The following is a 113,094-nucleotide window of genomic DNA, read 5'->3' on the forward strand; positions in this document are numbered from 1 at the left end:
CGTGCAGATCGTCCGCGTCGCGCGCTGACGGCGCGGCGGCGACCTGCCCCTTTATCCCGACATTTGACACGCGAGCGCATCCTGGCATAGAGTGGCCGTCATGCGTTCCTTTCCGAACACCCTCCGAATTACCTCCGGCCGCCTAGCGCGGCCGCTATCGCTACGACTAGCCTAAGGCTGTCGTAGCGCCGTGTGCTGTTCGCACGGTCCTCCCAGCAGTTCCTCGCCGTACCCCTCTCGCAGTTTTTACAACCCGAAGTCGTCAGCATTCGTCCGTCCATCCGTCGGCCGATTCGCGAAGATCATCCGCATCCGCGGCGCCATCGCGCGCCGGGTGCGAGGCAGCGCCAACCGGCGCCCGTGCCGCGCGTCTTCGCTCGCGACTTGAGACCCGAGGTCCAGAAGATGATGCGCAATCCGCAAGACAAGTACCGTCCGTTCGAGCCCGTCCGCCTCAATGGCCGCCGCTGGCCGGCCCGCACCATCGAGCGTGCGCCCGTGTGGATGAGCACCGACCTGCGCGACGGCAACCAGTCGCTGATCGAGCCGATGAGCATCGAGCAGAAGCTCGAGTTCTTCGACATGCTGGTCGCGATCGGTTTCAAGGAGATCGAAGTCGGTTTTCCGTCGGCGTCGCAAACCGACTTCGATTTCGTCCGCAAGCTGATCGACGACAAGCGGATTCCCGACGACGTGACGATCGAAGTGCTCGTGCAGTCGCGCGAAGACCTGATCGCGCGCACGTTCGATGCGCTCGAAGGCGTGCCGCGCGCGATCGTGCACCTGTACAACGCGGTCTGCCCGTCGTTCCGCCGCATCGTGTTCGGGATGTCGAAGGACGACGTGAAGGCGCTCGCGATCGACGGCACGCGCATCATCAAGGCACACGCGGCCGCGCGCCCCGATACGCACTGGACCTTCCAGTACTCGCCGGAAACCTTCAGCATGGCCGAGCTGACGTTCGCGCGCGAGATCTGCGACGCGGTCGCGCAGACCTGGCGCCCGACCCGCGACCACAAGATGATCGTCAACCTGCCGGCCACCGTCGAGGCCGCGACCCCGAACGTGTTCGCCGACCAGATCGAATGGATGGACCGCAACCTCGCGTATCGCGACAGCATCGTGCTGTCCGTGCATCCGCACAACGATCGCGGCACCGCGGTCGCAGCGGCCGAACTCGCGCTGCTCGCGGGCGCCGACCGCATCGAAGGCTGCCTGTTCGGCAACGGCGAGCGCACCGGCAACGTCGATCTCGTCACGCTCGCGCTGAACCTCTACACGCAAGGCATCGACCCGGGCCTCGACTTCTCCGACATCGACGCGGTGCGCCGCGTCGTCGAGCGCTGCAACCAGATTCCCGTGCATCCGCGCCATCCGTACGCGGGCGACCTCGTGTTCACCGCGTTCTCGGGCTCGCACCAGGACGCGATCCGCAAGGGCTTCGCGCAGCAGCGCCCCGACGCGATCTGGGAAGTGCCGTACCTGCCGATCGACCCGGCGGATCTCGGCCGCAGCTATGACGCGGTGATCCGCGTGAACAGCCAGTCCGGCAAGGGCGGCGCGACGTTCCTGCTCGAACGCGGAATGGGTTTCACGCCGACGCGCCGCGTCCAGATCGAGTTCAGCCACGCGGTGCAGACGCTCGCCGACGCCTCGGGCGAGGAAGTGACGGGCGACGCGATCTGCGCGCTGTTCGCGCGCGAATTCTTCGAGACCGACGGCCCGGCCGCGCGCCACGGCAGCGGCGCGCGCTGGCAAAACCGCGAGATCGCGGTGGCGCCCGCCGCCGATGCGACACCCGACGACGCCGCGCGACATTTCGCCGCGGCATTGGCAGGGGCCGCTGGCGCCGCGATCGACGTCGCGTCGTGCGAGCACACGCGCACCGCGGACGGCCGGATCGCGGTATCGGTCGGCTGCCGGGTCGGCGACGCGCCGCTGCGGCATGGGGTCGGCGTGCACGCCGACGCGGCGGTCGCGGCGCTCGATGCGGTCGTCAGCGCGATCAACCGCTCGGCATGGCACTGCGCGGACCACCGCGCGGCGGCCTGAGCGCCGGGTTTCGATGCAGGGTTGAAACGTCAGCGAGCGGTGCGTGACCGCCCGTGCGCCGCGCGATCCGCGCCGCACGAGACAGCAAAAAGCGGCTCAGAAGGCCGCTTCGGTCGGGACATGAAAACGAGCGCCACCCGCGCTCACGTCTCGGTCGCGCACCGCGTCGCCTGCCATGCGAGCAGCCGCCACTGCCCGTGCTCGTGCGTGTGCACGGCCGTGTAGGCGATCGGAAACACGAGGCCGCCATTGTTCGTTTCCATCTCGATCAACGCGCGCCCGGTCACGACGCAGGTGGCATCGCCGACGGGCAGCAGGTCCTGCGACTGGATCTCGATCTGACGATAGCGGCGGCGGCCGGCGACGATGGCGTCGATGAACTGCTGCTTGGTTTCTCGTTTGCCGTTGGTGTGCACGAAGAACACCTTGTCCGACAATTGCGCGTCGAGCGCCTCGCCGTCCCCGTCGACCATCGCCCGGAACCGATCGCGCTCGAGCGCGCGAATCGCATCGACCACCTTCGCCATCGCCTGACTCCTCGGCAACGCGCCCGCCGTGCGCCGGCGTGCGGATCAGAAGTTGTACTGCACGTAGAACTGGTGGAAATTTATACCAGGATTCGGCTCTTTGATACCCGCGTTAGACACATGTTGGAAACGGTAACCCACCTGATACTGTTGCCGTTCGCCGAACTGCGCGCCGACGCCGACGACGTCCGCGAACTGGAACGATGTCGACAGCGACAGATTGTTCGAGATCGTCGGATGCGTGAGGAACCGGATGCCGGCGCCGGCTTCGACGAACGGGCGAACCTGGCCCGCGCTCTTGATGAAACGGAACATCGGCGTCGCGCCGAATTCACCGATGTTGGCATGCACGTTGCCGCCGGTGTGCCAGTAGCCGACATGGCCTTCCATCACGAACGCGAAGTGCCAGCCGCCGATTTCCCACCAGTTCCAGCCCGGATCCCAGACCACGCCGAGATCGGCCTTGTCGATCCCGTGGCGATCGGAAAATCCGCCGCCCGCCTGGATCCCCCACCGGTCCGCGAACGCGGCGCCCGATCCGCCCAGCAGCGACGCGGCCAGCAGCGCATGCAGCGCAAGCCGGTTTCGGGGCCGGCGGTTCTTCTTATTGTTCATCTGACACTCCAACTTTATGGGTTGAATGGAGCCTTGCCGCAGCGGCCGGCCCGAGCGAACTGAATGGTATGGTAAAGGACTTTTCGGATCGGCATCGCGAAGCGAAATTGTTTGCTTCCAAAACTACAAAAATCGAAAACGTCTACTGATTACTATCGGAAACAAGCACTTACGGAACTTCGTACGACCAGCGCGGTCGCAAATTAGACTATCGACTCGAACGACTCGATAGAAAACCGGGAACTTGGATGCCCCCGTGGCCTCTAAGGAATTAGCACTCGGATTGTGGGAGTGCTAAGATGGGCTCCGGAATCTCATCCGAGACCAACGGTTTGTCCCTGATTCCAAAGGAGTTTTTAGTGAGCCACGCCCTGACCCTTCCGAACACCCTGAGCCCGACGCCGGCCAAGGCCGAATCGGCAGGCTCGTTGGCGCTCGCAGCCCAATCGATGTTGCCGGGCCAGCTCGGCAACATCGACGCGTACATCCAGGCCGTCAACCGCATTCCGCTGCTGACCGCCGAGGAGGAACGCCGGTATGCAATCGAATTCCGCGAAAACAACGACCTCGACTCGGCGCGCCGCCTCGTGCTGTCGCACCTGCGTCTCGTCGTGTCAATCGCGCGCAACTATCTCGGCTACGGCCTGCCGCACGGCGATCTGATCCAGGAAGGCAACATCGGTCTGATGAAAGCGGTGAAGCGATTCGACCCGTCGCAAAACGTGCGCCTGGTGTCGTATGCGATTCACTGGATCAAGGCCGAGATCCACGAGTACATCCTGCGCAACTGGCGCATGGTGAAGGTCGCGACGACGAAGGCGCAGCGCAAGCTGTTCTTCAACCTGCGCAGCCACAAGAAGAGCATGCAGGCGATGACGCCCGAGGAAATCGACGGCCTCGCGCAGGAGCTCAACGTCAAGCGCGAAGAAGTCACCGAGATGGAAACGCGCCTGTCGGGCGGCGACATCGCGCTCGAGGGCCAGGTGGAAGACGGCGAGGAATCGTACGCGCCGATCGCCTACCTGGCCGACTCGCACAACGAGCCGACCGCCGTGCTCGCCGCGCGCCAACGCGACATGCTGCAGACGGACGGCATCGCGCAGGCGCTCGACGCGCTCGATGCGCGCAGCCGCCGCATCATCGAGGCGCGCTGGCTGCAGGTCGACGACGACGGCTCGGGCGGCTCGACGCTGCACGATCTCGCTGCCGAATTCGGCGTGTCGGCGGAACGCATCCGCCAGATCGAGGCGAGCGCCATGAAAAAGATGCGCACCGCCCTCGCCGAATACGCGTAAATCCGCGGCGATCCAAAGCGCCTCATCGAAAACCGCTGCCCGACCGGCAGCGGTTTTTTTTCGTCCGGTTTCCGCAGCTTTTCCTCTGCTTTGCAGCCGTTTCGCTCTCCGTTTTTGCGTCGATTAATTGAACTGATTCATCAGGCATTACGCCATGTGCGGCGCCCTTCCGCATAACCTTGATCCATCTCAATTTTTACCCCCTGTTTCGCGACGGTCTGCCGCATCGCAGCACTCGGCATCGGAAAGCAGTCCTTTTAAAATTGGCATGTCAGGCGCAAAAGGATTAAAACAGCTTCACGGCCGTCATAAATCCGACGTAAAGTCGCCCCCAATCCGACGTAAATCGATTCAGGATAATCGCCTTGATCTCGATCAATAAAGAGCCTGCGCCGCCTTCGCGGCCGGCCGGCACGATCGGCTGGCGTGCGCGCATCGCCGCATGGGCACGCGGTCCCACCCTCGCCCGCGACATCACCCTGGTGCTGATCGTCAAGCTGATCCTCCTGATGTCGCTCAAATACGCATTCTTCAATCATCCGCAGGCCGAGCACATGTCGTTGCCGCCTGCCGCCGTGGCCGAGAAGCTGCTCTCGGTGCCGGCGCCTGCATCTACCGAGGGAGACCATCATGATAAGTAGTGAAGTCGTCGATCTGTCACGTCTACAGTTCGGCATCACGGCGCTCTACCACTTCCTGTTCGTGCCGTTGACGCTCGGCCTGTCCTGGCTGCTCGTCATCATGGAAGCCGTCTACGTGATGACCGGCAAACAGGTCTACAAGGACATGACCCAGTTCTGGGGCAAGCTGTTCGGGATCAACTTCGCGATGGGCGTGACGACCGGCATCACGCTCGAATTCCAGTTCGGCACGAACTGGTCGTACTACTCGCACTACGTCGGCGACATCTTCGGCGTGCCGCTCGCGGTCGAAGGCCTGATGGCGTTCTTCCTCGAATCGACGTTCGTCGGCCTGTTCTTCTTCGGCTGGAACCGCCTGTCGAAGGTCAAGCACCTGATCGTCACGTTCCTCGTCGCGCTGGGCTCGAACCTGTCCGCGCTGTGGATCCTCGTCGCGAACGGCTGGATGAACAATCCGGTCGGCGCCGAGTTCAACTACCAGACGATGCGCATGGAGATGACGAGCCTGTTCGACGTGCTGTTCAACCCGGTCGCGCAGGTGAAGTTCGTGCACACGGTGTCGGCCGGCTACGTGTCGGCGGCGATGTTCGTGCTCGGCGTGTCGTCGTGGTATCTGCTGAAGAAGCGCGACGTCGACTTCGCGCTGCGCTCGTTCGCGGTCGCGGCCGGCTTCGGCCTCGCGGCGACGCTGTGCGTGATCGTGCTCGGCGACGAATCGGGCTACACGACCGGCGAAGTGCAGAAGATGAAGCTCGCCGCGATCGAATCGGAATGGGAAACCCAGCCGGCGCCCGCGTCGTTCACGCTGATCGGCATTCCGAACCAGGCGGAACAGCGCACCGACTATGCGATCAAGATTCCGTACGCGCTCGGCCTGATCGCGACGCGCTCGATCGACGAACCGGTGATCGGCTTGCGCGATCTCGCGAAGCACAGCGAGGAGCACATCCAGAGCGGGATGATCGCGTACGGCGCGCTGCAGAAGCTCAAGCAGGGCGACACGAGCGACGCGACCCGCGCGCTGTTCGACCAGCACAAGCAGTATCTCGGCTACGGGCTGATGCTCAAGCAGTTCACGCCGAACGTGACCGACGCGACGCCCGAGCAGATCAAGGCCGCCGCGAAGAAGACGATTCCGCCCGTCGCACCCGTGTTCTTCTCGTTCCGGATCATGGTGTTCCTCGGCTTCCTGTTCGTCGCGACGTTCGTTGCCGCGTTCTGGTTCTGCGCGCGGCGGCAGCTGCTGCAGGACAACCGCCGCTGGTTCCTGCGCTACGCGGTGTGGGCGATCCCGCTGCCGTGGATCGCGATCGAATTCGGCTGGATCGTCGCCGAGCTCGGCCGCCAGCCGTGGACGATCGCCGGCGTGCTGCCGACGCACCTGTCCGCGTCGAGCCTGCAGCCGAGCGACCTGTACCTGAGTCTCGCCGGGTTCATCCTGTTCTACACCGCGCTGTTCGTCATCGAGATCAAGCTGATGTTCAAGTACGCGCGCCTCGGCCCGTCGTCGCTGCATACCGGCCGCTATCACCACGAACTCGTCGCTGCCGGCGAGCGGGCCGCCGTCTGAGCACGCACTCGCAACGGAACAAGGAATCGCTATGGACTATGCAACTCTCAAGCTGATCTGGTGGGTGCTCGTCGGCGTGCTGCTGATCGGCTTCGCCGTCACCGACGGCTTCGACATGGGCGCGACCGCGCTGCTGCCATTCCTCGGCAAGACCGACGAGGAGCGCCGCATCATCGTCAACACGGTCGGCGCGACCTGGGAAGGCAACCAGGTGTGGCTGATCACGGCCGGCGGCGCGATGTTCGCGGCCTGGCCGCTCGTCTACGCGGCGTCGTTCTCCGGCTTCTACTTCGCGATGCTGCTCGTGCTGTTCGCGCTGTTCTTCCGGCCGGTGGGCTTCGACTATCGCAGCAAGCGGCCGGACCCGCGCTGGCGCGCGGGCTGGGACTGGGGCCTGTTCGCTGGCGGCTTCGTGCCGGCGCTCGTGTTCGGCGTCGCGTTCGGCAACCTGCTGCAGGGCGTGCCGTTCAAGTTCGACAGCGACCTGCGCGTGACCTACTACGGCGGCTTCTGGGCGCTCTTGAACCCGTTCGCGCTGCTGTGCGGGCTCGTCAGCCTCACGATGCTCGTCGCGCACGGCGCCGCGTTCATCAAGATGAAGACCGACGGCGTGATCGCGCGCCGTGCGTCGATCGCGCTGCGTGTCGCGTCATTCCTCGCGGTCGTGCTGTTCGTGCTGGCCGGCGTGCTGGTGGCCTCGTATATCGGCGGCTTCCACATTACCCACGCCGCGCCGACGGACACCGTCGCGAACCCGCTGCTCAAGGACGTCGCCGCCGGCGCGGGCCTGTGGCTCGCGAACTACGGCGACTATCCGTGGATGATCGCCGCGCCCGTCGTCGGGATCGCGGGCGGCGTGCTCGCGCTGCTGCTCGCCGGCTCGAAGCAGGAAAAGACGGCGTTCTTCTGCACCGGCCTGATGATCGCCGGCGTGATCCTGACCGCAGGCTTCTCGATGTTCCCGTTCATCATGCCGTCGTCGCTCGACCCGCGCAGCAGCCTGACCGTGTGGGATTCGACGTCGAGCCACATGACGCTGCAGGTGATGCTGTTCGCGGTGATCGTGTTCCTCCCGATCGTGCTGATCTACACGGGCTGGGTGTATCGCGTGATGCGCGGCAAGGTCACGCACCAGACGCTCGAAGAAAACAAGCACTCGATGTATTGATGCATTGAACCGGCCGGGGCGCGCAGGCGCCCTCGCCTACCGTTTCGCAAGGAGTCTGACCATGTGGTATTTCAGCTGGATTCTCGGTATCGGCGTCGCGCTGTCGTTCGGCATCGTCAACGCGATGTGGCTCGAAGCGCGGCAGAAGACGCAGGAAGCGTCCGTGCGGGCGCGCCGTGACTGACGCACCGATGCACTGACGGGTGACGCGCGCGGCCGATCGATCGCGCGCCGCCGTCCGGAAGAGAAAGAACCTCGCTTCGCGCGAGGTTTTTTTTCGTCCTGGCCGCGCGGGCACACGCCGTGCATCGATGCCAATTTAGCGCCAGATTGATACCACTTGAATACCAATAAAAGGTTTCATAAGATCGTTGGACACGGCCGCTGACAGGCCGATTCCTTCTGGGTGGGGGAGACATGCGATTCCCGTGTGTGGCGTGCGCCTGCGCGCCGTGTCGACGTCCGTGTTCCACGGCGCGCGCCGTCGTCGTGCTCATGCTCGTGCGCGGCCAACCGGGCGCCGCCGGCCGCGGCCGCCTCGTCGCCGCGGCGAACGTCATGGGCCGCCGATGAATCCGCGCACGCCGCCGCGCCGATCCGATCGGCACGCATGCCCGCCTCCCGTTCCGTAACGCACGCCCCCGCGTGCCGATTGTGCGCGGGGCTGCCGCATCGCCCCGCGTGCTGGTATCTCCCGCAGCTCCACTGAAAGACCCGATCGCAGCGACGTCGCGTCACGGCGCCGCCACGCCCTCTTTTTCTCAGGAGTTCGAATTGAAGCGTACCTTGCCATCCCTCATTGCCGGTCTGCTGATCGCGGTGCTGTCGCCCGCTGCGATCTCGGCGCTGCCGGCGTCGGCCACCGCCGGCGCGACCGCCGGCAGCGCGCAAGCGGCCGCCGCCCAGGCAGCCAGCCTCGCGACGCAGCTGTCGAACGGCCTCGCGTTGCGCGTCGCCGTCGACAACAACCACGCGGCCGCGGCCGGCGTGCCGTGCGCCGATCTCGGCGCAGACGGCGCGGCCTGCGCGACGGGCCGCCTGATCCTGCAAAACCGCGGCCACCAGGCGATCGCCGACGGCGGCTGGAAGCTCTACCTGCACAGCATCCGCCGCCTGCTGCGGATCGATCGCCCCGGCTTCGCGCTGCGGCGGCTCACCGGCGACCTGTACGAACTGACGCCGCAGCCGGGCTCGGTGCGGCTCGCGCCCGGCGAGCGCATCGAGCTGCCGTTCGTCGCCGAATACTGGCTGCTGCGCTACAGCGACGTGATTCCGCGCCCGTACGTCGTCGTCGACGGCGCGCCGCCGGCCGTGCTGCGCTACAACGACACCGACAACGAGCTGCGCTACGTCGAATCGCTGCCGGCCGACGCGCAGAACAACTCGACCGGCAACGCGCCGCCGGTGGCCGCACGGCCCGATCCGGCCCGCGCGCTGCCGAGCGTGAAGCGCGAATTGCCGCTGCCCGGCACGCTCGAGCTGCGCGGCGTCGAACTCGCGCTGCCGGACCTGCCTGACGCGCAGGTCGCGGCGCTGCGCGAGCGCGCGACGACCCTCGGGCTCGACGGCGCACGCGTGCCGGTGCGCGGCTTCGTCGCGCCGCGCCGGCTGCCGGCCGACCTCGCGACACCGGGCGGCTACCGGCTCGCGATCGGGCCGCGCGGCGTGCTGATCGAAGGCTACGACCGCGCGGGCCTCTACTACGGCGTGCAGACGCTCTATTCGCTCGCGCCGGCCGGCGGCGGCGCGATCCCGGCGATGCTGGTCGAGGATGCGCCGCGCTTCACGCATCGCGGGATGCACGTCGACCTCGCGCGCAACTTCAAGCAGCCGGCGACGCTGCGCCGCCTGATCGACCAGATGAGCGCGTACAAGCTCAACCGCCTGCACCTGCATCTGTCCGACGACGAAGGCTGGCGCATCGAGATTCCCGGCCTGCCCGAGCTGACCGAGATCGGCTCGCGCCGCTGTCACGACCCGGGCGAGACGCGCTGCCTGCTGCCGCAGCTCGGCTCCGGCCCCGACAACCGCTCGGGCGGCGGCTACCTGACGCGCGACGACTACGTGGCGCTCGTGCGCTACGCGGCCGCGCGCTTCGTGCAGATCATCCCCGAGATCGACATGCCCGCGCACGCCCGCGCGGCCGTCGTGACGATGGAGGCGCGCTACCGGCGGCTGCACGCGGCCGGCCGCGAGCAGGAAGCGAACGCGTATCGGCTGCTCGACCCGCAGGACACGACGAACCTGACGACGGTGCAGTTCTACGACCGGCGCAGCGACCTGAACCCGTGCGTGCCGGGCGCACTCAACTTCGCGTCTAAGGTGATCCGCGAGATCGCGGCGATGCACGCGGACGCGCAGGCGCCGCTGCAAACCTGGCACTACGGCGGCGACGAAGCGAAGAACATCTTCCTCGGCGGCGGCTTCCAGCCGCTGAACGGCACCGATCCGAACAAGGGGCGCATCGACCTGGCCGCGCAGGACAAGCCGTGGGCGCGGTCGCCCGCGTGCACGGCGCTGCTCCAGCGCGGCGAGATCAAGTCGATCGACGAGCTGCCGACGCGTTTCGCGAAACAGGTGAGCGCGGCCGTCGACGCGAACGGGATCGGCACGATGGCCGCGTGGCAGGACGGCATCAAGCACGCGAACGGGCCGCAGGATTTCAGCACGCGCCACGTGATGGTGTCGCTGTGGGACACGATCTTCTGGGGCGCGTCGGACAGCGCGCGCGACCTGAGCGGCAAGGGCTACCAGACGGTGCTCGCGCTGCCCGACTACCTGTACTTCGACTTCCCGTACACGCTCAATCCGCGCGAGCGCGGCTACTACTGGGGCTCGCACGCGACCGACGAGTACAAGGTGTTCTCGCTCGCGCCGGAGAACCTGCCGCAGAACGCCGAAGTGATGGGCGACCGCGACGGCAACGCGTTCGAGGTGACGGGCACGGGCCCGGCGCCACGCATCGAAGGCATGCAGGGCCAGGCGTGGGGCGAGGTGATGCGCAACGACACCTTCCTCGAATACATGACCTACCCGCGGCTGCTCGCGCTCGCCGAGCGCGCGTGGCACCGGGCCGACTGGGAGCTGCCGTATGCGGCCGGCGTGCGCTTCAAGCGCGGCGACACGCATCACGTCGACGTCGCCGCGCTGCAGCGCGACTGGGCCGGCTTCGCGACGCTGCTCACGCAACGCGAATTGCCGAAGCTCGAGCGCGCCGGCGTCGGCTACCGGAAGCCGACCTTCACGCTGACGAATCCGTGAACGGCTGAAGAAGGCATCTGGCGATGCGCGAGGCGGGCAAACGCATCGCGCATCGCCCGCCCCAAAAGAAAACGGCTTGCGACGCGTACGTCGCAAGCCGTTGTTCTTTTGACCACCGGCCCGGATCCGCCGCGCGGATCGCTCACACCGGCTTCACCGCATCACGCCGGTTGTGCAGCCGCCCCGCCGCCCGACGGCGGCAGGCGCGCGCCGAGCTGTTCGGCATAGCGCGCCGCCGCGTTGCCGCAGACGATGTGGAACGTGTCGAGCGACACCCATGCGACGTCGAGCGTGCCGAGACGCTCGCGATCGACCGCCGACGGATCGCGCACGACCACGCGCAGGCGCGTGGTGGCCACCGCATCGAGCGACACGACGTTGGTCGCGCCGCCGAACACCGCGAGCCAGCGGGTCGGCTCCGGATCGAGCGGGCCGGCGGCCGCGCCGGTGACGGGCTGCGCGGCGGCGGCCGGCGCCGTTGCTGCCGCGCCGGTCGCGCCGCTGCCGATCGCGGCACGCATTTCGTCGGCGATGATGTCGGCCTCGGGCCCGATGATCACCTGCACGCTGTTGCCGCCGCGCTTGAGCACGCCGCGTGCGCCGATCGACTTCAGTTCCGGCTCCGATACCTTCTCCGGATCGACGACGGTCAGGCGCAGGCGCGTCGTGCATGCGTCGACGACCGACAGGTTGGCCGCCCCGCCCAGCGCGGCGATGTAGCGTTGCGCACGCGGTGCGGCAGCCGTTGCCGCCGCGCCCGGTGCGACGAAGCCGCCCGACGCGTACGATTCCGTGGCCGCATCGGTCGATGCCGGCTCACGGCCCGGCGTGGCCATGTTGAACTTGCGGATGAAGAAGCGGAACAGCCCGTAGTACGCGACGCCGTACGCGATACCGAGCGGAATCGCGATCCAGCCCTTCGTCGACAGCCCGTAGTTCAGCACGTAGTCGATCGCGCCAGCCGAGAACGTGAAGCCGAGCTTCACGCCGAGGATCTGGCAGATCGCGAGCGACAGCCCCGTCAGCAACGCATGGATCACGTACAGCACCGGCGCGAGGAACATGAAGCTGAATTCGATCGGCTCGGTCACGCCGGTCAGGAACGACGTCAGCGCCATCGAGAACAGCAGGCCGCCGACCATCGCGCGGCGCTCCTTCGGCGCTTCGTGCAGCATCGCGAGACACGCCGCCGGCAGGCCGAACATCATGATCGGGAAGAAGCCGGCCATGAAGGTGCCCGCGGTCGGGTCGCCCGCGAAGAAGCGGTGCAGGTCGCCGTGCACGATCTCGCCGCCGGCCGGCGGCGTGAAGTTACCGAACACGAACCATGCGAGCGAGTTGATGATGTGGTGCAGGCCGGTGACGAGCAGCAGGCGGTTCAGGAAGCCGAACACGAACGCACCGATCGCGCCCGCCGTCGTCAGCCACTGGCCGGCCGCGTCGATCGCATGCTGGACCGGCTGCCACACGTACCCGAATACGATCCCGAGTACCACGCACACCAGCCCCGTGATGATCGGCACGAACCGCTTGCCGCCGAAGAACGCGAGGTAGTCCGGCAGCTTGATGTCTTTATAGCGATTGTACAGCAGGCCCGCGACGACACCCGCGATGATCCCGGACAGCACGCCCATGTTCAGCTTGGGATCGATGTCCTTCATGATCGCGGTTTCGATCAGGTAACCGATCGCGCCCGCGAGCGCCGCCACGCCGTTGTTGTCCTTCGCGAAGCCGACCGCCACGCCGATCGCGAACAACAGCGGCAGGTTGTCGAAGATCGCGCCGCCGGCGTCGGCGATCATCTTGATGTTGAACACGTCCGGCTGGCCGAGCCGCAGCAGGATGCCGGCGACCGGCAATACCGCGATCGGCAGCATCAGCGCGCGGCCTAGACCCTGTATTTTCAGAAACGGATTCCCGTTCATTCAGTCCTCCAATCCTTGTCTCGTCATGAATCGTCGTTGAGGTGATTGCTTTGGTAGTGATACGGGTCGCGCGCCTGCCGCCGACGTTCAGTCGAGCGGCCAGACCTCGCGGCTTGCTGCCCTTACCGCCTGTGCGGAATCGAGCGCGAGCAGATCCTGCGCGCGCTGACGGCACAACTGGTAATCGAGACGGCGCACACGCGCCTTGATGCCCGGCACCGACACCGGATCGACCGACAGTTCGGTCACGCCGAGGCCCACCAGGACCGGCACCGCGAGCGGATCGCCGCCGAGCGCGCCGCATACGCCGACCCACTTGCCGTGCTTTTCCGCGCCGCGCACCGCGATGTCGATCAGGCGCAGCACGGCCGGATGCAGGCCGTCGGACTGCGCGGCGAGATCGGCCTGGCAGCGGTCCATCGCGAGCGTGTATTGCGTGAGGTCGTTAGTGCCGATCGACAGGAAATCCGCGTGCTGCGCGAGCTGGTCGGCCAGCAGCGCGGCCGACGGCACCTCGATCATCACGCCGACCTCGATCGGCTCGGTGCGGCCCTGCGCGCGCGCGAATTCGTCGATGCGCTTTTTCAGCCGCACGAGTTCGCCTGCGTCGGTCACCATCGGCAGCAGGATGCGCACCGCGCCGAACGGCTTCACCGCGAGCAGGCCCTGCAACTGATCGTCGAGCAGATCGGGGCGCACCTGCGCGAGACGGATGCCGCGCAGGCCGAGCGCCGGGTTCGGTTCGGGCGGCAGCGTCAGGTAGTCGACTTCCTTGTCCGCGCCGACGTCGAGCGTGCGGATGATCGCCGTGCGGCCCTGCAACGCGTCGACGATCGACTGGTAGCTCTGCTGGTGCTCGACCGCCGTCGGCGCGGCCTGACGATGGATGAACATCAGTTCGGTGCGCAGCAGGCCGACCGCGTCCGCGCCGTTGTCGACCGCGGTGTTCGCGTCGTCGAGCGTCGCGATGTTCGCGGCGACCTCGATCGCGCGGCCGTCGACCGTCGCGGCCGCCACACCTGCCAGTTGCCGGTTCGCGTCGCGCACGCCGTCCAGGCGCTGGCGTTCGTGCCGCGCGCGCTCGACGTCGAGCGCGGTCGGCGCGTGTTCGAGCCGGCCCGAGCTCGCATCGACGACGACCTGCGTGCCGTCCGGAATCGCGTACAGCGCATCGCCGACCGCCACCAGCGCCGGGATGCCGAGCTGCCGCGCGATGATCGCCGCGTGCGACGTCGCGCCGCCGCGCGCCATCACGAGCGCGGTCACGCGTTCGCGATCGAGCGACGACAGGTCGGACGGCGTGAATTCGTCGGCCGCGAGCACGGCCTCGTCGGGCAGCGCGCGCGCGGCGCCGTTCGTGTGGCCGAGCGCGCGCAGCACGCGCTTCTCGATGTCGCGCAGGTCGGCCGCGCGTTCGGCGAGCAGCGCATCGTCGAGCTTCGACAGCGTGTCGATCTGCGTGCGGATCGTCGCGCGCCACGCGAAGCCCGCGCCCTTGCCGAGGCTGATCAGGTCGCGCGCCGCATCGACGAGCGTCGGATCTTCCAGCAGCACGCGATGCACCGCGAAGATGCCCGCTTCGCCGACCGCGCCGCGCGCCGATGCGTTGCGCACCGTTTCGCCGAGTTCGGCGTCGACCGCCTTCAGCGCCTGGTCGAGGCGGCGGCTTTCCGCGGCCGGCGTGCCGGTCGCCTGCTCGGTCGGCACGATGTCCGCATCGTCGAGACGCACCAGCGTGCCGACCGCGATGCCGGGCGCGGCGCACACGCCGGCGAGCGTGTTCGGGTCAATGGGCGCGCCATCGCGCGGCGCGCCGGCGTGGCGTGCGACCGTCTGCGGCGCGGGCGACTTCAGCCGCGCCGGCTTTTCCTCCACTTCGCCGTGCGCTTCGCGCAGCAGCTCGCGCTCGACCGCATCGACGGCCTGCTGCGCGTGCGCGCCGCGGCCGACCAGCTCGACCGTCGCGCCTTCGCCAGCGCCGAGACCGAGCAGGCCGACGACGCTCGCGATCGACGCCTTGCGGCCGTCGAACAGCACGTCGACGCTCGCGTCGAGCCCGCGCGCGGCTTCCCGCGCCCGTGCGGCCGGCCGCGCATGCAGGCCGCCCGGCTGCGCGAGCACGATTTCGCGGCGCACTTCGTTGTGCGCGGCCGCGCCGGCCTGCGCCGCCTGCGCGGCGGCTTCGCCCTTGCCGCGCAGCGCGAGCAACGGCGTCTCGCCGGCCGTCGCGAAACCGCTCGCGCGATCGACGACCTCGAACGCGTCGGAATTCGCGATCGCGATCACCGACACCAGCGAATGCGCGTTTCGCGCGACCGCGTCCTGGTCGAACTCGATCAACAACGCGCCCGCTTCGACGCGCGCGCCGGCTTCGACGTGCGCGACGAAGCCCTGCCCGTTCAGCTCGACGGTGTCGATGCCGATGTGCAGCAGCACTTCCGCGCCTTGCGGCGTCGTGATCGTCACCGCGTGGCCGGTGCGTGCGAGATGCGACACGACGCCCGCGCACGGCGCGACGAGCCGGCCTTCGAGCGGGTCGATGCCGATGCCGTCGCCGAACATCCCGCCGGAGAACACCGGATCGGGCACGTCGGCCAGCGGAACGATCGGCCCCGTCAACGGGCTAAGCAGGACGATCTGATCGGGGTTAGGGCTCTTCAACTGGGATTCCTCGGCGCGTCTCATCGGCTTTCTCGACTGTCAGTGCGTTTCGGTGACTTTATTCAGGTGGCGCGGCGTGTCGGGATTGCGGCCGCGCGCGACGGCCAGATCCGCCGCCATCACGTAGAACGAAAGAATGGCGGCGATCGGGTCGAGCGCCGAATGGGCCGACTGCGCGAGCGACAGCACGGTGCCCTTTGCGTCGGATGTGCCGGGCGTGCCGGCTGGCGCCGCGAGCAGCACGGCGGCGCCGCGTGCGCGCATGTCCGCGGCAAGCTGCAGCAGGCCGGCCTGCTCGGGCCCCGGCGGCGCGAACACGAGCAGCGGATAGTCGCGATCGATCAGCTCCATCGGGCCGTGGCGGACTTCGGCGCTCGAGAATGCCTCGGCCTGGATGCCGGAGGTTTCCTTCAGCTTCAGCGCGGCTTCCTGCGCGATCGCGAGGCCGAGGCCGCGACCGATCACGATCATCCGCTCGACCCCCGCGAGCGCGGCGACGGCCTGCGACCAGTCGAGCCGGCCGGCTTGCGCGAGCACGTCGGGCAGGCCGCGCAATGCGGTGATCAGCGCGGCGTCGCGCTGCCAGTACGCGACGATCTGCGCGGACAGCGACAGCATCGCGATATAGCTCTTCGTCGCGGCGACCGACAGTTCGGGGCCGGCCAACAGCGGCAGCTGGTGCTCGCACGCGTCGGCGAGCGGCGACGGCAGCACGTTGACGGCGGCGACGGTGCGCGCGCCGGCTTCGCGCAGCGCGGCCATCGTGTTGACGAGATCGGGGCTCTTGCCCGACTGCGAGAACGCGAGCGCGAGCTGGTCCTGCACCTTCAGCGGCGCCTGCTGCAGCGTCGCGACCGACATCGGCAGCGACGCGACCGGCACGCCGAGGCGGCTCATCGTCAGGCTCGCGAAATAGCTGGCGGCGTGATCCGAGCTGCCGCGCGCGACCGTCAGCGCGACGGCCGGCGGGTGATCGAGCAATTGGCCGGCGAGCGCTTCGACGCGCGCGGTGTCGGCGAGTTGCGCGGCGACGACCTGGGCGGACTCGCGCGCTTCCTTAAGCATATTCGACAATCGATTCTCCTTCGACGTAGGTCGCGGTGAGGTTCAGGTCGCGATCGAACACCGCGAGGTCGGCCCATGCGCCGCGCTCGAGGCGGCCGCGATCGGCGATGCCGAGGTAGTCGGCCGCGTAGCGCGACATGCGGTTCGACACGTCGGCGATCGGCAGGCCGAGCGACACGAGGTTGCGCAGCGCCTGGTCCATCGTCAGCGTGCTGCCGGCGAGCGTGCCGTCGGCGAGCCGCACGCCGCCGAGGCACTTCGTCACGTGCTGGCTGCCGAGCCGGTATTCGCCGTCGGGCATGCCGGTCGCGGACGTGCTGTCGGTCACGACGTACAGGCGCGGGATCGCGCGCAGCGCCGCACGGATCGCACCGGGGTGGACGTGCAGCAGATCGGGGATGATTTCCGCGTACTCGGCGTGCGCGAGCGCCGCGCCGACGAGGCCCGGGTTGCGGTGATGCAGCGGCGACATCGCGTTGAACAGGTGCGTGAAACCGCACGCGCCGTGCTTGAGCGCGGCGACCGCGTCGTCGTAGGTCGCGAGCGAGTGGCCGAGCTGCACGCGTACGCCGCGCGCGGCCATCTCGCCGATGATCTCGATGTGGCCGGCGATTTCCGGCGCGAGCGTGACGACGCGGATCGGCGCGATCGACAGGTACTTCAGCACCTCGTCGAGCACGGCCGACACGGCCGCGTCCGGCTGCGCGCCGAGCTTGCCGGGGTTGATGTACGGGCCTTCGAGATGCACGCCGAGCACGCGCGCGCCGCCGGGCGTGCGGGTGCGGGCGACGATGCCGAGGTTCGCGACGACCTCCATCAGTTCGTCGCGCGGCGCGGTCATCGTCGTCGCGAGCAGGCTCGTCGTGCCGAATTGCGCGTGCGTGCGAGCGATCGTTTCGATCGCATCGCCGCCTTCCATCACGTCGGCGCCGCCGCCGCCATGCACGTGCAGGTCGATGAAGCCGGGCAGGATGTAAGGCGCGTCGTTCGTCGCGGGATCGACGGGCGTGCCGTCGAGCGTGGTGATGCGGCCGTTCTCGCTATCGAGCGAACCGAGAATCCAGCCGTCGGAGGTGAGGATGTTGCCAGTCAGCATGACGTTCTCTTGATGATCGGGTGACGCGGGCATCCGCGTCGTGATTGGCCAATCCGTTGCGATTCATTGCGCGCGATTGCGTTCCATCGCGATTGCGCGGAGGGTGCGAGGTGTGTGGGCAGTCTCGCGCGTCAGCGTTTCAGTTCGGCGACGAAGTCGTAGTAGTCGTCGCGGCAATACGTTTCGGTCACTTCGATCGCGCGCTGGTCGGCGCCGTAGCCGATCCGCGTGATCACCAGCAGCGCCGAGCCCGGCTTCACCGCCATCCATTTCGCGATCGCGTGCGTCGCGTTCGCGGCGCGAAAGTGCTGCAACGCGCGCACGACGGTCATGCCGCGCGCCTCGAGGTATTCGTACAGCGACGCGCCGAGCGCCTGCGGATCGGGCACCACCGCGGCCGGCAGCGTCGAATGCTCGACCGCCATCACGATGCCGTCCGCGCGGCGCAGCCGCTCCAGCCGCGCGACCGTCGCGCCGGGCGCGAGGCCGAGATGCGTGAGCTCGTCGCGGCTCGCGGTGCGCAGCGTGCGCGCCAGCCACACCGAATCGGGCACGAAGCCGCGCTGCTGCATCTTCGCGGTGAAGCCGACGAGACGCGACAGCGGATCGGCGACGCGCGGCGTGATGAAGCTGCCCGCGCCGCGCGCCCGCTTGATCAGGCCCTGCTCGACCAGCAGCGCGAGCGCACGTCGCGCGGTGATCCGCGACACGCCGACCGACACCGACAGCAGCCGTTCCGACGGCAGCGCCTCGCCGGCCCGCCACGCGCCGGCGTGAATCGCGCTCGCCAGGTTGCGGGCGAGCTGCAGATAGAGCGGCGTGTCGTCGAGGGGATCGGGCGCCAGTTCGGACCAGCCGGTTTCCATGTGCCTCCGGGTGTCGGACGACGATCTCGGACCGTCGAAAGTGAACGCATTATATAACCACCATAATACCAGTCAACGAACTGGTATTAGCGCTGCGGAAATCGCCGAAAGCCTTGCGCGGCAAGCGTTTTAGTGCCAGCAAAGCCTTTGTTTACAACGCAGTGCGGCATAGGGATTTACCCGAAGTGGTATGCAAAGGGACGGTTCAGGCGCCCGGTTCGGCGGGATTTCGGGTGCGAATATGAGACCGGAATAGAACCAATTTGGCCAACTGGTATGCACCTGCCGAGCAGGCCGGCGCGATGCAGGCGTCAGTGGAATTCGCGGCTCAACGTGCGCAGGCCGCCGAGCAGCGGCGTCAGATCCTCGAAATGCTGCGCGACGAGGTGCCGCACGTCGCTGACGACCTGCCACACGCCGGACGCCGCGAGCAGCCGCGAATCGAGCGTTTCGCGACGCTGCCGCGCGAGCAGTTCGGGCCGGACGATCACGTTCACGCAACCCGTTTCGTCTTCGAGCGTCATGAACATCACGCCCTTCGCGGTGCCCGGCATCTGCCGCGCGATCACGAGCCCGCATGCGCGTGCGAGCCGGCCGTCGAGGCGATCGCGCAGCTCGGCCGCGGACGACAGCCGCTGCGCGCGCAGCGCCGGCCGCAGCAGCGCGACCGGGTGGCGATTCAGCGTGAGGCCGGTGGTGTGATAGTCGGCGAGGATGTCGTCGGCTTCCGACGGTGCGCCGAGCGCGGGCTGCTCCACCTCGTCGATCGGCGCGGCGGCGAGCAGGTCGCGCTCCGGCGCCGCGGCGACGGCCTGCCACAGCGCATCGCGGCGATGGCCGGCGAGCGTCGCGAGCGCGTTCGCGGCGGCGAGCGCTTCGAGATCGCGCCGTTCGAGCTGCGCGCGCCGGGCGAGGCTGTCGACGTTGTCGAACGGGCCGGCGGCGCGGGCGGCTTCGATGCGGCGCGCAGCGGCTTCGCCAAGACCGCGCACGAGCGACAGGCCGAGCCGCACGGCCGGCTGGCCGTGTGGCGGCGGCTGATCGGGCAGCGCTTCGAGCGCGGCCTCCCAGTTGCTTTGCGTGACGTCGATCGGCAGCACCTTCACGCGATGACGCTTCGCGTCCTGCACGAGCTGCGACGGCGGGTAGAAGCCCATCGGCTGGCTGTTCAGCAGCGCGGCGAGGAAGATCGCCGGTTCGTGGCACTTGAGCCAGCTGCTCGCGTACGCGAGTTTCGCGAAACTGGCCGCATGGCTTTCGGGAAAACCGTATTCGCCGAAGCCCTTGATCTGCTCGAAGATCTGCTCGGCGAATTCGCGCGTGTAGTTGCGTTCGAGCATCCCGCTGATGATCTTGTCCTGATATTTCTCGAGATTGCCCTTGCGCTTCCATGCGGCCATCGCGCGACGCAAGTCGTCCGCTTCGCCAGGCGTAAAACCTGCGGCGACGATCGCGATCTGCATCACCTGTTCCTGGAAGATCGGCACACCCAGCGTGCGAATGAGCACTTCCTTGAGCGCGTCGCTCGGATACGTGACCTCACCCTCCTCTTCGCCGGCCACGATCCTGCGCCGCTGCAAATACGGATGCACCGCGCCGCCCTGAATCGGGCCGGGCCGCACGATCGACACCTGGACCACGAGATCGTAATAGTGGCGCGGCCGCAGCCGCGGCAGCATCGACATCTGCGCACGCGATTCGATCTGGAACACACCGACGGTATCGGCGCGGCAGATCATGTCGTAGGTTGCTTTGTCATCCTGCGGAATGTGTTTCAGCGTAAACGGTTCGCCGTCCGGCTCCGGCGGCCCGCGCCACGCGGTGCGCAGGTCGAACGCGCGATGCAGCGCCGACAGCATGCCGAGCGCGAGCACGTCGACCTTCATCAGCCCGAGCGCCTCGAGATCGTCCTTGTCCCACTGGATCACGCGCCGCCCGTCCATCGCCGCGTTCTCGACCGGCACGAGCCGCGTGAGCTTGCCGCGGCTGATCACGAAGCCGCCCGAATGCTGCGACAGGTGACGCGGGAAGTTGAGCAAGCGCCCCGCCAGTTCGGCCCATGTGCGAATCAGCGGCGTTTCGGGATCGAGCCCGGTCGACGCGAATTGCTGCAGCAGATCGCGGCTGCCGTCGAACCAGCGATGCCCCTTCGCGACCCGATCGACCAGCATCGGGTCGACGCCGAGCGCCTTGCCGGTTTCGCGCAGCACGCCGCGCGGACGATACGTCGAAACGGCGGCCGCGAGCGCGGCGCGGTCGTGCCCGTATTTTTTGTAGATGTGCTGGATCACTTCTTCCCGGCGCTGATGCTCGAAATCGACGTCGATGTCGGGCGGCTCGCCGCGTTCCGCGCTGATGAAGCGCTCGAACAGCATCGTGCTTTGCTCGGGATTCACTTCGGTGATGCCGAGGCAATAGCAGACCACCGAATTCGCGGCCGAGCCGCGGCCCTGGCACAGGATGTTCTGGCTGCGCGCGTATTTGACGATGTCGTAGACGGTCAGGAAGAACGGCTCGTATTTCAGCCGGGCGATCAGATCGAGTTCGTACCGGATCTGCTGCTCTACTTTTTCCGGGATGCCGTTCGGATAACGCCCGGCCGCTCCCGCGAAGGTTTCCTGTTCCAGATAGCGCGTCGGCGTGAGCCCCTTCGGCACGATCTCGTCGGGATACTCGTAGCGCAGCTTGCCGAGATCGACGTCGCATGCATCGAGAATCGCGCACGTCTCCGCCATCTCGTTCGGCGAAAACAGTTCTGCGATTCGCTTCCGCCAACGCAGATGCTGCTCCGCATTCGGCGCGAGCGCATAGCCGCATTCAGAAACCGGCATCCCGACGCGAATCGCCGTCATCACGTCCTGCAGCGGTTTGCAGGAGCGTTTATGCATCGTCACGTCGCCAAGCGCGACGATGCGCACGCCGCGCCGTTTGCCGGCCTCGCGAATCTCGTCGCGCTGCGCACCATCCAGCGCACGCTGCAACTGCACGAGCCCGAGCCGCGCACGCTCGCCGAAGGTCGCGCGGAACCATGCGACCTGCGCATCGAGCACGGCCGCCCGCACCGGATACGTCGGCACGAGAATCGCGAAGCAGTCGGGCATGCCGCGCAGATGGGCGAATTTCTCAGGCGGCCTCGACAACATTCGCGACGTCAGCCGGTAAGTTCCCTTCGGCGACTCCATCCGCCGCCACGAAATCAACTCGGACAGGTTGCCGTACCCTTCGCGGTTCTGCGCGAGCAACACGAGCCCGAACGCACCGGGGCCCGGATCCTGGCCGGGCGCGACTTCATCCGGCGTGACGTCGAAATACGAACCGATGACAAGCGGCAGCCCTTTCGCCTTCGCGGCGACATGCATGCGCGGCGCGCCGGCGAGCGAGCATTCGTCGGTGATCGCGATCCCGCGATAGCCGAGTTCCGCCGCACGCTCGACCAGTTCGTCCGCATGCGACGCGCCATGCAGGAACGAAAAGTTCGAGCGGCAGAACAACTCCGCGTAATCGGGCAGCAAACTGAATTCCGCAGCCATCTCCGCTCACCCGAACAAACCGTGCAGGAACCAGCGCGGGGCAGCCTGACTGCTCGTCCGCTCCATGAATACCCAGTAGCACGCGCCCTCTTCGTCCTGCGCGACGTGGTAATCGCGTGCGATCAACTGTCCGTCGAACCACCCGGCCTCGATCCGCTCGGCCGACGACATCATCCGGAGTGGCGTATGAAATACCGGCCGCTCGCCGCGCATCAGAAGCGGCAGCGGTTCGGCGAGCAGCCACGCGGGACGCGGCGGCGCGGCGGGCGGACCGGCAACAGGCTTGCCCGCTTGCGCATCGAGCGGCAACCAGCGGTTCGCGACCTCGGGACGATGATCGGCGACAGGCGCCGCGCGCAATACGTTGTCCGTGCCGAGCCGCGCGACCAGCAGCTCGAGCAACCGCTCGCGGGTTTCCCGCGTACCGCCCGGCTCGGGAAAAAGATCGTCGGCCGGCGGCGCGACCGGTTCGACGCGCGTGGCCTTCAGCCGCACCGCGATCACCGCGGCCGGCAGCTCGACGCGCGCGAGCCGCTCGCCGAGCAGCCGCATGAAATGCGCTTCGTCGCGCACGGGCGCCGCGAACGCGAGTTCGAGCGGGGTCGGCGGCACGGCCTGGCGGCCGCGCTCGTGCTCGAGCTCGAACGTCATCGCGGCCAGCGACAGTTGCCGCGCGGCCAGCCAGCCGCACAGCTGCACGACGAGCCGCCGTGCGGCGAACAGCACGGCTTCCGCGTAGTCGACGCGCTCCGGCAATTCGAGCCGCACGTCGAACACGGGCGGCACCGCCATCCACGCGAGCGGCTCGACCGCTTCGCCGTACGCCCGATCGAGCGCGGCCAGCAGCGCGGGACCGCAACGCCGCTGCAGCCCCGCGCGCGGCAGGCGGCGCAGATCGGCAAGCGTGCGACAGCCGAGGCCGTCGAACCAGCCCGCATACGGACGCGCGTCGGGCAGCAGCACGCAGGGCAGCCGGTCGAGCGTGCGGACGAGCGACGCGTGACGCGCGACGCGGCGCCGCATGCGCGAGCGCGCCGACGTGCGCGCGAGCAGCCACGCGCCGCGCCCGGTCGGCGCGGCGGACAGGCGCGCCGCATAGCCGAGCGCCGCGAGCGTCGCGCGCACCTGGCGGCACAGCGACGGCAGCCCGCCGAACAGGCGCAGGCTCGGGCCGACGTCGACGATCAGCGTGGCTTCGTCGTCGAGCGCGACGCACGGCGAGAAGCGCAGCAGCGCGAGCGCGACCGCGCGCAGCGCATCGGCTTCGCGGGCGGGATCGCGTTCGACGAGCTGCGTCGCGGGCGCGAGCGTCAGCACGCCGCCGCGCTTCATGCCCGCGCGCACGCCCTGTCGGCGCGCGGCCGCATCGGCGATCAGCACGACACCCTGCTCGAGCACCGCGCAGCCTGCGTCGCCGGCCTCGCCGGCCGCTGCGTCAGACGGCGGCGGGGCGCACACGTCGAGCGGCAGGCGCGGCAGATGGATGCCGAGCAAGACGCGCATAGCGGCTCTCCACGATGGGCGACGGCAAATCGAGCACGAGCGGCTCGCTGCGCGCGGGCCCGCGACGCTTGACGATGTCGAGCGACACGCCGCCCGGCACCGGATGCAGCGCGACGCGCAGCACGGCCGGCGACGGCTGCCGCGCGGCCGACAGCGGGCGCAGCATCACGAACAGCGTGTCGCCGGTGCGCGCGGCCGCGAGATGCAGGCGCCGCAGCGCATCGGGCCGCGCGTCCTGCCAGAGCAGCAGCGCGCCGCAACAGCCGGTCTTGAGCGCCTGCTCGGCGGCCCACAGCGCATCGGTGCGGCTACCGGCGCGCAACCACAGCAGCGCGTCGGCCGGCACGCCGAGGCTGGCGAGCGCGGTGGCATGCGGCGACTGCGGCGGCGCGACGAGCGCGAGCGGCCGCCGCGCGCTGACGGCGCGGGCGAGCGCGGGTGCGAGCAGCCGCATCTCGCCGCAGCCCGGCTGCGCGGCCAGCAGTTCGACGAGGCCGCCGACCGGCCAGCCGCCGCCCGGCAGCTCGGCCGACAGCGGCGCGAAGCCGGTCTCGATCGTGCGCGGACCGCCGCGCGCGAGCTGCGAGCCGCGCCACAGCGACGGATGAAGGGACTCGGGAGAAATGGAGGATGCGAGCATGATGCCACCCACAGCTGTATGGATATACAGTATATGGCAATGCGCGCGCGCCGCACAGCAGCGGTGTAAAACCGGTTTTCGTCGGAAGAAATCGGGGAGAAGCCGGCGCGCCCGTCATGCCACGGCGCGCCGGCCCGCAACGCGTCAGCCGCGTCGACCACTTTACGTTATGCTGTCCGCCGACCCGACCCACACCATCGGAGGGGACTTGAAACGAACGATTCGTGCGATCGCATGGGTGGCCGTCGCGCTGGCGCTGCCGGGAGCAGCCTTCGCGCTGACCGACGGCAGCGCGCAATACGACGACTGCATGCTCAATGCGCTGCGCGAGAGCCGCAATGGCGCCGCCGCGCAGCTGATCCAGCGCTCATGCGATGCGCTGTACCGCAACAACGCGATGCTGCTGCCGCGCGAACGGCGCTTTCACGAGTGCGTGGTGCAGTCGCTGCCGGGCGTGCGCGACAACTATGCGATCCAGCAGATCATGTCGATCTGCTCGCGGCGTGGGGAGATGTGAGCGCGCGCTGAACGCCACGCTGTCGGCCCTCCTTTACGCGCACCGATATGAAAAAGGGGCTGCGCGATGTTTGCAGCAACGCCGGACAGCGCCCCCCGTCAGGTCGTAGACAAACTCGGTGAGCGGTCAGTCGTAGAGCCAGCGCCCCGCTTTTGCCGATGCGATCAGCATTCGAACATTCAGATCCGGAACACGATGGATCACTTTTTTCTTAAACGGATTGATCAAGTCAAGAAACGAAGAATCGTCTTCCGGATAATATTTTTTAATATCGAACCCACTTATATCAACATTAAATTTCGCCGAATACTCCCGCATCAGATCCTCGACCTCACAATCATCAAAACGCAAGTCCAGATCCAAATCGGTACTTTCCGTTATCTCATCGGCCATGAATGATATAGAGAATCCGGACTTTTTCCTTACAAACTCAATCACCCTTTTTTCAAGATCTACCATAACCTATCCCCCTCCCTTGCAACTCTATTGTAGTGAGCCACCGTCTTGCCGGCAATAATAGAAATATCCCTTGCAAGAATCACCCAACCAAGCACGGGGATCGTTCTTCCTACGAAGGTTCCGATGTTTCTAACCAGCCTGATTTTCAAATTTCGCACCGGTCCGCCTACCAGTGTTGGCAATTTCCAACCAAACGGGAATTGAGCCTTTTGAAAAACCCTTCTTGAGTATTTGCTTGCAAGCGAAGTCCCCTGTATCGCGTCGATCGGCTTTGCCCTGGTCGGCAAATTACTTCTACCCAGCAAGATCATACCAACCGACACGGCATCATCGACGCCCAACTGATTCATCGTTTCGTCAACCATGATCCAGAAGAACAATTCTCCCGCAGTCAGATTGACCATCCCATAGTAATGGTAAGCCGCACTCAATTTCTCGACAGCACTCATTCAGCGTCCTCGTTCGTAATTTTTAAAAATGTTTTTTAGTCTAACGAAGACGTACGGTTACCGTGCCGACAAGCCCGGCCGATCTGTTGACCGATCGCACCGCAACGACGGTGGAATCTCACGCGGAATAAATCGTCATTCTGCTCGACGCGAGCAATGACGGGCGCAACGGGACGCCGGAGAGAGAAAGTGCATAGCGATTCCGAATTCGAGCGGTCTCGCACATGTTTCATACCAACGTGTCGAACCGTTACCAAACGGCTTTATCCATGAACGTCAATGCAATTGCGGCGTGTAATCTTCACGCTACTCCTGCATCTCGAAAGCATTCCGCTCGCACACGAAAAAAAGGCCTGCACACGTGCAGGCCTTCGTTCGATCAACCGATCGCGCTCAGAACGACGCGACCATCGAGCCCTTGAACTGCTTCTTGATGAATTCCTTCACTTCCGTCGACTGGTACGCCTTCACCAGCTTCTTCACCCACGGCTGATCCTTGTCCTTCGCACGCACGGCGATCAGGTTCGCGTACGGGCTCGTCAGTGCTTCGAGCGCGATCGCGTCCTTGGTCGGCTGCAGGTTCGCGGCCAGCGCGTAGTTCGTGTTGATCACGGCCGCGTCGACGTCCGACAGCACGCGCGGCAGTTGCGCGGCGTCGAGTTCGGAGATCTTCAGCTTCTTCGGGTTCTCGGCGATGTCGAGCACCGTCGCGTTGTTGCCGCCCGTGCCGGCGCCGGCCTTCAGCTTGATCACGCCTTGCGTCTGCAACAGCAGCAGCGCACGGTTTTCATTCGACGGATCGTTCGGCACCGCGAGCTTCGCGCCCTGCGGCAGATCCTTCAGCGACTTGAACTTCTTCGAATACACGCCGATCGGCGAAATGTAGGTCAGACCCGCGCTGACGATCTTGTAGCCGCGCTGCTTCACCTGGCTGTCGAGGTAGGGCTGATGCTGGAAGCTGTTCGCGTCGAGGTCGCCCGAATCGAGCGCCGCGTTCGGCTGCACGTAGTCGTTGAACTCGATGACCTTCACGTTCAGGCCTTCCTTCTCCTTCGCGACCTTCTGCACGACTTGCCACACTTGCGCATCCGGGCCGGCGACCGTACCGACCTTGATCACCTTGTCTTCGGCATGCGCGCCTGCCGACAGCGTCAGCGCGGCGCCGGTGGCCAGCACGGAAAATACCTTCAGGAGACTGCGACGCTTCATCTGTTTCTCGCTTTCTTGCTTACTTGAAATGGGGCGCGATACGGGTATGCCCGGACTCGCAGGAAGGGGCAAATGGTGTCACAGGATCGGCGGGAAGTGAAATACATCCCGCTCATATGGGTATGCACCAGCGCAGTGCCGGCGGCCGACGCCCGATTCGGCCGTTAGTTGCACTTTTTCGTCGATGCATCGGCTCATCAGCCCATCGGCCGACACCCGTCACGCCGCCACCACCTCGTCGACCGCCTCCGCGCCGCCGAATGCCGGTTCGGCCGCCCTGCCGCCGGCCTCGCGCGCCGACGGGCCGCCGGTATTGCCGACCCGGAACGAACCGACCGCATCGCGCAGCCGCGCGGCCTGTTCCTGCAGCGACGCGGCCGCCGCCGCCGCTTCCTCGACCAGCGCCGCGTTCTGCTGCGTCACCTGGTCCATCTGCGTGACCGCGCGCCCGACCTGCGTGATGCCGCTCGCCTGCTCCTCGGACGCGGCCGCGATCTCGCCCATGATGTCGGTCACGCGCGCGACCGCCTGCAGGATCTCGCCCATCGTCGTGCCGGCCTGGCCGACCAGCGTCGAGCCGTTGCGCACGCGCTCGACCGAATCGACGATCAGCGCGCGGATCTCCTTCGCGGCCGTCGCGCTGCGCTGCGCGAGCGAACGCACCTCGCCCGCGACCACCGCGAAGCCGCGGCCCTGCTCGCCCGCGCGCGCGGCCTCGACTGCCGCGTTCAGCGCGAGGATGTTGGTCTGGAACGCGATGCCCTCGATCACGCCGATGATGTCGGCGATCTTGCGCGAGCTGTCGTCGATCTCGCCCATCGTGCCGATCACGCGGTTCACGACGTCGCTGCCGGTGCGCGCGATGTCCGACGCGTTGTTCGCGAGCCCGCTCGCCTGCCGCGCGTTGTCCGCGTTCTGCTTCACCGTCGCGGTCAGTTGCTCCATGCTCGCGGCCGTTTCCTCGAGCGATGCGGCCTGCTCCTCGGTGCGCTGCGACAGGTCGTCGTTGCCGGCCGAGATCTGGCGGCTCGCCGACGCGATCGCTTCGGCCGACTGGCGAATCCCGCCGATCGTCGCCTGCAGCCGCGCCTGCATGTCGTGCATCGCGGCCATCATGCTCGTGCGGTCGCCGGCGCGCACCGGCACCGGCTGCGTGAGGTCGCCCTGCGCGATGCGCGTCGCGAGCGCGGCCGCTTCGTCCGGCTCGCCGCCGAGGCTGCCGCGCACGTTGCGGATGATCACCAGCATCGCCGCGCTGATCACGAAGCCGATCACGAACACCACGGCCAGATGGCCGAGCAGCGTCCGGTAATAGACGGTGTCGATGTCCTTCAGGAACACGCCGCTCGAAATGTTCCAGTCCCATGGCGCGAATCGGGTGACGTAGCTGATCTTCGGCACGGCCGTCTCGCTGTGCGGCAGCCGCCCGCGATATTCGGCGAACCCGCTGCCGGTCGCCTTCGCCGCGTTCAGGATCGTCACGAACAGCGGCTTGCCGTCCGGATCGAGATAGTCGCCGACCTGCGTGTCGACGAGCTTCGGCAGCGTCGGGTGCATCAGCACGACCGGCTTCGAATCCATCACGAACACATAGCCCGAATCGCCGTAGCGCATCGCGGCGAGGCGCGCGAGCGCGTCGCGCTTCGCGTCGGCCTCGGGCATCGTGCCGCTCTGCGCGAGCGCGTGATAGGCCTTCACGATGCCCGCCGCCGAGTCGACGAGATTCGCGATGCCGGCCTTGCGTTCGGCGAGCATCGTCGCGCGCGTCTCGTAGGCGCTCCATGCGCCGACGCCCAGAAGACCGATCCATACCAGCGCAAGCGCGAGCCACAGCTTGCGGTTCAAACTCATTCTGCTCATCTGCTTGCCTCTGTCGATGTCGATGCATCCGGCGCGCGAACGGCCTGCCGCGCGCAAACGGTTGCTCTTTCATTTACGGCACCGAGGCTTACATCTTGAATACGCGCCGCCGCGGCGAACCGGCGATCGACAGGCACGCCGTCCGTCACGCGCCGGCGCCGGCGCGACAGCCCGCGTCCGCTGTGCTAAAAAGACCGGCGGCCGGCGCGCAAAGCGCCGGCATCATTCCAGGGCCATCCATGTACGTCATCGACATCCACTACACCGCGTCGCTCGAGCGCATCGACGACGCGCTCGAACGCCACCGCGCGTATCTGCAGCCGCAGTTCGACAAGGGCATCTTCATCGCGGCGGGGCCGAAGGTGCCGCGCGCAGGCGGCATGATCCTCGCGGCCCGCATCGATCGCGACGAACTCGACGCGATCCTCGAAACCGACCCGTTCGTCACCGAGGGGCTCGCCACCTATCGCGTGACGGAATTCCGGATCACGCGCGCCGCGTCCGGCTTCAACGTGCCGGCGCTGCCGTAACGCGGCTTCGGCGCAATACGCGCACATGCCGACGCGCCGCCCGGCGGGCAGCGCATGCGCACGACGAAGCGAGCGGGAAAACGTGACGGCGCGAAACGGCCGTCACGCGAAACGCCGGGCCGCGCGCCCGGCGGCTGCCGGTCAGTCGACCAGCAGCTTCAGGTCGTGGACCCACGGCGCCGGGCCCTGGCCGTCACGCACGAACAGGCGCAGCTTGCCGTCGCGGTCGAACACGTAGCTCGCGGCCGTATGGTCCATCGTGTAGCTGCCGGGCGTCTTGCCGGGCACCTTCGCGTAGTACACGCGGAAATCCTTCGTGACCTTCTTCAGCGCCGCTTCGTCGGCCGGCCGCAGGCCGATGAACGACGGATCGAACGCGGGCACGTACTGGCCGAGCAGCGCCGGCGTGTCGCGTTCCGGATCGACGGTGACGAACAGCACCTGCACGCGCTTCGCGGCATCGGGCCCGAGCTGCTTCAGCGCTTCGGACAGCTCGGCCATCGTGGTCGGGCACACGTCCGGGCAGTGCGTATAGCCGAAGAACATCACGACGGCTTTGCCCTTGAAGTCGGCGAGCGTGCGGACCTTGCCGGTCGTATCGGGCAGCGAGAAGTCGCTGCCGAACTGCGTGTTGCCGGTGATGTCGAGATTCTGGAATTTCGGCGCGTTGTCGCATCCGGCGAGCAGCAGCGCTGCCGTGAATGCGCACGCGAGCATCCAGCCTTGGCGCGCGCGGCGCCCGAACCGTGATGGGAGCATTGCGTTCAAACCGTGCGGTTACACGCCGAGCAGCGGGCGTGCATAGTGATCGACGAGCAGCGCGACAAACAGCAGCGACAGATAGACGATCGAGTAGCGGAAGGCCTTGCGGGCGAGTGCGTCCGAATAGTCGCGATGGATCTTCCACGCATACGCGAGGAACACCGCGCCGAGCAGCACCGCGCTCGTCAGGTAGACGGCCCCGCTCATCCCGGAAATGAACGGCATCATCGTGACCGCGAACAGGATCACCGTATACAGCAGGATGTGCAGCCGCGTGAACTTCTCGCCGTGCGTGACGGGCAGCATCGGCAGCCCGGCATTCTCGTAATCCTTGCGGCGATAGAGCGCGAGCACCCAGAAATGCGGCGGCGTCCACACGAAGATGATCAGCACGAGGATCCACGCGTCGCCCGGCACCGCGCCGGTGACGGCGGCCCAGCCGAGCGCCGGCGGCATCGCGCCAGACGCACCGCCGATCACGATGTTCTGCGGCGTCATCGGCTTGAGCAGCAGCGTGTAGACCACCGCGTAGCCGACGAACGTCGCGATCGTCAGCCACATCGTCAGCGGATTCGTGAACGTGTAGAGCGTCCATGCGCCGACGCTGCCGAGCACCGCCGAGAACAGCAGGATCTGCGGCGTCGTGATCTCGCCGCGCGCGGACGGACGCCACGCGGTACGGCGCATCATCGCGTCGATCTTCTGTTCGACAAGGCAGTTGATCGCGAACGCGGCGCCGGCCAGCAGCCAGATGCCGACGGTGCCGCCGATCAGCACGTGCCACGGCACCATGCCCGGCGTCGCGAGGAACATGCCGATCACCGCGCAGAACACCGCGAGCTGCGTGACACGCGGCTTCGTCAGCGCCATGTACTGGGAAAAGCGGCTACCGGGCGATTGGGAGAGGGTGCTTTGCATGGGGACGGTCACGCCGGGGCGACGTCGCGCGCAGGCTGCGCGACACGGCCGGGGCGGCTTGAAAGGATGCGAAAGTTTAACATGACGACGAGCAGCAGCAGGATCGCGGCCCCGCCGTTGTGCGCGACGGCGACGGGCAGCGGCCACTGCAGCACGATGTTGGTCAGGCCCGTCACGAACTGCAGCAGCACGACCAGCAGCACGCCGTTCGCGGGCCGCCGCAGCGATTCGAAGCGGCGCATCTTCAGCGCGAACGCGACCAGGTACGCGACCACGACGAACGCGAACGTGCGATGCGTCCAGTGGATCGCGACCAGCGCGTCCTGCGTGATCGCGTCGCCGTCCTTCGTCATCCCGAGCGCGCGCCACAGGTGGAAGCCGTGCTGGAAGTCCATCGGCGGAATCCACTGGCCGTTGCAGGTCGGGAAGTCGGTGCACGCGAGCACCGCGTAGTTGGTGCTCACCCAGCCGCCGAGCGCGATCTGCACGACCAGCAGCACGAGCGCCGCGAGCGCGGCCGCGCGGTAGCGGCCGGCCTCCGGGTCATGCGACGGCAGCGGCGTCTGCCGCGCCGCGAGCCAGCCGAGCGTGCCGAGCAGCGTGAGGCCGAGCAGCAGGTGGATCGTGACGATCACCGGTTGCAGCTTCATCGTGACCGTCCATGCGCCGAACGCACCCTGCACGAGTATCAGCAGCAGCAGGCTCGTCGGCCACCACGGCGACACGTGCAGCGGGCGGCGGCGCAGCCGCGCGGCCCACGCGATCGCCACCTGCGCGATGATCAGCACGCCGATCGCCATCGCGAAATAGCGGTGGATCATCTCGATCCACGCCTTCGTCATGCTGACGGGCCCGGTCGGCATCGCCTGGTGCGCGGCCGTGATCGCGGCGTGCGCGATGAACGGCGACGACGTGCCGTAGCAGCCGGGCCAGTCGGGGCAGCCGAGCCCCGAATCGGTCAGCCGCGTGAAGCCGCCGAACATCACGAGATCGAGCGTCAGGAACGTGGTGATCCACACGAGCTTGCGGAACTTGTCGTCGTCGGCCTTCACCCACACGTACGACAGCGGCAGCAGCGCGATGCACGCGCCGATCAGGCCGAGTTGCAGTAGATACGACATCGGAATGGTGCCTCGTTCTCTCGCCTTAACCGATGCTCGACCACTTCAGCAGCTTCGTCACGTCCGACTTGATCTTGCTGGGATTCGGGTCTTTCGGGAAACGCATCATCAGGTTGCCGTTCGGGTCGACCATGTAGATGTGGTCGCTGTCCTTCGTGCCGGCATCGGCCGGCAGCCACGCGGCCACCGCGGCCGGATCGGCGACGAGCCGGCGCGTGTCCGGATACGCGTCCAGCACCTTCTGCGGCGTCGCGCCCGCATCGCTGCGCAGCCACACCATCGTGATCCGGTGCCGCTCGCCCGCCTGCGTGACGCGGATCTGGCGCATGAAATAGAGCTTCTGCGCACACGCGTCGTCGCACGCGCTGCGGTCGGTCATCACGAACAGCCAGACCCCGCGCAGCGACGACAGCGGCACCGTCTTGCCGGTTTCGTCGGTGACCTGCAGATCCGCCGGGATCGGGCGCTGCGGCTCGATCAGCGTGCCGTAGTTCGTCGATCCGCCCTTCGGCTTGATTACGTAATAGGTGAAGTACGACGCGATCATCGGCGCCGCGCACACGAGACCGAGCAGCACGAGCATCCAGCGGCCGCGCTTGCGGGCCGCAGGCGACATCGGCGCAGCGGCCGGACCCTGACGGGAAGATTGCATGGACAAATCAGACCTCTCGAAACGAACCCGCGGCGCCGGCGCCGCGTCCTGGCATGACGCTCACGCGCCGGCCGACTTCTTCGCCGCACGCCGCGCGGCGTACAGGCCGAAGCCGAGCGCGGCCGCCGCCATCGCCCACCACTGAAACATGTAACCGTAATTGCGCTCGACGCCGGTCGTCGCCGCCGGCCAGTCGCGCACGAGCTTGTCGCCGTCGTCGCTCGTCTGCTGGATCACGAACGGCTGCAGCGGCAGCCCGGTTTCCTTCGCATACGCGGCGACGTCGAGGTTCTGCCGGATCTTCTGGTGCGCGGCCGACCCGCCTTCGCCGAGCTCGAACGCCCGCGACGCATCCGCGCGCGCGATGCCGACGATCTCGACGTCGCCCGCCGGCGTCGCGAACGGCTCGATCGCCGTGCGATCGGCGATGTTGCGCGGCAGCCAGCCGCGGTTCACGAGCACGACGCCGCCGCCCGTGAGTTTAAACGGCATCACGACGTAAAAACCCGGCTGGTCGTTATACGGCCGATTGTCGAGAAACACCGCCTGCTCGGGCAGGAAACGGCCCTTTGCCCGTACGCGATGAAACTCGATCGACGCGAGCGGCACCGGCCGCGCGCCGAGCTCGACCGGCGCCGCCTGCTCGTAGCGCGCGATGCTCGCCTGCAGCGCTTCCTTCTGGTGCGCGCGGTCGCGCTGCCAGAAACCGAGCCGGATCGTGACGGCGACGACGACGAGGATCAACAGCGCAGGCAGCCAGCGAATCTTCATCGGGCGGCCCGCCCGGCGCGTTCGCGAAAGCGAAGTGCGATAATTATCCTCTTCCTTTCGAATTGCCGTCGTCCGGTTCGCGTCATGCACATACTCGTTCCCATCGCCTTCGTCCTCATCATTGCCAGCATGGGCTCGGCGCTCTACTTCATGATGCACGACCGCGGCCATACGAAGCGCATGGTCTGGTCGCTCGCCACCCGCGTCGGGCTGTCGGTGTCGCTGTTCCTGCTCATCCTGTTCGCGAACTGGATGGGCTGGATCCATTCGACCGGTTTGCCGGTCGGACGTTGATGCCGTCGCCGCGCCGACCGCTGTGACAATTAGCCGCACGGCCGCGCCACCAAGTAAAAGCGCCGCCTGACTGAGTCGCGGCGGCGCCAGGGTGGTGTCGCGCGCAGCGTCGCCGCCGCGCCCGCGACACCAATGAAAACGGCCCGCGCATCGCTGCGCGGGCCGTTTTTCCATTTACAGCCAGTAGACGACGACGTACAGGCCGAGCCAGACGACGTCGACGAAGTGCCAGTACCACGCGGCGCCTTCGAATGCGAAGTGATGATCGGGCTTGAAGTGGCCGCGGATCATCCGCACCAGCACCACCGCGAGCATCGTGCCACCGAGGAACACGTGGAAGCCGTGGAAGCCGGTCAGCAGGAAGAACGTCGAACCGTACACGCCCGAGTTCAGCGTCAGGTTCAGTTCGTTGTATGCGTGGTAGTACTCGAAGCCCTGCAGGAACAGGAAGCAGACACCGAACACGAGCGTCGCGGCGAGCCACGCGATCGCCTTCTTGCGATGATCGTCGCGCAGCGCGTGGTGCGAGATCGTCAGCGTCACGCCCGACGACAGCAGGAACGCGGTGTTCAGCGTCGGGATCGGCCACGGGCCCATCGTCTTGAAGTGACCGGCGAGCGCGGCGGGGCCTTCGTTCGGCCACACGGCGGAGAAGTCCGGCCAGATCAGCTTGTAGTCGAGGCTGCCGAGCTGGTGCAGCGCGATTTCACGCGCATAGAACAGCGCGCCGAAGAATGCGCCGAAGAACATCACTTCCGAGAAGATGAACCAGCTCATGCTCCAGCGGTACGACTTGTCGACGTTCTTGCCGTATTGACCGCCTTCCGATTCGGCGATCGCGTCGCCGAACCAGTGATACAGCGTGAAGAGCAACCACAGCAGGCCGAGCAGCGCCGCATACGGCGCCCAGTCGTGACCGTTGATCCACAGCGCTGTCGACCCGAGCATGACCAGCAGGCCGATGGCCGCGCTGATCGGATGCTGCGACGGATGCGGCACGAAATAGTACGGGGTCTGGTTTTGACCGCTCATGCTTGATTCTCCACTTCAGTCCAATTTGTGTACCGGAAACCGCTCCGGCTTTATTTCTTGCGCGGCGAGACCGCCACCGCTCTTCCCTGCACGCCGCGCCGTGGCGCCGCGCACTGCATTCTTTCGAGGCCGCGGGCCGCTAGCCGCGCGCCTTCAGCCCACGACCGCACGCACGATCAGGATCAGCACGCCGATGAACACGCCGGCCGCGAGCAACGCGACGATCAGCACGTGCAGCGGATTGAGCTGCGTCGCATCGGCCTCCAGGTCGCGCCGCTTGCGCACCCCGAAGAACGACCACAGCACCGCTTTCAGCGCCTGACCGAACGTCCCGCTCCGCTTGGTTTCCGTCATCGCCCCGTCTCCTTCGTCATGCGTCCGGCTTCGCCGCACCCTGCGCCGCCGTACTGCGCTGCGCCGGCGCCGGCGTGGCCGGGGTATTCAGCTCGAAGAACGTGTACGACAACGTGATCGTCTTCACGTCCTTCGGCAATTTCGGGTCGATCACGAACACCACCGGCATCTTGCGCGACTCGTTCGCGGTCAGCGTCTGCTGCGTGAAGCAAAAGCATTCGATCTTCTTGAAGAACTCGGTCGCCTGCTTCGGCGCGTAGCTCGGAATCGCCTGCGCGACGACCGGCCGGCCCTGCCCGTTCGTCACGTCGTACACGATCGTCGTCAGTTCGCCCGGATGCACGTCGAGGCTGTTGTGCTCCGGCTTGAACCCGAGCGGCCCGCGTGCGTTCGCATCGAACTCGACCGACACCGTGCGGCTGGTGTCGACCTGCGAGTTCTTCACCTCGCGCTCGCTGACATCGCGCTGCACCAGGTTGTTGATGCCGGTGATCTGGCAAATCGCCCGATACATCGGGATCAGCGCGAAGCCGAAACCGAACATCAGCCCGGCCACGACGAAGAGCTTCACCAGCATCGAACGATTGAACGCGCGATCCACGGCGCCCGCTTCCGGCTCTTCCGGCTTCGACATACGACGACTTCCTCGCTACTGCGTCAGTTGCTGCATCAGTGGGTGGACAGCCACCACTGCTTGATCACGACACCCACGAAAAAAACGGCGGCGATGACGAGCAGGGTGAGGCCGAGCCGCTTGTTGCCCGCGCGAATCTGCTCGGGCGTTCGTCTTTCTGATGGATTCCGGGTCATCTGAAACTTCGCTGAAACTTCCGTTCCGCGCCCGCCGCGCCTGCCTGCGCGGCAGGCAGCGGCGGAACGCTCGGTGAAACTTACTCGACGTGCGGCGGTTGCTCGAACGTGTGGAACGGAGCCGGGCTCGGCACCGTCCACTCGAGGCCCGTCGCGCCATCCCACGGCTTGTCCGACGCCTTTTCCAGGTCGCCGCCGCCGCGGTAGGCCGGCAGCGCGACCGCGAACAGGAAGTACACCTGCGCGAGGCCGAAGCCGAATGCGCCGATCGTCGCCACCTGGTTGAAGTCCGTGAACTGCGCCGGGTAGTCCGCATAGCGGCGCGGCATGCCCGCGAGACCGACGAAGTGCATCGGGAAGAACGTCAGGTTGAAGAAGATCATCGACGCCCAGAAGTGGATCTTGCCGCGCGTCTCGTTGTACATCCAGCCCGTCCACTTCGGTGCCCAGTAATACCAGCCCGAGAACAGCGCGAACAATGAGCCGGCCACCAGCACGTAGTGGAAGTGCGCGACCACGAAGTAGGTGCCGTGATACTGGATGTCGAGCGGCGCCATCGCGAGCATCAGGCCCGTCAGGCCGCCGAACGTGAACACGAACAGGAAGCCGATCGCGAACAGCATCGGGGTTTCGAACGTCATCGAGCCGCGCCACATCGTCGCGAGCCAGTTGAACACCTTCACGCCCGTCGGCACCGCGATCAGCATCGTCGCGTACATGAAGAACAGCTGGCCGGTGACCGGCATGCCCGTCGCGAACATGTGGTGCGCCCAGACCATGAACGACAGGATCGCGATCGACGCCGTCGCGTACACCATCGAGCTATAGCCGAACAGCGTCTTGCGTGCGAACGCCGGGATCACCTGCGACACGATCCCGAACGCCGGCAGAATCATGATGTACACCTCGGGGTGGCCGAAGAACCAGAAGATGTGCTGGTACATCACCGGGTCGCCGCCGCCTGCCGCGTTGAAGAACGACGTGCCGAAGTGGCGGTCGAACAGCACCATCGTGATCGCGCCTGCCAGAACCGGCATCACGGCGATCAGCAGGTACGCGGTGATCAGCCACGTCCACGCGAACATCGGCATCTTCATCAGCGTCATGCCCGGTGCGCGCATGTTCAGGATCGTCACGACGATGTTGATCCCGCCCATGATCGACGACGCGCCCATGATGTGGACCGCGAAGATCGCGAAGTCCATGCCCGGGCCCATCTGCGTCGACAGCGGTGCGTACAGCGTCCAGCCGGCGGCCGTCGCGCCGCCCGGCGCGAAGAACGAGCCGACCAGCAGCACGGCCGCGACCGGCAGCAGCCAGAAGCTGAAGTTGTTCATCCGCGCGAACGCCATGTCGGATGCGCCGATCTGCAGCGGAATCATCCAGTTCGCGAAGCCGACGAACGCCGGCATGATCGCGCCGAACACCATGATCAGGCCGTGCATCGTCGTGAGTTCGTTGAAGAACTCCGGACGCATGATCTGCAGGCCCGGCTCGAACAGCTCGGCACGGATGCCGAGCGCCATCACGCCGCCCGACAGGAACATGATGAACGAGAACAGCAGGTACAGCGTACCGATGTCCTTGTGGTTGGTGGCGAACAGCCAGCGACGCCAGCCGTGCGGGGCTTCGTGCGCGTGGTCGTCGTGCGCGTGGTCCGCGGCTACGTCGTGCCCGATGCTAGACATGAGAATCTCCTAATGCGAATACGTCGACTAACTCAGCGACACGTCAAGCCGCCGGGCCGATCTCGACACGCCGGGCTTCCTTCGCGTCAGCCCCGCCCGTGATCGTTTCCGGCTTTTTGAGAATAATGTGGTCTTCCGCCACGCCTGCTGCCTTCAGCGCATCGCGCACGGCCTGCGCCCGATGCTTCGCCAGTTCGGCGTTCGCGTCGGCCGAGCCCGTCTTGTCGGTGAAGCCCGACAGTGCGAGCTTCGCGTCCGGATGCGCCTTCGCATAGTCGGCCGCGGCGGCGATCGCCGCCTTCGCGTCGGCCGGCAGCACGCTCTTGCCCGTCTCGAAGTAGATCGTCGACAGCGCGGCCGATGCCGCTGCCGCCGGCTGCTCGGCGCCCGACGCGGCTTGCGCCGGCGCCGAAGCCGCTTCGGCCGGTGCCGTTGCCGCGCCCGCCGTGTCTTCCGGCAGCTTGCCGTTGCGTGCGTCGGCCACTTGCTTCGGCTGCAGCAGGTCGTTCTTGTGGTTGCCCCACGAGTTGCGTTCGTACGTGACGACCGAAGCGATGTCGAGGTCCGACAGCGACGCCCACGACGGCATCGCGCCCTTGCCGTGCAGCACGCGCTCGACGTGCGCGGCGATCGGGCCGTTCACGATCGGGCTGCCGTCCATCGCCGGGAATGCGCCGAGGCCCTTGCCGTTCACCTGGTGGCAGGCCGCGCAGTTCGCCTTGTAGACTTCCTCGCCGTGCGCGACGAGTTCGGCCATCGTGTAGACCTTGTTCGGATCGACCGCCGCGCCGGCCAGCTTCGCCTTCTGCGCGGTGACCCACTTCGCGTAGTCGTCGTCCGACAGGACTTCGACTACGACCGGCATGTACGCGTGTTCCTTGCCGCACAGCTCGGTACAGAAACCGCGGAACGTGCCGACCTTGTCGGCCTTGAACCACGTGTCGCGCACGAAGCCGGGGATCGCATCCTGCTTCACGCCGAACGCGGGCACGTACCACGAGTGGACGACGTCGTTCGCGGTCGTGATGATGCGGATCTTCTTGTTGACCGGCACGACGAGCGGATTGTCGACTTCCTGCAGATAGGTGTCGGTGATCGGCTTCTTGCCCATCACTTCGTCGCGCGGGGTGGTCAGCGTCGACAGGAAGCCGATGCCCTCGCCCGGGCCCTTCACGTAGTCGTAGCCCCACTTCCACTGGTAGCCGGTGACCTTGATCGTGAGATCGGCGTTCGTCGTGTCCTTCATCGCGACGACGGCCTTCGTCGCCGGCAGCGCCATCAGCACGACGATGACGAACGGCACGATCGTCCAGATGATCTCGACGGTCGTGCTTTCATGGAAATTGGCGGCCTTGTGGCCCTTGGATTTGCGGTGCGCGAAGATCGAATAGAACATCACGCCGAACACGCCGACGAAGATCACCGTACACAGGATCAGCATCATCGTGTGGAGATCGTAGAGCTCCTCGGCGATCTTCGTGACAGGCGGCTGAAAGTTGATCTCGTTGACACGGGGGCCGCCCGGGCTATCACCGACCGCCAGGGCCGCACCGGCAAAGAGCAATCCGCTGCATGCCAGCACGCCCGCGAGGGCTCGCTTGATTGTTTTCATAGCATCCTTACCCAAAATTTCCATTCAAACCCTCCCCCGTCGCAAGCACCGGCCCGTTCCGGCCGATGACTGCGCCTCGTCAGCCGCAGCGCCTGAGCGACACGCGCAGTTCGTCGGCGAACTGCGCACGCTTGTACTGCGCGAGATGCTGCCCGATTACGACGGTCTGCCCGCGCGATACCAGTCGAATCGGATCGCGTGGCGTCGCACCCGGCTCGACCCGCACCCAGCGCGGGTTGAATTCGATCTGCGTGAGCCGCTCCGCATCCATCCGCTCGATCACGAGCCGGTGCGGAAACAGCCTGATGCGCTCGTAATCGACCGCATGGCGAGCATAGATCGCAAATGCGACACCCACCGCCAGCAGCTCGATGCCGGTGAAGGGCATGACGAGCCAGGCCCCTCTCCACATCAGCAACGCCGCGATCGCCAGCGAGAAGCCCGCGAGCGACGCATAAAACAGCACGAACTGGCGTGGCGACACCGAACAGTTGCGTTTCATCAGCCAGTCTTCGAGGACCGGTTCGCTGTCCGCCGTCTTCGCCAAAACGCTCGCTGCTTCCATCGCCGCCTCACGCGAATGGCATGCGATGCATGCCTGCATCGGACTCGTCGCCCCGTATTGCGGGGACCCCGGGACGACAAGCTGACGCATTATAGGCGGGTTCAATGGCATCCACAAGCAAGCGCCTATCGCCCGCCAAGCCAAGCGCGACAAGCTTTCCGGCCGTTTTTGCCGCCAATTCGACCCCGCTTTGCGCCGCTAATTTCGGACATAACAAAACCCCTCTTTACCGCTTTACCGATTCTTCGGACGCCCCTTGCCGATGTCCTCGATGCGCACGATCCCGTGCCCTTCCGCGGTCGTGCGCGGCACGGCCTTCCATGCGTGGCCGTAGATCACCTCGAACGTGAGCGGGATCGTGCCGTCCTCGCGCCGGCGCGCGTCGAGCGCATCGCCGAGCGCCGCGCGAAAGCGCCGCGTCGCATGCTGCGGCGCCGTGCGCTCGAACGGATAGGCGCCCCAGCGGCGCACGTCGGCGAGCAGCGTATCGGGGGATTGGTAGGTGACGGTCAGCACTTCCTGGTCCATCACGGGAATTTCGAAGCCGCTCTCGACGAGCATGTCGCCGAGGTCGTGCATGTCGACGAAATCGATCACGCGCGCGGCGGGCGGCGCGACGCCGAGCGCCGCTTCGGCGTCCGCGCAGGCCGCGCGCAGCTCGCGCAGCGTGTCGGGGCCGAGCGTGCTGAACATCAGCAGCCCATTGACGCGCAGCACGCGCTGCCATTCGGGGAAGACGGTATCGGGACGCGAATGCCAGTGGAGCGCGAGATTCGACCAGATCAGGTCGAACGCGCCGCCGGCAAACGGCAGCGCGGCGAAGTCGGCCTGCGCGACGCGCGGGCCGCGCTGGCCCAGCGCCCGGCCGAGCGACGCCGGCAGCCAGCGGCGCCAGGTGGTCTGCTCGACCTCGCGCTGACCGGCCCGCGCGAGCATCGCGCCGGACAGGTCCACGCCGAACACCGGCGCTTCCGGAAAGCGCGCGCGCAGCGCCGGCAGGTCGTCGCCCGGGCCGCAGCCCGCGTCCAGCACGGCCGCGGGGCTCACCTTGATGTATTCGAGGCGCTCGTTCATCCGCTGCGCGATCTCGCGCGGCAGGAACGCAACCGCGTCGAACGTGGCGGCACGGCGGTCGAAGATCCGCCGCAGGCGCCTGGCGTCATTGGCCGGACGGCCGGTGGAAGTCGAAGCTGGGGACATGTCGGGCACACTGGCGAAGAGCCCGAAGTATACTCGCTCGCCTCGCAAGCTTCATTGAGGCGGCATGCCAGGAGTGTTGCGATGGTCCGCGGTTCCGCCGAGCGCACGATGCGCGTCGTTTTGTCGCAGGTTCGCGCGCTGGTCGTGCGCGTCGCCGCGGTCACGCTGCCGAATCGCTGCGCATTGTGCGGCAATTTGTCACACGCGGTGATATGCGGCGCCTGCGATGCCGCGTACTGGAATGAAGCGCGGCTGCGCTGCGAGGTTTGCGCGGTGCCGCTCGGTGTCGGGCACGCGCGGTCACGCGGCGGCGGTCGCAGCGGCGTCGGTAGCACGTCCGCGTACCGGTGCGAAACGTGCTGCACCGCGCCGCCGCCGTTCGACGCGACGCTCGCGCTCGCCGATTACCGCGCGCCGCTCGACGAGCTCGCGCGCGGCCTGAAGTTTCACGCACGGCTCGCGCTCGGCGGCGAATTCGCGGCCCGGCTGGCGCGGCTGGTCGACGATACGCGCGGCGCGAGCGGCTTCGATCTCGTCGCGCCGGTGCCGTTGTCGCACCGGCGACTCGTCGCGCGCGGCTACAACCAGGCGTGGGCGATCGCGCGTCCGCTCGCGCGCCGGCTCCGCGTGCCGGCGGACGCAGCCTTGCTCGCGCGCGTCGCCGACACCGCGCCGCAGTCGCGGCTCGACCGGCACGCACGGCGCGACAACGTGATGGCGGCTTTCGCGGTGGCAGGCGGCGTCGCCGGCCGCCACGTCGCGCTCGTCGACGACGTGATGACGTCCGGCGCGACGCTCGCGGCGGCCGCGCAGGCGCTGAAGGCGGCGGGCGCCGTGCGCGTGACGAATCTGGTTGCGCTGCGCACCGCCAGGGATTAATTAGATAGAGAGGCCGGCCGCCCGCAGGCGGCCGTCACGAACCGGCCGGCCGGGAACCCGCGCGCATCGCGCGGCCCCGTCGGCCCAGCCAAACCGAAACATGTTCAACGTCGTCCTCGTCGCCCCCGAAATTCCGCCGAACACCGGCAACGTGATCCGCCTGTGCGCGAACACCGGCGCGCACCTGCACCTGATCGAGCCGCTCGGCTTTCCGCTCGACGACGCGCGGATGCGTCGCGCCGGCCTCGACTATCACGAGTATGCGCAGATGCGCGTGCACCGCGACTGGGACGCGTTCGTCGCCGCCGAAGTGCCCGATCCCGCGCGGATGTTTGCGTTCACGACGCGCGGCTCGGGCCGCTTCCACGATCACGCGTTCCTGCCCGGCGACTGGTTCGTGTTCGGCTCGGAAACGCGCGGCCTGCCCGCCGAGCTGCTCGAACGCTTCCCGAACGAACAGCGCGTGCGCCTGCCGATGCGGCCGGACAACCGCAGCCTGAACCTGTCGAACACGGTCGCGGTGGTCGTGTTCGAGGCGTGGCGCCAGGCCGGCTTCGAGGGCGGCGCCTGACGCGCGCCGGACGCGCCCCGCGGCGCTGAAGGCGTCAGGTTCGCGCGAGCCGCGCGCAGTACAGGTCGTAAATGTCGGGGGAAAAGCACGCGAATATCACGCGTGCGAGGCTCGGCGCCTGCGGCAGCATTTCGGCGACGGTGCCGACTGCAATGTCGACGGCCTCGCCGGCCGGATAGCGATAAATACCGCAACTGATCGCCGGAAACGCGATCGACGTCGCGGCGACTTCTTCGGCCAGTTCGATCGCGCGCCGGTAGCACGACGCGAGCAGATCGGCTTCGCCGCGTGCGCCGCCGTACCAGACCGGCCCCACCGCGTGGATCACGTAGCGCGCAGGCAACCCGTGGCCGCGCGTGAGCTTCGCGTCGCCGGTGTCGCAGCCGCCGAGCGTGCGGCACTCGGCGAGCAGGCCGGGGCCGGCCGCGCGGTGGATCGCGCCGTCGACGCCGCCCCCGCCGAGCAGCGAGCCGTTCGCCGCGTTGACGATCGCATCGACGTCGAGCGTCGTGATGTCGACGCGTTGCGCATCGAGCGTGGTGGAATGGATCTGCAGCATGACACCCTCGCGGAACGCCGGAGACGATTCAAGCGTAGTCCGCTTTGGCGCCGCGCGCCCGGCGCAATCGTGCCGGGCGATCGCGGCCCGTGCTACTCGGCGCGCGCGTCGCGGCGCAGCAGGCCGCTGACGGCGTCGCGCGGCGCGATCCCGTCGAACAGCACGCCGCACACGGCTTGCGTGATCGGCATGTCGATCGACTGCGCGCGCGCGAGCGCCAGCACGGCCTGCGCGCAGCGCACGCCTTCGGCCACGTGGCCGAGCGCGCCGAGGACGTCGTTCAGCGTGCGGCCGGCCGCCAGTTGCAGGCCCACCGTGCGGTTGCGCGACAGGTCGCCCGTCGCGGTCAGGATCAGGTCGCCGAGGCCCGTGAGGCCCGTGAAGGTTTCCGCGCGGCCGCCGAGCGCCACGCCGAGCCGCGACATTTCCGCAAGGCCGCGCGTGATCAGCGCGGCGCGCGCGTTCAGCCCGAGGCCGAGGCCGTCGGAAATGCCGGTCGCGATCGCCAGCACGTTCTTCACCGCGCCGCCGACCTCGACGCCGACCACGTCGTCGCCCGTATAGATCCGCATCGCGCCGTGATGGAACGCGGCAAGCGTGCGCTCGCGGCATTCGGCCGACGCGCTCGCCACCGTCAACGCGACGGGCAGCGACTGACCGACCTCGCGCGCGAAGCTCGGCCCCGACAGCACGCCGTTGCTCTGCTGTTCGGGCAGCTCGGCCGCGATCACCTGATGCGGCAGCAGATGCGTGTCGGCCTCGAAGCCCTTGCAGACCCAGACGACGTGCGCGGGCACGCAGCCCGCGTCGCGCATCGCGTGACACAGCGTGCGCAGCCCGGCCACCGGCGCGGCGATCACGCACAGCGCGTCGTCCGCGGCGCCATGCGCGAGCGCGGCGCCGAGATCGGCGTCGTAGCGCAGCGCGTCGGGCAGCGCGATGCCGTCGAGATAGCGGGAATTTTCGTGCCGGGCCTGCAGCCCGGCGATGAGCGCGGCGTCGCGCGCCCACAGAAGCGTATCGTGCCGCGCGGCCAGATGGCCCGCGAGCGCGGTGCCCCAGGCACCGGCGCCGAGAACGGCTACTTTCATACCCAGCACCGGTCCGAGCGAAACGTCAGTTCAGCGTCGTGCCATTCGGCGCGCCGTTCGGTGCACCTGCCGCGCCGGCCTGCTGCTGAAGCTGCGCGAGACGCTGCTCGTACAGCGCCTGGAAGTTGATTTCCGCGAGGTGGATCGGCGGGAAGCCGGCGCGCGTGATCGCGTCGGCGATGTTCGAGCGCAGGTACGGGAACAGGATCGTCGGGCACGCGATGCCGACGAGCGGATCGAGCTGTTCGTCCGGAATGTTGCGGATGTCGAAAATGCCCGCCTGCTTCGCTTCGATCAGGAACGCGACCTTGTCCTTCACCTTCGCGGTGACGGTACCCGACACGACGACTTCGAACACGCTTTCCGCGAGGCGGTCGGCCTTGACGTCGACTTCGACTTCAACCGACGGCATGTCCTGCTCGAGGAAGATCGCCGGCGAATTCGGCTGCTCGAGCGACATATCCTTCAGGTAGACGCGCTGGATGTTGAAGAACGGTTGGTTTTCGACGTCGGACATGGTGTTTCCCTAAAAGTGGTGACGGGGCGGCCCGGCTGTTCGCCGGCCGCCACGGATGAATCCTGCGCGCCCAAGCCCGCGGCGCGGCCGGCGGCCATTCTGCCCTAATCAGGCCGCTTGCAGAAGCGGCACGAGGCCGCCTTCGCGGTCGAGCTTCGACAGATCGTCGTAACCGCCGACGTGCGTGTCGCCGATATAGATCTGCGGCACCGTGCGGCGCCCCGTGCGCGTCATCATTTCCTCGCGGCGGGCCGGATCGCGATCGATCAGCACCTTCTCGATCTGCTCGACGCCGCGCAGCTTCAGCAGGCGCTCGGCCTGCATGCAATACGGACACACCTGCGTGCTGTACATCAAAACCTTGTTCACTTCGCCACTCCTTGTTTGACGACCGGCATCCCGGCCTGCTGCCAGGCGGCCACGCCGCCCTCGAGCACGTGCACCTCGGCGTAACCCGCCGCCTCGACCTCGCGCGCCGCCTTCTGCGACTGCTGGCCGTTCTGGCAGACGAGCAGCACCGGGGTGCTCTTGTTCTTCGCGACCTGCGCAATTTTCGCGCCGATCTCGCCCGCCGCGACCTGACGCGCCGACGGCAGATGGCCGGCGGCGAAATCGGACGCGGTGCGCAGGTCGATCACGACCGCGTTGCGGCGATTGATGAGCTGCGTCGCCTCCGCGGCCGACAGGCCGCCGCGGCCACGGCGCAGGGCCGGCCATGCCAGCAGGCCGCCGGAAACCAGCAGGATCGCGATAAGGGCCAGGTTCGTGTAATTGGTAAAGAACGTCACGGAATGTCGCCGGAAAAAGAGAAATCGGATGAGGACAATCCGGCCATTATAAAATAACCGCCTTGCGCGATGGCGGGCCCGGTCCGGGCGCCGCGCGACGCGCCCCGCTTCCCTCTCACTACCGACCGCAAGATCCATGTACAAACTCGTTCTCATCCGCCACGGCGAATCGACGTGGAACAAGGAAAACCGCTTCACCGGCTGGGTCGACGTCGACCTGACCGAACAGGGTCGCAACGAGGCCTACCAGGCCGGCGAATTGCTCAAGGAGGCCGGCTACACGTTCGACATCGCGTACACGTCGGTGCTCAAGCGCGCGATCCGCACGCTGTGGCACGTGCAGGACAAGATGGACCTGATGTACCTGCCGGTCGTCCATTCGTGGCGCCTGAACGAGCGCCACTACGGCGCGCTGTCGGGCCTCAACAAGGCGGAAACGGCCGCGAAGTTCGGCGACGAGCAGGTGCTCGTGTGGCGCCGCAGCTACGACACGCCGCCGCCCGCGCTCGAGCCGACCGACGAGCGCGCGCCGTTCAACGATCCGCGCTACGCGAAGGTGCCGCGCGAGCAGCTGCCGCTCACCGAATGCCTGAAGGACACGGTCGCGCGCGTGCTGCCGCTGTGGAACGAGTCGATCGCGCCGGCGGTGCGCGCCGGCAAGCAAGTGCTGATCGCCGCGCACGGCAACTCGCTGCGCGCGCTGATCAAGTACCTCGACGGCATCTCGGACAGCGACATCGTCGGCCTGAACATCCCGAACGGCGTACCGCTCGTGTATGAACTCGACGAGAACCTGAAGCCGATCAAGCACTACTACCTCGGCGACGCGGACGCGATCGCGCAGGCGCAGGCCGCCGTCGCGAAGCAGGGCAAGGCGGGCTGACGCCCGGCGCGGCGCCGGGCCCGGCCTCGGCCCGCACGCCGCGCGAACCTTCCCGGCCCTGCCGCGGTCGAATCCGCTTTCGAACCCCGCAGCGCGCCCGGCGGCGCCCCGGCCGGGCCCTCAGCGGCCTTTTCGACGCTTTTCGCGCCGTTCCACTGAGTAATCGGACGAACAGTTATACTTGTCCGCTACATCCCCGCTACCGCCACGCGCTTCCCGACCGCACCAGACTCTCTATGCGAATGAATTTGAAGAACATCGGCCTGATTGCCGCGGGCCTCGCCACGGGCGTGTTCGCCACGCTGCAGGTTTCCGCATCGGCCGAGCAGACCGCCACGGCGCCGCTTCCCCTCGACCAGCTCCGCCTGTTCGCGGAAGTATTCGGGCAGATCAAGCGCGAGTACGTCGAACCGGTCGACGACAAGAAGCTGCTGACGGCCGCGATCAAGGGCATGGTGTCGAGCCTCGACCCGCACTCGTCGTTCCTCGACAAGACCGACTATGACGAACTGCAGGAGCAGACGAAGGGCCGCTTCGCGGGCCTCGGCATCGAGATCTCGCAGGAAGACGGCCTCGTCAAGGTGATCTCGCCGATCGAGGATACGCCCGCGTTCCGCGCCGGCATCCGTCCGGGCGACCTGATCACGCGCATCAACGACAAGCCGGTGCGCGGCATGACGCTCGACAAGGCCGTCAAGCAGATGCGCGGCGAGCCGGGCACCAAGGTCACGCTGACGATCTTCCGCAAGAGCGACGACCGCACGTTCCCGGTCACCGTCACGCGCGCGATCATCAAGGTCCAGAGCGTGAAGATGAAGATGCTCGATCCGGGCTACGCGTACGTCCGCATCACGAGCTTCCAGGAGCGCACGACGCCCGATCTCGCGCAGAAGCTGCAGGACATCGCGCGCCAGCAGCCGAACCTGAAGGGCCTGATCCTCGACCTGCGCAACAACGGCGGCGGCCTGCTGCAGAGCGCGGTCGGCGTGGCCGGCGCGTTCCTGCCGCCCGACTCGGTCGTCGTGTCGACCAACGGCCAGATCCCCGATTCGAAGCAGGTCTACCGCGATACGTACGACAACTATCGCCTGCCGTCCTTCGACGGCGATCCGCTGAAGAACCTGCCGCCGGTCTTCAAGACCGTGCCGATGATCGTGCTGACGAACGCGTATTCGGCGTCCGCGTCGGAAATCGTCGCCGGTGCGCTGCAAGATTCGAAGCGCGCGCAGATCATGGGCAAGACGACGTTCGGCAAGGGTTCGGTGCAGACGGTCCGCCCGATGACGGCCGACACCGCGCTGCGCCTGACCACCGCGTACTACTACACGCCGAGCGGCCGTTCGATCCAGAACAAGGGCATCACGCCGGACGTGCCGGTCGATCAGTACGCGGACGGCGATCCGGACGACGTGCTCGTGACGCGCGAGGTCGACTACACGAACCACCTCGCGAACACGCAGGACCCGAACGAGAAGAAGGAACAGGAAGAGCGCGAGCAGCGCCGGCTGGATCAGCTGCGCATTCTCGAGGAGCAGAACGACAAGAAGACGCCGGAGCAACGCCAGAAGGATCGCGATCGCAAGCCGATCGAGTTCGGCAGCGCCGACGACTTCATGATGCAGCAGGCGCTCAACAAGCTCGAAGGCAAGCCGGTCCAGGCGTCGAAGTCGCTGCTCGCCGAGAGCACGACGAAGGGCCCGGCCGCCAAGGCCGCCACGGCGGCGAAGGCATCGGGCGCGAGCGCCGCGAAGCCGGCTTCCGCACCGAAGCCCGCGTCGGCGCCGCAGTAAGCGCCGGGCGGCATCCAACGGGCCATCGCGGGAAGACCGCGATGGCCCGTTTTTCATGCGCGCCTAAAATAACGAACGTCCGCCCGCCTCGCTCACGATTCCCCATGAACGACGATCAACTCCTTCGCTATTCCCGCCACATCCTCGTCGACGAAATCGGCATCGATGCGCAACAGCGCTTTCTCGATGCGCATGCGATCGTCGTCGGCGCGGGCGGCCTCGGCTCGCCGGCCGCGATGTATCTCGCGGCGTCGGGGGTCGGCACGCTCACGCTCGTCGACGCCGATACGGTCGACCTCACGAACCTGCAGCGGCAGATCCTGCACGGGACGGCGTCGGTCGGCCGCAGCAAGGTCGAATCGGGGCGCGACGCGCTCGCGCAGCTGAATCCCGAGGTGACGGTGAACGCGGTCGCGGCGCGCGTCGACGACGCGTGGCTCGATGCGCACGTGCCGCACGCGAGCGTCGTGCTCGACTGCACCGACAACTTCGCGACGCGGCATGCGATCAACCGCGCATGCGTCGCGCACGGCGTGCCGCTCGTGTCGGGCGCCGCCCTGCGCTTCGACGGCCAGATCAGCACGTTCGATTTCCGCGACGCAGCCGCGCCCTGCTATGCGTGCGTGTTCCCGGAAGACCAGCCGTTCGAGGAAGTCGCGTGCGCGACGATGGGCGTGTTCGCGCCGACCGTCGGGATCATCGGCGCGATGCAGGCGGCCGAGGCGCTGCGCGTGATCGGCGGCATCGGCAAGACGCTCAGCGGGCGGCTGATGATGCTCGATTCGCTGCGAATGGAATGGACGACGATGAAGATCGCGCGCCAGGCCGACTGCCCCGTGTGCGGGGGCCGGCACTGACGCGCGACGGGCATGCGCCAGAGCGCGCATGCGTGACACTTCTCTACCGTTAGCGGCGGCGAAAACGCCTACGCGGCCGCATCCGCGCGCGGCTCGGCGACCGACAGCCGCTGCAGCGCCGCCTGCACTTCTTCCGGCTCGAACGCGGCCAGCACGTCGGCCGTCGGCTTCTCGAGCGCTTTCAGGTGCGCGCGCAGGATCTCCTGCTTCACGACGAGCAACTGGCTCGGGTGCATCGAGAACTCGGTGAGCCCCATCCCGAGCAACAGGCGCGTGAGCGCCGGGTCGCCCGCCATCTCCCCGCACACCGACACCGACACGCCCGCGCGCTTCGCCTCGCGCAACGTGTACGCGATCAGGTGCAGCACGGCCGGATGCAGCGGGTCGTACAGGTGCGCGACCGCGTTGTCGGCGCGATCGATCGCGAGCGTGTACTGGATCAGGTCGTTCGTGCCGATCGACAGGAAATCGAAGCGCTTCAGGAACAGCGGCAGCGCGATCGCCGCGGCCGGAATCTCGATCATCGCGCCGAGGCGCACGTTCGGATCGTATGCGAGCCCCGCGTCGTCGAGCTGGCGTTTCGCCTCGCGGATCAGGTCGAGCGTCTGGTCGATCTCCTGCGCATGCGCGAGCATCGGGATCAGGATCTTCACCTGGCCGAACGCGGACGCGCGCAGGATCGCGCGCAACTGCGTGAGGAACATCTGCGGCTCGGACAGGCTCCAGCGGATCGCGCGCAGCCCGAGCGCCGGGTTCGGCGCCGTTTCGTAGCCTTCGTCGAGCGCCTCGAGCGGTTTGTCGGCGCCGACGTCGATCGTGCGGATCGTCACCGGCATGCCCTTCATCCACTCGACGGCGCGCTTGTATGCGGCGAACTGCTCCTCCTCTTCCGGCATCGCCTTCTGATGCATGAACAGGAACTCGGAGCGAAACAGACCAACGCCGACCGCGCCGGCCTCGACGGCCGCCTTCGCGTCGTCGGGCAACTCGATGTTCGCGTACAGGTCGATCTTCGTGCCGCACAAGGTTTGCGTCGGCGAAAACTTCAGGCGCTGCAGCTTGCGTTGCTCGAGCAGCTTCTCGGACTGGCGATACGAGTATTCCTCGAGGACGATCGGCGCCGGATCGACGATCACGATGCCCTGGTCGCCATCGACGATGATCAGGTCGTCCTGGCGGATCAGCGAACTCGCATGCTGGACGCCGACCGCGGCCGGAATGCCGAGGCTGCGCGCGACGATCGCCGTGTGCGACGTGCGGCCGCCGAGATCGGTGACGAACGCCTGGAACGACTGCGTCTTGAACTGCATCATGTCGGCCGGCGCGATGTCGTGCGCGACGACGATCATCTCGTTCGTGCCGTTGCGGGCCGCGCGATCGAGCGCCTGCGACGCGGACGGCGCGCCGGCGAGCGCCTTCAGCACACGCTCGACCACCTGCTCGATGTCAGCCTTGCGCTCGCGCAGGTATTCGTCCTCGATGTCGTCGAAATGGCGCGTGAGCAGTTCGAGCTGCTCGGTCAGCGCCCATTCGACGTTGTAGCGGCGCGTGCGGATCAGGTCGATGGTTTCCTGCACGAGCATCTCGTCGCTCAGGATCATCGTGTGGACGTCGATGAATGCGCCGACTTCGCTCGGCGTGTCGTCGGTCAGGTCGGCGCGCAGCGCTTCGAGCTCGCGACGCACGACGTCGAGCGCAGTGCGGAACCGCTCGACCTCGGCGTCGGTCTGGTTGACCTCGATCAGGTAATGGGCGACGTCGAGCGCCGCCGGCGCGATCAGGTACGCTCGCCCGATCGCGATACCTCGTGAGACGGGAATGCCATGCAGCGTGAAGGACACGCGCACCTCCTCTGTACAAGTAAAGCCGCGGCACACTGCTGCGATGCGCTTATGACCCCGGTTAGCGATTATAAATTCCGCGACTCCCTGTTGACTGCATGCAGCGCAGCATTGCGCATTTCGCATCAATGCTTCCGACGAAAAAAATGCCGCGACATCCGCGGCATTCCGACTGGAAACGGCAACGATCGCGCGTCGCGATCACTGGCCTTCGCCGAACTTGTCGGCGATCAGCTTCAGCAGCGCGTCCATCGCTTCCCGCTCGTCGGGACCTTCGGTCTCGATCGTCACGGTGCTGCCGATGCCGGCCGCCAGCATCATCACGCCCATGATGCTCTTCGCATTGATCTTGCGCCCGTTGCGTGTCATCCAGACTTCCGACTGGAAGTTGCCGGCCAGTTGCGTAAGCTTGGCCGATGCGCGCGCATGGAGCCCCAATTTATTGACGATGGTGGTTTCTTGTTGAAGCATGATTCTCGGTCGGATCGGTCGGGACCGCCGGCGGCGCGCGCAGGCGGGTCGGTCTAAAACGAAAAACGGAGACGGAGGCTCAGGGCGATTCGGTGCGCGGCTGCGGTTCGGGCGGAATCGGCGCGCACTGGCCGCAGCCGGTTTCGCTCGGCGGCGGCGGCGTGCCGGACGACACCTCGTGGACGCCCTTCGCGCCGCCGGACAGCGCCTTGTCGACCAGCTTGTCGAGCGGCACGGTGCGGTAGCAGACGGCCCGCACGAGCATCGGCAGGTTCACGCCGGCCAGCACGCGCACGTTGTCGAGCTTCGCGAGCTGGCCCGCGATGTTCGCGGGCGTCGCGCCGTACATGTCGGTCAGCACGACCACGCCGTTCTCTTCGCGCAGCCGCGCAAGTTCCGCGTGCGCGAACGCCATCACCTGGGCCGGATCGCTGTCGGCCATCACGTCGATGCAGCCGATGCGGGCGGGCACGCCGCCGTAGATGTGCGCGATGCAGTCCCGCAGCGCGGTGGCGAGCGGCGCGTGCGCGATGATCAGGATCCCGGCCATGTCAAATCGCTCCCGGCCGCCCCTGGCGGGCCGATACCCCGCGGCGGGGCAATGAGCGTAGCGAGTATGGGGAACGTTTCATGTTCAGCCTTGCAACAGTGTCGGCCCGACCGCCGGGCCTTCGGTGCGCCGATCACGGCACCGGGCAAGCGGGCATTGTAGCAGGCCGATCAAGCTGCTCCGGCGACGGGGGACCTGCGCGGCCGCCGCCGGAGTTGCGCGGGAGGCGGCCTACGCGGCCGCACGCTCCAGCGCGTCGATGAACATCGCGGCGACGTCGAAGCCCGTCTGCTCCATGATCTCGCGGAAGCACGTCGGGCTCGTGACGTTCACCTCGGTCAGCCAGTCGCCGATCGCGTCGAGCCCGACCAGCAGCAGCCCGCGCGACGCGAGCACCGGCCCCAGCGTGTCGGCGATCTCGCGATCGCGCGATGTGAGCGGCTGCGCGACGCCGAGCCCGCCCGCGGCCAGATTGCCGCGCACCTCGCTGCCCTGCGGAATCCGCGCGAGCGAATACGGCACCGGCTCGCCGCCGATCAGCAGGATGCGCTTGTCGCCGGCCTTGATCTCGGGAATGAACTTCTGCGCCATCACCGAGCGCGTGCCGTCGTGGCTCAGCATCTCGACGATCGAGCCGAGGTTCATGCCGTCCGGCTTCACGCGGAACACGCCCATCCCGCCCATCCCGTCGAGCGGCTTCAGGATCACGTCGCCGTGCTCGGCGTGGAACGCGCGCAGACGCTGCGCGTCGCGCGTGACGAGCGTCGGCGCGACGAACTGCGGAAACTCGCCGATCGCGAGCTTCTCCGAATGATCGCGGATCGACTGCGCCTTGTTGAACACGCGTGCGCCGGCGCGCTCGGCCAGCTCGAGCAGCCACGTCGACGTCACGTATTCCATGTCGAACGGCGGATCCTTGCGCATCAGCACCGCGCCGAACGATTCGAGACGGCGCGCGTCGACCGCGCCGGCTTCGAACCAGGTGTCGCGATGCAGGTCGTCCAGTTCCCCGACGAACGTGATGCGCCGCACGTCGGCCTCGACCGCCGAGCCCGTCCACGCGAGATGGCGCGGTTCGCACGCGTACACCGCATGCCCGCGCCGGGCGGCCTCCGCCATCATCGCGTAGGTCGAATCCTTGTAGATCTTGAAACGCTCGAGCGGGTCGGCGATAAAAAGAATGTCCATGCGGGTCCTGTACGTAGCGAAGGTCCGTTACACCTGGATGGCTTCGGGGTCGGTCTTTTCCAGTTCGATCGACGACGCGATCAGCGACAGCCGCGCGACCACGCCATACATGTAGAAACGGTTCGGCGGCGCGGCGCCCGGCTTGGCGCCTGCATCCGGCAGCGCGGTGTGCTCGAAGCCGAGCGGCACGTAATGCATGCCGGGCGCGTTCAGGTTCTGGTCGCGCTCGCGGCCGCCGTGCGTGCGGTAGAAGCCGCCGACCACGTAGCGGTCGATCATGTACACAACCGGCTCGGCCACTTCGTCGCCGACGCGCTCGAACGTGTAGACGCCTTCCTGCACGATCACGTCGCGCACCGCGAGGCCGGCCTTCGATTCGGCCATCTGCGCGCGCTCGGCCTTCGTCATGCGGCCGATCTCGGCCGCGTCGTGCACGGTCATTACGCCGCGGCCCGCGGTGCCCGCGTCGGCCTTCACGACGACGTACGGCTTCTCGCTGATCCCGTATTCGCGATACTTGCGCGCGATCTTCTTCAGCACGCCGTCGATCGCGTCGGCGAGCGCCTGCTCGCCTTCATGCGCCTGCCAGTCGACGCCTTCCACGTGCGCGAAATACGGATTCACCATCCACGGATCGACGCCGACCATCTTCGCGAACTTCTTCGCGACGTCGTCGTAGCACGCGAAGTGCGTCGACTTGCGGCGCACGGCCCAACCCGCGTGCAGCGGCGGCAGCAGATATTGCTCGTGCAGGTTTTCCAGCACGGCCGGGATGCCGGCCGACAGGTCGTTGTTCAGCAGGATCGAGCACGGATCGAAATTCTTCAGGCCGAGGCGGCGCTGCGAACGCTCGAGCGGTTCGAGCACGATCTTCTGGCCGTCGGCCAGCGTGATCGGCGTCATGTCGGTGATGCCGGGGTCGAGCGAACCGAAGCGCACGTGCAGGCCGGCCTGGCGCATGATCGTCGCGAGCCGCGCGACGTTTTCCAGGTAGAACGCGTTGCGGGTCGGGAGCTCGGGAATCACGAGCAGATTCTTCGCGTCCGGGCAGATCTTCTCGATCGCGGCCATCGCGGCCTGCACGGCGAGCGGCAGCACTTCGGACGGCAGATTGTTGAACGCGCCGGGAAACAGGTTCGCGTCGACGGGCGCCAGCTTGAAGCCGGCATTGCGCAGGTCCACCGAACAATAGAACGGCGGCGTGTGTTCCTGCCATTCGAGCCTGAACCAGCGTTCGATCGCAGGCGTCGCGTCGAGGATCTTCTGCTCGAGTTCGAGCAGCGGACCGTTCAACGCGGTAACGAGGTGGGGAACCATGAATCACTCGCGAGCGGGAGAATGAAGATTGTAGAGCAATTGCCTTGCCCATTTGGGGATTGTTCCCGGCTTCGCAAGGGTTACGAGGAAGTTTTCGGCTATTGACCCGATAGCGTGAAGGGTTATCCGCTACGGCAGTGGGTGACAGGAGAAAAAAAACCCGCCGGGTGGGCGGGTCGAAGTCGCTGCGCTCATTCGGGGCGGGCGCCGTCTGCGCGGCGGCCCGCCATGGATTCGTGTGACTTATTCCACGTGCTCGCCGTGCAGGATCACGTCGAGACCTTCGCGCTCTTCCTCTTCCGTCACGCGCAGGCCGATCGTCAGGTCGATCAGCTTCAGCAGCACGAAGCTCAGCACGCCGCTGTAGACCAGCGTGATCAGCACGCCCTTCGCCTGCAGCAGCAGGCTGCCGTCGAAGCCGCCGATGTCCTTGACCGCGAATACGCCGGTCAGCAGTGCGCCGAGAATCCCGCCGATGCCGTGCACGCCGAACGCGTCGAGCGAATCGTCGTAGCCGAGCTTCGACTTGAGCCACGTCGCCGACCAGAAGCAGATCACGCCCGCCGCGATGCCGATCACGAGCGCACCCGGTACGCCGACGAAGCCGGCTGCCGGCGTGATCGCCACGAGACCCGCGACCGCGCCCGACACGATGCCGAGCACCGACGGCTTGCCCTTGGCGATCCACTCGGCGAACATCCAGCCGAGCGCCGCGCACGCGGTGGCGACTTGCGTCGTCAGCATCGCGAAGCCGGCACGGCCGTCGGCCGCGACCGCGGAACCCGCGTTGAAGCCGAACCAGCCGACCCACAGCATCGAGCCGCCGATCATCGTCAGCACCAGGTTGTGCGGCGCCATCGATTCGCGGCCGTAGCCGACGCGCTTGCCGAGCACGAGGCACGACACGAGGCCCGCGATACCGGCGTTGATGTGCACCACCGTGCCGCCCGCGAAGTCGAGCACGCCGTCGGCCGACAGCCAGCCGGTCGGCTCCCACACCATGTGCGCGATCGGCACATAGACGATCAGCGACCAGAGCGTCATGAACACGAGCATCGCCGAGAACTTCATCCGGTCGGCGAACGCGCCGCAGATCAGCGCCGGCGTGATGATCGCGAACGTCATCTGGTAGACGAAGTAGACCGATTCCGGAATCGTCGACGCGAGGTGGCTGACGGTCAGCGTGGTCGCCTTGTCGCCCTTGATGTAGTTCATGCCGTGCAGGAACACGCGCGACAGGCCGCCGATGAAGCCGTTGCCCGGCGTGAACGCGAGGCTGTAGCCGACCACCGTCCACAGCACCGTGATCACCGCGGTGATCGCGAAGCTCTGCATCACGGTTGCCAGCACGTTCTTCTTGCGGACCATGCCCGCGTAGAACAGCGCGAGGCCAGGGATCGTCATGAACAGCACGAGCGCGGTGGACGTCAGCATCCACGCGGTGTCGCCCGCGCTGATCTTCGACGAATCGACCGAGAACGGGGCGGTGGGCGCAGCCGGGGCGGCCGGCGCGGACGCGGCGGCGGCAGCCGATGCGTCGGTCGCGCCCGAAGCCGGTGCGGCAGCGGCGGTGGCGGATGCGTCGGCGGCCGGCGCAGAAGCGGCCGGGGCTGCGGCAGCCGATGCGTCGGAAGCCGTGGCGGCGGGTGCCGAAGCAGCCGCGGTGGAACCAGCCGCGGCGGACGCCGCGTCGTCCGCGAGCGCGGAACCGACGCCGGCCGCGATCAGCGAGCCGGCCATCAGCAGGGACATCAGAAGTTTGCGCATCTTGGGTTTCCTCTTGTCGCTTGTCTTGTCTGTTCTGTTACAGCGCGTCCGCGCCTGTCTCCCCGGTGCGAATCCGGATCACTTGTTCGATCGGCGTGACGAAGATCTTGCCGTCGCCGATCTTGCCCGTGCGCGCGGCCCGCTCGATCGCTTCCACCGCCTGGTCGACGAGATCGTCGGACACGGCCGCCTCGATCTTCATCTTCGGCAGGAAATCGACCACGTATTCGGCGCCGCGGTACAGCTCGGTATGCCCCTTCTGGCGCCCGAACCCTTTCACCTCCGTCACCGTGATGCCGGAGACGCCAAGCGCCGACAGCGCCTCGCGCGTCTCATCGAGCTTGAACGGCTTGATGATTGCGGTAATGAGTTTCATGAAGTCCTCTCGCTGGGTTGTCCCGTCGAATAGAGTTGGAATGTTGTAACGGACTCTTCTCAGCAACTCGCATGCCATGTTGGCCCGAACACCGTCTCGAAGGGCTCCGGAACGGGGTCATATCCCGCGGTGTAAGGCGCCGAAGCCCGGCCGAATGGCCAACATCGGCCGGTTTGCTGGCGCGGCGAAAGGATCGTTGCTAGAGTGCACGCACGTCCCGGATCGCCGGGCCATTCACCCATGCGGGCGCCATGCCCGGAATTCGCGCCCCGCGCGCACCATTTCCGGTCATGCGTGCATCATGGGCACGTACGCAACTGAAGATGCACATTTTTTGTGCAAGGAAGGGGAATCACATGAAGCAACCCAGCGACGTTTTCAACGATCTGCAGTCGCGCGTCAGCGATTTGCTGAAAAACTCGCCGGCCAAGGACGTCGAGCGCAACGTGAAGGCCATGCTGTCGCAAGGCTTCTCGAAGCTCGACCTCGTCACGCGCGAGGAATTCGACACCCAAGCACAGGTGCTCGCCCGCACCCGCGTGCGGCTCGAGGAACTCGAAAAGCGCGTCGCGGAACTCGAGCAGAGGCTCGCCGCCCCGCAGGCCTGACGCCCCACCCGGCCGCAAGGTCCGGGCGCGGGCCGCGTCGTGCGGCCTGCGCCCGCCACCCGAAGCCGTTCCGCCCCGCTTCGTCGTCCGTCGTTCTTCGCTGCACCCTCCGCTCTTCGTAGTCCATCGCTCTTCGCAGTCCATCGCTGTTCGTCGTTCGCAACACCTCGTTCTTTCCCCGCGCCACGCCGGCAAGCGCGCACCGATTTCTCCGATTCCCGCGGCATGCGGCCCCGAACGGCCGTCGCCGCCTGTCATGCAGGAGCCTCGCCATGTCGCTCGCCGTGGTGCGCAGTCGCGCGCCCGCTTCCGGCCGCGCGCCGGACGTCACCGTCGAAGTCCATCTCGCCAACGGGTTGCCGTCGTTCTCGATCGTCGGGCTGCCCGATCTCGAAGTCCGCGAAAGCCGCGAGCGCGTACGCGCCGCGCTGCAGAACTGCGGATTCGAATTCCCGGTGCGCCGTATCACCGTCAATCTCGCGCCGGCCGACCTGCCGAAGGAATCCGGCCGCTTCGACCTGCCGATCGCGCTCGGCATCCTCGCCGCGAACGGCCAGATCCCGGCCGACGCGCTGGCCGGCCGCGAATTCGCGGGCGAGCTGTCGCTGACCGGCGCGCTGCGGCCGATGCGCGGCGCGTTCGCGATGGCGTGCGGCGCCGCGCGGGACTGGCGGGCGGACGCATGCGGCGCGGGCGTCGTCGGCGGCGCGGGCCTGAATGCCGGCGCACCGCGCGATTCCGTCGCGGCATCGCGTCCGCCCGAGCTGTACCTGCCGCTCGACAGCGCCGCCGAGGCCGCGCTCGTGCCGGGCGTGACCGTATTCGGTGCGCGCGACCTGCCCGCGCTGTGCGCGCACCTCGCCGATGCGCCGGACGGACGGCTCACGCCGGTCGCGGCGCCCTGTCTCGACGGCCTGCCGGCGCCCGCCGCGCCCGACCTCGCGGACGTCGTCGGCCAGCGCGGCGCGCGGCGTGCGCTGGAAGTCGCGGCCGCGGGCGGGCATCACATGCTGATGGTCGGCCCACCCGGGGCCGGCAAGTCGATGCTGGCCGCGCGCCTCGCCGGGCTGCTGCCGCCGCTGACCGATGACGAGGCGCTGACCTCGGCCGCGCTGCTGTCCGCGAGCCGGCTCGGCTTCTCGCCCGCGCAGTGGCGCCGCCGGCCGTTCCGTTCGCCGCATCACTCGTCGAGCGCCGCCGCGTTGGTGGGCGGCCGCAATCCGCCGCAGCCGGGCGAAATCACGCTCGCGCACCTCGGCGTACTGTTTCTCGACGAACTGCCGGAATTCGACCGGCACGTGCTGGAAATGCTGCGTGAGCCGCTCGAAGCCGGCCGCATCACGATCTCGCGCGCGGCGCAGCAGGCCGACTTCCCTGCCGCGTGCCAGCTGATCGCCGCGATGAACCCGTGCCCGTGCGGCTGGCACGGCGATCCGTCCGGGCGCTGCCGCTGCTCGCCGGACGTGGCCGCGCGCTATCTGCGCAAGCTGTCGGGGCCGCTGCTCGACCGCATCGACATCCAGATCGACCTGCCCGCGCTGTCGCCGGCCGAACTCGCGACCCGCGCGACGGCGCCCGGCGAGCCGAGCGCGGCGGTCGCCGCCCGCGTCGCACAGGCGCGGGCGCTGCAACTCGAGCGGCAGGGCAAGACGAATCACATGCTGAGCGGCCGCGAAACCGACGACCTGTGCCGGCCGACCGACGAGGGCGAGCGGCTGCTGCGCGAGGCCGGCGAGCGCTTCGGCTGGTCGGCGCGCGCGTATTTCCGCGTGCTGAAAGTCGCTCGGACGATCGCCGACCTGGCCGGCGACCCGCTGCCGACGGCCGCGCAGATCGCCGAGGCGATTCGCTACCGGCGTGCGCTGACGGCACTGTGAGCGCGCGAGGAGGACAAAATCAGGCTGTCAAGACTTGACTTATACACAATTCCACTCATCCGGCCCCGGATCGCGGCTCGCCGCGGCCTTTGCCGGACCGAATTCGTATCCTGTTGTTTTAATTGATTTTTCTCAAACGTCGAACGGGCGACCAAACGAGCCGGAAGGCCGTCCGGCGCGGCTTTGCGGGAAATACGCGCGACTTTTCAACAAAGTTATCCACATGCGCTGTGGATAGTCGAAAAACTCTCGCAAAATCCGGCGATTAGCGTCGAAAGCTGCGAATGAACTTTCAGTTGTCACCGCGTGTCTGAGCGCCCTCGCCGGCCACCGTCAATCGAGTTTGAACGAGCCGAAAAACTGGTCGAGCTGCTCCTGCGCGAGCGGCCCGTCGGCGATCACGACGGCCTGGTACGCGTGCCGGCCGCGCACGGCAAGCCGCGCGACGATCGTCTTGCGCGCGCGATCGCCGCCGGCGGCCGCGCCCGCGATGCGCAGTTCGAGCCCGTTCACCGCGCCGCCGGCTGCGAGCGGCACCGGCACCGACGCCGTCTGCGGCGTGCCTTCGAGGTTGCGCGACAGTCCCGCGCGCAGGAAGTCGAGCGCCGCGCGCCGTGTGTCGTCGCGATCGTCCGGCAACGTCAGCGTGCCGACCGCGAATACCGCGCCGTCGACGTGCGCGGCCTGCATCCGCATCGGCATCGACTTGCCGCCGAGCGCGACCGGCTGCTCCTCGACGGTCGGCTTCGCCGGCAGGTCGATCGTGTAGCCGGCGTCGTTGTGCAGCGTGCGCCAGTCGTACGACGGCGAGCACGCGGCCAGCGCGGCGCTCACGCAGGCGAGCGCGGCGAAGTGCCGCAGCGGGCGAAAAAGGGGGCGCAACGAATCGGTGACGTCCTTCGGCATGGCATGGATCGCGGCAGGCAAAACGGCGATTATCCACCGAACCTGAAACGGGGATGCGCGGCCGCCGCCGATGCACACGCCGCATTCGCGCTAAAATAAGCGCCGAATTTCGACGTCCTTTGCATCGATCCGCGTCATCGACCCCGAGAGCACCAAGATGAACACCACGCCTCCCGCCCGCCGCAGCACCGGCCCCGTTCGCTACCTCGTCGCGGCCGCCGTCGTCGCGGCGATCGCCGTCGCCGGCTTCTTCGCGTTCAACGGCAAGTCCAGCGTGCCGGACGCGACCTTCACGCTGCTGTCGGGCCAGAAGGTCTCGACCGGCGGCGACCTGAAAGGCAAGGTCTATCTCGTGAACTTCTGGGCGACGAGCTGCGCGACCTGCATGCAGGAAATGCCGCAGATGGTCGATACCTACAATCGCTTCAAGGGTCAGGGGCTCGAATTCGTCGCGGTCGCGATGAACTACGATCCGCCGATGTACGTCGCGAACTACGCGCAGACGCGTCAGTTGCCGTTCAAGGTCGCGCTCGACGACGGCAGCGTCGCGAAGCAGTTCGGCAACGTGCAGCTCACGCCGACGACCTTCGTCGTCGACAAGGACGGCAAGATCCTGAAGCGCTACGTCGGCGCGCCGCAATTCGCGGAACTCGACGCGCTGCTCAAGAAGGCGCTCGACGGCAACGCGGCCTGAGCGCCGCACGACAGGACTCGCAGGGCCGCACGCCGCGCCCTGCTCCGCGAAACGGACCGCACTGCGGTCCGTTTGCTTTTCAGCGCTCGGTTTCGCCTTTCGCCGACAGCCCGTAGCGCTTCATCTTCTCGTACAGCGTCGCCTTGCCCACATGCAGCCGGTCGGCCGTCGCGGCGACCGCGCCGCCCGTCTGGTTCAGCGCCTCGGCGATCACCGCGCGCTCGAACTGCTCGATGCGCTCCTTCAGCGTCTGGTCGTTGTCGGCGTCGTCGCCGGCGCCCGTTTCCGGCGGCATGTCGGCCACGCCGAGCACGAAGCGGTCGGCCGCGTTGCGCAGCTCGCGCACGTTGCCCGGCCAGTCGCGCTGCATCAGGCTCGCGCGCTGCCGGTCGGTGAGCACCGGCGCGGGCCGCCCGTAGCGCACGGCCGCATCGAGCATGAAGTGCTCGAACAGCGGCACGATGTCCTCGCGGCGCTCGGCGAGCGGCGGCAGCGCGATCGTCACGACGTTGAGCCGGTACAGCAGGTCGCGCCGGAACGTGCCGGCCGCGACGAGCTCGCTCATGTCGCCCTTCGCGGCTGCGACCACGCGGCAGTTCACGCGGATCGGCTGGTTCGAGCCGAGCCGCTCGAGCACGCCGTCCTGCAGCACGCGCAAGAGCTTCACCTGCAGCGCGAGCGGCATGCTTTCGATTTCGTCGAGGAACAGCGTGCCGCCGGACGCGTATTCGAGCTTGCCGACGCGCCGCTTCGCGGCGCCGGTAAACGCACCGGGCTCGTAGCCGAACATCTCCGATTCGAACATCGGCTCGGGCAGCGCGCCGCAATTCACCGCAATGAACGGCTTGTCGTGGCGCGGCGACAGCTCGTGCAGGCTGCGCGCGATCAGCTCCTTGCCGGCGCCCGTGTCGCCGTTGATCAGCACCGACGCGTCGGTCGGCGCGACGTTCGCGATCAGCTTGCGCACCTGCTCGATCGCGGGGCTGCGGCCGATGATGCGCGGCGCGACGACGTTCTGTCCAGCCAGCTCGCGCCGCAGCGCGTGGTTCTCGAGCACGAGCTCGCGGCGTTCGAGCGCACGGCGCACCGTCTCGATCAGGCGCTCGGCCGCGAACGGCTTTTCGATGAAGTCGTACGCGCCGTCGCGCATCGCCTGCACGGCCATCGAGATGTCGCCGTGCCCGGTGACGAGGATCACCGGCACGTCCGGCACGCGCTCGCGGCACTGCGCGAGCACGTCGAGCCCGCTCGCGCCGGGCAGCCGGATGTCGCTGACGATCGCGCCGGCGGTACCCGCGACGATCGCCTTCTCGGCCGCCTCGGCCGATTCGAAGCCGGCGACGTCGAAGCCCGCCAGTTGAAGGCTCTGCACGCTCGCCCGGCGCACGAGCGCATCGTCCTCGATATAGATCACTTGCAGCCGGTTGGCCATCTTGGTCACTTGCTCCTGACAGGCGCAGCGCTCGCGCGCGGCGCTCGTTGATGCCGGTCGTTCGCCGACCGGGTCTGCGGCCTACGGCGGGCTCGCGCTAATGCGAGCCCGCCGGCTCGGACACGGAGTCCGGATGATGCGTGCGGGCGCGACGCAGCGTCAAGACGAACAGCGCGCCGCCCGACGGGGCGTTGCGTGCGGTCAGCGCGCCGCCCGCGTCGCTCGCGATCGACGACGAGATCGCAAGGCCCAGCCCGAGCCCGCGCCCCATTTCCTTGGTCGTGAAGAACGGCTCGAACAGGCGCGGCAGCAGATCGGGCGCGATGCCGGAGCCGTTGTCGCGCACCTCGACCGCGAGCGTCGCGGCCGACACCGCGATCGTCACCTCGATGGCCGGCGCCGCGACGCCGGCGACCGCGTCGAGCGCGTTGCCGAGCAGGTTGATCAGCACCTGTTCGAGGCGCAGGTCCTCGCAGCGCGCGACGAGTTCCGGATAGTCGCGCGCCAGATCGAGCGACGCGTCCTGCGCGGGCGACACGGTCGCGTCCTGCAGCGTCAGCGTGAGCGCGACGCCGCGCAGGCGCTCGTCGAGCAGCGACAGCACGCTGCGCAGCGCGCGCACGACGAGCGCCTGCTCGTTGCGCGGCTTCGCGCGGCCGACGAACAGCTTCAACTGGTTCGTGATCTTGCCCATCCGCTCGGTGAGCGCGGCGATCGCCTCGAGATTCTCGCGCGCGGCGGCCTGTTCGCCGCGATCGAGCAGCACGCGCGTGTTGTCCGAGAAGCTGCGCAGCGCCGCGAGCGGCTGGTTCAGTTCATGCGTGATGCCGGCCGCCATCTGGCCGAGCGCGGCGAGCTTGCTCGCCTGGATCAGTTCGTCGTGCGCGGCGCGCAGCTCCTGCTCCGCGCGGATCCGGTCGCCGACTTCCTTCTGCAACTGCTCGTTCGCTTCAGACAAATCGGCCGTACGCTCCTCGACGCGCCGGTTCAGCTCCGCGTACGCCTGTTGCAGCAGCGCACGGCCGCGGATCATCTCGCGCACGCGGGCGCGGCGCATCCGCCAGTAGAACGCGAGCAGCGCGACCGACACGAAGCCGAAGCCGGTGACGATCGTCGCGTTGCGCGCATCGGCATCGATCGGCGCGATCGGCGCGAGCGTGACGAGCTGCCAGTCGGGCTCGCCGATCCGACGCTTGCTGGCGAGAAAGCGCGGCGCGCGCCGGCCGGCGCCCAGGCGCACGATTTCCGCATCGGCGCCGAGCGTCTGCTCGACGCGCAGCGGCAGCGGCGTGACCGGTTGCTGCGCGTACTGGCGCGTTTCGTAGATCGATGCGGCCACAGGCCCCGTGAGCGGGCGCAGCGTATGGTACTTCCACGCGGGCACCGACGACAGGAACACGACACCGTGATCGTCCACGACGACGAGCGGCTCGGACGCATCGGCGCCCTGGAACCATTCGAGGTTGAGCTTCACGACGACGACGCCCGCGATCTTGCCGTCGTGCCACACGGGCTGCGAGATGTAGTAGCCGGGATCGCGCGAGATCGTGCCGATCCCGAAGAAGCGGCCGACCCGGCCGTTCATCGCGTCGAGGAAATACGGGCGGAAACGGTATTCGATCCCGACGAAGCTGTCGGGCGCGCGCCAGTTGCTGGCGGCGACGCACAGGCCGTCCGCGCCGATCACGTAGGTGACGGTCGCGTGCGCGTGTTCGTTGAGGTCTTCGAGATAGCGGTTGACGCGGGCGGTGTAGTCGCCGCGCTTCGGCTCGGCGAGCAGATCCTGCACGTACGGATGGCTGCCGAGCAGATAAGGCAGCGATTCGTAGCGGTCGAGCGTGCTCTTGAGCGCGTTGGTGGTGCGATCGACGCGCACCGCGGCATTGCGCTGCAGCTCGGCGACGCCGCGCTGCCAGGTGATCGCCCACGTGAGCGCGCATGCCGCGACGAGCGCGGCGGCGAGCACGACGAGGATGAGCAGGCGGCGCGTCACGGTCGAGGCTTCCTGGCGATGCGGATCGCCTATTGTGTCATAGGCCTGCGCATCGATACCCCGGCCGCCGCGGGCCGCACGGCCGGCGGGCGGTGCCGCCGCCTGCTCGTTCATCGGGTCAGACGCCGGCCGTCTTCTCGGTCGGCGCGACTTCGCCGCCGCCCTTCAGCGCCTGGCGCAGCTTGTTGCGGTCGAGCTCCTTCTCCCATGCCGACACGACGACGGTCGCCACGCCGTTGCCGACGATGTTGGTCAGCGCACGGCATTCGCTCATGAAGCGGTCGATGCCGAGGATCAGCACCATGCCCGACAGCGGGATCGTCGGCACGACGGCCAGCGTCGCGGCGAGCGTGATGAAGCCCGCCCCCGTCACGCCGCTCGCGCCCTTCGACGTGAGCATCGCGACGGCCAGCAGCGTGAGCTGCTGCATCCACGTCAGCTCGATGTTGGTCGCCTGCGCGATGAACAGCACGGCCATCGTCATGTAGATGTTGGTGCCGTCGAGGTTGAACGAATAACCGGTGGGCACGACGAGGCCGACGACCGAACGCGAGCAGCCGGCCTTCTCGAGCTTTTCCATCAGCTGCGGCAGTGCGGCTTCCGACGAGCTCGTGCCGAGCACGATCAGCAGCTCTTCCTTGATGTACGACACGAAGCGAATGATCGAGAAGCCGGTGGCGCGCGCGATCCCGCCGAGCACGACCAGCACGAACACGACCGACGTCAGGTAGAACGTGCCGATCAGCTTGAGCAGCGGCACCAGCGAGCCGACACCGTACTTGCCGATCGTGAACGCCATCGCGCCGAACGCGCCGATCGGGGCCAGCTTCGTGACGATGTGCACGATGCCGAACAGCACGCGCGTCAGGCCGTCGATGAAGTCGGTCACGACCTTGCCGCGCTCGCCGAGGTGCGCGAGCACGCTGCCGAACAGCAGCGCGATCAGCAGGATCTGCAGGATTTCACCCTGCGCGAACGCGTCGACCATCGTGTTCGGGATGATGTGCATCAGGAAGTCGACCGTCGACTGCCCGTGCGCCTTCGCCGCGTACGACGCGACGGCCTTGCCGTCGAGCGTCGCCGGATCGATGTTGAAGCCGACGCCCGGACGCAGGATGTGCGTGGCCGCGAGGCCGAGCAGCAGCGCGAAGGTCGACACGATCTCGAAGTACAGCAGCGCCTTGCCGCCGACGCGGCCCACCTTCTTCATGTCCTCCATGCCGGCGATGCCGGTGACGACCGTACAGAAGATGATCGGACCGATCACCATCTTGATCAGCTTGATGAAGCCGTCGCCGAGCGGCTTCATGTCGGTGGCGAGCGCCGGGTAGTAGTGGCCGAGGATCACGCCGACGATGATGGCGAAGATCACCTGCACATAGAGCACTTTGTAGAAGGGTTTCTTCTTCACGATGGTTCCTGCTGAAGTAGATGAGCCGATGGAAACGGCGTCACGCGCGCGGACGAATGTCAGGGGAGTCACTCGCCCGCGCGGCTGCCGTGCCGCAACAAGCGATGCCTCAGGACATCCCGAGGGGGAGGAAGGCAGTGGTCATCGGTTGTCTCCTTGCTTGCTGTAGTAGTTCGGCCGGGGGATGGCCGTGCGCTTTATATCGCAAGGTCGATGCCAGGTTTCCGGAACCCCTCAAGCCGTTGTTTTCATTGTATTTCCCATAATGCGGCAGGCAAGGAAATCCGGTATTCCGGATTTCCGGAAAATATCCGTCCGGCGATCCGGACGGATGCATCGTTTCATCGGATGAATCAATGGTGGACGGCGCGGCTCGCGAGCACGCCCGTCTGCGCATAGAACTCCTGCCGAGCGAACGCGTCGCGCTCGCGGCGTGCGCGTTCGCCGCGATCCGCGAGCGAGCCGACCACGATCCCGACGAACGCGAGCGGCACCGACACCAGCGCCGGGTTGTCGAGGAACACCGGCGCATGCGCATGGTGCAGCACGTCGACCCACACCGACTTCGACAGCACCGTGAGCGCGACCGCCGACACGAGGCCGAGGCCGCCGCCGAGCACCGCGCCGCGCGTGGTCATCCCGCGCCAGAAGATCGACATCGCGAGCACCGGGAAATTGGCGCTCGCGGCCACCGCCGCGACGAGCCCGACCATGAACGCGACGTTCACGTGCTCGAACAGGATCGACAGCGCGATCGCAATGGCCGACAGCCCGATCGTCGCCGCGCGAGAGATGCGCATCTCGAGCCGTTCGTCGGGCTTGCCGCGCGCCCACATCTGCGCATACAGGTCGTGCGAGATCGTCGTCGCGCCGGCGAGCGTCAGCCCCGCGACCACCGCGAGGATCGTCGCGAACGTGACGGCCGCGATGAACCCGTAGAACCAGTTGCCGCCCACCGCCTGCGCGAGCTTCACCGCGACCATGTTCGAGCCGCCGAGCAGGTCGTGCGTCAGGTTGAACGTGCCGTTCGCGCCGAGCCGGAAGAATTCCGGATGCTGCGCGAGCAGCACGATCGCGGAGAAGCCGATCACGAAGGTCAGCAGGTAGAAGTAGCCGATGAATCCGGTCGCGTAGAGCACCGACTTGCGCGCCTCCCTCGCGTTCGGCACCGTGAAGAAGCGCATCAGGATGTGCGGGAAGCCGGCCGTGCCGAACATCAGCGCGATGCCGAGCGACAGCGCGTTGGCCGGGTCGCGGATCAGCTTGCCGGGCCCCATGATCGACAGCGCGCCCGGATGCACGGCCACCGCGCGACGGAACATCGCGTCGATGCTGAAGCCGAATTCGCCGAGCGCGAGCAATGCGAGCAGCGTCGCGCCGCACAGCAGCAGCACGGCCTTGATCACCTGCACCCAGGTGGTCGCGGTCATCCCGCCGAAGAACACGTAGACGACCATCAGCACGCCGACGATCAGCTCGGCCGTGCCGTACGACAGCCCGAACAGCAGCTGGATCAGCTTGCCCGCGCCGACCATCTGCACGACCAGGTACAGCACGACGATCGTCAGCGCGTTCGCCGAGGTCAGCAGCCGGATCGGCCGCTGCGCGAAGCGGTACGCGACGACGTCGACGAACGTGAACTTGCCGAGGTTGCGCAGCGGTTCGGCGATCAGGAACATCACGAACGGCCAGCCGACCAGGAAGCCGATCGAGTAGATCAGCCCGTCGAAGCCGAACATGAATACCATGCCGGACAGCCCGAGGAACGACGCGGCCGACATGTAGTCGCCGGCGATCGCGAGCCCGTTCTGCAACCCGGTGATGCCGCCGCCGGCCGTGTAGAAGTCGCGCGTCGAGCGCGTGCGGCGCGCGGCCCAGCGCGTGAGCGCGAGCGTCGCGAACACGAACGCGAAGAACATCCCGATCGCGACGGGGTTCAGCTCGACCTTGTCGGGCATCGGGCCGGCAACGCCGGTCGCATGGGCGGTGGAGGAAACGAGGGAAACGAGGATGGCCAGCGCGCCGGGCGCGCTCGAAATGCATCGCATGTCGGGCTCCGTCACGAACGTTGCAGGATCGCGTCGACGCGGCGGTCGAACGCACGGTTCGCGCGCAGCACGTAGCACGCGGTCAGGCCGATCGCGACCAGGATGATCGCGACGCCCGCGGCGATCCCGACCGTCGTCGTCGCGCCGCGGTACAGCGGCGCGGCGAGCACGTGCGGCGCGAGCGCGACGAGCAGGATGAAGCCGTAGTACGTGGCGATCATCAGCGCCGTCAGCGTGAAGCTGAAGCGGCGCCGGGCCCGCACGAGCTGCTGGTAGTCGCGGCGCGCCGTGACCGATTCGATGACGGAAAGCTCCATGGTGTCTCCATTTCCGGCTCGTCATGGCGAGCGGTGTTGCGTGGCATGGTCGGCGCGCGTCGACTCACCGCCCGCGCCGCGGCGGAACAAGCGATCTACACGACGCGATCCGCCCGCAGCCGCGCGACGTCCTCCGCCGACATCCCGAGCCAGCCGCCGAGCACCGCGTCCGTATCCGCGCCAAGCACCGGCGGCGCACCGCGCACCGGCAGCCGCGCGCCGTCGAAGCGGTACGGCGGCGCGAGCACGTCGACGCCGCCCGCGACCGGATGCGGCTGCCGCGTGACGAGCCCGGCGCGGGTCGCGCGTTCGGACGTCAGCGCTTCGTGCAATCCGAGCACTTCGCCGCACGGAATGCCCGCCTCGGCGAGCGCCGCCAGCAGCGTCGCGCGCGAGCGGCGCGCGAGTTCGCCGCGAATCTCGGGCAGCAGGCCGGCACGATTCTCCGAGCGGCCAAGGTTGGTCCTGTAGCGTTCGTCCGCGGCGAGATCGGGCCGCCCGATCGCATCGCAGAAACGCGCGAACTGCGTGTTGTTGCCGACCGTGATCACGAGCGGGCCGTCGGCCGCCTCGAACACACCGTACGGCACGATCGACGGATGCGCGTTGCCGTAGCGGGGCGGGTCCTCACCCATCAGCAGCGCGTCGAGCCCGTAGTACGCGGTGATCATCAGCCCGCAGTCGAACAGCGCCATCTCGATGCGCCGGCCGCGCCCGGTCGCGTGGCGCTCGTACAACGCGGCGAGGATCGCCTGCGCCGAATACATGCCGGTGAACAGGTCGACCGCCGCGACGCCGAACTTCAGCGGCGGCTGGCCAGCCTCGCCGTTCAGCGCCATCAGCCCGGCCTCGCCCTGCACGACGAGGTCGTAGCCGGGCCGCGCGGCCTCCGGGCCCGAGCGGTCGTAGCCGGAGATCGCGCAATGCACGAGCCGCGGATTCAGTTCGGCCAGCGCGTCGTAGCCGAGCCCGAGCTTCTCCGCGCCGCCGCACTTGAAGTTGTGGAGCACCACGTCCGCCTGCGCGGCCAGCCCGCGCGCGATGCGCTGGCCGGCTTCCGTCTGCAGGTCGACGCAGATCGACCGCTTGCTGCGATTCACGCTGTTGAAATAGGTGGTCTCGGTGTCGCCGATCCGCAGCCCCCAGTCGCGCGTATCGTCGCCGCGCGCCGGATGCTCGACCTTGATCACTTCCGCGCCGAAATCGGCGAGCACCATCGCGCACCACGGGCCCGCGAGCACGCGCGAGAAATCGAGCACCTTCACGCCGGCCAGCGGCAGCGCGCGCGTGTCGTTCGTCATCGTCGTCTCCTCCATTCGCGTTTTCCGCGCTTATTGTTTCGACAGCGCGATGTAGCGCGCGAGGTGGTGATCCTCGTCGCCGAGCTGATGATCGATCATCACGAGACGCTTCGCGTAATGCGACAGCGGCAGCTCCCACGTCATCCCGATCCCGCCATGCAACTGGATGCTTTCTTCCGCGACCAGCGTGCCGATCCGGCCGATGCTGTATTTCGCCGCCGAGAGCGCGCGCTCGCGCACCGCGCGCGGCGCATCGAGCTGCGCGGCCGCGTTGATCACCGCCGAGCGCGCCTGCTCGACTTCGAGCAGCAGGTCGGCCATCCGGTGCTGCAGCGCCTGGAAGCTGCCGATCGGCAATCCGAACTGCTTGCGCGTGCGCAGGTAGTCGAGCGTGTGCGCCTTTGCGACGTCCATCGCGCCGAGCGCTTCCGCCGACAGCGCGAGCAGCCCGTAGCCGAGCACGCGTTCGAGCAGTTCGGCGCCCGCTTCGCCGTCGAGTGCATCCGGCGCGCCGAGCGCGGCATCGGCCGGCAGCGCGACACGCTCGAAGCGCACTTCGGCCGCGCGACCGCCGTCGATCTTCCTGTAATCGCGCAGCGACACGCCCGGCGCATCGGCCGGCACGACGAACAGGCCGATGCCGGCCGCGTCGTCGTCGTTGCCCGACACGCGCGCGCTGACGACGAAGAACGCCGCCTGCGCGGCCTGGTCGACGACGCCCTTCGCGCCCGTCAGCACCCAGCCGTCGCCCGACCGTTCGGCGCGCGTGCGCACCGTCGTCAGTTCGTAGTGCGAGCCCGGTTCGTCGTGCGCGAATGCGGCGCTCGCGCTGCCGTCGATCAGCGCGGCGAGCCGCTCGCGATGCGCATCGCCGCCGGCGAGCGCCAGCGCACGGCCCGCGAGCAGCGCGCCGAGGAACGGCTCGACGACGAGCCCGCGTCCGAGGCATTCGAACACCACGGCGATGTCGAAGCCCGCGCCGCCGAAGCCGCCGTCGGCTTCGGCAAACAGCGCGCCGACCGTGCCGAGTTCGGCGAAGCGCTGCCACGTCGCGCGGTCGAAGCCTTCGGCCGACTGCGCGATGCGGTCGCGCACCGGGAACGCGTACTGTTCGGCGATGAAGCGGTTCAACGTGTCCGCCAGCATCCGGCGGTCTTCTGTGTGCTGGAAATCCATCGTCGCGTCCCTCTTACAGCCCGAGCATCATCTTCGCGATGATGTTCTTCTGGATCTCGTTCGAGCCGCCGAAGATCGACAGCTTGCGGTTGTTGAAATACTGCTGCGCGGCGCTCGCGGCTTCATCGGGGCCGACCGGTTCGCCGGCATAATCAGCGTCGAGCGCGTCGTCGACGAACGGCTGCGCGTACGGCCCCATCGCGCGGCGCATCAGCGCGGTGATCTCCTGGCGGATCTGCGTGCCGCGGATCTTCAGCATCGAACTTTCCGCTCCCGGCACGCCGCCGCCCGCGACCGCGGCCAGCACGCGCAGGTTGGTCGTGCGCATGTTTTCGAGCTCGATCTCGACGCGCGCGACGCGTGCCGCGAAGAACGGATCGTCGGCGAGCGGCCGGCCGTTCTTCGTGACCTTCGCGGCGACCGCGCGCAGCCGGTCGAGGGCCGCGGTCGAGAAGCCGATCCCGGCGATGTTGGTGCGCTCGTACGTGAGCAGGTATTTCGCGTAGGTCCAGCCGCGGTTCTCTTCGCCGACGAGGTTCTCCACGGGCACGCGCACGTCGGTGAAGAACACCTCGTTCACCTCGTGCTCGCCGTCGAGCGTGATGATCGGGCGCACTTCGACGCCCGGCGTGTTCATGTCGATCAGCAGGAAGCTGATGCCTTCCTGCTTGCGCACGTCGGTCGCGGTGCGCACGAGGCAGAAGATCATGTTCGCGTAGTGGCCGAGCGTGGTCCATGTCTTCTGGCCGTTCACGACGTAGTGATCGCCCTGCGCGTCCACACCCCGCACCGCGCTCGTCTTCACCGCCGCGAGGTCGGAACCGGCGCCCGGCTCCGAATAGCCCTGGCACCACCAGTCGGTACCGTCGAGGATGCGCGGCAGCCAGTGGCGCTTCTGCGCTTCGCTGCCGTACTTGATCAGCACGGGGCCGAGCATGTTCACGCCGAACGGCACGATGCGCGGCGCACCGGCGAGCGCGCATTCGTTGTCGAACAGGAACTTCTGCGCGACGCTCCAGCCGGGGCCGCCGTATTCGCGCGGCCAGTGACTCGCGAGCCAGCCGCGCGCGTTGAGGATCGCATGCCATTCGCGCATGTCGTCGCGCGTCAGGTGCAGGCCGCCCTTCACCTTGCGCGCGATGCGCTCCGGCAGTTCGGCTTGCAGGAAGCGCTGCACTTCCGTGCGGAACGCTTCCTCTTCGGGAGTGAAATTAAGGTCCATCGTGGGTCCGTGGCGAATGCGGTGGGCGTTCAGTCGATGCGGTTCAGGCTCGCGAAATCCGCGCCGCGCGCGACGAGATCGACGAGCAGCGGCGACGGCTTCCAGAACAGCGGATCTTCGTTCGCGAACGCGCGGATATCGGCGAGCACGTTCGCGAGGCCGACCGTGTCCGCATAGTGCATCGGGCCGCCGCGATAGCGCGGAAAGCCGTAGCCGTACAGGAACACCGCGTCGACATCGAGCGGACGCAGCGCGATCTTCTCGTGCACGACGTTCGCGCCTTCGTTGATCATCGCGGCGAGGTAGCGGCGCAGGATCTCGTCATCGGTGAACGTGCGCGGCGTGACGCCCTTCTTCGCACGCTCTGCCGCGACGATCGCGTCGACTTCCGGGTCGGGCGTGCCGACGCGCGCGCCGTCCGGATACAGGTAGTAGCCGCGGCCGGTCTTCTGCCCGAACCAGCCGCGCTCGCACAGCCGGTCGGAAATCTCCACGTAGCGCGCGTTCGGATCGCGCGTCGCCGCGCGGCGCTTGCGGGTCGCCCAGCCGATGTCGCCGCCCGCGAGATCGACCACCTGAAACGGGCCCATCGGGAAGCCGAATTCGCGCACCGCGCGATCGATCTGGTACGGCGACGCGCCGTCTTCCATCAGGGTGTCGGCGGCAGTGCGATAGACGGCGAGGATCCGGTTGCCGATGAAGCCGTCGCACACGCCCGCGCGCACCGGCGTCTTCTTCAGTTGCTTCGCCAGCGCGAACGCGGTCGCGACGACGTCCGCGCTCACGCGCGCCGGCACGACGATCTCGAGCAGCTTCATCACGTTGGCCGGCGAGAAGAAATGCAGGCCGATCACGTCGGCCGGCCGGTCGATGCTCGCGGCCAGTTCGTCGATGTCGAGATACGACGTGTTGGTCGCGAGTACCGCCCCTGGCTTGCACACGCGCGCAAGCTCGGCGAACACGGCCTGCTTCACGGCCATGTCCTCGAACACGGCCTCGATCACGACGTCGGCCTGCGCGAGCGCGTCGTACGACGTACTGCCCTTGAAGCGCGCGAGCCGCGCCGCGTGCGCGGCCGGCGTCATCCGTCCTTTCGCGACGAGGCCGTCGTACACCTTCTCGACGTGCGCACGGCCGCGCTCGAGCGACGCTTCGTCGCGTTCGATCATCGTCACCGGCAGCCCGGCGTCGAGCGCCGCGACCGCGATGCCCGCACCCATCGTGCCGCCGCCGACCACGCCGATCCGTTCGACCGGCCGCGCGCTCGCGCGCCGCGCCTCGGGCGCCTTCGCCGCTTCGCGCTCCGCGAAGAACGCATGCACGAGGCCCGCACGCTGCGGGCTGTCGATGCATTGCAGGAACAGGCTGCGTTCGTACTTCATCCCGGCGTCGAACGACTGCGTGAGCGCGGCCTCGACCGCGTCGACGATCTTCGCCGGCGAGAAGAGCCCGCGCGACTTCTTCGGCAATTCCGCGCGCGCCGCGTCGATCGCGGCCTGCGCGGCCGCGCGGTCGGCCAGGCCCTGCGCGTCGCGCGTGCGGCGCACCGGCGCGCCGAGCGACACGAGTTCCTGCGCATAGGCGAGCCCTTCGGCGAGCGTGTCGTCGCTGTGCGCGATGCGATCGACGAGGCCGAGCACGAGCGCTTCGTCGGCGCTCGCATGGCGGCCCGTCAGCATCAGGTCGAGCGCGGCCTTCGCGCCGATCAGGCGCGGCGCGCGCTGCGTGCCGCCCGCGCCGGGCAGCAGGCCGAGCGTCACTTCGGGCAGCCCGAGCTTCGCGCCGGGCACGGCGAGCCGGTAATGGGCGGCCAGCGCGACTTCGAGGCCGCCGCCGAGCGTCGCGCCGTGCAGCGCGACCACGACCGGCTTGGCACCCGATTCGATCCGCTCGCACACGTCGGGCAGCGACGGCGGCACGGGCGGCTTGCCGAATTCACGGATGTCGGCGCCCGCGATGAAGTTGCGGCCGGCGCCGACGATCAGCACCGCGCGGATCGCGTCGTCGGCCTGCGCGGCGTCGATCGCGTCGGCGAGGCCGCGCCGCACGTCGGCGGACAGCGCGTTGACGGGCGGATGGTCGATCGTGACGACGAGCACCTTGTCGCGCCGTTCGCGCGTGACGGTGCCGGCCATCGGGCTGGCAGGGGAAGCGGTGGCATTCATCGTGTCTCCAGTGGTGCGGTGCGCCGGGCGGCAGGAACCGGTCGGGCCGGCTAGCAGGGCCGGTGCGCGAGCCGGTCCCGGCGGCGCGGGAAACCGTCCGGCATGGTTGCCGGGCATGACTCGATTCTCGATTGATCGAGATTCATTGACAATTCCCGCACGCCTTTACAAGCTGTCAAGTCTGACTTGACACTGAATGCTTCCGGACCGTTTCTGTGCGTTAAACGGGACGGATCAGGAGACACCCGCATGGACCTGAACGCGCTGACGCTGCTCGTCGAGATCCTCGACGCCGGCAATCTCAGCAAAGCCGCGCAGCGACTCAAGATGAGCCGCGCGAACGTCAGCTACCGCTTGAACCAGCTCGAACGCTCGATCGGCCAGCAGCTCGTGCGCCGCACGACGCGGCGCATGGAGCCGACCGAGATCGGGCTGACGCTGTACGAGCACGGCCGGCGCATCCGCAACGAACTGCTCGCCGCGCAGGAATCGGTGACGACGCTCGGCCAGGACCTGCAGGGCCGCGTGCGGCTGTCGGTGCCGAGCGGCTACGGGCAGATGGTGATGTCCGACTGGCTGCTCGCGTTCAAGCGGCTCCATCCGGGCATCGTGCTCGACGTCGTGTTCGAGAATCGTGTGGAAGACCTGATGCGCGACGAAGTCGACATCGCGATCCGCGTGATGTCCGAGCCGCCGCAGAACCTCGTCGCGCGCGACATGGGCGCGGTGCGCTACGTCGCATGCGCGTCGCCCTCGTTCGCGGCCGCGCACGGGATGCCCGCGAGCCTCGGTGCGCTGGCCGCAGCTCCCGTCGTCACCGCGACGGTGCTGGGCCGGCAGTTGCGGATCGCCGCGTATCTCGGCGACGAGCGCCACGAGGTGCTGCTCGAACCGACGCTGATTTCGGAGAACTTCCTGTTCCTGCGCCAGGCGATCCTCGCGGGGATCGGCGTCGGCATCGTGCCCGACTACGTGATGCAGGACGACCTGCGGCACGGCGCCGTCGTCACGTCGCTCGATGCGTACCGGCTGAGCATCTTCGGCACCCACATGTACATGCTCTACATGCCGAACCGCCACCACACGCGCGCGACGTCGACGTTCATAGAGTTCATCCTCGAACAGGCCGGAAAGACCGGCCGGGGCGGGCCCGGCGGGATGCGTCAGGGTTTCCTGTCGGATGACAAGCCGCCGGGCGCACGGCGACAATAGCGCGCCGGGGCGGGCAGCGCCGTTGCGCCCGCACCGATGTCAACGTCAACGCCGCTCTCCTTCGAATTCACTGCTGCCGAGGGTTCCATGTTCGACCGGATTCGTCCGCATTCGCGTCCCTGGACGCTGCTCGCCGCCGTCGCGCTCGTCGCGTTGAACGCCGGCTGCACGTCCCCGTCCGCGCCGTCGGGCGCCGTCGTCCCGGTCGCCGCCGCATCGGGCGCGGCCGTCCCGCTGCCCGGCGTTCATGCGCCCGAACTGTCGTCCGGCTGGACCGACAAGCCGGGCTGGACCTCGCAGCACTTCATGATCGCGGCCGCGAACCCGCTCGCGACGCAAGCCGGCTACGACATGCTGAAGGCCGGCGGCACCGCGATCGACGCGGCGATCGCGACGCAGATGGTGCTCGCGCTGGTCGAGCCGCAATCGTCGGGGCTCGGCGGCGGCGCCTTCATGCTGTATTTCGACGGCAAGTCGACGCAGGCGTACGACGGCCGCGAAACCGCACCGGCCGCCGCGACCGACCGGCTGTTCTACGGCCCGACCGGCCAGCCGATGAGCTTTTACGAAGGTGTCGTCGGCGGGCGTTCGGTGGGCACGCCGGGCGTGCTGCGCATGCTCGACGCCGCGCACCGCGCACACGGCAAGCTGCCGTGGCGCCGGCTGTTCCAGCCGGCCATCCGGCTCGCCGAGCGCGGCTTCACGATCAGCCCGCGCCTCGCGATGCTGATCGCGAACGACAAGTACCTGAGCAGCGATCCGGCCGCGCGTGCGTACTTCTACAACAAGGACGGCTCGCCGAAGGCGGCCGGCACGGTGCTGAAGAACCCCGCGCTCGCGACCGTGCTGCGCCAGGTCGCCGACCACGGCGCGAATGCGTTCTACACCGGTGCGATCGCGCGCGACATCGTCGCGAAGGTGCGCAAGCATCCGACCAACCCGGGCCTGCTGTCGCTGCAGGATCTCGCACGCTACAAGGCAAAGGTGCGTGCGCCGCTGTGTACCGATTACCGGCGCTCGGTCGTGTGCGGGATGCCGCCGCCGTCGTCGGGCGGCCTCGCGATCGCGCAGATGCTCGGCATCCTCGAAGCGATGCCCGACTGGCAGCAGATCGGCGCGCAGAAGCCGGTGCGCAACGACGTCGGCTACGAGCCGACACCGTTCGCCGCCCACCTGTTCAGCGAAGCCGGGCGCCTCGCGTATGCGGACCGCGCGCGCTATGTCGCCGATCCCGATTTCGTGCCGCTGCCGGGCGGCAGCTGGGCGAGCCTCACCGACAAGACCTATCTCGCGCAGCGCGCGCACCTGATCGGCGACAGCAGCATGGGCGTCGCGCAGGCCGGCACGCCGCAGGGCGCGGCGCTCGCGATGGCCGACGACCGCAGCCCCGAGCTGCCGTCGACGTCCGACATCGCGATCGTCGACCGCTACGGCCAGGCGCTGTCGATGACGACCAGCATCGAGGATGCGTTCGGTTCGCGGCTGATGGTGCGCGGCTTCATGCTGAACAACCAGCTCACCGATTTCTCGTTCGTGTCGAACGACAACGGCCGGCCGGTCGCGAACCGCGTGCAGCCCGGCAAGCGGCCGCGCTCGGCGATGTCGCCGGAGCTCGTGTTCGACAAGAAGACGAAGCAGGTGACGATGATCGTCGGCTCGGCCGGCGGCCCCGCGATCATCAATCACGTCGCGAAGACGCTGGTCGGCGTGCTCGACTGGGGGATGACGATGCAGCAGGCGATCGCGCTGCCGAACTTCGGGTCGATGAACGGGCCGACGCAGCTCGAACGCGGCCGTGTGTCGGACGCGCTCGCCGACGGGCTGAAGGGCCGCGGACACGACGTACGGGTCGTCGAGATGAACTCGGGGCTGCAGGGGATCCAGCGGCTGAACGTGCAGGGGCAGACGGTGTGGTTCGGCGGCGCGGATCCGCGGCGGGAAGGGGTGGCGATGGGGGATTGAGCGGGCCCGTGCGCGGCGGCGCACCGCGCCGCGCGAACCCATTCCACGGCCCATCTGTGCCGACATACGGACTCGTCTTACGGGCGCTGCGCGCGTCCTGCCTTTCGACCCGGTCTGACCGCGATGTCGCACTTCGCGCCTAATATCGCGTCTCATACCTATCGCCTCAAATTTCGTATTCGTCTGATCGACGGCCTATAAGTCGCTCCGTATAGTCGTCCGCTCAAACCGCAGCCGCCTTATTCGCTCATCCCGTTCGCAACGGCGATGCGCTCCGCTGCAGTCGATGCGTATCGTCGCCATTTCCGGCAGCGTGCACGAAATTGAACGATCAGGAGTCCGATTCATGTTCCACCCCGTCACCCCACCACCCGACAACGCGCGTGCCCGCTCGCGCATTGCGACGCACCGGCCGCGCCTGTCCGCACTCGCCTTCTCGCTCGTCGCGCTCGCGTCGGGCTACAGCCATGCCGCGCAGCCCGATCTGGTCCTCGACAACCTTGTCGTCAAGGCCGGCGCAACCCCGCCACCCAGCGCAACGGGCGCAGGTTCGATCGCCCTTGGTCCCGGCGCGCAGGCAAAAGGAGAAGACGGCGGTGATTACTCGGCAATCGCGATTGGCGGAGCAGCAATCGCCGACGGGCGATCCACGATCGCCATCGGCGAAGGAACGAACGTTCACGGCGATCGCTCGAGCGCGCTCGGGGTCGGGTCGAACATCAACGCGAACCGCGCGCTCGCACTCGGCGCGGATGCGGTGGTCACCGCGCACGACGCGGTCGCGCTCGGGCAAGGCAGCGTCGCCGACCGAGGCAACACCGTGTCGATCGGCAAAACCGGCAACGAGCGGCAGCTCGTCAATCTTCGCGCCGGTACGAACGACACCGACGCAGTCAACCTGTCGCAGCTCAAGCCGGTCGTCGAGGCGCTCGGCGGCGAAGCCACGATCAACGCGGACGGAAGCGTACGCAGTCCGAACTATACGGTCGACGGCAAGTCGTTCAACGATGTCGGCAGCGCGCTGACGAGTCTGGACGATCGAGCCAAAGCCAACACGCAATCGATCACGATGCTCGACGGCCGGGTCACGAACGTCGAAGGCGACGTCAAATCCATCCGCGTCGATGTCGACGATCTTGGCACGCGCGTCAACAACGGCACCACCGGCCTCGTGCGCCAGGATCCTGCGAGCCTCGCGATCTCGATCGGCGCCGACAAGGGCGGCGCGTCGGTGAGCCTCGCAGGCACGGACGGCACGCGTACGCTGACCGGCCTGTCGAACGGCGTGGGCGACACCGACGCCGTGACGATCGCGCAGTTGAAGGCAACCGGCCTGGTCGACCCGGACGGCAAGCCGCTCAGTGCGCTCGTGTACGACGACCTGTCGCTCGGCCGCGCGACGCTCGGCGGGGTCGGCGGCACGCTGCTCGACAATGTGCGGCCCGGTGCGATCGTCGCGGGCGGCATGCAGGCCGTCAACGGCGGGCAGCTCTTCACGATGCAGCAGCAATTCGACAGCCGCTTCGATTCGCTGAACACGCGCCTGTCGGACATCGAGAAGAACGGCCCCGCCGTTACGCCGCCGGCGGGCAACCATGGCAACGACTTTGCGCAGCTCGGCGACGGCTCGGGCGCGACCGGCTCGAATTCGATGGCGCTCGGCAAGGGCTCGACTGCGTCCGGCGACGATAGCCTTGCGATCGGGAACAACGCGACGGCATCGGGCAACAATTCGGTCGCGCTCGGCAACAACTCCGTCGCCGACCGCGACGACACGGTCTCCGTCGGCGCGCCCGGTCAGGAGCGGCAGATCACCAACGTCAAGGCCGGCACCGCACCTACCGATGCCGTGAACGTGCAACAATTGCGCGACCAGATCGGCAGCGTGCGTAACGACATTGACCACTATCGTCGCGACGCAAGCGGCGGCATCGCGTCCGCCGTCGCCATCGCAAACCTGCCGCAGGCATCGCTGGCAGGCGAAAGCATGGTCTCGATCGCCGGCGGCACTTACAGCGGGCAGTCGGCCGTCGCGTTCGGCCTGTCCACCGCCACGCGCAACGGGCGCTGGGTGGTCAAGGCGTCCGGCTCCACCAATACGCGCGGCACGGTCGCGGTCGGCGCCGGCGCCGGTTATCGCTGGTAAGCCGTCGCCACTCGGCCACCGGTATCACGCGACAAGGGCCGGCCCCCCCCCCCCCCCCCCCGGGGGGGGCCCCCCCCCCCCCCCCCCCCCGGGCCCTCTTTCCGCCTGCAGCGCAGAGCGACTGCCCGCGTCACGCCCCGTCGCGCCCCCCGACCTATCCCCGCCCCTTCCACGGCACCACCCGCCGCTCGATCCATCGCATCGCGAGATCGAACAGCCACGCGATCGCGCCGATGATCAGGATCCCCATCACGACGATATCCGTGCGCAGGAAGCTCGATGCGTTGAGCACCATCTGCCCGAGCCCGGCCGTCGCGGCGACCATCTCGGCCGCGACGAGCGTCGTCCAGCCGAACCCGATCGCGATCCGCAGCCCGGTGAGGATCTCCGGCAGCGCGGCCGGCAGCACCACATGCCGCACGATCTGCGCGAAGCTGCCGCCGAGCGAATACGCGGCGTTGATCTGCTCGACCGTCGCGGCGCGCACGCCGGCGCGCGCGGCCATCGCGATCGGCGCGAAGCACGCGAGGAAGATCACGACGAGCTTCGCCGTTTCGTCGATGCCGAACCAGATCACGACGAGCGGCAGGTATGCGAGCGGCGGCAGCGGCCGGTAGAACTCCAGCAGCGGATCGAGCACGCCGCGTGCAAGGCGGCTCACGCCCATCAGGATGCCGGCCGGCACGCCGATCGCGGTGGCGAGCAGGAACGCGCCGAACACGCGCGCGGCGCTCCACAGCAAATGCTCGGACAGCGGCAGGCCACCCTGGATGCGGCCATGCCAGGCGTCGACGAATGCCACCCACACGGCTTCCGGCGCGGGCAGGAACAGCGGCGGCAGCCACTGGCGATGCGTGGCGACCCACCACAGCACGGCCAGCGCTGCAACCGTCGCCGCGCTCAAGGCCGCCGTCTTCCCCTCCCCCGGCAACCGGTAGCGGTGCGACGACGGCGCACGACGCGCGGCTGCCTGAGTCCGCGTGCGATCGTCCTGCTCGAAACCTGCGACCGTCCCGCCGGCCGTCCACGAATCCTGCGTGCTCATGCTGTCCTGCCTGTGCAAAGTGCTGATCCGACCGCGTCCGACCGACGCGCCCTGTCGCGCGAGTTCGTGCATCACGCGGCCGCCTCGGCTGCCTCGTCGCGATGCAGATACGCGATCAGCCGCTCGCGCCACGCGATGAATTCCGGTGACGACTTCACCGCGCGCGCATCGCGCGATTCGACGTAGCGCCGCGCGAACGGCAGTTCGAAGGTTTCCGCGATCCGGCCGGGGCCGGGCGTCATCACGACGAGACGCGTCGCGAGGAACAGCGCCTCCTCGACGTCGTGCGTAATGAAAAACACCGTCTTGCCGGTGCGCGCCCATACGTCGAGCACGAGCGCCTGCATCGTGCCGCGCGTCATCGCGTCGAGCGCGCCCATCGGCTCGTCCATCAGCAGCACGCGCGGGTCGCTCGCGAGCGCACGCGCGATGCCGACCCGCTGCTGCATCCCGCCCGACAGCTCGTACACACGCGCATGCGCATGGCGCTCGAGACCGACGAGCGCCAGCATTTCTGTTGCCCGCGCTTCACGCTCGGCTTTCGACACGCGCGCGAAGCGCAACCCGAGCGCGACGTTGTCGAGCACATCGAGCCACGGCAGCAGCGCGTATTTCTGGAACACGACGCCACGATCCGCGCCGGGGCCCGTGACCGGCACGCCGTCGACGCATACGTCGCCGGTCGTCGGCGCGACGAAGCCGGCCATGCAGTTCAGCAGCGTGGTCTTGCCGCACCCGGATGCGCCGAGCGCGACGACGAATTCACCGGCATCGATGCGCAGGTCGACCTGCGCGAGCGCCTGCGCCGTCGGCCTGCCGCGTTCGCCCGGATAGGCGACCGATACCTGACGGACTTCCAGCGTGCTCATGATCGAAGGGCTCCGCGATGAGTGGGCTGAGGGGCCGCGCTCAGCGCGCGGCCTTCTGCACGAATTGCGGATCGACGCCGACCGAATAGTCGGCGAGCACCGTCTGGATCGTGCCTTGCGATTTGAGGAATGCAGCCGTGGCCGCGAGCGACTTCGCGGCGCCCGATTGCGCGCCGCCGCCGAGCCACGTCGGCGAAGCCTGTTCGGCCGCCGTCGGGAACGCGTAGAGGGCGAGGCTGGCCGGCACGTCCTGCGCATTCGCGCCGGACACCTTCGCGACCGCCGCGACCTGCGGCGAGCCGACCTTCCACGCCGCCGCATGCGCGCGGTAGTCGGCGTCAGCCGCCGCGAGCACCTTCACGAAGCGCGCGACGAACTCGGGGTTCTCGCGCGCGAACTTGCGGCTCACGACGAAGCCGTCGAAGGTCGACTTGCCGCTTTCCTTCGCAACCTGGCCGGACGTCGTCAGCACGGTGCCCGACTGCTTGACCTTCGCGAGCACCGGATCCCAGATGTAGGTCGCGTCGATGTCGCCGCGCGCCCACGCAGCCGCGACCTCGGGCGGACGCAGGTTGACGATCTTCACGTCGTTCGGATTGACGCCCGCGGCCTGCAGCGCGACGAGCGTGTGGAAATGCGACGTCGACACGAACGGCACGCCGATCTTCCTGCCCTTCAGCGCCGCGACGTTCGTGACGCCCGAACCGTTGCGCGCGACGAGCGCCTCGGCGTCGTTGATGTTGTCGAGCACCCAGAACAGCGAGATGTCGAGCCCCTGCGACAGGCCGGCCGCGATCGGGCTCGACCCGGCCTCGCCGAGCTGCACGGAGCCGGACGCGAGCGCGCGGATCACGTCGGCGCCGCTGTCGAGCTTGCGGAACCTGACCTTGTAGCCGGTCGCCTTTTCGACTTCACCGCTCGCTTGCGCATAGCGCCACGGCACGACCATGTCCTGGTACGCGATCACGACTTCGCGCGATTCGGCGTGCGCCGCGCCAAGCGCGGCAAAGGCGGTCAGCGCGACGACGGCGCGGCGGATGAAGCTGAAACGGGACATGCGGCTCTCCTTCGGAATGCGGGCATTGCTGCGGGAGAGCCGACTTTACGGGCTTTGCGTGCGGCGGGAGCGAACTTATCCTGCGAAGCTATCGATGATGTTTCAGCTTTGCTTTTCGCGCTGGATTGGATCGCGCGTCCGGTCGGGTGGCGATTGCCGTGCGCATGCGCGGATCATCGCCGCGCCAACGAAAAAACCCGCATCGCTGCGGGCTTTCGGGACTGCTGCTGCAAACGCGACGCTCAGACCACCCCTGCCCCATGCGCCTGCAGGTCGGCATGATAGCTCGACCGCACCATCGCGCCGACCGCCGCGTGCGTGAAGCCCATCTTGTACGCCTCTTCCTCGTACATCTTGAACGTATCCGGATGCACGTACGCCCGCACCGGCAGGTGGTGCTCGGACGGCTGCAGGTACTGGCCGATCGTCAGCATGTCGACGTCGTGCGCGCGCAGGTCGCGCATCACCTGCAGGATTTCCTCTTCGGTCTCGCCGAGGCCGACCATCAGGCCCGACTTCGTCGCGACGTCCGGATGCAGCGCCTTGAAGTCCTTCAGCAGCTTCAGCGAGTGCGCATAGTCCGAACCCGGGCGCGCTTCCTTGTACAGGCGCGGCACCGTTTCGAGGTTGTGGTTCATCACGTCGGGCGGCGCCGCGTTCAGGATCGAGATCGCGCGGTCGAGACGGCCGCGGAAATCCGGCGTCAGGATCTCGATGCGCGTGTCCGGCGACTGCGCACGCGTTTCGCGAATGCACTCGACGAAGTGGGCGGCGCCGCCGTCGCGCAGGTCGTCGCGGTCGACGCTCGTGATCACCACGTACTTGAGCTTGAGCGCGGCGATCGTGCGCGCGAGGTTCTTCGGTTCATCCGCATCGAGCGGATCGGGACGGCCGTGGCCGACGTCGCAGAACGGGCAGCGGCGCGTGCACTTGTCGCCCATGATCATGAACGTCGCGGTGCCCTTGCCGAAGCATTCGCCGATGTTCGGGCAGCTCGCTTCCTCGCACACGGTGTGCAGGTTGTGCTCGCGCAGGATCGTCTTGATCTCGTTGAAGCGCGAGCTGCCGGTGGCCGCCTTCACGCGGATCCACTCGGGCTTCTTCAGCTTTTCGATCGGAATGACCTTGATCGGGATGCGCGCCGTCTTCGCCTGCGCCTTCTGCTTGGCGGTCGGATCGTAGGCCGGGGTCGCGGCCGAATCGGCCGGTGCGGGAGAAGCGGTAACGTCAGTCATTCGATTGTTCCAGTGCGTGCGGCTTGTCGGCGGCCGCGGATGCGCCGTCGAGGTTGGCGATCAGACGGCCCACCAGCGTGTGGGCGACGTCGTTCCAGTCGGCGGCAACCGCGAGGCTCGCCATGTCGACGGTTTCCAGTCCGGCATAGCCGCACGGGTTGATCGCAAGAAACGGGCGCAGATCCATCTTCACGTTCAGGCTCAGCCCGTGATAGCTGCAGCCGTTGCGGATCTTCAGGCCGAGGGCCGCGATTTTCGCGCCCTCGTGCAGGCCGGATGCCACGTAGATCCCCGGCGCGCCCGCCTTGCGGACCGAAGCGAGATTATACGCCGCGAGGGTTTCGATCACGGCCTCCTCGATCTTCGTCACGAGCGTGCGCACCATCAGCTTGCGCCGGCGCAGGTCCAGCAGCAGGTAGACGACGATCTGGCCGGGGCCGTGGTAGGTGATTTGTCCGCCGCGGTCGACCTTGACGAGCGGCACGCCGCTGTCGGCCACCAGCAGGTGCGCCGGGTCGCCGGCCTGGCCGAGCGTGTAGACGGGCGGATGCTCGACCACCCAGATTTCGTCGCCGGTGTCGGCCGTGCGCGTGTCGGTGAACGCGCGCATCGCGTCGAAGCTCGCGTCGTACGCCTCGCGGCCCCGCCATCGCACGGTGACCGGCTGGGCCGGCTGAGCCGGGACTCCGGCGGGCGATGCGGAAACGGCGACAGGCGTGGACACGATGGAAACCGGCGAAACGGACATGGGCGGTAGTTTACCGAAAACCCGTGGGTCTCGCCGGCCTGGGGACGGGGACGGATCGCCGGTATCCGTCGGATGAAACGATGGTCAGACGGTACGCCAGCCGTCGTGCAGCAGCGCGTTGACGCGTTCGCGCAGCCGGGACAGCCCGCCGAGCGCGACTTCCCGCGGCGGGCGCGACACCGAGAACGCGACGCATGCGCCCTCGCGGCCTTCCGCGCTGAGCCACAGCCGCTCGCCGCGGCGCAGCTTCAGCGTCTCGCCGTCGGCCAGGAAATAGTCGTCGACGTCGTTGCTGCGCGTCGCCCAGACCGGCCCGCACTGGACGATCAGCCGCGTGCTGCGTTGCACCTTCATCGGTACGGTCTCGCCCGGGGGAATTTCGAAGGTGATGCTTGAAGAGATTTCTTGCATGATCGACTCCGCCAATAAGTGCTTCGATGACTACAATCGTAGTCACTTGAAGGTGTCCGACCAAACGACCAATTTTCACGTCGATGTGAGGAAAATTAGCAAATGGACCTCCGCCAGCTGCCGGCGCTGAACGCGATTCGCGCGTTCGAAGCCGCCGCCCGCCACGAGAACTTCTCGCGCGCCGCCGACGAGCTGTTCGTCACGCACGGCGCGGTCAGCCACCAGGTGCGCGCGCTCGAGGAAGAGCTCGGCGTGCAGCTGTTCACGCGCAACGGCAAGCGGCTGTGCCTGACCGACGCCGGCATGCGCTACGCGCAGCAGATCCGCACCGCGCTGATGGTGATCGCCGACGCGACGCGCGACGTGCGCGCGAGCGACCGCGACCGGCGGCTGGTGGTGTCGATGCTGTCATCGTTCGCCGCGCGCTTCATCACACCGCGCATCGGCACGTTCATCGAGCGGCATCCCGAAATCGACGTCGAGCTGCAGTCGACCAACTCGCTCACCGATTTCGCGCGCGACGACGTCGATCTGGCGATCCGCTTCGGCTTCGGCAGCTATCCGGGGCTGCACGTGGAGCCGCTGTTCGAGGAGGTGTTCTTTCCGGCGTGCGCGCCGACGCTGAACGGCGGCAAGCTGCCGCAGACGCCCGCCGATCTCGTGCACTACCCGCTGCTGCGCTCGGACGACGAGCTGTGGCGGCCGTGGTTCGACGCGGCCGGGCTCGATACGCTGACCGAGCCCAAGCGGGGGATCCTGTACCAGGATTCGTCGAACCTGCTGCTGGCCGCGATCGAAGGCCAGGGCATCGCGCTGGTGCGCCGCTCGCTCGCGGTGCACGACCTGCTCGACGGGCGCATCGTGCGCCTGTTCGACATCGACGGGCCGAGCCCGTGGCACTATTTTTTCGTGTGTCCGCCGCCGCTCTTGAACACGCCGCGCGTGCAGGCGTTCAGGACCTGGCTGTTCGAGGAAGTGGCCGAATACAAGCGGCTGTGCGACGAGCTGGACGCGCGGCGCGCGGCGGGAAAATGCCCCGCCGAGTGCGCGCTGGAGGGAGGATGGAAAGGGATCAGCGGTCGTTTGCGCTGACCCCGGACGCCGGAACGGGCGCTTAAAGCACGACCTTGACCATCGGATGGCCGGTCAGCGCACGGTAGATGTTGTCGAGCTGTTCCTGGCTCGTCGCGCGCACGGTGATCGTGAGGCCCGTGTAATTGCCGCCGCTCGACGCGCGCTCCTCGATTTTCTCGACGTCGATCTCGTTGTCGTGAACGGCCACGACCTTGAAGATCGTGTCCTTGAACTCGGGGTGCGCCTTGCCCATGATCTTGATCGGGAAATCGCACGGAAACTCCAGCAGCGACTCCTTCCGGGTCTCGATCGCGCCGGTGACCTCGACGGTTTTGGTCGGTTCGCTCATCATTTTCTCCGGGTTAGGTCAAACTGTTCAAACTCGCGTGCCTTCGCACGCTGGTACGCGTCATACAGCGCCGCGAACACGGGGCCCGGCTTGCCGCCCTGCACGGGCAGATCGTCGAGCGACGTCACAGGCAGGATTTCCTTGGTGGCCGACGTCAGCATGATCTCGTCGGCCGAGCGCAGCTCGACCTCGCTGATCTCGCGCGCGACGAACCGGATCCCGCATTCTTCGGCCAGCTGCTCGACCAGCGCGTAGCGGATCCCTTCGAGGATCTTGTTGCTGCGCGGCGGCGCGAACAGCTCGCCGTTCTTCACGATCCACACGTTCGACGACGAGCCTTCGGTCACGTTGTCGTCGCGCAGCTGGATCGTCTCGAACGCATCGCGTTCCGCCGCATGCTGCGCCATCAACACGTTGCCGAGCAGCGAGATCGACTTGATGTCGCAATGCAGCCAGCGGCGATCCTCGGCCGTCACGCAGCGCACGCCCTTCGCGCGCTCCGCTTCGGACGGCAGGCGCAGCGGGCTCGTCATCGCGAACACCGTCGGCACCGCGTTCGCCGGGAACGCATGGCCGCGCTTCGCGACGCCGCGCGTCACCTGCAGGTAGACGAGCGCGTTGCCGTCGGCGAGGCCTTCGGCGTTCGCCGCGACGACCCGCTCGATCAGCGCGCGCCAGCCCGCCGCATCGTGCGGGTTGTCGATGCCGATCTTCTTCAGGCTGCGCGCGAGCCGGTCCAGATGCTGTTCGATCCGGAACGGCACGTGCGCGCCGTCGTGCGCATAGACGGGGACGACTTCATACACGCCGTCGCCGAAGATGAACCCGCGGTCGAGCACCGGCACACGGGCTTCGGACAGCGGCACCAGTTCCTCCTGCGCCGAGACGCTGAGGTAGACGATCGGTTCGAATTCGGCTTGGCTCATAGCTTTGACAGATGGGGATGAAGTCGTGAAAACAAAGGCCCGTCGTGCTTACTTCTTCTTGCTGAACATCAGCAGGATCGAGTCCCAGATACGTCCGAAGATACCCGCTTCCGGCACCGCCTGCAGCGCGACGACCGGGAATTCGGACAGCGTCTTGCCGTCGGCGACGATCTTCACGGTGCCGACCTGCTGGCCTGCCGCGAGCGGCGCGATCAGCGGCGCGTTGACGTCGACCTCGGTCTTGACCTTGTCGCCGAGGCCGCGCGGCACGGTCGCCCACTGGTCGCTCTTCACGCCGACCTGCACGGTGTTGTCCTTGCCCTTGTAGACGCGCGGCGTGGAGATCGCCTGGCCGCCCTTGAACAGGCGCACCGAATCGAACGCGCTGTAGCCGTAGTTCAGCATCTTCATGCTGTCCTGCGTACGGTCGCTTTCCTTCTGCTCGCCCATCATCACCGACACGAGGCGGCGCTGGCCGTCGACGCCCGGGATCGCGCGCTTCGCCGATGCGATCAGGCAGTAACCGGCCGCCTGCGTGTGGCCCGTCTTCAGGCCGTCGACCGTCGGGTCGAGCCACAACAGACGGTTGCGGTTGCCCTGGCGGATGTTGTTGTACTTGAATTCCTTCTCCGAGAAGATGCCGTAGTACTGCGGAAAATCGCGGATCAGGTGAGCCGACAGCTTCGCGAGATCGCCGGCCGTCGTGTAGTGGTTCGGGTCGGGCATGCCGTTCACGTCGGCGAAATGCGTGCCCTTCATGCCGAGGCGCGCGGCCTCGTCGTTCATCAGCGTGACGAACTGCCCTTCGCTGCCGCCGACGAGTTCGGCCAGCGCGATCGCAGCGTCATTGCCCGACTGGATGATCATCCCGTACACGAGGTCGTGCACGGACACCGGCTTGTTCGCCTCGATGAACATGCGCGACTCGTCGCGGCCGACGCGGCGCACGGCTTCGCTCGGCGTGACGATCTGCTCCATCGAGATCTTCTTCTTGTCGAGCGCCTCGAACACGAGGTAGGCCGTCATCAGCTTCGTCAGCGACGCCGGCTCGACGCGTTCGTCCGCATTGCCCGATGCGAGCACCGTGTTGCTCGTCGCGTCGACGAGCACCCACGAGCGCGCGTTCACGCCCGGCGGCGGCACCGCGCCCGGCATGTAGGTCGCGGGCGCGCCGGTGAACTGCTCGGCGGCCGGCGCCGCATGCGCGGCCTTGGCCTTGGCGGCCGGCTTCGCCTCGGCGACGACGATCGTCGATGCGAGCGCGACGGGCAGCATCACGCCGAGCGCGACGTTGCGCGCGGCGGTGCTGAAGGCGATGGAGGAAGCGAGGGACTTGAGGCCTTGGGAAGACAGACGCATGATCGATTCAGGCTGATGGCAGAAAGTGCGGTGCGAAACGCGCAGGGTTGAACGGCAAGGCGGCGGGCGTGTCGGGCGCTCGCCCGACACCGTCGGACGACGCGAAACGCGCCGGTTGGACTCGTGCGGGCGCGTTCGGTTCGCGGCCGTCGCGAGCGGGCGGACAGGCGGCGAAACGAGCGCCGCATGGGCCCAGCCGGGCCGCGGGCAACGCGAAAGCGGCCATTATACGTGGCCGCGAACGGCGTTTTCGCGAACCGGGCAGCGGACGTCCGCAACCCCGTTGCGCGAGCATCGCACGGGAATGCGGCGGGCACGCGTGCTCGAAGCCGCGCGAAAGGCGTGCGCAGGCGGCGTGCAAGCCGGGTTGCGGCGCCATGCAGCAGGCGGGGCGCGGCGCGATGTCGCGTGAAGTTTCGGGAAGGGTCGCGCATCGTCCGGACGGGCGCCGGTGCGCGGTACGGACGCTGGCGCTTGCGCCGACGCCCGCATGCAGGCTAGCGCCACGCGTCGACGACGATGCGCTTCAGCACGTGCAGCTTGCGATGGAGGAAATGCTCGGCGCCGGGGATCACGACGACCGGCAGCTCCTGCGGCCGCGCCCAGTCGTACACCGACGCGATCGGCACCGTGTCGTCGGTTTCGCCGTGGATCACGAGCGTGTTCTCGGGCACGTCGGCCACCTGCCAGCGGCTCGCGGCCGTGCCGACGAACACCATCCGCTCGATCGTCTCGCCCGCGTCGCGCAGGCGCTTCGCGACGTGCGACAGCACGAAGGTGCCGAACGAGAAGCCCGCGAGCACGAGCGGCAGGTCCGCATACGCGGGCTGCGCGCGCATGTGCGCGAGCACCGCGAGAAGATCGTCGGCCTCGCCCGCGCCGTTGTCGTGCACGCCTTCGGTCGCGCCGACGCCACGGAAGTTCGACCGGTAGACGACATAGTTCAGTTGCACGAGCGTGCGCGCGAGCGTCTGCGCGACCTTGTTGTCCATCGTGCCGCCGAACAGCGGATGCGGGTGCGCGACGAGCGCGATGCCGCGCGGCGCGGCGCCGCTTTCGCGCACGGCGTCGGGCAGGTCGACCGCGATTTCGATCTGGCCGATCGGGCCCGCGATCAGCGATTTCTGCGTATGAACGTTCATTCGGCCGGCCCGCTCAGATCTTCAGGCGGTCGACGACGTTGCCGTCGCGCAGGTGCGACTCGACGATCTCGTCGATGTCGGCCTGGTCGACGTACGTGTACCACGTGCCTTCCGGATACACGACCATCACCGGCCCTTCCTCGCAGCGGTCGAGGCAGCCGGCCTTGTTGATGCGCACCTTGCCGGGCCCCGCGAGACCGAGTTCCTTCACGCGCTTTTTCGCGTATTCCTGCATGGTCTGCGCATTGCATTGCGCGCAGCTCGGGCGCTCGGCGCCCGGATCGCGCTGGTTCAGGCAGAAGAAGACGTGGTGCTGGTAGTAGGAATCCATGATGGTGACGAGCGGCCCGGCACGAGGCCGTGCGCAAAGAAGGGCGATGAATTGCCGTTGCGCAAGGCGGCAACGGAGGATGCCGACGATTATAGCGAGCGGCGCACGCGGCTGCCCGCGGCACGGCCGCCGCCGCGCGGCCCGGGCTGCCGCGTCAGCGGCGCAGCGCGGCCGGCAGCCACGCGTGCTCGACGCGCTGGCCGAGCCAGATCAGCGCCGCGTAGGGCCAGATCCACGCGAGCCAGCGCGCGAGGCTGTTGAAGTGCACGTAGCGGCCCTGCCGCCACCCCGATAGCGTGAAGTCGAAGAACGGGTTGACCGGCAGCAGGTTCACGAGCGCGACGCCGGCCAGCAGCGCGAGCGCCGCGAGCATCGCGCGCCACGTCGCCGGCACGCGCAACGCGACGAGCGCCGCCGCGAAGCCGAGCTCGATGCCGAGCCGCGCGCCGGGCGTCGCCCACACGACGACGAGGCCGGTAGCCGACTGCATGAACGTTGCGGCCGCCTTCAGCACCAGCGTGGCGACCACCAGCGCGATCAGCAGCCGGATGCGCGGCGCGCGCGGGCGCATCGCGAGCGACGCGATCGCCAGCGCGGCGAACAGCATCAGCCCGCCGAGCACGGCTTCCCACGCGGAATCGGACAGCCAGCCGTCGACCCGCTCGGGCCATTCGCTGACGCGCCACGCGGCCGGCAGCCACGCGAGCAGCGCGTCCTGCATCGACGCGTCGGCGCGCTCCCACAGCGCGGCCGGCCAGTCGCCGATGCCGAACAGGAACGGCGACGGAAACACGATCGCGAACGGCCACAGCGCGGCGAGCAGCAGCGGCGTCGAACCGTCGGCCTCCAGCCACGCGAAGCGCAGCCGGCGCAGCGCGCCGCGGTCGAGCAGCGCGCCGGTGGCCGGCGCGGCGAGCGCCGCGCCCAGCAGCGCGCCGAGCGCGTTGGCGCCAAGGTCGAGATTCGACGCGACGCGCGTCGGCAGGTAGGTCTGCAGCGCCTCCATCGCGCCCGACAGCAGCACGCCGAGCCCGCCCGCGATCAGCGTCGCGGCCACGCCGCGCCAGCGCGGGTGCAGCGCGAGCACGCCGAGCGCGCCGAACGGCAGATAGCCGAGCACGTTCGTGGCCACGTCGAACGTCGTCACGTAGCGCTGCATCGGCGCGAACAGGTAATCGAACGGGCCGATGCCGAGCGCCACCCAGCCTTCGAACGGATACAGCGACGCATAGACGATCAGCGCCGCGTAAGCGGCAAACGCCTGCCGCGCGAGCGGTGACGCGCGATGCGTGCCCGGCACGTTCATCGCGGATGCAATCGCGGATGCAATCGCGGCTGCACGTCGGCCGTCACGGCGTGCCCGCGTACGCCTGCACGCCGACCCACGCGGCGATCTGCGACACGAGTTCGTCGCTGGCCGCCGCGAGCGCACGCGCGCCGCCGGCCGCGTCGGGCGTGCTCGACGGCGCGCGCGCGACGAACGTGCGCTGGCCGAGCACCTTGCCGTCCTGCATCAGCGTCGCGCGCGCGGTCACCGCGCCGTGGCTTTGCGACTGCCCATCGAAAACCTGTTCGAATTCGCTCAGGTCGACCTTGAGCGTCGGCGCGCGCACGCCGTCGGCGCCTTCGAGCACCGTCCCGCGCGACGACAGCGCGCCGCGCAGCCGCTGCGTGAGCAGTTGCGCGGGCGGCGCGGTCCAGCGGCTGTCGCGATAGACGGCCACGTGCTGCGCATCGGCATACGCCAGGCGGTACGCGAACTTGTCGGAATCGAGCGCGTCCGGCGCGGCGACGTCGAGCACCTTCAGCGCGGGGCCCGAACCGGTGGTCGTCACCGACGACGCGGGCCCGAGGTCGTAGCGGATATTGGACAGCACCGCGTCGTTGCCGGCGCAGCCGGCCGCCAGTGCGAGCGTCAGCACGCCCAGCGCGGCCGCGGCCGGGCGCAGCGCGCGGTCAAGGATTCGTGGCATGGCGTATTCCTGCATGATGTTTCCGGTTTCGATGGGCGTCATGACCCGGCCGTTTCCGGCTGGACCCTCGATGGGTTTGCGCTTCACTTCCCGGCCGTCGCACCCGGCCAGACGAAGCCCGCCTCGCCGGGCCCCGGGGCCGCGCCGGGCGAGCCGAACAACAGACTGCGCGGGTTGCGGCCAAGTTCACCGGCGACGTCCTTCAATTGCCGCGACGCGTCGCCAACGCTGTCGGCCAGCGCATTGAAGCGCGGCAGCGTGTCGTACTGCACGCGCGCGTTGAGGCCGTTCAGCGCGACGCCGACCTGCTCGGCGGCCGTGCCGGCCTTGTTCAGGTTCGACACGAGCGGCCCGTTCGGCTGCAGCAGCGTGTTCGCCGACGCCATCGCGCGGTTCACCTCGTGCATCGTCTCCGGCAGCGCGGTGACTGCCGGGCCGAGCTGCCTGGTCAGCGTCGCGGCGCCGTCGGCCGCGTGCTGCAGGCTTTCGGCGGTCGCGCGCAACTGCTCGCGCATCTCGGGCGACATCAGCGCGTTCGCGCTCTTCGCGGCCAGTTCGAGCTGCCGCAGCAGCACGTCGCCGCGCTCCTGGATCTGGTCGAACAGGCTCGGCCGCATCGGGATCTGCGCGATCGCCTTCGGCGACGACGGCAGCGGCGACAGATCGCGCCCCGTATCCTCGAGCTGCACGAACGCGATGCCGGTCACGCCCTGGAAGCCGAGGCTGCCGTAGGTCGACTGCGTGATCGGCGCGTCGTGATCGACGAGAATGCGGATCCGGATCTGGCCCGGATGCGTGCGATCGAAGCCGATCGACTGCACCTTGCCGACGTCGAGGCCGCGAAAGCGCACGGCCGCGTCCGGGAACAGCCCGGTCACGTTGGTGCGCGCGAGCAGGTCGTACGGCACGCGCACGGTGCGGTCGACGTTGAACCAGAACACGGTGCCCGCGATCGCGAGCGTCAGCGCGATCGTGAACAGGCCGGCCCAGAACGCATGTGATTTGTTTTCCATTCGCGGGTTCCTTGCTTCTACAGCTCGACGCTCGACAGCGCCGGTTCGAGGGCCGCCTTCGGCAGCTTCGCGCGCCGCTCGGGCGGCAGCGCCTGCAATGCGCGGCGCCCGCGCAGCCCCAGGAAATATTCGTGGATGAACGGATGGTCGACGTTCGCGGCCTCCTCGACGGGCGCGGCGACCAGCACCTTGCGATCGGCCAGCACCGCGACGCGCGTCGACAGCGCGACCATCGTGTCGAGGTCGTGCGTCACCATCACGACGGTCAGCCCGAGCGTGCGGTGCAGCGTCGCGATCAGCTCGACGAATTCGTCGGACGCCTGCGGATCGAGGCCGGCCGTCGGCTCGTCGAGGAACAGCAGCTCGGGCTCCAGCGCGATCGCGCGCGCGATGCCGACCCGCTTCACCATCCCGCCCGACAGCGCGGCCGGCATCTTCGACGCGTGCTTGCACGGCAGCCCGACCATCTCGAGCTTCAGCATCACGATGTCGTGCAGCAGGTCCGGCGGCACGCGGCCGAGCTCGCGCAGCGGCTGCGCGACGTTGTCGAACACCGTCATCGACGAGAACAGCGCGCCCTGCTGGAACAGCATCCCCGAACGCGTGCGCATCATCCGCGCGGTCGCGTCGTCGATCGTCGCCGTATCCTCGCCGAACACCTTGATCGTGCCCGACGTCGGCCGCTCGAGGCCGAGGATCTGGCGCACGAGCGTCGTCTTGCCGGAGCCCGACCCGCCGACGATCGACACGATCTCGCCGCGCCGCACGTCGAAATCGAGCTTCTGGTGAACGACGTTGCGCCCGTAGCGCTTGGTCAGGTTGCGCACCTCGATCACGAGGTCGCCGGCGTCGGCGGCCGCGTCCGGCCCGGCGCCGATCGCCGCGGCATGCGCGGTCGTGTCGTTCGATGCGTTCATCCGAGCCCCACGTTCTGGAACAGGATCGCGAACACCGCGTCGGCGAGGATCACGACCGTGATCGACGACACGACCGACGTGGTCGTGCCTTCGCCGAGGCTCTGCGAGTTCGCCTTGATCCGGAAGCCGAAATGGCACGCGACCAGTGCGATCAGCATGCCGAACACGACGCCCTTGCCGACGCCGATGTACAGGTTCGCGATCGGCACGACGCCCGGCAGCGAGCGCACGAAATAGTTGATGTCGATGCCGAGCACCAGCTTCGCGGCGAGCGCGCCGCCCGTCAGCGCGATGATGTTGGTCCACATCACGAGCAGCGGCATCGCGACGCCGAGCGCGAGCACGCGCGGCAGGATCAGCCGCAGCCCGTGCGGGATGCCCATCACGCGCATCGCGTCGAGCTCCTCGGTCACGCGCATCACGCCGATCTGCGCGGTGATCGCCGAGCCCGAGCGGCCCGCGACGAGGATCGCCGACAGCACGGGACCGAGCTCGCGGATCACCGACAGCCCGAGAATGTTCACGATATAGCGGTTCGCGCCGAACATCTGCAACTGCTGCGCGGACAGGTAGCTGAGCACGATGCCGATCAGGAACGCGACGAGCGCGGTGATCGGCAGCGCCTGCGCGCCGGCGCTGTAGATGTTCGCCGAGGTCTCCTTCCACGGCATCGTCCGCGGGCGGCGCAGCACCGACAGCGCGTCGAGGATCACGCGGCCGAACATCGCGATGCCGCCCTGCAGGTGTTCGCCGAACGCGAAGATCGCCAGGCCGAGCCGCGTGACGGGATCGAACCGCACGATGCGCTCGGGCGCCTCGCGCTGGCTGTCGAGCCGTTCGATGCGCTCGAAGATCGTGCGCTGCGTGGCGCTCAGCGCGACGCCGGCCGGCAGCTTGCGGCCCCACACGCGCCACAGCGCCTGGCCGCCGACGTGGTCGAGCCGCTCGATGCCGGACAGATCCCATTCGCTCACGCGCCCGCTGGTGAGGGTCGCGATGCGGCGCGCCACCGCGCCGCGGTTGCGCGCGAGCGACAGCGCGGTCCACTGGCCGGTCAGGCGCACCGTCTGGCCCTGGCCGCCGGCGTCGACCGACAGGCCGGGAGGAGTCTCGAAGTCCAAGGGCGGGTTGTTTGCAAAAGGATGACAGCGGCCATTGTAGCGAACCGCCCGGCGCCGCGACGTGAGGATTACGGCCGGCATGCCCGGCCGCGGCGCCGGGCCGGGCATGCCGGCCGGGACCGGCCCGAAGCCGCCGTGGGCCTCGGCCAGCGGCCGGCGTCGCGACCTTTCATTGTTCCGTCACGTTTCCTTTCGATACTCTCACGCGCCGCACCTCAGGCCGTCGGCGCGCCGCGCCGCCATTCGTGCGTACCTCGCGTTTCATAAAACAGAACACCGAACAGGACAACCGATGCGTCTCCCCCCGCTTTCCCGCCGCCACGTGCCGGCCGCCGCCGCGCTCGCCAGCCTCGCCTTCGTCCTCGCCGGCTGCGGCGGCGACGACGTCACCGCCACGCCGCCGTCGCAGCCCGAGGCCCAGGCGCCCGTCGGCACGACGGCCACGCTCGCGCTGCTCGAGACGACCGACCTGCACACCAACGTGCTGTCGTACGACTATTTCAAGCTCGCCGCCGACAATTCGCTCGGCTTCGAGCGCGTGTCGACGCTGATCGCGCAGGCGCGCAAGCAGTACCCGAACACGCTGCTGCTCGACAACGGCGACACGATCCAGGGCACCGCGCTGTCGGACTACCAGGCGCTGGTTAAGCCGGTCGGCTGCGACCAGACGCTCGCGATCTACAAGGTGATGAACGCCGCGAAATTCGACGGCGGCGGGATCGGCAACCACGAGTTCAACTACGGGCTGCCGTACCTGTCGCAGGTGACCGGCAACACGTTCGAGGTCGACGGCCTGCCCGCGCCCGCCCAGCAGAAGAAGTGCGCGGGCCCGAACTTCCCGCAGGTGCTCGCGAACGTGATCAGCGCGAAGACCAATGCGCCGCTGTTCACGCCGTACACGATCCTGACGCGCACGGTGACGGCCACGACGCCGGACGGCAAGACGGTCAGCGCGCCCGTGAAGATCGGCATCATCGGCTTCACGCCGCCCGCGATCATGAACTGGGACAAGCGCTGGCTCGACGGCAAGGTCTATACGACCGGGCTGAAGGAAGCGGCCGAGAAGTACATTCCGGAGATGCGCGCGAAGGGCGCCGATCTCGTCGTCGCGATCTCGCACGGCGGCCTCGACAATTCCGCGTACTCGCCGACGATGGAAAACGGCAGCTGGTGGCTGTCGAAGGTGTCCGGCATCGACGCGATGCTGATCGGCCACTCGCACCAGGTGTTTCCGGACGCGAACAGCACCGTCGCGCAGTTCAACCTGCCGGGCGTCGACAAGGTCAAGGGCACCGTCAACGGCGTGCCGACCGTGATGGCCAACTACTGGGGCAAGCACCTCGGCGTGATCAAGCTTGGCCTTAAGTTCGACGGCAAGACGTGGATCGTCGACAAGTCGCTAACGACCGTCGAGGCGCGGCCGATCCAGAACGCCGACAAGAGCTACGTCGCGGCCGACCCGTCGGTCTCCACCGCGATCGCGGCCGAGCACCAGGCGACGATCGACTACGTGAAGACGCCGATCGGCTCGACCGACTACCGGATGAACTCGTACTTCGCGGACGTCGGCGATCCGGGCGCGATCCAGATCGTCAACGAGGCGCAGGCCGACTACGTGAAGACCTACGTGCAGGCGAACCTGCCGCAGTACGCGTCGCTGCCGGTGCTGTCGGTCAGCGCGCCGTTCAAGAGCGGCTTCGGCGGCGGCACCGACTACACCGACGTCGCGCCGGGCGCGCTCGCGATCAACAACGCGGCCGACCTGTACCTGTATCCGAACACCGTGTACGCGGTGAAGGTGAGCGGCGCCGACGTGAAGAACTGGCTCGAGACGGCCGCGAAGCGCTTCAACACGATCGACCCGACCAAGGCCACCGTGCAGCCGCTCGTCAGCACCTTCCCCGGCTACAACTTCGACATGTTCACGTCGGCCGATCTCGCGTATGAAATCGACGTCACGCAGCCGGTCGGCAGCCGGATCCGGAACCTGACGTACAAGGGCGTGCCGATCGACCCGAACGCGCAGTTCATCGTCGCGACCAACAACTACCGCGCGAGCGGCGGCGGCAATTTCCCGGGCCTCGACGGCAGCAAGACGATCTTCGCGTCGCCCGACGCGAACCGCGACGTGCTGATCGCGTTCATCAAGAAGCGCGGCGCGATCACGCGCGCGGCCGACGGCGCGCAGCGCAGCTGGCGCTTCACGAAGCTCGCGAGCTCGGTCGCGCACGTGCGGTTCGCGTCCGCGCCGAACCGCCTCGGCGACGCGGCGGCGGCCGGCCTGACCGGCATCACGCAGGTCGCGGCCGACGACGGCTCGGGCAAGAACCTCGCGACCTACGAGATCGACCTCACGCAATGAGACACACGATGCAACCGATCCGGACGATGCGGCCCGCCGAAACCGGCTTCGCCGCCGCCGCGCGGCGCGTGCTGCGCGCGAAACTCCCGCCCGCCGCGCTGCTCGCGACGGCGGCCGTGACCGTCGCGGCCGTCGTCGCGGCGACCGGCCTGCGCGGCGCCGGCCCCGCGCCGAGCGCCGCGCAGCTCGACGAATGGCAGGCGATGGTCACGCAGGCGACCGAGCCGCATGCGCTGGCGCAGTTGCGCACGCTCGCGCGCCGCGGCTCGGGCGCCGCGCAGGCGGCGCTCGGCATCGCGCTCGTCGATGCGCATGAACCGGGGCTGCGCGACGAGGGGCGCGGCTGGCTGGAAACGGCCGCGGCGGCGGACAAGGCCGACACGGCCGACGCGCCGGCTGCGCGGCGCGCGCAGCTCGCGCTCGGCAAGGCGTTGCTGCTCGGCAGCGGCGATCTCCCGAAAGACTATGCGCGCGCCCGGACGCTGCTCGGTGCAGCGGCCTCGGACGGCGACCCGGCCGCCGCGTATTACCTCGGGCTGATCTACCGCAGCGGCTACGGCATCGCGGCCGACCCGGTGCAAGCCGCGCACTGGTTCGACATCGCGTCGCGCGCGGACATCCCGGCCGCCGACTTCATGCTCGCGAACGCGTACCGCGACGGCAGCGGCGTGCCGCGCGACGACGCGCGCGCGCTCGCGCTGTATCGCCGCGCCGCCGAGCACGAGCTGCCGGAAGCCGTGCAGACGCTCGCGATGGCCTATCGCAACGGCGAACTCGGGCTTCGGCCCGATGCGGACGAATTCCACGCGCAGTGGATCGAGACCGCGCACGCGCTGAAGCACCCGGTGGTTGCGCCGTGACGGCCGTTCGGCCGGGGGGCGCGTGGGCGTGACCCGGCCGAACGGTGATTGCTTCGCATGCGTCATCCTCGCACCGCGCATTGGTATCGATCCCCGCAACCGGAATCGGCCTGCGCGACGGCAGTGGCGCACCAACCGTTCGACCGGTGAAGGATCTTCTGTTCATCCGGTACGCCACTTAAGCAGCCGGGAAACATAGGGCTCAAGGTAGAACAGGCCCGCGAGTATGGTTCCAATGCTGAGCGTGGTGCTCCATCTCTTGCATGACCAGCGTCTATACGCCAGTACATTGACGACGCAGAAAAACAAGGCAGGCCCCAGCAAGTACGCCAGAAACAATACTCCCTGCCACCATGAGGTCGGGCACTTGTCGATCTCGTAACAACCGCGAGCCGGTGTGCCTGCAAGTTTCGGCCAATTGATATGGCTGTAAACGTAGAGGTAAAGCCAAGTTAACAGCAAACCACCAAGCCCCCCCAAAAGCGCAATCGCAAACCGCTTCACTTGATCTCCCAAAACAAGACTGAATTCGATTTCCCGAGATCGGAATAGCTGAGACTTGGGAAGACATTCGCTCCTTGCCGAAACGACACCATCCCGATATATCGCCCTATCGTCGACGCCGCACCCCAGAAACCATTCATCGTCATTCGAGAGCCATTCCAAAGATCAATGTGACCGCCGCTCGCATTCAATTCCGACTCGCCTGCACGCGCCCAGTAACCATCGAACATCACAATACCAGTACGCCCTTTTATTTTCGCCTCCCAGTCCGCTCCGGTAATCACCTCCGCCCTTCCGAGACCGGCAAATGGCTGCAGGTTGAGCCACGAGCCGAGTTCATTGGCGCGCGTGGCCGTTGCCTTTCCATTCAACAGAATTCGCCCAATACTACGTTGACCGCCGAGAGGCCTGACGAGCCTCGATGAAAATGACTTCATGTCGACACCAACACGGTGCAAGGCGACACTTATACGAATAGCGCACTGATTCGTATAGGCCGGATCGTTGTATGGATTCCCTGATGGATAGGCATCCCACAACGATTTGAATGTCACCGCGTGAAGCTGTACTACCTTGGTGGATCGAGGGATCGTATTCGCTCTCACCGTTATCGGTCTGTTGGGCATGGCGTCCAGTCTGGGTGGGCGAGCGCATCTTCGCCCCAATAGATCGTATAACTGCCAGCGGGCTCGGTACCGATGCGTGGCAGTTGGCCATTCGTACCGACACGCCCCGCATACGTGCGTCCGTCGGTCATTTCGATCAAATAGGGATAGCTTTGCGGCAACGTCGTGCCGATGCCGACACGTACCTGTTCGTCGTAATCGAGCGTGATATCCGCTCTCGCCGTCGCAACCGGCGCTTCGTCCTCGGGCGTTGGAGTGTGTCTATTCTCCAGAAGCTCAGTCGCCTCATGCGAAGTCAGGATCATCCTCATGCCCCGCTCGGCATAGAACACCGGCGGCGGATTGCACCCGCATGCATTGATATCCCCACTCAACGCCCATCCCTGACCATTCGGTGCCCTGCCAGGCAAGCGCGGACCTTTCGGCGCGACAAACCCAACCTGCTCGCAAGCCGTGCAGTAGGTTTTCATGTAGAGCGTGGCGATCTGCACACGCGGCGGCGGATTGGAACACGTGACGTATTCCAGTCCCTCGGTGATCGTCGCGCTGCCACCCCGATCGCCCTTGGCGAGGAAGTAGCGGATCATGCGGCGCCACCTCGGCTCATCGCGCCCGAGCAACGCTCATCTGCGAAAGTACCGGGCGCCGCACATCCGACGACGGTCGGCCTGCCAGCCGCATACCGGCCGCCACTAGCCATCAATCGGCCGACAACAGCCAACGAAGACTCGAGTAACCATTGCTGGCCATCATTCATCCGGATTCCCTCTCGTCGCTATCAGCGCAAATCTCATCGCACCAAAATGCACGACCGGCACAAGGAAATCCATCATACGAATTCGAAATCCCGATCAATCGATATCGGTCGACGACGTTTCGTCAATCGATCAACCGGAATGTCGGCGCTACGGTGATTCCAGCTCATATGCACTCGACTACCCGAATGCAACTTCTCTCGATTCGGCACGAACACATTCGCGCGAAGCGTCGCACATCAATCAGCCCCTGCCGCCGGAGGAAATGACCGTCGCCCCACTTGCCGACGCGCCCACGCCCCCTGTCGCTACAATAGGCGCCATGAACGCCCCCACCTCCTCCGACACGCCCGATTCCGGCGACGCGCACATCGCGCGCAACCGGCTCGAGGCGCACCTGGACGCCGCGCCGCGTGCGTGGCCGCTCGACATCGTCGCCGCCACCGGTTCGACCAACGCCGACGTCGCGACGCGGCTCAAGGCGCTGCCGCGCAGCGCGAACGCGTTGCCCGCGCCGCTCGTGCGCGTCGCGTTCGAGCAGACGGCCGGCCGCGGCCGGCAGGGCCGCCCGTGGTTCGCGCAGCCCGGCAATGCGCTGCTGTGCTCGGTCGGCTGCATCGTGCCGCGCGCCATCGACGCGCTAGGCGGCCTCAGCATTGCGATCGGCGTCGCGCTCGCCGAAGGGCTGGCCACGCTGCCGCTCGACGCCCGCATGCGCGTCGCGCTCAAATGGCCGAACGACCTGCTGCTGACGGCCGCCGACGACGGCGCGCCGCGCATCGTCGGCAAGCTCGCCGGGATCCTGATCGAAACCGTCTGGACCACCGCCGACGCCACCGCCGTCGTGATCGGCTTCGGCATCAACGTGCGCGGCGCAGAAGCCGTCGCCGCGCAGGTCGACGCGCTGCGCGCGCGCGAAGCCACGCTCGCGAGCGGGCTACCGCCCGCCGCGCTGTCGATCGCGTGCGCGTCGGCGAACCTCACCGATACGCTCTCCGCGTCGCTGAACGCGCTCACGCCCGCGCTCGCGCAGTTCGGCACCGACGGCCTCGCACCGTTCCTGCCACGCTGGCACGCACTGCACGCGTACGCGGGCCGCGAAGTCGTGCTGCTCGAACAGGGCGTCGAACGCGCGCGCGGCATCGCGACGGGCATCGACACGACCGGGCAGCTGCTGCTCGACACGCCGAGCGGCGTACAAACGATCGCAGCCGGCGACGTATCGCTGCGCGAAGCGCAATGAGCGAACCGCACCTGCTGATCGACGCCGGCAACAGCCGGATCAAGTGGGCGCTCACCGACGCGCGGCGCACGCTCGTCGACACGGGTGCGTTCGGCCACACGCGCGACGGCGGCGCCGATCCCGACTGGTCGATGCTGCCGCGACCGCGCGGCGCGTGGATCTCGAACGTCGCGGGCGCCGACGTGGCCGCACGGCTCGACGCGCTGCTCGACGCGCGCTGGCCGGGCGTGCCGCGCACGACGATCCGCTCGCGCCCCGCGCAATGCGGCGTGACGAACGGCTATACGACGCCCGACCAACTCGGCAGCGACCGGTGGGCCGGCCTAATCGGCGCGCATGCGGCGTTTCCGGGCGAGCATCTGCTGATCGCGACGTTCGGCACCGCGACGACGCTCGAGGCACTGCGCGCGGACGGCCGCTTCACCGGCGGCCTGATCGCGCCGGGCTGGGCGCTGATGATGCGCGCGCTCGGCACGCACACCGCGCAGTTGCCGACGCTGACCACCGATATCGCCAGCGGCCTGCTTGCGGGCGCGCAGGCCGAACCGTTCCAGGTCGATACGCCGCGCTCGTTGTCGGCCGGCTGCCTGTACGCACAGGCCGGGCTGATCGAACGCGCGTGGCGCGATCTCGTCGCCGCGTGGCAGGCGCCGGTGCGGCTCGTGCTGGCCGGCGGTGCGGCGGACGACGTCGCGCGTGCGCTGACGGTCCCGCATACGCGGCATGACACGCTGATCCTGTCCGGGCTCGCGCTGATCGCAACGGACGCGGCCGGCCCGGCGACGGCGCAGGATTGATGTAAAGGCGCCGGCATCCCGGCGGCGCGTGGCGACGCAGACCGAAGCGGGCCCACGTCACGCCGACGATGCAATACGCGCGGTGCCGCACCAGCGGCCCGCACGCATGGTCGACAGAAGCCATGAAAGAAGCCGGCCATGCGGCCGGCTCGACTGAACGACGTCAACCACGTCGATGACGACAAGGAGTTTCGACGATGCTGCGCTGGCTGATCGCTGTTCTCTTTCTCGCCAACATGCTCGCGTTCGTGGTGGCGCGCGGCGTGTTCGGGCCGCTGCCGGCGGCCGGCCCGCGCGAGCCCGGCGTGCTGTCGCGGCAGGTGCAGCCCGACGCATTGCGCGTGACCCCGCTCGCGCGGGCAACCGACCAGCCCGTCGTCGGCGGCCCGATCGCCGCGCCGGCCGTCACGACCGCACCGCTCGCGGCATCGACCCCGTGACGGCGCCGGGCCGCGCTCAGGACTGTTGCGCGCGCACCTTCTTCAGCAACGCAGTGGTCGAGCGGTCGTGCTCGAACGGAATCGCGAGCGCCCGGCCGCCCCAGCCGCGCACGAGCGCGGATTCCGGCAGCGCGTCCATGTCGTAATCGCCGCCCTTCACGAGGATGTCCGGACGGACGGCCTCGATCAGCGACACGGGCGTCTTTTCCCCGAACGTCACGACCCAGTCGACGCTTTCCAGCGCCGCCAGCAATGCCGCACGATCCTCTTCGCGGTTGATCGGCCGGTCGTCGCCCTTGCCGAGCATGCGCACCGACGCATCGCTGTTCACGCCGACGATCAGGCACGCGCCGAGCGCTTTCGCATCGGCGAGATACGTGACGTGACCGCGATGCAGGATGTCGAACACGCCGTTGGTGAACACGACGGGCGACGGCAGCGACGCGCGCAGTGCAACGAGGGCATCACGGGTGATCAGCTTGCGTTCGAAGGTGGCGGACATGATGGAGATCGGACGGAATGAACGACGGCGCGCGCGACGGCGGCGCCCGATAAAAAGCCCGCCGGACCGGCCGGGCGGGCTTCATGCAACGAACGCGACACGGTGTGCCGTGAGCCGCGCGCGAATCGGGTGCGAATCGGACCCGACTTGCGCCGGCGGCGCCGGCCAGCCTCAGGCCGGCTGCGCGGCCGACGACGGGCCGCTTTCGGCCTGCAGGCGACCGGTGACTTCCTTGCGGTAGCGGTTCAGTTCCTGCGCGGTCGCGAACGTGCGCTCGAACAGGATCGACAGGTTGTGCAGGATCCGCTCGACGACCTTCTTCTCCCACTCGCCGTCGAAACGGATCTGCTCGTCGAGCCAGCGCTCGAGCCATTCCGGATCGGGCAGGCGCGACTGCACGGTGTCGCGCGGGAACAGCGCCTGGTTCACGTGCAGGTTGGTCGGGTGCAGCGGCTTCTCGGTGCGGCGCGCCGACGCCATCAGCACGCCGATCTTCGCGAATGCGGCGCGGGCGACGTCGCCGCAGTTGTTCAGCGCTTTCTTCATATAGCGCAGGTACGCGCCGCCGTGACGCGCTTCATCGCGCGAAATCGTTTCGTAGATCTGCTTGATGACGGGCTCGGTGTGCCAGTCGGCCGCGCAACGGTACCAGTGGTTCAGGCGGATTTCGCCGCAGAAGTGCAGCATCAGCGTCTCGAGCGGCGGCGCCGGATCGAACTGGAAGCGCACCGCGTGCAGTTCCTCTTCGGTCGGCACCATCTCCGGCTTGAAGCGGCGCAGGTATTCCATCAGCACGAGCGAATGCTTCTGCTCCTCGAAGAACCACACGCTCATGAACGCGGAAAAATCGCTGTCGTGCTGGTTGTCGCGCAGGAACATCTCCGTCGCGGGCAGCGCCGACCATTCGGTGATCGCGTTCATCTTGATCGTCTTCGCCTGCTCGTCGGTGAGCAGCGAAGCGTCGAACTTGTCCCACGGAATGTCCTTCTCCATGTCCCAGCGGACAGCTTCGAGCGACCTGTAAAGTTCCGGATAAAGCATGGTGTTCATGATGGTCCCACCCCTGTTCTGCGCAATGCGACTTCTCTAAACGTGACTGTTGCCGCGCAAGCGCGCCACGCGCGCTTTTTGCAGCCAAGACTGTAATTTTACGCGGGAAACCGGCCCGCCGGACGTCGATTCCTCGTCCGGCAGCCAGGCGGCCGCGTTGCCGCCGTTGGGCATGCCGCAACCCGCTCCGTTCGGACGAAGCCGGCCGCGCTTGCCTGAGTGGGGGCCGGCGCTGGCCGGCTCGTTGGCGCGCCCGTCCCCTGCCCCAGGCGGGTTCCCCGAAAGGTCCCCGTGCGGATGCCGGATCGGCGGGCTGCTCGATATGGTGTATACGGCGGCGGCCATGATAGCACGCGTGCATGACGGTTCCGAGACGCCCGGCCGGTCGCGCGCCGCCTACCTCGGTGCGGCGATCGGTCGCGGCCCACCGTCGCGAAAACGCAACCTTACAGTGCGCCTTCGCGTGTCAGACCCGTATTTCGCCGGTCGCGAGGCCGTCTTCCGGCGGCGTGCCGGCCGCCGGCGCGCTGCCGCCGTCCGCCCCGGCAATCCAGCCGGCGAGCGTCTCCCGCTGGGCCCGGCCGTCGCGGTAGCCGAGCTCGATCAGCTCGCGCGTGAACGCTTCCTCGAACAGCAGGTAGCTGGCGAACGATGCGCCGGTCGGCTGGCTGCCGCCGATCGCGCCGAGCAGCCCGCGCATCGTCGCCGGCATCTGCTTCAGGTGTTTCGCGGCGATCAGCTCGATGCGCTCGGACGGCGCGATCGCGAGCACGTCGACGTGCCGCCAGCCGCTGTCGATCTCGACCTGGTGCGGCAGGTGCTCGATCATCTGGTTGATGTGCTCGATCCGTTCGATGTCCGAGCCGATCGAGTCGAGAAACACGCTCGCGAGCACCTGCTGGCCGATCTGCGCGAGCGTCGGGTAGCCACGGGCCCGTCCCGTGCCGTTCGCGGCCGGGATCTCGGGCCGCGGATCGGCCGCACCGACGACGACGATCCGGTCCGCGCCGAAGTGGATCGCCGGCGACAGCGGCGCGATCTGCCGGATCGAGCCGTCGCCGAAGTACTCGACCTGTCCGTCGAGCACGAGCGGCACGGCGGGAAACACGAACGGAATGGCCGACGACGCGAGCAGGTGCGACGCCGACAGGTCGACGAGCCGCGCGGTGCGCTGCGCGCGCCGCCACGCCTGGATCGGCTCGGCGGCCTGGTAGAACGTGAGGTGCCGGCCGCTCGAATAGCTGAGCGCGGTGACCGCGAGCGCGTGCAGCAGACGCGCCTCGAGCATCTGCTCGATCCGGTGGAAGCTCAGCTCGCGCTGCAGCAGGTGCGCAAGCGGCGTGTTGTCGAGCAGCCCGCGCGGCGAGCGGCGGGCCGCCCAGCCGAACGTCATCGTCGCGAGCCAGCGCGCGCCGGCGCCCGCGATGCCGAGCCAGTCGGTGCGATACACGTAATCGGCGCGCAGCGGCTCCCAGAATTCGAGCAGGCGCCGCACGCCGTGGGAAAAGTCGTCCGCGTGGCTCGCGATCGACGTCGCGTTGATCGCGCCGGCCGACGAACCGCAGATCACCGCGAACGGCACCGTATGCCGCTGCGGATCGGCCTCGCGCGCGATTTCGGCCAGCGCCTTCAGCACGCCGACCTGGTATGCGGCGCGCGCGCCGCCCCCCATCAGAACGAGCGCGAGTCGCATGATCGACCGCCTAGCTGCGCCGCATCACGTCGAGCGCTTCGGCGGACGCGTTTCGGGCGACGACGCGGCCGCCGCGCGCGCCGCGGCCGAACCGGACGGCTTCGCGCGCTTCGCGGCGCGCTTGCGCGGCGCGGCCGCGGCGGACTTCGTCGCGGGCCCGGGCCCGGCGCGGCGGCGGCCTCCGGCGGCGCGGCGTCCGGCCGCAGGCTGCATGCCCGGTTGCGCCATCGCGAGGCTCGCGAGCTGGTTGAATTGCGTCTGCAGCAGGTTCCACCAGCCGGACGGGTCGAACGGCTGCTGCGCGGGGTCGTCTTCCGCCGCATCGGCCGCATCGGCCGCGGGCGCGGCCTCGCCCGCCGACGCGGGTTTCGCGGCCTGCGCGGCGGCCACGGCCGCTTCCTCGGCCGCCGACATCGAGCTTTGCGCGAACGCGCCGAACGCGCGCAGCGTCGCGAGCGTCGCGCGCTGCACCTCGAGCGCCTGGATCGCGGACTGCAGCATCCCGAGATTGAGCTTCAGCCACTGCTCGACCGCGCGCAGATCGGTGATCCGCTTGTCGAGTTCCTCGACGTTCGTGAGCGGCGACATCATGTCGGACATGCTCGACAGCGACGGCGGCAGCCCGTGCGTGGCGCCCGGAAACGGCGCCATCCCGCCGAACGGCGACATCCGCATCATGTCCCACATCCGGTCCATCATGTCGGCGGGCTGGAACCCGGCAAAGCCGGCGAAAGGGTTGGCGCCGGAGGCATCGGTCGTCATACGGGCATCCTGGTTGACTGGGGGAACGAGGCGGCCGCCGTGCGTCGCGCAGCCGCGCGTGATTCGATCATAGCGCGCACGTCAGAACGGCGCGTCGCCGGGGAACGCGGGCGGGCGCCGTTCGCGCAGCGAGCGGATGCCTTCCTGCACGTCGGGCCCCGAAAAACCCATGAATTCGAGCGCGAGCGACGTATCGAAGGTCGGCCCGGCCGTGCGCAGCCAGTTGTTCAGCGCGTACTTGGTCCAGCGGATCGCCGACTGCGAACCGTGCGCGAGCCGCTCGGCCACTTCGTATGCCTTCGGCAGCAGGTCGGCCGGCGCGACCGCGAGCGAGACCAGCCCGATCCGCTCGGCCTCCTCGCCGCTCACGGGCTCGCACAGCATCAGGTAGTACTTCGCCTTCGCCATCCCGCACAGCAGCGGCCACACGATCGCCGCGTGGTCGCCGGCCGCGACGCCGAGCCGCGTATGGCCGTCGATGATGCGCGCATCCTTCGCGGCGATCGAGATGTCGGCGAGCAGCCCGGCGACGAGCCCCGCGCCGACGGCCGGCCCGTGCATCGCCGACACGATCGGCTTGCTGCAGTTGATCACGTTGTAGACGAGGTCGCGCGCCTCGCGCCACACGCGGGCGCGCACGTCGAAATCGTTCGCCATGTCCTCGACGAGCGCGAGATCGCCGCCCGCCGAAAAGCCCTTGCCTTCGCCGCGGATCACCGCGACGCGCGTGTCGGGATCGCGATCGACGTCGCGCCAGATGTCGGCGAGTTCGCGATGCATGCGCGCGTTCGCGGTCGCGAGGCCGCTGCGGTTCGCGCCCTCGCCGCTCATCACGATGTCGAGCACCCCATGGTCGCGACGCGTCACCTTCAGTGCTTCGTAACCGCCGTACGCGGCGAGATCGGCCATCTGCTGCTCCTTGTTCGAGGTGCTCGAACGCTTGAATCGAGTGTAGCCAAGCCCGCGCGGTCAAACATCGGGCGAAACCCGGCGCGCGGGCCGAAGCCGGGGTTCGCCGTCGCGTCGCGTTGCGTTACGTACCGCGCCGCTTATGCCGCGCCGTCGGGCGGGGAAACCGACTGCTCGATCGCGCCGAAGATCGACTTGCCGGCCGCGTCGAACATCTCGATGCGCACGGTGTCGCCATGGCGCATGAACTCGGTCTGCGGCGCGCCGTGCTCGATCGTCTCGAGGCAGCGCTTCTCGGCGATGCAGCAGTAGCCGCGCTTCGCGTCCTTGTTCGATACCGTACCGGAGCCGACGATCGAGCCGGCGCGCAGGTTGCGCGTCTTAGCCGCGTGCGCGATCAACTGGCCGAAGTGGAACACCATGTCGGTGCCGGCGTCGGGCTGGCCGACCTTCTTGCCGTTCCAGTGGACGATCATCGGGCGGTGCACGCGGCCCTCGCGCCATTCGTCGCCGAGCTCGTCGGGCGTGACGGCGACCGGCGCGAACGCGGTGGCCGGCTTGCTCTGGAAGAAGCCGAAGCCCTTCGCGAGTTCGGCCGGAATCAGGTTGCGCAGCGACACGTCGTTCACGAGCGTGACGAGCCGCACGGCCTTCAGCGCGTCGTCGGGCGACGCGCTCATCGGCACGTCGCCGGTGATCACCGCGACTTCCGCCTCGAAATCGATGCCCCATTCCTCGGACGGGCATACGACGTCGTCGCGCGGCCCCAGGAAATCGTCGCTGCCGCCCTGGTACATCAGCGGATCGGTCCAGAACTCGGGCGGCATCTCGGCGCCGCGCGCGCGGCGCACGAGCTCGACGTGGTTCACGTACGCGGAGCCGTCGGCCCACTGGAACGCGCGCGGCAGCGGCGCCATGCAGTTGGCCGGATCGAACGCGAACGCGTTGCGCGCGCGGCCGTGGTTCAGCGCGTCGTACAGGTCGCGCAGCTGCGGCGCGTAGAACGCCCAGTCGTCGAGGACACGCTGCAGCGTCGGCGCGATCGCGTCGGCGATCGCCGCGGTGTGCAGGTCGCGCGACACGACGATCAGCTGGCCGTCGCGCGTGCCGTCCTTCAGCGAAGCAAGTTTCATAGGGGGGACTCTGCCGTTGTAGTGACGATGGAGGGAATCTATTTTACGATGGTGAATCCCTGCGGCGCGCCATGATCGCGCACGCCGTTTTCGCCCCGTTTCCTGTCGCATTTTCGCGCACCCGTTGCCCATGCCCGCCAGCCCGCTCCCCGACGACGATCTCGCCGACTCCGATACCGACGACGCCGCTTCCGGCGAACACGGCGAGAAGGTCCGTTCCGGCATCCAGTCGATCGAGGTCGGCTTCCGCCTGCTCGACGTGCTGACGAGCGAGCCGCGCGCGATGATGCTGCGCGATCTCGCGCAGCGCGCGGGCATGAGCCCGGCGAAGGCGCACCGCTACCTGGTCAGCTTCTCGCGGCTCGGCGTCGTGTCGCAGGACCCCGTCTCGGGCCGCTACGAGCTCGGCGGCTTCGCGCTGCAGATGGGCCTCGCGCGGCTCGCACGCGTCGACGGCGTGAAGCTCGCGCGGATCGCGCTGACCGAATTCCGCGACCGCCTCGACCAGACGGTCGGCATCGCGGTATGGGGCAACCAGGGGCCGACGATCGTGCACTGGATGGAATCGAGCCATCCGGCGAAGGCGTCGCTGAAGCTCGGCGACGTGATGCCGCTGCTCGGCTCCGCGACGGGCCTGCTATTCGCCGCGTACCTGCCGCGCAGCAAGACCGCCGCGATGCTCGAGCGCGAACTCGCCGATACGCGCCGCTCGCCGCACCACGGCGGCCCGCGCACGCTCGACGAAGTCGACGCGGTGCTCGCCGACGTGCGCGAGCACCAGGCCGCGCGCGTCGAAGGGATGCTGCTGCCGACGATCCATGCGTTCTGCATGCCCGTGTTCGACGCAGTCGGCGAACTGGCGCTCGCGATCGTCGCGCTCGGCCAGGAAGGCTCGTTCGACATCGCGTGGGGCGGCGAGATCGACACCGCGCTGCGCGCATGCGCGCAGAAACTGTCTTACGAACTCGGCTATAGTCCCGACGCACGCGACGCCTGACACATCCGGTTCACGCGACGTCACGCCTCGCGAACGCGCAGCGCATCCGGCGGTCCGATTCCTGTGGCGCGCGCCGCGCGCCCGACGTCACCCACGCGCCCGACCCTGTTCCGATGCCCAACCAGCCTGCCGACCTTCGCCCGAGTCACGCCCTGCCCCGCCGCTGGCTGCGCGTGGGCGTCGCGCTGGTCGCCGTGCTGGTACTGCACGCGCTTGCCGGATTCTGGCTGATGCGCAACCGCGAATCGTTCACGCCGCCGCCGTCCGCTGAGATCCCCGTGCAGATCGAACTGCTGAAACCGCAACCGATCGAGCGCCAGCCTGCGCCACCGGAACCGAAGCCGGTCGAACGTCCGGCCGCACCCAAGGCTGCCGCGCCGGAGGCCGCCCCGCCGAAACCCGCGCCGTCGCACGAGCCGGTCCTCACCTCCACGCAAACGGCCGAGCACGGCGAACCGCCGGCGGCCGCCGCATCCGCGGCGAGCGGCGCATCGGGGGCTTCGGGCACGCAAGCCGCGTCGGCCGCGTCGGCCGCGGGCGCCAGCGCCGCGACGCCGGGGCCTGCCACGAGCGGCGTGAAGTTCGCCGCGCCGCCATCCGGCGACCTGCAATACGACACGTTCTACAATGGCATGCAGAACATGATCGGCACGATCCACTGGCGCACCGACGGGCACACGTACGACCTGTCGGTGTCGATGCCGGTGCCGTTCGTCGGCCCGTTCACCTATCGCAGCGAAGGCCGCATCGACGCGTTCGGCGTCGCGCCCGACCGTTACGTCGAGAAGCGCGGCAAGCGGCCGGAAGACATCGCGATCTTCAACCGCGAGATCCGGCAGGTGGTGTTCACGCGCACGCCGAACAACGCGCCGCTGCCCGACGGCGTGCAGGACCGCTTCAGCATGCTGATGCAGTTGTCGGGGCTGCTGCGCGGCAATCCCGCCGCCTACAAGCCTGGCGTCACGCAGCAGTTCTTCGTGATCGACAACAACAGCGGCGAGACCTGGCCGATCACCGTGATCGGCGACGAGCAGGTGCAGACGCAGGCCGGCATCGTCGGCGCGCGCCACTTCATGCGCCTGCCGCGCCGCGACGGCGACACGCGCCGCATCGACATGTGGCTCGCGCCGTCGCTCGGCTGGCTGCCCGCGCGGCTCGTGCAGACCGAGCCGAACGGTGCGCAGATCGAGCTGCTGTGGCACGGCCGCCTCGCCGCACCGAACGTGCCTGCCGATGCAGCGCCCGGCGGCGCAACGAACGCGCCCACCGCGGCGTCGACGCCCCATGCATCGCCTGCGCCGCCTGCGGAACCGGCGCCATCGACACCGCCCGCGACGATGCAACCACCGGCGGCGTCGACTGTCACACAGTGATAAACGCACATGAATCGGCAATTTCGACCGATTACAGTTTTTCCGGAAATGGCCGATGACACTCTTTAACAACTATTTCAGTCCACCGGCTCACAATGAGAAACGTTTGATAGACATCGGCTTCTAACCGATACACCCCACGCAAACGGGAGAACGGGGTGTGCAGCGCAAGCCCCTTGAAACCGGCAAGGCTTGCCCCACCTAGGGGACAACAAGGCCAGATGCCACTGCGAAGAGGAGTGCCGCCATGCAAATGATCTACAACAGCCCCAATTACTGCGTCGTCGAATTTGCGCCGCAGGCCGGCCATCACCTGATGAATGCCGGCGGATACGAAATCGTCGACAAGAACGCGCAGCGCGAAATCTTCATCGACGGCGAACTTGCCGAACGATTCCGCGCGCACGTGAAGCAGCTGATCGAGGATGAACCGTCGCTCGACGAGGTCGACGAATTCCTCGGACAATTCGACAGCCTGATGATGATGCCCGTCGTGCTGCACTGACGACTCGCGGCCCGGCGCGTCACGCGGCCGGGCCATTCGCCGCGCATCGATGCGGCGCCGCGTGCACTCCGATCCTGCCCCCGTCCGGCTCGCCGGCGGGGGCTTTCCTTTGGCGGCCCGTCCGGCCCATGCGGCGAGGGCCGACGACCGCTTGACGCACCGGCTACAATGATGGTTTTCCCGTCTTCGCCGATCTTCCGCCCATGTCCGCGACTCCTCTCGCCGCCTCCGTCCCGCTCGACGCGCGCTACACGCGCGGCGCCGCCCTGCCCGCGCTGCTGAAATCGCGCATCCTGATCCTCGACGGCGCGATGGGCACGATGATCCAGCGCTACAAGCTCGACGAAGCCGCGTATCGCGGCGAGCGCTTCAAGGATTTCCCGCGCGACATCAAGGGCAACAACGAGCTGCTGTCGCTCACGCAGCCGCAGATCATCCGCGAGATCCACGACCAGTACTTCGCGGCCGGCGCCGACATCGTCGAAACCAACACGTTCGGCGCGACAACCGTCGCCCAGGCCGACTACGGGATGGAAGCGCTCGTCGTCGAGATGAACGTCGAATCGGCGAAGCTTGCGCGCGAATCGGCCGCGAAATACGCGACGCCGACCAAGCCGCGCTTCGTCGCGGGCGCGATCGGACCGACGCCGAAGACGGCCAGCATCTCGCCGGACGTCAACGATCCGGGTGCACGCAACGTCACGTTCGACGAGCTGCACACGTCGTATTACCAGCAGGCGAAGGCGCTGCTCGACGGCGGCGTCGACCTGTTCCTCGTCGAGACGATCTTCGACACGCTGAACGCGAAAGCCGCGCTATTCGCGCTCGACGAGCTGTTCGAGAACACCGGCGAGCGCCTGCCGATCATGATCTCGGGCACCGTCACCGATGCGTCGGGCCGGATCCTGTCGGGCCAGACGGTCGAGGCGTTCTGGAATTCGCTGCGTCACGCGAAGCCGCTCACGTTCGGGCTGAACTGCGCGCTCGGCGCGGCGCTGATGCGCCCGTACATCGCCGAGCTCGCGAAGCTGTGCGACACCTACGTGTCGTGCTACCCGAACGCGGGCCTGCCGAACCCGATGAGCGACACCGGCTTCGACGAAACCCCCGACGTCACGTCGGGCCTGCTGAAGGAATTCGCGCAGGCCGGGCTCGTGAACCTCGCGGGCGGCTGCTGCGGCACGACGCCCGAGCACATCGCCGAGATCGCGAAGGCGCTCGCCGACGTGAAGCCGCGCCGCTGGCCGAACCAGTACAGCGACAACGCCTGACCGACCGCCCCACGTCCATCATCAAAAGAATTCGCACCGCCATGACCGATCACATGATGCGCCTTGCCGGCCTCGAGCCGTTCAACGTCACGCCCGGGACGCTCTTCATCAACGTCGGCGAACGCACCAACGTCACCGGCTCGAAGGCGTTCGCACGGATGATCCTCAACGGCCAGTTCGACGAGGCGCTCGCCGTCGCGCGCCAGCAGGTCGAGAACGGCGCGCAGGTGATCGACATCAACATGGACGAGGCGATGCTCGACTCGAAGGCGGCGATGGTGCGCTTCCTGAACCTGATCGCGTCGGAGCCGGACATCGCGCGCGTGCCGATCATGATCGACTCGTCGAAGTGGGACGTGATCGAGGCCGGCCTCAAGTGCGTGCAGGGCAAGGCGATCGTGAACTCGATCTCGCTGAAGGAAGGCGAGGACGCGTTTCGCCACCACGCGAACCTGATCCGCCGCTACGGCGCGGCCGCGGTCGTGATGGCGTTCGACGAAACCGGCCAGGCCGATACGTACGCGCGCAAGACCGAGATCTGCAAGCGCTCGTACGACTTCCTCGTGAACGAAGTCGGCTTCCCGCCGGAAGACATCATCTTCGACCCGA

Annotated in this window: 106 protein-coding genes (2 of these 106 running past the window's edge); 33 read left to right on the top strand and 73 right to left on the bottom strand. The window is 67.9% G+C overall.

The features are described from left to right. Positions 1 to 28 carry the 3' portion of a DNA-binding protein YbiB gene (gene ybiB / locus JYG37_RS00285; protein WP_124593415.1) on the top strand. It extends 947 nt beyond the left edge of the window, so the window shows 28 of its 975 coding nt (coding positions 948–975); the start codon falls outside the window, past its left edge; its stop codon occupies positions 26 to 28. A 377-nt stretch (positions 29 to 405) separates the two neighbouring features. Beyond that, entirely contained in the window at positions 406 to 2,052 is a 1,647-nt protein-coding gene (gene leuA / locus JYG37_RS00290) for a 2-isopropylmalate synthase (RefSeq protein ID WP_089488833.1), read from the top strand. Between the two features lie 143 nt (positions 2,053 to 2,195). On the opposite strand, the gene JYG37_RS00295 is transcribed toward leuA, so the two are convergent. Next, on the bottom strand, positions 2,196 to 2,579 hold the full coding sequence (locus JYG37_RS00295) for a nuclear transport factor 2 family protein (RefSeq protein ID WP_011886076.1): 384 nt from the start codon (positions 2,577 to 2,579) through the stop codon (positions 2,196 to 2,198). Positions 2,580 to 2,624: 45 nt separating this feature from the next. Then, positions 2,625 to 3,194, bottom strand: coding sequence for an acyloxyacyl hydrolase (locus JYG37_RS00300; RefSeq protein ID WP_050014846.1), 570 nt, complete (start codon positions 3,192 to 3,194; stop codon positions 2,625 to 2,627). Between the two features lie 359 nt (positions 3,195 to 3,553). Here JYG37_RS00300 and rpoH point away from each other — a divergent pair, with 359 nt between their 5' ends. The 6 genes from rpoH to JYG37_RS00330 all read left to right on the top strand — a co-directional run bounded on the left by rpoH (position 3,554) and on the right by JYG37_RS00330 (position 11,129). Continuing rightward, entirely contained in the window at positions 3,554 to 4,489 is a 936-nt protein-coding gene (gene rpoH, locus JYG37_RS00305) for an RNA polymerase sigma factor RpoH (protein ID WP_050014845.1), read from the top strand. A 359-nt stretch (positions 4,490 to 4,848) separates the two neighbouring features. Beyond that, complete coding sequence (gene cydP, locus JYG37_RS00310; RefSeq protein WP_027806881.1) at positions 4,849 to 5,130, top strand: cytochrome oxidase putative small subunit CydP; 282 nt, start codon at positions 4,849 to 4,851, stop codon at positions 5,128 to 5,130. Then, on the top strand, positions 5,120 to 6,700 hold the full coding sequence (locus JYG37_RS00315; protein ID WP_089488835.1) for a cytochrome ubiquinol oxidase subunit I: 1,581 nt from the start codon (positions 5,120 to 5,122) through the stop codon (positions 6,698 to 6,700). Before cydP ends, JYG37_RS00315 begins: the two co-directional genes overlap by 11 nt. 31 nt (positions 6,701 to 6,731) lie before the next feature. Further along, a complete protein-coding gene (cydB, locus tag JYG37_RS00320) occupies positions 6,732 to 7,868 on the top strand; it encodes a cytochrome d ubiquinol oxidase subunit II (RefSeq protein WP_050014841.1) in 1,137 nt (378 codons plus the stop codon). Positions 7,869 to 7,929: 61 nt separating this feature from the next. Beyond that, positions 7,930 to 8,052, top strand: a complete 123-nt coding sequence (gene cydX, locus JYG37_RS00325; protein ID WP_060733353.1) for a cytochrome bd-I oxidase subunit CydX — start codon at positions 7,930 to 7,932, stop codon at positions 8,050 to 8,052. 590 nt (positions 8,053 to 8,642) lie between these two features. Next, entirely contained in the window at positions 8,643 to 11,129 is a 2,487-nt protein-coding gene (locus JYG37_RS00330; protein WP_124630911.1) for a beta-N-acetylhexosaminidase, read from the top strand. 161 nt (positions 11,130 to 11,290) lie between these two features. Here JYG37_RS00330 and nagE read toward each other — a convergent pair whose 3' ends face one another. The 8 genes from nagE to imuA all read right to left on the bottom strand — a co-directional run bounded on the left by nagE (position 11,291) and on the right by imuA (position 24,415). Then, a complete protein-coding gene (gene nagE, locus JYG37_RS00335; RefSeq protein ID WP_050014838.1) occupies positions 11,291 to 13,054 on the bottom strand; it encodes an N-acetylglucosamine-specific PTS transporter subunit IIBC in 1,764 nt (587 codons plus the stop codon). An 87-nt stretch (positions 13,055 to 13,141) separates the two neighbouring features. Next, entirely contained in the window at positions 13,142 to 15,739 is a 2,598-nt protein-coding gene (ptsP, locus tag JYG37_RS00340) for a phosphoenolpyruvate--protein phosphotransferase (RefSeq protein WP_089488838.1), read from the bottom strand. 15 nt (positions 15,740 to 15,754) lie between these two features. Then, the gene (locus JYG37_RS00345) at positions 15,755 to 16,780 is read right to left on the bottom strand and encodes an SIS domain-containing protein (protein WP_089488839.1); all 1,026 of its coding nucleotides are present in this window, start codon (positions 16,778 to 16,780) and stop codon (positions 15,755 to 15,757) included. Beyond that, on the bottom strand, positions 16,773 to 17,876 hold the full coding sequence (gene nagA, locus JYG37_RS00350) for an N-acetylglucosamine-6-phosphate deacetylase (protein WP_050014925.1): 1,104 nt from the start codon (positions 17,874 to 17,876) through the stop codon (positions 16,773 to 16,775). Before nagA ends, JYG37_RS00345 begins: the two co-directional genes overlap by 8 nt. Before the next feature lie 131 nt (positions 17,877 to 18,007). Next, the gene (locus tag JYG37_RS00355) at positions 18,008 to 18,742 is read right to left on the bottom strand and encodes a GntR family transcriptional regulator (RefSeq protein WP_050014833.1); all 735 of its coding nucleotides are present in this window, start codon (positions 18,740 to 18,742) and stop codon (positions 18,008 to 18,010) included. A 311-nt stretch (positions 18,743 to 19,053) separates the two neighbouring features. Next, on the bottom strand, positions 19,054 to 22,272 hold the full coding sequence (locus tag JYG37_RS00360; RefSeq protein ID WP_213345792.1) for an error-prone DNA polymerase: 3,219 nt from the start codon (positions 22,270 to 22,272) through the stop codon (positions 19,054 to 19,056). Between the two features lie 6 nt (positions 22,273 to 22,278). Beyond that, entirely contained in the window at positions 22,279 to 23,775 is a 1,497-nt protein-coding gene (locus tag JYG37_RS00365) for a Y-family DNA polymerase (protein ID WP_050014829.1), read from the bottom strand. Further along, the gene (imuA, locus tag JYG37_RS00370; RefSeq protein WP_050014827.1) at positions 23,708 to 24,415 is read right to left on the bottom strand and encodes a translesion DNA synthesis-associated protein ImuA; all 708 of its coding nucleotides are present in this window, start codon (positions 24,413 to 24,415) and stop codon (positions 23,708 to 23,710) included. The genes JYG37_RS00365 and imuA overlap by 68 nt, the downstream gene beginning before the upstream one ends. Positions 24,416 to 24,623: 208 nt before the next feature. Between imuA and JYG37_RS00375 the strand changes: the two genes are divergently transcribed. Beyond that, positions 24,624 to 24,932, top strand: a complete 309-nt coding sequence (locus tag JYG37_RS00375; RefSeq protein WP_050014825.1) for a VF_A0006 family four-cysteine protein — start codon at positions 24,624 to 24,626, stop codon at positions 24,930 to 24,932. Between the two features lie 126 nt (positions 24,933 to 25,058). On the opposite strand, the gene JYG37_RS00380 is transcribed toward JYG37_RS00375, so the two are convergent. From JYG37_RS00380 to JYG37_RS00395, 4 genes are all read right to left on the bottom strand, one after another. Further along, complete coding sequence (locus JYG37_RS00380; RefSeq protein WP_063772900.1) at positions 25,059 to 25,391, bottom strand: DUF1493 family protein; 333 nt, start codon at positions 25,389 to 25,391, stop codon at positions 25,059 to 25,061. After that, positions 25,385 to 25,840 carry an STM2901 family protein gene (locus JYG37_RS00385; RefSeq protein ID WP_081083240.1) on the bottom strand — a complete coding sequence of 152 codons (456 nt, stop codon included), beginning with the start codon at positions 25,838 to 25,840 and terminating at the stop codon, positions 25,385 to 25,387. The genes JYG37_RS00380 and JYG37_RS00385 overlap by 7 nt, the downstream gene beginning before the upstream one ends. A 393-nt stretch (positions 25,841 to 26,233) precedes the next feature. Then, positions 26,234 to 27,049, bottom strand: a complete 816-nt coding sequence (locus JYG37_RS00390; protein WP_050014823.1) for a MetQ/NlpA family ABC transporter substrate-binding protein — start codon at positions 27,047 to 27,049, stop codon at positions 26,234 to 26,236. Between the two features lie 219 nt (positions 27,050 to 27,268). Then, a complete protein-coding gene (locus JYG37_RS00395; protein WP_050014921.1) occupies positions 27,269 to 28,909 on the bottom strand; it encodes a methyl-accepting chemotaxis protein in 1,641 nt (546 codons plus the stop codon). 239 nt (positions 28,910 to 29,148) lie between these two features. Here JYG37_RS00395 and JYG37_RS00400 point away from each other — a divergent pair, with 239 nt between their 5' ends. Beyond that, positions 29,149 to 29,439 carry a YciI family protein gene (locus tag JYG37_RS00400; RefSeq protein ID WP_089488843.1) on the top strand — a complete coding sequence of 97 codons (291 nt, stop codon included), beginning with the start codon at positions 29,149 to 29,151 and terminating at the stop codon, positions 29,437 to 29,439. A gap of 141 nt (positions 29,440 to 29,580) precedes the next feature. On the opposite strand, the gene JYG37_RS00405 is transcribed toward JYG37_RS00400, so the two are convergent. Genes JYG37_RS00405 through JYG37_RS00425 form a run of 5 tightly spaced genes read right to left on the bottom strand, consistent with a single transcriptional unit; the run spans position 29,581 to position 33,663 of the window. Beyond that, complete coding sequence (locus JYG37_RS00405; protein ID WP_050014818.1) at positions 29,581 to 30,198, bottom strand: SCO family protein; 618 nt, start codon at positions 30,196 to 30,198, stop codon at positions 29,581 to 29,583. A gap of 18 nt (positions 30,199 to 30,216) precedes the next feature. Continuing rightward, positions 30,217 to 31,119: a heme o synthase gene (cyoE, locus tag JYG37_RS00410; RefSeq protein ID WP_050014816.1), complete on the bottom strand. Its 903-nt coding sequence runs from the start codon at positions 31,117 to 31,119 to the stop codon at positions 30,217 to 30,219. 8 nt (positions 31,120 to 31,127) lie between these two features. Next, positions 31,128 to 32,240: a COX15/CtaA family protein gene (locus JYG37_RS00415; protein WP_050014814.1), complete on the bottom strand. Its 1,113-nt coding sequence runs from the start codon at positions 32,238 to 32,240 to the stop codon at positions 31,128 to 31,130. 25 nt (positions 32,241 to 32,265) lie between these two features. After that, positions 32,266 to 32,892 carry an SCO family protein gene (locus tag JYG37_RS00420; protein WP_050014811.1) on the bottom strand — a complete coding sequence of 209 codons (627 nt, stop codon included), beginning with the start codon at positions 32,890 to 32,892 and terminating at the stop codon, positions 32,266 to 32,268. Positions 32,893 to 32,952: 60 nt separating this feature from the next. Beyond that, positions 32,953 to 33,663 (bottom strand): SURF1 family protein, encoded by a 711-nt coding sequence (locus JYG37_RS00425; RefSeq protein ID WP_050014808.1) that lies wholly within the window; start codon positions 33,661 to 33,663, stop codon positions 32,953 to 32,955. An 84-nt stretch (positions 33,664 to 33,747) separates the two neighbouring features. On the opposite strand from JYG37_RS00425, the gene JYG37_RS00430 reads away from it, so the two are divergent. Beyond that, a complete protein-coding gene (locus tag JYG37_RS00430; RefSeq protein WP_050014806.1) occupies positions 33,748 to 33,957 on the top strand; it encodes a twin transmembrane helix small protein in 210 nt (69 codons plus the stop codon). Between the two features lie 174 nt (positions 33,958 to 34,131). Here JYG37_RS00430 and JYG37_RS00435 read toward each other — a convergent pair whose 3' ends face one another. The 8 genes from JYG37_RS00435 to JYG37_RS00470 form a co-directional block, all read right to left on the bottom strand. Then, positions 34,132 to 34,989, bottom strand: a complete 858-nt coding sequence (locus tag JYG37_RS00435; RefSeq protein ID WP_050014804.1) for a cytochrome c oxidase subunit 3 — start codon at positions 34,987 to 34,989, stop codon at positions 34,132 to 34,134. A gap of 153 nt (positions 34,990 to 35,142) precedes the next feature. Further along, positions 35,143 to 35,343: a DUF2970 domain-containing protein gene (locus JYG37_RS00440; protein WP_050014802.1), complete on the bottom strand. Its 201-nt coding sequence runs from the start codon at positions 35,341 to 35,343 to the stop codon at positions 35,143 to 35,145. Between the two features lie 16 nt (positions 35,344 to 35,359). Continuing rightward, positions 35,360 to 35,977, bottom strand: a complete 618-nt coding sequence (locus JYG37_RS00445) for a cytochrome c oxidase assembly protein (protein ID WP_050014800.1) — start codon at positions 35,975 to 35,977, stop codon at positions 35,360 to 35,362. Positions 35,978 to 36,012: 35 nt separating this feature from the next. After that, a complete protein-coding gene (locus JYG37_RS00450; protein WP_089435671.1) occupies positions 36,013 to 36,153 on the bottom strand; it encodes a cytochrome oxidase small assembly protein in 141 nt (46 codons plus the stop codon). Between the two features lie 80 nt (positions 36,154 to 36,233). Continuing rightward, positions 36,234 to 37,841, bottom strand: coding sequence for a cytochrome c oxidase subunit I (gene ctaD, locus JYG37_RS00455; RefSeq protein ID WP_050014798.1), 1,608 nt, complete (start codon positions 37,839 to 37,841; stop codon positions 36,234 to 36,236). Between the two features lie 43 nt (positions 37,842 to 37,884). After that, positions 37,885 to 39,477 (bottom strand): cytochrome c oxidase subunit II, encoded by a 1,593-nt coding sequence (gene coxB / locus JYG37_RS00460; RefSeq protein WP_124593425.1) that lies wholly within the window; start codon positions 39,475 to 39,477, stop codon positions 37,885 to 37,887. A gap of 55 nt (positions 39,478 to 39,532) precedes the next feature. After that, entirely contained in the window at positions 39,533 to 40,057 is a 525-nt protein-coding gene (locus JYG37_RS00465) for a DUF2244 domain-containing protein (RefSeq protein WP_050014795.1), read from the bottom strand. Positions 40,058 to 40,252: 195 nt separating this feature from the next. After that, complete coding sequence (locus tag JYG37_RS00470) at positions 40,253 to 41,218, bottom strand: methyltransferase domain-containing protein (RefSeq protein ID WP_050014794.1); 966 nt, start codon at positions 41,216 to 41,218, stop codon at positions 40,253 to 40,255. An 81-nt stretch (positions 41,219 to 41,299) separates the two neighbouring features. Between JYG37_RS00470 and JYG37_RS00475 the strand changes: the two genes are divergently transcribed. Together JYG37_RS00475 and trmL are read left to right on the top strand one after the other, a co-directional pair. After that, positions 41,300 to 42,097 (top strand): ComF family protein, encoded by a 798-nt coding sequence (locus JYG37_RS00475; RefSeq protein ID WP_050014792.1) that lies wholly within the window; start codon positions 41,300 to 41,302, stop codon positions 42,095 to 42,097. A 100-nt stretch (positions 42,098 to 42,197) separates the two neighbouring features. Then, entirely contained in the window at positions 42,198 to 42,668 is a 471-nt protein-coding gene (gene trmL, locus JYG37_RS00480; protein WP_124556154.1) for a tRNA (uridine(34)/cytosine(34)/5-carboxymethylaminomethyluridine(34)-2'-O)-methyltransferase TrmL, read from the top strand. 34 nt (positions 42,669 to 42,702) lie between these two features. Here trmL and JYG37_RS00485 read toward each other — a convergent pair whose 3' ends face one another. The 5 genes from JYG37_RS00485 to JYG37_RS00505 form a co-directional block, all read right to left on the bottom strand. Further along, positions 42,703 to 43,227, bottom strand: coding sequence for an O-acetyl-ADP-ribose deacetylase (locus tag JYG37_RS00485; protein ID WP_050014787.1), 525 nt, complete (start codon positions 43,225 to 43,227; stop codon positions 42,703 to 42,705). Positions 43,228 to 43,319: 92 nt separating this feature from the next. After that, complete coding sequence (locus tag JYG37_RS00490) at positions 43,320 to 44,318, bottom strand: NAD(P)H-dependent glycerol-3-phosphate dehydrogenase (RefSeq protein ID WP_050014785.1); 999 nt, start codon at positions 44,316 to 44,318, stop codon at positions 43,320 to 43,322. A gap of 25 nt (positions 44,319 to 44,343) precedes the next feature. Beyond that, positions 44,344 to 44,835, bottom strand: coding sequence for a protein-export chaperone SecB (gene secB / locus JYG37_RS00495; protein ID WP_006481561.1), 492 nt, complete (start codon positions 44,833 to 44,835; stop codon positions 44,344 to 44,346). A 108-nt stretch (positions 44,836 to 44,943) separates the two neighbouring features. Next, positions 44,944 to 45,204, bottom strand: coding sequence for a glutaredoxin 3 (gene grxC / locus JYG37_RS00500; protein ID WP_006477722.1), 261 nt, complete (start codon positions 45,202 to 45,204; stop codon positions 44,944 to 44,946). Next, positions 45,201 to 45,623 carry a rhodanese-like domain-containing protein gene (locus JYG37_RS00505; RefSeq protein WP_050014781.1) on the bottom strand — a complete coding sequence of 141 codons (423 nt, stop codon included), beginning with the start codon at positions 45,621 to 45,623 and terminating at the stop codon, positions 45,201 to 45,203. Before JYG37_RS00505 ends, grxC begins: the two co-directional genes overlap by 4 nt. Before the next feature lie 136 nt (positions 45,624 to 45,759). Between JYG37_RS00505 and gpmA the strand changes: the two genes are divergently transcribed. The 3 genes from gpmA to JYG37_RS00520 all read left to right on the top strand — a co-directional run bounded on the left by gpmA (position 45,760) and on the right by JYG37_RS00520 (position 49,153). Then, complete coding sequence (gpmA, locus tag JYG37_RS00510) at positions 45,760 to 46,506, top strand: 2,3-diphosphoglycerate-dependent phosphoglycerate mutase (RefSeq protein ID WP_050014779.1); 747 nt, start codon at positions 45,760 to 45,762, stop codon at positions 46,504 to 46,506. A gap of 236 nt (positions 46,507 to 46,742) precedes the next feature. Next, entirely contained in the window at positions 46,743 to 48,296 is a 1,554-nt protein-coding gene (locus JYG37_RS00515; protein WP_050014777.1) for a S41 family peptidase, read from the top strand. Positions 48,297 to 48,400: 104 nt separating this feature from the next. Next, complete coding sequence (locus tag JYG37_RS00520) at positions 48,401 to 49,153, top strand: HesA/MoeB/ThiF family protein (RefSeq protein WP_050014775.1); 753 nt, start codon at positions 48,401 to 48,403, stop codon at positions 49,151 to 49,153. A 68-nt stretch (positions 49,154 to 49,221) separates the two neighbouring features. On the opposite strand, the gene ptsP (JYG37_RS00525) is transcribed toward JYG37_RS00520, so the two are convergent. The 7 genes from ptsP (JYG37_RS00525) to JYG37_RS00555 all read right to left on the bottom strand — a co-directional run bounded on the left by ptsP (JYG37_RS00525) (position 49,222) and on the right by JYG37_RS00555 (position 56,663). After that, positions 49,222 to 50,994, bottom strand: coding sequence for a phosphoenolpyruvate--protein phosphotransferase (gene ptsP / locus JYG37_RS00525; protein WP_050014919.1), 1,773 nt, complete (start codon positions 50,992 to 50,994; stop codon positions 49,222 to 49,224). Positions 50,995 to 51,195: 201 nt separating this feature from the next. Then, a complete protein-coding gene (locus tag JYG37_RS00530) occupies positions 51,196 to 51,465 on the bottom strand; it encodes an HPr family phosphocarrier protein (RefSeq protein WP_006477716.1) in 270 nt (89 codons plus the stop codon). A gap of 79 nt (positions 51,466 to 51,544) precedes the next feature. Continuing rightward, complete coding sequence (locus JYG37_RS00535; RefSeq protein WP_050014761.1) at positions 51,545 to 52,015, bottom strand: PTS sugar transporter subunit IIA; 471 nt, start codon at positions 52,013 to 52,015, stop codon at positions 51,545 to 51,547. 231 nt (positions 52,016 to 52,246) lie between these two features. Then, the gene (gene gshB / locus JYG37_RS00540) at positions 52,247 to 53,203 is read right to left on the bottom strand and encodes a glutathione synthase (protein ID WP_124630922.1); all 957 of its coding nucleotides are present in this window, start codon (positions 53,201 to 53,203) and stop codon (positions 52,247 to 52,249) included. Between the two features lie 27 nt (positions 53,204 to 53,230). Then, positions 53,231 to 54,520, bottom strand: a complete 1,290-nt coding sequence (gene gshA, locus JYG37_RS00545; protein ID WP_050014757.1) for a glutamate--cysteine ligase — start codon at positions 54,518 to 54,520, stop codon at positions 53,231 to 53,233. A 243-nt stretch (positions 54,521 to 54,763) separates the two neighbouring features. Beyond that, on the bottom strand, positions 54,764 to 56,287 hold the full coding sequence (locus tag JYG37_RS00550) for an ammonium transporter (RefSeq protein WP_050014755.1): 1,524 nt from the start codon (positions 56,285 to 56,287) through the stop codon (positions 54,764 to 54,766). Positions 56,288 to 56,324: 37 nt separating this feature from the next. After that, a complete protein-coding gene (locus JYG37_RS00555; RefSeq protein ID WP_006398175.1) occupies positions 56,325 to 56,663 on the bottom strand; it encodes a P-II family nitrogen regulator in 339 nt (112 codons plus the stop codon). 356 nt (positions 56,664 to 57,019) lie between these two features. Between JYG37_RS00555 and JYG37_RS00560 the strand changes: the two genes are divergently transcribed. Together JYG37_RS00560 and JYG37_RS00565 are read left to right on the top strand one after the other, a co-directional pair. Further along, entirely contained in the window at positions 57,020 to 57,271 is a 252-nt protein-coding gene (locus JYG37_RS00560; RefSeq protein WP_050014749.1) for an accessory factor UbiK family protein, read from the top strand. A 272-nt stretch (positions 57,272 to 57,543) separates the two neighbouring features. Further along, positions 57,544 to 59,148 carry a YifB family Mg chelatase-like AAA ATPase gene (locus tag JYG37_RS00565; protein WP_050014747.1) on the top strand — a complete coding sequence of 535 codons (1,605 nt, stop codon included), beginning with the start codon at positions 57,544 to 57,546 and terminating at the stop codon, positions 59,146 to 59,148. 333 nt (positions 59,149 to 59,481) lie between these two features. Here the strand turns inward: JYG37_RS00565 and JYG37_RS00570 are convergent, their stop codons facing one another. After that, complete coding sequence (locus JYG37_RS00570; protein WP_050014746.1) at positions 59,482 to 60,054, bottom strand: hypothetical protein; 573 nt, start codon at positions 60,052 to 60,054, stop codon at positions 59,482 to 59,484. Positions 60,055 to 60,211: 157 nt separating this feature from the next. On the opposite strand from JYG37_RS00570, the gene JYG37_RS00575 reads away from it, so the two are divergent. Beyond that, positions 60,212 to 60,748, top strand: a complete 537-nt coding sequence (locus tag JYG37_RS00575) for a peroxiredoxin family protein (RefSeq protein ID WP_050014745.1) — start codon at positions 60,212 to 60,214, stop codon at positions 60,746 to 60,748. Positions 60,749 to 60,827: 79 nt separating this feature from the next. On the opposite strand, the gene JYG37_RS00580 is transcribed toward JYG37_RS00575, so the two are convergent. From JYG37_RS00580 to JYG37_RS00620, 9 genes are all read right to left on the bottom strand, one after another. Next, positions 60,828 to 62,180 carry a sigma-54-dependent transcriptional regulator gene (locus JYG37_RS00580; protein ID WP_050014744.1) on the bottom strand — a complete coding sequence of 451 codons (1,353 nt, stop codon included), beginning with the start codon at positions 62,178 to 62,180 and terminating at the stop codon, positions 60,828 to 60,830. Between the two features lie 97 nt (positions 62,181 to 62,277). Further along, positions 62,278 to 64,287 carry a sensor histidine kinase gene (locus tag JYG37_RS00585; RefSeq protein ID WP_050014743.1) on the bottom strand — a complete coding sequence of 670 codons (2,010 nt, stop codon included), beginning with the start codon at positions 64,285 to 64,287 and terminating at the stop codon, positions 62,278 to 62,280. Positions 64,288 to 64,291: 4 nt separating this feature from the next. Next, a complete protein-coding gene (locus JYG37_RS00590) occupies positions 64,292 to 65,584 on the bottom strand; it encodes a dicarboxylate/amino acid:cation symporter (protein WP_050014741.1) in 1,293 nt (430 codons plus the stop codon). Positions 65,585 to 65,937: 353 nt separating this feature from the next. Beyond that, on the bottom strand, positions 65,938 to 67,632 hold the full coding sequence (locus JYG37_RS00595) for a cation acetate symporter (RefSeq protein WP_050014739.1): 1,695 nt from the start codon (positions 67,630 to 67,632) through the stop codon (positions 65,938 to 65,940). Positions 67,633 to 67,643: 11 nt separating this feature from the next. Next, on the bottom strand, positions 67,644 to 67,949 hold the full coding sequence (locus JYG37_RS00600) for a DUF485 domain-containing protein (RefSeq protein WP_014895931.1): 306 nt from the start codon (positions 67,947 to 67,949) through the stop codon (positions 67,644 to 67,646). A gap of 95 nt (positions 67,950 to 68,044) precedes the next feature. Beyond that, complete coding sequence (locus JYG37_RS00605) at positions 68,045 to 69,250, bottom strand: CaiB/BaiF CoA transferase family protein (RefSeq protein WP_213345793.1); 1,206 nt, start codon at positions 69,248 to 69,250, stop codon at positions 68,045 to 68,047. 30 nt (positions 69,251 to 69,280) lie between these two features. After that, complete coding sequence (locus JYG37_RS00610) at positions 69,281 to 70,426, bottom strand: acyl-CoA dehydrogenase family protein (RefSeq protein WP_213345794.1); 1,146 nt, start codon at positions 70,424 to 70,426, stop codon at positions 69,281 to 69,283. Positions 70,427 to 70,439: 13 nt separating this feature from the next. Continuing rightward, positions 70,440 to 71,648 carry an acyl-CoA dehydrogenase family protein gene (locus tag JYG37_RS00615; protein ID WP_209926658.1) on the bottom strand — a complete coding sequence of 403 codons (1,209 nt, stop codon included), beginning with the start codon at positions 71,646 to 71,648 and terminating at the stop codon, positions 70,440 to 70,442. 29 nt (positions 71,649 to 71,677) lie between these two features. Then, positions 71,678 to 73,813, bottom strand: a complete 2,136-nt coding sequence (locus tag JYG37_RS00620) for a 3-hydroxyacyl-CoA dehydrogenase NAD-binding domain-containing protein (protein ID WP_089488849.1) — start codon at positions 73,811 to 73,813, stop codon at positions 71,678 to 71,680. Between the two features lie 249 nt (positions 73,814 to 74,062). Here JYG37_RS00620 and JYG37_RS00625 point away from each other — a divergent pair, with 249 nt between their 5' ends. The 3 genes from JYG37_RS00625 to JYG37_RS00635 all read left to right on the top strand — a co-directional run bounded on the left by JYG37_RS00625 (position 74,063) and on the right by JYG37_RS00635 (position 79,133). Continuing rightward, complete coding sequence (locus JYG37_RS00625; protein WP_050014728.1) at positions 74,063 to 75,025, top strand: LysR family transcriptional regulator; 963 nt, start codon at positions 74,063 to 74,065, stop codon at positions 75,023 to 75,025. An 87-nt stretch (positions 75,026 to 75,112) separates the two neighbouring features. Further along, complete coding sequence (gene ggt / locus JYG37_RS00630) at positions 75,113 to 76,987, top strand: gamma-glutamyltransferase (protein WP_089488850.1); 1,875 nt, start codon at positions 75,113 to 75,115, stop codon at positions 76,985 to 76,987. A 346-nt stretch (positions 76,988 to 77,333) separates the two neighbouring features. Beyond that, the gene (locus JYG37_RS00635; protein WP_124630928.1) at positions 77,334 to 79,133 is read left to right on the top strand and encodes a YadA family autotransporter adhesin; all 1,800 of its coding nucleotides are present in this window, start codon (positions 77,334 to 77,336) and stop codon (positions 79,131 to 79,133) included. Positions 79,134 to 79,287: 154 nt separating this feature from the next. Here the strand turns inward: JYG37_RS00635 and JYG37_RS00640 are convergent, their stop codons facing one another. The 6 genes from JYG37_RS00640 to JYG37_RS00665 form a co-directional block, all read right to left on the bottom strand. Beyond that, on the bottom strand, positions 79,288 to 80,250 hold the full coding sequence (locus JYG37_RS00640) for an ABC transporter permease subunit (RefSeq protein WP_050014726.1): 963 nt from the start codon (positions 80,248 to 80,250) through the stop codon (positions 79,288 to 79,290). Then, positions 80,250 to 81,047, bottom strand: a complete 798-nt coding sequence (locus JYG37_RS00645; protein WP_050014724.1) for a taurine ABC transporter ATP-binding protein — start codon at positions 81,045 to 81,047, stop codon at positions 80,250 to 80,252. The genes JYG37_RS00640 and JYG37_RS00645 overlap by 1 nt, the downstream gene beginning before the upstream one ends. A 40-nt stretch (positions 81,048 to 81,087) precedes the next feature. Beyond that, positions 81,088 to 82,104 carry a taurine ABC transporter substrate-binding protein gene (tauA, locus tag JYG37_RS00650; protein ID WP_050014722.1) on the bottom strand — a complete coding sequence of 339 codons (1,017 nt, stop codon included), beginning with the start codon at positions 82,102 to 82,104 and terminating at the stop codon, positions 81,088 to 81,090. A 242-nt stretch (positions 82,105 to 82,346) separates the two neighbouring features. Then, positions 82,347 to 83,339, bottom strand: a complete 993-nt coding sequence (lipA, locus tag JYG37_RS00655) for a lipoyl synthase (protein ID WP_012329293.1) — start codon at positions 83,337 to 83,339, stop codon at positions 82,347 to 82,349. Further along, complete coding sequence (gene lipB / locus JYG37_RS00660) at positions 83,332 to 84,087, bottom strand: lipoyl(octanoyl) transferase LipB (protein ID WP_050018153.1); 756 nt, start codon at positions 84,085 to 84,087, stop codon at positions 83,332 to 83,334. Before lipB ends, lipA begins: the two co-directional genes overlap by 8 nt. Positions 84,088 to 84,171: 84 nt before the next feature. Continuing rightward, on the bottom strand, positions 84,172 to 84,498 hold the full coding sequence (locus JYG37_RS00665; protein WP_050018167.1) for a DUF2917 domain-containing protein: 327 nt from the start codon (positions 84,496 to 84,498) through the stop codon (positions 84,172 to 84,174). 102 nt (positions 84,499 to 84,600) lie between these two features. Here JYG37_RS00665 and JYG37_RS00670 point away from each other — a divergent pair, with 102 nt between their 5' ends. After that, positions 84,601 to 85,590, top strand: coding sequence for a transcriptional regulator GcvA (locus JYG37_RS00670; protein ID WP_006485238.1), 990 nt, complete (start codon positions 84,601 to 84,603; stop codon positions 85,588 to 85,590). Positions 85,591 to 85,612: 22 nt separating this feature from the next. Here JYG37_RS00670 and JYG37_RS00675 read toward each other — a convergent pair whose 3' ends face one another. From JYG37_RS00675 to JYG37_RS00720, 10 genes are all read right to left on the bottom strand, one after another. Continuing rightward, the gene (locus JYG37_RS00675) at positions 85,613 to 85,921 is read right to left on the bottom strand and encodes an HP0495 family protein (RefSeq protein WP_011546305.1); all 309 of its coding nucleotides are present in this window, start codon (positions 85,919 to 85,921) and stop codon (positions 85,613 to 85,615) included. Next, complete coding sequence (locus tag JYG37_RS00680; protein ID WP_050018154.1) at positions 85,921 to 86,847, bottom strand: D-amino acid aminotransferase; 927 nt, start codon at positions 86,845 to 86,847, stop codon at positions 85,921 to 85,923. Before JYG37_RS00680 ends, JYG37_RS00675 begins: the two co-directional genes overlap by 1 nt. A gap of 48 nt (positions 86,848 to 86,895) precedes the next feature. Further along, a complete protein-coding gene (locus tag JYG37_RS00685) occupies positions 86,896 to 88,206 on the bottom strand; it encodes a D-alanyl-D-alanine carboxypeptidase family protein (protein WP_050018155.1) in 1,311 nt (436 codons plus the stop codon). Between the two features lie 497 nt (positions 88,207 to 88,703). Next, the gene (locus JYG37_RS00690) at positions 88,704 to 89,348 is read right to left on the bottom strand and encodes an alpha/beta hydrolase (protein WP_050018156.1); all 645 of its coding nucleotides are present in this window, start codon (positions 89,346 to 89,348) and stop codon (positions 88,704 to 88,706) included. 13 nt (positions 89,349 to 89,361) lie between these two features. After that, complete coding sequence (locus tag JYG37_RS00695) at positions 89,362 to 89,679, bottom strand: (2Fe-2S) ferredoxin domain-containing protein (protein ID WP_050018157.1); 318 nt, start codon at positions 89,677 to 89,679, stop codon at positions 89,362 to 89,364. A gap of 154 nt (positions 89,680 to 89,833) precedes the next feature. After that, positions 89,834 to 90,985 (bottom strand): VanZ family protein, encoded by a 1,152-nt coding sequence (locus JYG37_RS00700; protein ID WP_124593440.1) that lies wholly within the window; start codon positions 90,983 to 90,985, stop codon positions 89,834 to 89,836. Positions 90,986 to 91,028: 43 nt separating this feature from the next. Continuing rightward, positions 91,029 to 91,652, bottom strand: a complete 624-nt coding sequence (locus JYG37_RS00705) for an ABC-type transport auxiliary lipoprotein family protein (RefSeq protein ID WP_089488940.1) — start codon at positions 91,650 to 91,652, stop codon at positions 91,029 to 91,031. Between the two features lie 83 nt (positions 91,653 to 91,735). Continuing rightward, positions 91,736 to 92,665 (bottom strand): MlaD family protein, encoded by a 930-nt coding sequence (locus JYG37_RS00710; protein ID WP_050018159.1) that lies wholly within the window; start codon positions 92,663 to 92,665, stop codon positions 91,736 to 91,738. 17 nt (positions 92,666 to 92,682) lie between these two features. Further along, on the bottom strand, positions 92,683 to 93,582 hold the full coding sequence (locus JYG37_RS00715; RefSeq protein WP_050018160.1) for an ABC transporter ATP-binding protein: 900 nt from the start codon (positions 93,580 to 93,582) through the stop codon (positions 92,683 to 92,685). After that, positions 93,579 to 94,703, bottom strand: a complete 1,125-nt coding sequence (locus tag JYG37_RS00720; RefSeq protein WP_124630929.1) for an MlaE family ABC transporter permease — start codon at positions 94,701 to 94,703, stop codon at positions 93,579 to 93,581. Before JYG37_RS00720 ends, JYG37_RS00715 begins: the two co-directional genes overlap by 4 nt. 292 nt (positions 94,704 to 94,995) lie before the next feature. Between JYG37_RS00720 and JYG37_RS00725 the strand changes: the two genes are divergently transcribed. Both JYG37_RS00725 and JYG37_RS00730 read left to right on the top strand, forming a co-directional pair. Continuing rightward, the gene (locus JYG37_RS00725; RefSeq protein WP_124630930.1) at positions 94,996 to 97,065 is read left to right on the top strand and encodes a bifunctional 2',3'-cyclic-nucleotide 2'-phosphodiesterase/3'-nucleotidase; all 2,070 of its coding nucleotides are present in this window, start codon (positions 94,996 to 94,998) and stop codon (positions 97,063 to 97,065) included. 8 nt (positions 97,066 to 97,073) lie between these two features. Further along, positions 97,074 to 97,925 carry a tetratricopeptide repeat protein gene (locus JYG37_RS00730; protein ID WP_050018163.1) on the top strand — a complete coding sequence of 284 codons (852 nt, stop codon included), beginning with the start codon at positions 97,074 to 97,076 and terminating at the stop codon, positions 97,923 to 97,925. Between the two features lie 500 nt (positions 97,926 to 98,425). Here JYG37_RS00730 and JYG37_RS00735 read toward each other — a convergent pair whose 3' ends face one another. After that, positions 98,426 to 99,055, bottom strand: coding sequence for a type VI secretion system amidase effector protein Tae4 (locus JYG37_RS00735; protein ID WP_080334426.1), 630 nt, complete (start codon positions 99,053 to 99,055; stop codon positions 98,426 to 98,428). Beyond that, positions 99,037 to 99,642 carry a hypothetical protein gene (locus JYG37_RS00740; RefSeq protein ID WP_235356331.1) on the bottom strand — a complete coding sequence of 202 codons (606 nt, stop codon included), beginning with the start codon at positions 99,640 to 99,642 and terminating at the stop codon, positions 99,037 to 99,039. The genes JYG37_RS00735 and JYG37_RS00740 overlap by 19 nt, the downstream gene beginning before the upstream one ends. 490 nt (positions 99,643 to 100,132) lie before the next feature. Here JYG37_RS00740 and JYG37_RS00745 point away from each other — a divergent pair, with 490 nt between their 5' ends. The 3 genes from JYG37_RS00745 (at position 100,133) to JYG37_RS00755 (ending at position 102,290) form a co-directional block, all read left to right on the top strand. Further along, on the top strand, positions 100,133 to 101,053 hold the full coding sequence (locus JYG37_RS00745) for a biotin--[acetyl-CoA-carboxylase] ligase (protein WP_213345795.1): 921 nt from the start codon (positions 100,133 to 100,135) through the stop codon (positions 101,051 to 101,053). Further along, positions 101,050 to 101,850 (top strand): type III pantothenate kinase, encoded by an 801-nt coding sequence (locus JYG37_RS00750; RefSeq protein ID WP_050018165.1) that lies wholly within the window; start codon positions 101,050 to 101,052, stop codon positions 101,848 to 101,850. The genes JYG37_RS00745 and JYG37_RS00750 overlap by 4 nt, the downstream gene beginning before the upstream one ends. Positions 101,851 to 102,047: 197 nt before the next feature. Next, on the top strand, positions 102,048 to 102,290 hold the full coding sequence (locus JYG37_RS00755; RefSeq protein ID WP_050018166.1) for a hypothetical protein: 243 nt from the start codon (positions 102,048 to 102,050) through the stop codon (positions 102,288 to 102,290). 16 nt (positions 102,291 to 102,306) lie between these two features. On the opposite strand, the gene rfaE2 is transcribed toward JYG37_RS00755, so the two are convergent. From rfaE2 to JYG37_RS00785, 6 genes are all read right to left on the bottom strand, one after another. Continuing rightward, positions 102,307 to 102,792 carry a D-glycero-beta-D-manno-heptose 1-phosphate adenylyltransferase gene (gene rfaE2 / locus JYG37_RS00760; protein ID WP_012329309.1) on the bottom strand — a complete coding sequence of 162 codons (486 nt, stop codon included), beginning with the start codon at positions 102,790 to 102,792 and terminating at the stop codon, positions 102,307 to 102,309. A 171-nt stretch (positions 102,793 to 102,963) separates the two neighbouring features. Then, entirely contained in the window at positions 102,964 to 103,842 is an 879-nt protein-coding gene (locus tag JYG37_RS00765) for a ferritin family protein (RefSeq protein ID WP_011353352.1), read from the bottom strand. Between the two features lie 466 nt (positions 103,843 to 104,308). Further along, on the bottom strand, positions 104,309 to 105,535 hold the full coding sequence (locus tag JYG37_RS00770; protein ID WP_050017804.1) for a patatin-like phospholipase family protein: 1,227 nt from the start codon (positions 105,533 to 105,535) through the stop codon (positions 104,309 to 104,311). Positions 105,536 to 105,559: 24 nt separating this feature from the next. Then, positions 105,560 to 106,297, bottom strand: a complete 738-nt coding sequence (locus JYG37_RS00775; protein WP_213345796.1) for a PhaM family polyhydroxyalkanoate granule multifunctional regulatory protein — start codon at positions 106,295 to 106,297, stop codon at positions 105,560 to 105,562. A gap of 81 nt (positions 106,298 to 106,378) precedes the next feature. Next, complete coding sequence (locus tag JYG37_RS00780) at positions 106,379 to 107,206, bottom strand: enoyl-CoA hydratase/isomerase family protein (protein WP_089488857.1); 828 nt, start codon at positions 107,204 to 107,206, stop codon at positions 106,379 to 106,381. Between the two features lie 140 nt (positions 107,207 to 107,346). Beyond that, positions 107,347 to 108,339, bottom strand: a complete 993-nt coding sequence (locus JYG37_RS00785; protein WP_124556182.1) for a fumarylacetoacetate hydrolase family protein — start codon at positions 108,337 to 108,339, stop codon at positions 107,347 to 107,349. A gap of 130 nt (positions 108,340 to 108,469) precedes the next feature. Here JYG37_RS00785 and JYG37_RS00790 point away from each other — a divergent pair, with 130 nt between their 5' ends. The 5 genes from JYG37_RS00790 to metH all read left to right on the top strand — a co-directional run. Beyond that, a complete protein-coding gene (locus JYG37_RS00790; RefSeq protein ID WP_027812547.1) occupies positions 108,470 to 109,336 on the top strand; it encodes an IclR family transcriptional regulator in 867 nt (288 codons plus the stop codon). A 113-nt stretch (positions 109,337 to 109,449) separates the two neighbouring features. After that, a complete protein-coding gene (locus JYG37_RS00795; protein WP_213345797.1) occupies positions 109,450 to 110,709 on the top strand; it encodes a DUF3108 domain-containing protein in 1,260 nt (419 codons plus the stop codon). 247 nt (positions 110,710 to 110,956) lie between these two features. Then, a complete protein-coding gene (locus JYG37_RS00800) occupies positions 110,957 to 111,214 on the top strand; it encodes a BTH_I0359 family protein (protein ID WP_006477667.1) in 258 nt (85 codons plus the stop codon). Between the two features lie 203 nt (positions 111,215 to 111,417). Beyond that, positions 111,418 to 112,485, top strand: coding sequence for a homocysteine S-methyltransferase family protein (locus JYG37_RS00805; protein ID WP_124640135.1), 1,068 nt, complete (start codon positions 111,418 to 111,420; stop codon positions 112,483 to 112,485). Between the two features lie 41 nt (positions 112,486 to 112,526). Further along, positions 112,527 to 113,094 carry the 5' end (the start) of a methionine synthase gene (metH, locus tag JYG37_RS00810; protein WP_050017797.1) on the top strand. The gene runs 2,150 nt beyond the window's last position, so 568 of the gene's 2,718 nt are visible here — the first part of the coding sequence; the start codon lies at positions 112,527 to 112,529; its stop codon lies off the right edge, out of view.

Source organism: Burkholderia sp. LAS2 (assembly GCF_018417615.1).
In the GTDB taxonomy this organism is placed as follows: Bacteria; Pseudomonadota; Gammaproteobacteria; order Burkholderiales; family Burkholderiaceae; genus Burkholderia; species Burkholderia sola.

Excerpts from the sequence above, each read along its gene's own strand:
- cydB (WP_050014841.1), top strand. The coding sequence starts at position 6,732 with ATGGACTATGCAACTCTCAAGCTGATCTGGTGGGTGCTCGTCGGCGTG.
- JYG37_RS00575 (WP_050014745.1), top strand. The coding sequence starts at position 60,212 with ATGAACACCACGCCTCCCGCCCGCCGCAGCACCGGCCCCGTTCGCTAC.
- JYG37_RS00765 (WP_011353352.1), bottom strand. The coding sequence starts at position 103,842 with ATGAACACCATGCTTTATCCGGAACTTTACAGGTCGCTCGAAGCTGTC.
- JYG37_RS00725 (WP_124630930.1), top strand. The coding sequence starts at position 94,996 with ATGCGTCTCCCCCCGCTTTCCCGCCGCCACGTGCCGGCCGCCGCCGCG.
- JYG37_RS00735 (WP_080334426.1), bottom strand. The coding sequence starts at position 99,055 with ATGCCCAACAGACCGATAACGGTGAGAGCGAATACGATCCCTCGATCC.
- JYG37_RS00515 (WP_050014777.1), top strand. The coding sequence starts at position 46,743 with ATGCGAATGAATTTGAAGAACATCGGCCTGATTGCCGCGGGCCTCGCC.
- JYG37_RS00485 (WP_050014787.1), bottom strand. The coding sequence starts at position 43,227 with ATGCTGCAGATCCATTCCACCACGCTCGATGCGCAACGCGTCGACATC.
- JYG37_RS00490 (WP_050014785.1), bottom strand. The coding sequence starts at position 44,318 with ATGAAAGTAGCCGTTCTCGGCGCCGGTGCCTGGGGCACCGCGCTCGCG.
- JYG37_RS00605 (WP_213345793.1), bottom strand. The coding sequence starts at position 69,250 with ATGACGAACGACACGCGCGCGCTGCCGCTGGCCGGCGTGAAGGTGCTC.
- JYG37_RS00585 (WP_050014743.1), bottom strand. The coding sequence starts at position 64,287 with ATGAACGAGCAGGCGGCGGCACCGCCCGCCGGCCGTGCGGCCCGCGGC.
- JYG37_RS00695 (WP_050018157.1), bottom strand. The coding sequence starts at position 89,679 with ATGGATTCCTACTACCAGCACCACGTCTTCTTCTGCCTGAACCAGCGC.
- JYG37_RS00600 (WP_014895931.1), bottom strand. The coding sequence starts at position 67,949 with ATGGAGCTTTCCGTCATCGAATCGGTCACGGCGCGCCGCGACTACCAG.
- JYG37_RS00550 (WP_050014755.1), bottom strand. The coding sequence starts at position 56,287 with ATGCGCAAACTTCTGATGTCCCTGCTGATGGCCGGCTCGCTGATCGCG.
- trmL (WP_124556154.1), top strand. The coding sequence starts at position 42,198 with ATGTTCAACGTCGTCCTCGTCGCCCCCGAAATTCCGCCGAACACCGGC.
- JYG37_RS00445 (WP_050014800.1), bottom strand. The coding sequence starts at position 35,977 with ATGTCGAAGCCGGAAGAGCCGGAAGCGGGCGCCGTGGATCGCGCGTTC.
- JYG37_RS00430 (WP_050014806.1), top strand. The coding sequence starts at position 33,748 with ATGCACATACTCGTTCCCATCGCCTTCGTCCTCATCATTGCCAGCATG.
- JYG37_RS00420 (WP_050014811.1), bottom strand. The coding sequence starts at position 32,892 with ATGCAATCTTCCCGTCAGGGTCCGGCCGCTGCGCCGATGTCGCCTGCG.
- JYG37_RS00560 (WP_050014749.1), top strand. The coding sequence starts at position 57,020 with ATGAAGCAACCCAGCGACGTTTTCAACGATCTGCAGTCGCGCGTCAGC.
- JYG37_RS00715 (WP_050018160.1), bottom strand. The coding sequence starts at position 93,582 with ATGAACGCATCGAACGACACGACCGCGCATGCCGCGGCGATCGGCGCC.
- leuA (WP_089488833.1), top strand. The coding sequence starts at position 406 with ATGATGCGCAATCCGCAAGACAAGTACCGTCCGTTCGAGCCCGTCCGC.
- JYG37_RS00665 (WP_050018167.1), bottom strand. The coding sequence starts at position 84,498 with ATGCAAGAAATCTCTTCAAGCATCACCTTCGAAATTCCCCCGGGCGAG.
- JYG37_RS00345 (WP_089488839.1), bottom strand. The coding sequence starts at position 16,780 with ATGCTTAAGGAAGCGCGCGAGTCCGCCCAGGTCGTCGCCGCGCAACTC.
- ptsP (WP_089488838.1), bottom strand. The coding sequence starts at position 15,739 with ATGAGACGCGCCGAGGAATCCCAGTTGAAGAGCCCTAACCCCGATCAG.
- JYG37_RS00465 (WP_050014795.1), bottom strand. The coding sequence starts at position 40,057 with ATGCAGGCATGCATCGCATGCCATTCGCGTGAGGCGGCGATGGAAGCA.
- JYG37_RS00405 (WP_050014818.1), bottom strand. The coding sequence starts at position 30,198 with ATGCTCCCATCACGGTTCGGGCGCCGCGCGCGCCAAGGCTGGATGCTC.
- JYG37_RS00520 (WP_050014775.1), top strand. The coding sequence starts at position 48,401 with ATGAACGACGATCAACTCCTTCGCTATTCCCGCCACATCCTCGTCGAC.
- JYG37_RS00470 (WP_050014794.1), bottom strand. The coding sequence starts at position 41,218 with ATGTCCCCAGCTTCGACTTCCACCGGCCGTCCGGCCAATGACGCCAGG.
- JYG37_RS00400 (WP_089488843.1), top strand. The coding sequence starts at position 29,149 with ATGTACGTCATCGACATCCACTACACCGCGTCGCTCGAGCGCATCGAC.
- JYG37_RS00395 (WP_050014921.1), bottom strand. The coding sequence starts at position 28,909 with ATGAGCAGAATGAGTTTGAACCGCAAGCTGTGGCTCGCGCTTGCGCTG.
- JYG37_RS00680 (WP_050018154.1), bottom strand. The coding sequence starts at position 86,847 with ATGAGCCAAGCCGAATTCGAACCGATCGTCTACCTCAGCGTCTCGGCG.
- JYG37_RS00360 (WP_213345792.1), bottom strand. The coding sequence starts at position 22,272 with ATGGCTGCGGAATTCAGTTTGCTGCCCGATTACGCGGAGTTGTTCTGC.
- nagE (WP_050014838.1), bottom strand. The coding sequence starts at position 13,054 with ATGAACGGGAATCCGTTTCTGAAAATACAGGGTCTAGGCCGCGCGCTG.
- lipB (WP_050018153.1), bottom strand. The coding sequence starts at position 84,087 with ATGTCCGTTTCGCCGGTTTCCATCGTGTCCACGCCTGTCGCCGTTTCC.
- JYG37_RS00640 (WP_050014726.1), bottom strand. The coding sequence starts at position 80,250 with ATGCACGAACTCGCGCGACAGGGCGCGTCGGTCGGACGCGGTCGGATC.
- JYG37_RS00625 (WP_050014728.1), top strand. The coding sequence starts at position 74,063 with ATGGACCTGAACGCGCTGACGCTGCTCGTCGAGATCCTCGACGCCGGC.
- cydX (WP_060733353.1), top strand. The coding sequence starts at position 7,930 with ATGTGGTATTTCAGCTGGATTCTCGGTATCGGCGTCGCGCTGTCGTTC.
- JYG37_RS00315 (WP_089488835.1), top strand. The coding sequence starts at position 5,120 with ATGATAAGTAGTGAAGTCGTCGATCTGTCACGTCTACAGTTCGGCATC.
- JYG37_RS00775 (WP_213345796.1), bottom strand. The coding sequence starts at position 106,297 with ATGACGACCGATGCCTCCGGCGCCAACCCTTTCGCCGGCTTTGCCGGG.
- JYG37_RS00635 (WP_124630928.1), top strand. The coding sequence starts at position 77,334 with ATGTTCCACCCCGTCACCCCACCACCCGACAACGCGCGTGCCCGCTCG.
- JYG37_RS00385 (WP_081083240.1), bottom strand. The coding sequence starts at position 25,840 with ATGAGTGCTGTCGAGAAATTGAGTGCGGCTTACCATTACTATGGGATG.
- JYG37_RS00620 (WP_089488849.1), bottom strand. The coding sequence starts at position 73,813 with ATGAATGCCACCGCTTCCCCTGCCAGCCCGATGGCCGGCACCGTCACG.
- JYG37_RS00780 (WP_089488857.1), bottom strand. The coding sequence starts at position 107,206 with ATGGCCGATCTCGCCGCGTACGGCGGTTACGAAGCACTGAAGGTGACG.
- JYG37_RS00365 (WP_050014829.1), bottom strand. The coding sequence starts at position 23,775 with ATGCGCGTCTTGCTCGGCATCCATCTGCCGCGCCTGCCGCTCGACGTG.
- JYG37_RS00595 (WP_050014739.1), bottom strand. The coding sequence starts at position 67,632 with ATGCGATGCATTTCGAGCGCGCCCGGCGCGCTGGCCATCCTCGTTTCC.
- JYG37_RS00770 (WP_050017804.1), bottom strand. The coding sequence starts at position 105,535 with ATGCGACTCGCGCTCGTTCTGATGGGGGGCGGCGCGCGCGCCGCATAC.
- JYG37_RS00670 (WP_006485238.1), top strand. The coding sequence starts at position 84,601 with ATGGACCTCCGCCAGCTGCCGGCGCTGAACGCGATTCGCGCGTTCGAA.
- cyoE (WP_050014816.1), bottom strand. The coding sequence starts at position 31,119 with ATGCAAAGCACCCTCTCCCAATCGCCCGGTAGCCGCTTTTCCCAGTAC.
- JYG37_RS00675 (WP_011546305.1), bottom strand. The coding sequence starts at position 85,921 with ATGAGCGAACCGACCAAAACCGTCGAGGTCACCGGCGCGATCGAGACC.
- JYG37_RS00390 (WP_050014823.1), bottom strand. The coding sequence starts at position 27,049 with ATGAAGCGTCGCAGTCTCCTGAAGGTATTTTCCGTGCTGGCCACCGGC.
- JYG37_RS00555 (WP_006398175.1), bottom strand. The coding sequence starts at position 56,663 with ATGAAACTCATTACCGCAATCATCAAGCCGTTCAAGCTCGATGAGACG.
- secB (WP_006481561.1), bottom strand. The coding sequence starts at position 44,835 with ATGTCCGACGTCGAAAACCAACCGTTCTTCAACATCCAGCGCGTCTAC.
- JYG37_RS00705 (WP_089488940.1), bottom strand. The coding sequence starts at position 91,652 with ATGCCACGAATCCTTGACCGCGCGCTGCGCCCGGCCGCGGCCGCGCTG.
- JYG37_RS00730 (WP_050018163.1), top strand. The coding sequence starts at position 97,074 with ATGCAACCGATCCGGACGATGCGGCCCGCCGAAACCGGCTTCGCCGCC.
- JYG37_RS00785 (WP_124556182.1), bottom strand. The coding sequence starts at position 108,339 with ATGAAACTTGCTTCGCTGAAGGACGGCACGCGCGACGGCCAGCTGATC.
- JYG37_RS00535 (WP_050014761.1), bottom strand. The coding sequence starts at position 52,015 with ATGGCCGGGATCCTGATCATCGCGCACGCGCCGCTCGCCACCGCGCTG.
- JYG37_RS00790 (WP_027812547.1), top strand. The coding sequence starts at position 108,470 with ATGCCCGCCAGCCCGCTCCCCGACGACGATCTCGCCGACTCCGATACC.
- JYG37_RS00610 (WP_213345794.1), bottom strand. The coding sequence starts at position 70,426 with ATGGATTTCCAGCACACAGAAGACCGCCGGATGCTGGCGGACACGTTG.
- JYG37_RS00750 (WP_050018165.1), top strand. The coding sequence starts at position 101,050 with ATGAGCGAACCGCACCTGCTGATCGACGCCGGCAACAGCCGGATCAAG.
- JYG37_RS00435 (WP_050014804.1), bottom strand. The coding sequence starts at position 34,989 with ATGAGCGGTCAAAACCAGACCCCGTACTATTTCGTGCCGCATCCGTCG.
- JYG37_RS00380 (WP_063772900.1), bottom strand. The coding sequence starts at position 25,391 with ATGGTAGATCTTGAAAAAAGGGTGATTGAGTTTGTAAGGAAAAAGTCC.
- rfaE2 (WP_012329309.1), bottom strand. The coding sequence starts at position 102,792 with ATGTCCGCCACCTTCGAACGCAAGCTGATCACCCGTGATGCCCTCGTT.
- JYG37_RS00415 (WP_050014814.1), bottom strand. The coding sequence starts at position 32,240 with ATGTCGTATCTACTGCAACTCGGCCTGATCGGCGCGTGCATCGCGCTG.
- JYG37_RS00570 (WP_050014746.1), bottom strand. The coding sequence starts at position 60,054 with ATGCCGAAGGACGTCACCGATTCGTTGCGCCCCCTTTTTCGCCCGCTG.
- JYG37_RS00475 (WP_050014792.1), top strand. The coding sequence starts at position 41,300 with ATGGTCCGCGGTTCCGCCGAGCGCACGATGCGCGTCGTTTTGTCGCAG.
- ctaD (WP_050014798.1), bottom strand. The coding sequence starts at position 37,841 with ATGTCTAGCATCGGGCACGACGTAGCCGCGGACCACGCGCACGACGAC.
- gpmA (WP_050014779.1), top strand. The coding sequence starts at position 45,760 with ATGTACAAACTCGTTCTCATCCGCCACGGCGAATCGACGTGGAACAAG.
- JYG37_RS00755 (WP_050018166.1), top strand. The coding sequence starts at position 102,048 with ATGCTGCGCTGGCTGATCGCTGTTCTCTTTCTCGCCAACATGCTCGCG.
- ggt (WP_089488850.1), top strand. The coding sequence starts at position 75,113 with ATGTTCGACCGGATTCGTCCGCATTCGCGTCCCTGGACGCTGCTCGCC.
- JYG37_RS00700 (WP_124593440.1), bottom strand. The coding sequence starts at position 90,985 with ATGAACGTGCCGGGCACGCATCGCGCGTCACCGCTCGCGCGGCAGGCG.
- JYG37_RS00300 (WP_050014846.1), bottom strand. The coding sequence starts at position 3,194 with ATGAACAATAAGAAGAACCGCCGGCCCCGAAACCGGCTTGCGCTGCAT.
- JYG37_RS00295 (WP_011886076.1), bottom strand. The coding sequence starts at position 2,579 with ATGGCGAAGGTGGTCGATGCGATTCGCGCGCTCGAGCGCGATCGGTTC.
- gshA (WP_050014757.1), bottom strand. The coding sequence starts at position 54,520 with ATGGTTCCCCACCTCGTTACCGCGTTGAACGGTCCGCTGCTCGAACTC.
- JYG37_RS00425 (WP_050014808.1), bottom strand. The coding sequence starts at position 33,663 with ATGAAGATTCGCTGGCTGCCTGCGCTGTTGATCCTCGTCGTCGTCGCC.
- nagA (WP_050014925.1), bottom strand. The coding sequence starts at position 17,876 with ATGCTGACTGGCAACATCCTCACCTCCGACGGCTGGATTCTCGGTTCG.
- JYG37_RS00450 (WP_089435671.1), bottom strand. The coding sequence starts at position 36,153 with ATGACCCGGAATCCATCAGAAAGACGAACGCCCGAGCAGATTCGCGCG.
- JYG37_RS00580 (WP_050014744.1), bottom strand. The coding sequence starts at position 62,180 with ATGGCCAACCGGCTGCAAGTGATCTATATCGAGGACGATGCGCTCGTG.
- gshB (WP_124630922.1), bottom strand. The coding sequence starts at position 53,203 with ATGGACATTCTTTTTATCGCCGACCCGCTCGAGCGTTTCAAGATCTAC.
- JYG37_RS00745 (WP_213345795.1), top strand. The coding sequence starts at position 100,133 with ATGAACGCCCCCACCTCCTCCGACACGCCCGATTCCGGCGACGCGCAC.
- JYG37_RS00530 (WP_006477716.1), bottom strand. The coding sequence starts at position 51,465 with ATGCTTCAACAAGAAACCACCATCGTCAATAAATTGGGGCTCCATGCG.
- JYG37_RS00800 (WP_006477667.1), top strand. The coding sequence starts at position 110,957 with ATGCAAATGATCTACAACAGCCCCAATTACTGCGTCGTCGAATTTGCG.
- JYG37_RS00645 (WP_050014724.1), bottom strand. The coding sequence starts at position 81,047 with ATGAGCACGCTGGAAGTCCGTCAGGTATCGGTCGCCTATCCGGGCGAA.
- JYG37_RS00710 (WP_050018159.1), bottom strand. The coding sequence starts at position 92,665 with ATGGAAAACAAATCACATGCGTTCTGGGCCGGCCTGTTCACGATCGCG.
- JYG37_RS00690 (WP_050018156.1), bottom strand. The coding sequence starts at position 89,348 with ATGAACGTTCATACGCAGAAATCGCTGATCGCGGGCCCGATCGGCCAG.
- JYG37_RS00615 (WP_209926658.1), bottom strand. The coding sequence starts at position 71,648 with ATGGACCTTAATTTCACTCCCGAAGAGGAAGCGTTCCGCACGGAAGTG.
- JYG37_RS00740 (WP_235356331.1), bottom strand. The coding sequence starts at position 99,642 with ATGATCCGCTACTTCCTCGCCAAGGGCGATCGGGGTGGCAGCGCGACG.
- JYG37_RS00355 (WP_050014833.1), bottom strand. The coding sequence starts at position 18,742 with ATGGAAACCGGCTGGTCCGAACTGGCGCCCGATCCCCTCGACGACACG.
- JYG37_RS00440 (WP_050014802.1), bottom strand. The coding sequence starts at position 35,343 with ATGACGGAAACCAAGCGGAGCGGGACGTTCGGTCAGGCGCTGAAAGCG.
- coxB (WP_124593425.1), bottom strand. The coding sequence starts at position 39,477 with ATGGAAATTTTGGGTAAGGATGCTATGAAAACAATCAAGCGAGCCCTC.
- tauA (WP_050014722.1), bottom strand. The coding sequence starts at position 82,104 with ATGTCCCGTTTCAGCTTCATCCGCCGCGCCGTCGTCGCGCTGACCGCC.
- lipA (WP_012329293.1), bottom strand. The coding sequence starts at position 83,339 with ATGACTGACGTTACCGCTTCTCCCGCACCGGCCGATTCGGCCGCGACC.
- JYG37_RS00805 (WP_124640135.1), top strand. The coding sequence starts at position 111,418 with ATGTCCGCGACTCCTCTCGCCGCCTCCGTCCCGCTCGACGCGCGCTAC.
- JYG37_RS00685 (WP_050018155.1), bottom strand. The coding sequence starts at position 88,206 with ATGCGTCTGTCTTCCCAAGGCCTCAAGTCCCTCGCTTCCTCCATCGCC.
- JYG37_RS00565 (WP_050014747.1), top strand. The coding sequence starts at position 57,544 with ATGTCGCTCGCCGTGGTGCGCAGTCGCGCGCCCGCTTCCGGCCGCGCG.
- imuA (WP_050014827.1), bottom strand. The coding sequence starts at position 24,415 with ATGCTCGCATCCTCCATTTCTCCCGAGTCCCTTCATCCGTCGCTGTGG.
- JYG37_RS00795 (WP_213345797.1), top strand. The coding sequence starts at position 109,450 with ATGCCCAACCAGCCTGCCGACCTTCGCCCGAGTCACGCCCTGCCCCGC.